This is a genomic window from Paenibacillus rhizolycopersici (assembly GCF_014947195.2).
Lineage (GTDB): Bacteria > Bacillota > Bacilli > Paenibacillales > Paenibacillaceae > Fontibacillus > Fontibacillus rhizolycopersici.
In genome coordinates this window covers 1-113,694 of sequence record NZ_JADCNN020000004.1, presented here as the reverse complement: position 1 = coordinate 113,694, position 113,694 = coordinate 1, and the positions used below count along the sequence as shown (strand labels likewise).

Genomic DNA, 113,694 nt, shown 5'->3' with positions numbered 1-113,694 from the left:
CACCGTGCCGCCGCCCGGCTATTGCTTCTCGCTGGCCGGGAAGATGTGGAAGGTCGAGGAAGTGGACAGCAAGCATAAAGCGGTGTACGTGAAATCCTCCCGCGGCAAGGTGGATACGCTCTGGCTCGGCGCCGGAGGAGATGTTCATAGCCGGGTCATGCAGAAAATGCGCCAGGTGTTGGAGGAGCATACGTTGTACCCGTACCTCGCTCCGGGCGCAGCTAATCGCTTGGAGCGGGCGCGGCGGTTAGCCCGGGAGAGCGGGCTTTTGAACAGCCCGGTGATTCCGGCGGGGGGCGACTCACTGTTTATTTTGCCTTGGGCGGGGAGCAAGCAATTCCGCACGCTGGAACGTCTGCTGAAGCATAATCTGACAGACCCAATGGGGCTGCGCCAGGTGGTGCCGATGGAACCCTATTATATGGTTGTGGCGGGGAGATCAGGCGCCAAGGAACTTCTGTCCGCCATCCGGGCGGAACTCGCATCCGTCGACCATCCGGAGGCGCTGCTGGCGGCATCGGAGGCTCCTTATCTAGGCAAGTACGATGAGTTTATGCCGCCTGAGCTGGTGCGGCGAGCTTTTGCCGTAGACGGTCTCGATGTAAAGGGCTTGGCCGAGGCTTTGGAAGCGGCAGGGAAGCCAAGTGAATGACCTTTGGGCAGTTCTGACGAATAGAGGAGGGAGACCATGAGTATTGAACACATCCTAGAGCGGATCGTTAACCGCCTGCAGGGAACGGAAGGCCTTCAGGCCATCGTATTGGGAGGATCGCGGGCGACGAACACCCATCGTCCCGATTCGGATATCGACATCGGCTTGTACTATGAAGGCGAAAACGGTTTGGATATCACCGGGTTGGGTCAAATCGCGACGGATCTCGACGATCAGCACCGAAACGATCTGTTAACGGGGATCGGCGAATGGGGCCCGGGGGTTAACGGTGGCGGTTGGCTCGTCATCGGCGGTTATCACGTAGATTTCCTGTATCGGGATATGACCGTAGTCCGAAAGGCAGTTGAGGATTGCTGTGAAGGAATTGTCCAAATGATGTACCAAACGGGGCATCCCCATGCTTTCTTGAACAGCATTTATATGGGGGAGGTAGCCGAATGCCGGATTTTGTGGGAGCGGGAAGACCGGTTGACCCGGCTGAAAAATCAGACCCATCCGTACCCGCCTCTATTACGAGAGGGCATGTTGCGGCAGTTTCTGTTTGAAGCGGGTTTTTCCCTGATGCTTATGGAATCAAGTGCCGATCGTGACGATATCTCATACGTAACCGGGCATGCTTTTCGAAGCGTGTCGAGCCTCAATCAAGCACTTTATGCGTTAAATGGCCGTTATTGCTTGAACGAGAAAAAGGCGGTGCGTAACATCCAATCGTTTGACATCCGACCGGAAAGTTACAAAGATCGATTGGATCTGATGTACGGAAAGCTAGGACCAGACCCGAAGGGAATCCGCGAAAGCATCCACGAACTCCGAACCTTGTTGGATGAGGTAAATGAATTAGCGAAGACGTCAACCGGGGAGGAATCTTGATGACCGCAAAGTCGAAAATGAGCGCCCCGCAACTCACGGCTGATTTAACGGAAGCCAATTGGAATGAAGTGTTGAAAGATGAGGACCATGAATTGGTTGGAGCAACGGTGGTGGGTGCGTCTTACGAACACGAGGTATTGGAAAAATGCATCCTATCCAAAGTGGTGCTCCGTGGTTGTTCTTTTGCCGGCACCGTATTCGAGCGGATGGACATGACCGATGTCGTGCTGGAAAATTGCGATTTGTCCAATGCGGTGCTGGAGAAGGCGATTATCCATCGGGTACATTTCAAGGACTGCAAGTTGACGGGACTGAATCTATCCAAGGCCAATACGGGCTCGGTGACGTTCGAACATTGCATCATGAATTTGAGTGACCTGGTGGAGGCCTCCTTAAAACAGGTCAGATTTGAGGACTGTTCTCTCCAAAATGCGAATTTCTACGGCTCCAAGTTCAAGGAGGTCGAGCTGCTGAGCTGTGATCTGAATGAGACCGATTTTAATGAAACCACTCTGAAGGGTATGGATATCAGTACGTGCACGTTTGAACGTGCGGATATTCCCACCTATGCTTTAGCAGGCTGTACGGTTTCACCAGAGCAAGCCATCGGCTTTGCCAAACTGCTTGGCTTGATCGTAAAATAGAAAGTAACAAACTCAATTGCAAAACGCCCCACCTTGATAGAGCTATCCATAGGTTGGGGCGTTTTGCTCGGGTTTAGAGTTCCTCGACTAGTAACTTCGTTCCAGTACCATCTTATAACTCCCAGGCTCGGCACGGAAACCAAGCAGATCACGATTGATGCGCAGCATCGGACCGTTCATGGAATCGTTATGTGTCCGCAAGTAAGGCACTCGGCAGCTTACCGCCGTCTGGATCGCCAGCAGCTTCAAGGCTAGAGCGATATGGCGGCCGCGGTATTCCCGCAGCACGCCGGTGAACTCGTGGTACATCGCCTGCGTTTGCTCGTTTTGCTGCAGCGTCACGACGCCAACGTACCGTTCCCCGTCTTTGGCGATATGGATCCATTCGGGACGAACGCCGGGTTGGTCGATACTCCATTTTTTCCACTCTTCGAACCAAGGAAAACTTCCGGAGAATCCGGGGATATCCAGGTGCGTTGACCGGTACAGCTCATGCAGTTTTCGTTCGTTAGCTTCACCGGGCTCATCCGCCAATGTAACGAATTCAATCCCGGTGTTCTGGGCTGCTGAAATCGCGCCCAGCAGATTACCGCCATCGAATGTCGCCAGCTCCAGTACAGGCTCGAACGTGTGGCGTTCCCGGACGTAACCTCTGCGTTCCGCAAAAGCCAAGGAAGCGGCATCGTTATCCCTCATATAATTAGTCAGGCGACTGGCTTTGACTTCGGTAGACCAACGTTCAACTTCATTGTAAATGGCACGGCCAACGCCGTTCATTCGCACTTCCGGCCGCACCACCAAGGTGAACATGAGCTCGCCCGGCTCCGTCCAAGGAGCGCGCCAAACATGGGCATAAGCGGCGATCTGACCCTGCGTATCTTCGGCAACCCATTTGGGATGATCCCAGCCCGTAAGCTTCCCCTCTTCGTTATAGTCCAACTGGCCTGGCGGAATTTTGGCGTCATCTTCCTCTAACAACTTCCCGGACGTCGGCTCTGATGCTATAAAGTTAATTAGTTCGGCGACCGCGTGATAATCGTCCGGTTTTCGCATTTGACGAATCGTGTACGTTATCAATCCATAACCTCCTATGTAATCGGTTCTTCTGCCATTATCTCATGGCAATCGGTTATGAGGAGGGTAAGGTTTGGATATAAATAGAAATTCCTGATTCGAATGAGAAAACCGACTACCAGGTAAACCCGGCGGAGTTTCGAGTGAATGAATTCAACCTGTATTGCAGGAGGGTTGCTATGCGATTCAAAACGAAACGAGATCCTTTGTTCACTGTCCTTTGGACGGCATTGATTTTGGTTGCAAATCTGGTGATTCTATGGCCGTTGCTTCTCGATCCGCAAGCATTAACGTCGGGAGGACTTGTGGGGCTAATCGTACCCGATGTGCTCGTGACCGCCTTGCTGGGGTGGCTCGCGATCGGTATCTCCTACGAGATCAAAGAGGATGTGCTGCTCGTTAAGGGAGGCATGCTCCGTTCCAAAATTCGATTCGAGGAGATTACTCGGATTACGTACCATCCGAATATCTGGTTAGGGTATCGACTCATCTCCTCGCGTGATGCGATTGAAATCCACTACCGAACCGGTGTCCTTGGCAGCGTCGTTATCTCACCGGCGGATCAAAAGCGATTCATCGAAGAGCTGATTCGGCGAAATCACTCCATTCAAATTGTTGATAGCCCTTGAGCGAAGGGAGGCAAGTCACATCGCCGGAAATCTTTTTTTGCTATGCTGGATGAAAAGCAAGGGGAGAGAAGGTAGGCTTATCCTATGGTGTATATGTCCAGTTTACTCATCCCGGCAGCGGTGTTACTCCCAAATTTGTTGTTTGTGGTTTGGCCTCCGCAGCCCATACCCGGATTGAAAGAAACCAAACAAAGTCACATTTATCAAATCGCTGAAGGCATCGGACGAGTGGGTGTCGTGGTTCTCCCTTTGTTCTCGGCGATACGCTTGGAAGGGAGCCTTGAATGGATCGCTCTCGTGATGATGCTCCTGAGCTTAGGGTTTTACGCCAGCGGCTGGATTCGCTACCTTCGGAATGAACGGGAGTATCGTTACTTATACACGTCGATGTTGGGGATTCCGGTGCCGATGGCGGTCATGCCGGTCCTGTATTTCATGAGTGCCTCACTTCTGCTGCATTCTTATCCTCTTATGGCTTGCAGCCTAATTTTCGGGATCGGACATATACCAGCCAGCATCCGAAGCCAACGTTCCCTCCCGAAAATAAACTAACCTGAAAAGGGGCGGAAGCTCGGCCGCCCCTTTAAAGCTTCTGTTTAATTCACCTTCGTAAACATCCACTTCTGCGCGTCCGTGCCGTTATCCGTCCACTGTTGCACCGCTGCTCCGTCCGCCGTCGAAGCGCCGGACACATCCACCACCAAACCGCTGGCTTTGGATACCAGCTTGAAATATCCGCCGCCCGCATCAACGATACGCCAACGCTGAGCATCCGTACCATTATCCGTCCACTGCTGCAGCTGCACGCCGGTGGCTGTGCTTGCGCTTGGGACATCCAGCACCTTGCCGCTGTGGATGGCTGTCAGCTTGTAATATCCATCGCCTGTGCTATCCAGACGGAAACGCTGATTGCTGGCACTATAGTTGGTCCATTGCTGTATTTTGGCCCCGTCTGCAGTGGAGACATCAACCACATCCATCACCTTACCGCTAGCTTTAGAAGCGAGGGTATAGACTGCGCCGTTCTCAAGGGTAGGCGAAGTACCGACCTGGTCCTGATAGACGCGTACATAATCCACCAGCATTTGCGCGGGGAATGGCGTGGACCCGTCCGGGCTACCCGGCCAGTTGCCGCCGACTGCAAGATTCAACAGCAGGAAGAACGGCTTCTGAAATTCTTCCGTGTTCCCGGTTCCGTTTGCGATATAGAACTCATTATATTGGATACCGTCCACGAACCAGCGAATATAACTCGAGTCCCATTCAACGGTGTACGTATGGTATTGAGAAAAATCTAAATTGCCTGAAGTCCGGCCGTAAGAGGCGTATCCGTTCGCGTCCCAATGCACGGTGCCGTTAACAACCGCGTTATGGTTTACGCGTTCCATAATGTCGATTTCGCCGCAATAAGGCCAGTTAACGGAAGTGATGTTCTCGCCTAGCATCCAGAACGCCGGCCAAAGGCCTTGTCCGGTCGGAAGCTTGATCCGGGCTTCGATTTTGCCGTAAGTGAAGCTCTTTAAGCCTTGGGTTTTGATTCGCGCGGATGTGTAGTTTCTGCCTCCGTAATTTTCCTTCTGGGCGGTGATCACCAGATTGCCGCCGGTAACTTGCAGGTTTTGCGGACGGTCGGTGTAATACTGGAGTTCGTTATTTCCCCAACCGTTCGTACCGGTGCCCATTTCGGGTGTCCAGTAAGCACGATTGAGAGAGGAACCATTAAATTCGTCGCTCCAGACCAGTTTCCAGTTTGGAGCCGCGCTTGAGATTTGGGGTGCAGGCACAAAGACGACCAAGAGGGTGAGCAGCAGAAAGAGGAGAATCGGTTTACCGCGTTTTAGCATCATGAATTCGCTCCTTTCAAAAATTGAATGGTTTGGGCTAACCTGCCACGTGCGATGTTCATACTAAACCGGTTTCGATTATTATGATAGCGCTATCATTACATAGATTACCATTTAAAGGTTAGTTTTACAACACCTATTTTGGAAGGTTTTTCAAATCGATATGGTTCTGTTATTCTTGTATCAACCCATGATAGAACGGGAGGAATCGTATGGAGCTGCGGATATTGGAGGCGTCAGATGCTGTGATCTATCAGACCCTTCGTTTGAGAGGTTTGCAGGATCATCCGGAAGCTTTCGGATCAACTTACGAGCGGGAATCGGCTTTTTCGACTGACACGGTGGCGGATCGCATCAAACCCAGCGAAGACCGATTCGTGCTGGGCGCGTTCGACGAAGATGGGACGTTAACGGGCATCGTTACCTTTGTTCGGGAAAGCTCCCCCAAAGCACGGCATAAAGGAACTGTATTCGGTTTGTACGTCACGCCCGGAATGCGGGGCCAAGGAATAGGTCAGGTGCTGATGCAGGAGCTCCTATCGAGAGCTAAGCAGTTGGATGGGCTGGAACAGCTCAATCTAGCGGTCGTATCTACAAACGGGAGGGCTCTCAAACTCTACGAATCGATAGGGTTTCGGACCTACGGAACCGAGCGAAGAGCCTTGAAATGGGACGGCAAGTATTATGACGAGGATTATATGGCGTTAAAACTGAACTGAATGGGGGACGGAGGATGCTAATGAACACGGAACGTCTGCAGATCAGGGAATTTATGTGGGAGGACGAGCAGGCGGTTCATGCTTATGCTTCTGATCCATTGGTGGTGGAGCATATGCTCTGGGGACCGAATTCGGAGGAAGATACGCAGGATTATTTGAGACAAGTGATCCAAAAGCAGGAGCAACTGCCGCGGGTAGCGTATGAACTGGCAGTGGTCATCCGTGAGACCGGTCAATTGATTGGGGGGTGCGGCTTGTTCCTGGAGGGGTACAGGCAAGCCGAGCTCGGGTATTGCTTCAATCGGACATTTTGGGGGGAAGGGTACGCGACGGAAGCGGCCAAGCTCATGGTACGCATGGGCTTCCGCGAGCTGGGACTGCACCGGATCTATGCGACCTGTCGGCCGGATAATGTGGGTTCCGCTAAAGTGATGCAAAAGCTCGGGATGCAGTATGAAGGGCATTTTCGGGAACATCGCTGGCACAAGGGAAGTTGGCGGGATTCGTATCAGTATTCCATTTTATCAAGAGAGTTTGATTAGGGGGATCGGGGATGTCAATGCAAGCAGTCAAAGATGACCTTTTGAGCCAATTCCGCGCGTGGACAAGTTATGTCCGGGACATCGAGCCATTGGATTGGGCGAAGCCCGTTAACGAAGGGAAGTGGTCTGTCCACGGGTTGGTCAGCCATTTGATGATGTGGGACAAATATTTCTGGGAGAGGGCTATCCAGCCCATCTCACAGGATCAGCCCCTTTCGTTGCAGGAGCTGGATTTTGACGAATTTAACCGTGAGGCCGTGGAGTTTGGGCACGCGAAATCAAAATCGGAATTAATCGAGCTTACCGTGTATTATCGCTGCTTGATCCTCGAGGCGATTGAGGGCATGGATGAGGCGATGCTTAACCGAACCTACGGGGAGTTTACGTTTGAATCCTATCTGCGCGATTTTATTTGGCATGATCAGCATCATCGGAGTCAAATCGAAGAACGTAAAGCGTATCTTGTATAAAAAATGAATCGGAAGGTGAGACATGAAACTCGCCTTAAAGAGATTATTGGCTTACTGGATTGATTTCATGCTGCTGGCTGCCGTTTTGGTCGCTTTGCAGGGGCTGGTGAACGTTGTGTTTTCCGGCTTTCCCTTTGCCTATTTCGACAAGGGGATCGAAGTTGAGCTCTGGGTGCTGGGTACGATGTCTTTGCCCGTATGGGGTTACTTCATCCTGATGGAGCGACGTTATGGACAGACGCTCGGCAAAAAATGTCTGGGTTTGCGCGTCACGGACGATCAAGGCAAGCCGATCCATGTTGGGCAGGCTTTGGTCAGAACGGCGGTGCGTCTGTTTCCCTGGGAAATGACCCATGGGATCATCCTGGTGCCCGAACCCTGGTGGAGTGTGGAAATACCGGCCCACCCGGGCTGGATTTACCTGCCTAACGGTATCCTGTTGATTTATCTTGTGATATTATTTTCCACTAAGGGAAACCAGACTTGCCACGACGTTGTCGCCGGCACGAAAGTGATCGAAAGAGCGGAGAGAAGGAGAGATAACCGATGAAGTATTTCAAGAAGCTGGAGGGATCCAGGTTGTATCTGTCCCCCGTGAATCCAGAAGACGTAGAGACCTATACCCGGTGGATCAATGATCTTTCCGTGTCTGTCAGACTGGGGAATTCCAGAGAAGTGTTTGGGCTGCAACGAGAACAAGTCTTGCTGGAGGACATGGTCAAAGAGGGCCAAAATTTTGCGATCGTTCGGATGGACGATGACCAACTGCTTGGGAATTGCTCCTTGTTTGCGATGGACTCGATTCGCAGGGTCGCGGAGGTCGGGATCTTCTTGGGTGATGAGGACCAACGGGGGCAGGGTTATGGAACCGAGGCGTTGCAGCTCATTTGCGAATACGGGTTCAAAATCTTGAATCTCAACAATATCATGCTGCGCGTATTTGAGTTCAATCAACCGGCCATCCGATGTTACGAAAAAGCCGGGTTCCGCGTTTTCGGCCGCCGATCGCAAAGCTATTATATGAATGATACGTACTTCGATGAGATTTATATGGAAATGCTGCGGAGCGATTGCAAGACCACCTATCTGGATGCCAAGCTGCCCCGACGCAACTAACATCCCATAGTACTTCAAGACGACCCGGCCTTCCTGTGTACGACGAGCCGGGTCGAACTCTATACGGAGGGGAAGACGGTGCAGATGAAGCTTGTGATTATATTTGGCCCGCAGGCGGTAGGAAAGATGACGGTAGGCCAGGAGCTGGAGAAGCTTACTGGACTGAAGTTATTTCATAATCATATGACGATTGAGCTGGTCTCGCATTTTTTTGATTATGGGTCTCCCGCCGGCAAACGGCTGGTTGGTTTGTTTCGGGAGGAAATCTTTGAAGAGGTAGCGAAAAGTGACTTGCCCGGGCTGATTTTTACCTATGTCTGGGCGTTTGACCTCCCGTCTGACCGGGAATATGTTGAACATATCCGCCGGATTTTTGAATCCCAGGGCGGTGAAGTGTTCTACGTTGAATTGGAGGCCGATCTGGAGGAACGGCTGATCCGCAACCGCGATCCGCATCGTCTGCTGCATAAGGCAAGTAAAAGAAATCTGGCGCGCTCCGAAAGGGATCTACTTCAAACCATGGAGAAACATCGATTGAACTCCTTGGACGGCGAGATAGGAGAAGCTAATTACATCAAAATCAACAATACCGCCTGTTCCCCGGACGAGGTGGCAAGAATCATCCAGGAGCGGTTTCAGCTATAATCGTGTTGAAGTTCCCCTATAGTCGAAAGGAGTGGCAGGCATGAAAGCAACCCTTCTGAAATTCCCCTTTCATTGGAATACAGAGATCAACGTAAGATACGTTCAGGTTGCAGATTCCAATCGGAAGTTGGTCGTCTTGTTCCCCGGGAAGAATTACTCTTGCGAGAAGCCGACGCTACACTATGCCGGTCTTGCTGCCTGGGAGTGCGGATATGATATCCTGGCGCTGGAGTACGGTTATCAGGCAGCCCGAGAGGAGCTGGAATATCGGGAGATTCCGAAGGTCGTCGAGGAATGCGAACACGCGGTGCGTCAACTGACCGGCAATTATGAAGAGATGGTGTTCATCAGCAAAAGTCTGGGCACGGTCGTGGCCGGGGAAGTCCATCGCAAACTGGGCGCTGGAGCGGCATATTTACTTGACGCCGATTCCCGATACGCTGCCGTATATCCATGAAACTCGAGCGGTTGTGGTTTACGGCACGAAGGACGACTTGTTTCCTGCTGAAATGGCAAGCCGCATGAAGGCATCAAGCCGGCTTCAGGTTGTGGCCATTCCCGGTGCCAATCATGGCCTGGAGATGGAGCGGGCGGAGGAAAGCTTGGAGATTTTGCGCGAGCTCACCGTGTTATATAAGGATATTCTTCTCGAGGCGGAACATCGGCCATGAGAACAGAGGCATGAGAACGAATCGACTTGGAGGACAACATGAGGGAAACCGAAATTTTTGACTTCTACACCATAGAGATGAGGAAGCTGGGCACCGCCTCCAGACAAGAGGTACATACAAAAGGTTTGTGGCATCAAACCTTTCATTGCTGGATTATGAAACGGGATACCAGGGGCGAAATCGATCTCTTGTTTCAACGGCGTCATGTGAATAAAGACGTGTTCCCTTCGCTCCTGGATACTTCCTGCGCAGGACATCTCCAGGCTGGAGAAGAAGCAAGGGACGGAGTCCGCGAACTGGAAGAGGAGCTCGGACTAGCGGTACCGGTTGAGGATCTGACCTATATCGGCAAGGTAGCTCAGGAGCATCTAATTTCCCCCCATTTGATCGACCGTGAGTTTAACCATGTATTTCTCTACGAAAGCGAACAGCCTTTGGTCGATTACCGCATCCAGGCCGAGGAACTGACGGGGCTTTATTGGGTTAGCTTGCGAGACTTTCAGGAGTTGCGCTGTGGGGATCGCGACCAACTGACGTCAACCGGAGTTTACGTGGATGACCCCAGCGGGACCCTGATGGAAGAACAGGCCACATGGCGTCTAACGGATTTTACGCCCAATTCGGACGAGTACTATCAATTGTTATTTGACCAGATCGGAAAGAGGTAGCGCATGGTGAAACCTCAGGATAGGCGGTGGGCTGCCTGCGCGCTGGTCGGATATTCCTTGCTGCTGATTTACTGGATGTTGTTCGGTTTCGGCCGAGAACCGCATGATACCTATAGGTACAACTTGAAGCCTTTATTTACGATCCGCCAATTTCTTCGTGCAGGTGATTTTATGTCAGCCCGATGGCTCGTGAATATGATCGGGAACATCGGTGTGTTTATCCCTTTTGGGCTCTTGCTGCCGGTCGTTTTAGGAGGGAGTCTTAGGAGATTGTTTTCAATTTTTTTGCTGGGAATCGTGATCCTTGAAATCTTGCAGCTGGTCCTGAAGAGAGGCAGCTTCGACGTCGACGATATGATTCTGAACGCGGCGGGATTTATGCTGGGCTTTGGCATATATAAATTATATGACAGGATACTAATGCAGCCGAATAAGCGAAGGACGTGATGTGATTTGAATAAGGAGAAAAGCCTGTTATACGCCTTTTTGGTTGGCATTGGATTTTGCCTGGTTCCTTTTGCGGCCTCGGATTTTTTTCTGTTTCGTTTCATTTTTGGTTTTATTCGTTGTTTGGGCATGGTTGTAACGATCTTTGCCGGTTTCTTTATCCTAACGGAATCGTATCTTCATCTCAAAAAAATATACGGCAATCTCATCCAAACGCTGGCCATCTCCGCTGCAGTGATTTTGGCGCTCGTTTTCATTTTCTATTGGGGGTTGTTCAACTAGCTGTGTTTGGGGAAAGGAGAAAAGCCACGTTGAAATCCAGGAAGTTTGTCGACGCGAAAATCAAGCGGTCCATCGCGGATCATGCGGAGCAAACGGATCTGCGGATATTGGCGTTATGGGCGGCGGAATGCGCGGAGCGCGTGCTGACCTGCTTCGAGGCGGAGCGGCCAGGGGATTTGCGGCCGCGCCAGGCGATCCAAGCGGCCCGCGCCTGGGTACGTGGCGAAGTGAGCATGGCCGCGGCGCGTGCGGCAGCGTTTGCGGCGCATAACGCGGCCCGCGAAGCCAGCCATGCCTCCGCCAGTGCGGCGACCGCGCATGTGGCGGAGCATGCGCCGCATAGCGCCACCTACGCCGCCAAGGCATTGGCTCTTGCCGCGGACGATGCGGACACCGCCAAGACAAGGATTGAGCTGGAGCGGCAGTGGCAGCTCCGCCGGCTGCTAGACTATTGAATTCATCATCTAACAAGGAGATGCGCCAATGAATCATACACCCGTCAGCGTTTATGAAGCGGAACTTGGACATCTGGAGCAATTAGCCCGGCTGTTTGACGAATATCGCTTATTTTATGAACAAGCCTCGGACCTGGAAGGAGCCCGGCTGTTTTTGGAGAGCCGGCTAAGCCGGAGCGAATCCGTCGTTTTCTTGGCGGTCGAGCCGCTCAGTGGGAAGGCAGTTGGGTTTACGCAGCTATATCCTTCCTTTTCGTCCATTTCGATGAAACGAATTTGGATTTTAAACGATTTGTACGTACAGGAGGAATATCGGAACCAAGGCGCGGCGAAGCTGTTGCTGGAAGCAGCAAAATCCCATGCCCGGGATACGGATGCCAAAGGCTTGGAGCTGTCGACGGCTATGACCAACGCCCGGGCTCAGCGATTGTATGAACAAAGTGGATACGAGCGGGATACGGAGTTTTACCATTACTTTCTAAGCTTGTAGTACAAGAAGGAGTTGTCGCATGACCAAAGTGCTTGTAGTGGATGACGAAGCGGGCATCTCCGGAGCAGTGTCCTACGCACTGCGACGCGAAGGGTACACGGTGGAGACGGCGGCGGATGGGGAAGAGGCGCTAGACCGGGTCGATTCGTTCCGACCGGAGGTCATGGTGCTTGATGTCATGATGCCCAGGCTAAGCGGATACGAGGTATGCCGCAGACTGGAAGCCCGGCCGCAGCGGCCGGCGATTCTGTTGTTGACGGTTAAGAACGACATCGTCGACAAAGTGCTGGGCCTGGAGCTTGGGGCGGACGATTATATGACCAAGCCGTTTGATATGCGAGAGCTTGTCGCCCGAGTTAAAGCGCTTGCGCGACGCGGCTTACAGACAATCCCCGGGACTCCCAATGAGGATCGGGAGCTCGTTCGATTAGGTGAACTTACGATTCACCTACTCAATCGGACGGTTTATGCTGGCGGTACCCTAATTGACCTGACGCCAAAAGAATTTGATTTGCTGGCGCTCTTCGCCGAACATCCCGGGCGGGTGTATTCTCGGGAAGCGCTGTTGGAGCAAGTGTGGGACATGGATTTCGCCGGAGGCACGCGAACGGTCGATATGCATGTGCAGCGACTGCGCAAGAAGCTGGGTCAGTGGAACGATGTGATTCAAACCGTGTACGGCATTGGCTATAAAAGCGCGGAGCAACAGCCATGAAACGACGGACTTGGCGATTTGGCCTCAAAGGGAAGGCAGCGGCGCTTCTCGCTATTCTGCTGGCTGCCGTCATCGCCTTCCTTAGCGTCCTGGTGTTGGCAGGCATCCGGGAGGACCAGCGCGAGCGCCTGGAACAAACGTTGGCCGCAGAGGCAGAGTCCGCGAATCTCCGGGTTCGCCAGGAAGTGCTGACGAGCGGTTCGCCCGCTCCGGATGCGTTCATGGAGCAAAGCGGCCAAGGTCTTGCCGTCGATTTGGGTGCCGAAAGCGGCTTGCCGGTCACACTTTATAAAACCGACGGGTCGCTTGCGGGCACCTCGTTGCCGTTTCAGCCCAAGGTGGATGTCCAGGATGCGCTAAGTTATACAGCCAAAGGGCAATCTGCCTATATCACGGAAGGAGATCAGCTACTGTATTTAGCGCCTCTTTATGCATTCGATCAGGAATCGGTGGGAACGGTGCAATTTCATGTGTCCCTCACGGAACAGCAGGCTTTTTACGAGCGGATTCGGCGGTTGTTCTGGCTCGCGGGTGTGACGGTACTGGTTGGGGGATTTCTGCTCGGCTACCTCTTTGTCTGGCGACAAGCTCATGTGATCACGCGGTTAAATCGCGCCGCAACGCGGATAGGAGAAGGGGAGTACCTACGTGAGCCTACTGTCCAACGGAAGGATGAGCTTGGGGAACTCGCGCAGGGGATCTATGAAATGAGCGGAAAAATCGCGACCACCCACGCCCAGTTGACCGATGAGAAAAGCAAGCTGCTCGAGGCAGTTACCCGTTTGCAGGAGCTGGAGCAGCAACAGAAACTGTTCATCGGGAACATCAGTCACGAACTGAAAACCCCGCTGACCTCAATTCTCGCCTACGCCGATCTGTTGGACATGTATCGGGACGATCCGGCGCTCCTGGAGGAGGCGGCCCGGCATATCGGGATGGAAGCCGAGCGATTATACGCGCTTGTTGAGAAATCGTTGAAGCTTTCTTCTATGGACGTCTACGAGTTTGAAACTCATGCCTCCTCGGTCGACCTGAAGCCATTGCTTACGGAAGCGGCGTTACGCTTGCAAGCGAAAGCGGAGAAGCAAGGCATCGAACTGGTCACAACCTTGCAGGATGGCAAGGTCTGGGCCGATTCGGATAACATGATGCATATGGTGATGAATCTTTTGGATAACGGCGTGAAATACAATCAACCCGGCGGCAAAGTATTTCTATCCAATAAAGCGATCTCAGAACCGGGCGGTCCGGGGCGGATGCAAATTACGGTGAAAGATACCGGCATCGGCATCCCACCGGAAGCGTGGCCTCGCATCTTTGATCCGTTCTTTACCGTCAGCAGCGACAGAGCCAGAGTTCATGGAGGGACAGGCCTTGGCCTGCCGCTAGTTCGCAGCCTCGCAGAGAAGCAACGGGGTTCGGTGAAACTAACTGCATCCGGCCCCGAGGGATCGACGTTTGTCATCGAATTGCCGCTCGAGCGTCCTGATCCTCAGGATGGCGGCTAATTCAGCCGGTTTCAGCCCAGACTTAATCGAGGTCCGGGCTGTTTGGCATGTCGTCGGGTCCGGCGGCAAGGCGAAAGGAGCAACTGCAAAAGTGCATTTGATTTCTAGCCCCAGTGCCAGTTTCGAGCTAGTCAAATGTAAAAGTGCATCCGGTAGGAGCTGATTCTAACTTTAAGGACGTTTTGGGCAAAAATAAACGGCACTTTTACATCTGAAAGACGATTTATCGACATCCGCGGGCAAATTGCGTGCACTTTTGCATCTGAAGGCCACTTTCCGAAATTCGTGTGCATATCGCCTGCACTTTCACATTTAGCAAAGACGTTACAAGAACGTTACAAGTCGGATATTTTTACGTGATAACTCTTTTCTATACTTAGGTCAACAGGGGAAACCGAAACGCTTCGGAGCTCCTGTGGCACTAACGCGGGAGGTACCTGTGATGAAGCATCACGCTGGGAAGTACGGGTTCACGCTGTTGGCTGCAACGCTGTTGTCCATCGCCTTAACGGCATGTCAAGCAACCGGAGACCGGCTGACGGTCGTGGACCCTGGTGCCACTCGCCAATCCGGGCAGCAGACGCCCGTCCGAGGTGGAGCGGATGAAGCCAAAGCCAAGCGACAGTTAACGGTAGTTCACACGCCGAGGCAACCGGCTAGCCGGGAGGTAACCGTTGCTGGAACGCATAAGATTGAAGCCGCGAGCATTCAATCCTGGATTTCAGAAGACGAGGTGGCAATCGAAACGATCCGACTCGTCAAAGCCGGGATGACGACTGAGGAACCTCAATACGAGTACGCGACTTCAATCCTGAACCTGGTGAATGGCCAAACGCGCAAACCCGCGGGAGAGGAGGGACAGCAAATGGACGGCTATATGCTCGTGAAAGAGACCTTGTCACCAAACGGGGGGTACAGCTTTATTCAAAAATGGAAGGACAAATATACTGCCGACAATTTCGTGAAAGATCGCGGGACGGGCGAAACGATTCAAATCCCCGGGGACAACTACTTGGAACTGGGTGGCTGGCTTAACGAGAATACGTATGTTTTGGCCGCCGGTTCTATGAGTGGGCGCGGAGAGATCCGGCAAATCTCTGCGGCGGATGGGAAAGTGACGAAGCTTCCGCTGGAGGATCCTGACGTTGAGGTATTTACGCAGTTTGGCGTCAGTCACGGCCGAATCTACTATACCGACAACCACCAGGTATTGAAGGTGTTTGATCCGGGGCAGACGAAGCCGGTCAGCTTAATTCGCGACGTATGGGATTTCCAACTCTCACCGAACAGCCAATATATATCCGTGTCTACGGTTACCCAATCGGGAGCGTTTCAAGGCAGCGAACTGCTGATCTACGACTCGGCCGGCACCCTCCAGGGTACGCTTATCGGCAAAGGTGACCTGATCTCCTACGTATCTTGGTCTCCGGAGTCCGACAAACTGGCGTTCGACGTGTATACCGAGAAGAAACCGGGTATGAACGGGGTGTATCTGTTCGACACGGGTTCAGGGCAAGTGTCGCCGCTCGCTCCCTATTACGCGTCCACGGAGCCGCTCCCCCATCCGGTATACCCATTAAGCTGGAGTCCATCGGGTAAACAGCTGGGTATTACGGTGGATGATCCTACAACGCTGCTTGTCACTCAAGTCATCGAGTTTAAGTAATTGAAAAGAACATTGTGAGGAGAGGAATAACCATATGAACAACAACATGAAAAAATCGATCTTGGCTTTCGCTGTAGTGGGCATGACCTTTACCGGAGCCGCAGGAGTCTTCGCAGGAACGCAATTGCAGAAAATCACCGCTTATTTGAATCACCAAATCGGCATCCAGGTTAACGGTCAAACCTACGCCCCGGTTGACGGGCAAGGGCGTCAGTTGGCGCCAATCACTTACGACGGAACGACGTATTTGCCGGTACGGGCATTGGCGGATGTGCTGAAGGTTCCGGTGAATTATGACGCTACCCTCCATCAGGTGCAAATCGGGAGCAAAGCTCCGGAAACCCCGGAAATCCCTGAATCCAATACAGATTTGATCACTGTAAACTATACAAAAGCCCAGTTGGAGGAGATCATCAAAGCGTTCGCCAAATTCGAATCCTTCGAAACGCCATATGCGCCCCAGCAAATGGCTAAAGGGGATGGCTTTAAGCTGGTGGGCGCCTCGGATGATGGCGTGAACTTGATTTTTAATCATATGACGGTTTCGATATCCCCGCGGGATTATGCTTACGAATACGAGGGAAAAACGATCACCTTGTCGAACGGTGTTCAAGCGAAATGGTACACTCCGTCTGAAACGCCGATGCTTTCCTTCAAGTTGGATGACCGTTTCGTGACGCTAAGCTCGCCGGATGGCAAAATAAGCCAAACCCAGATGGAGAAGGTAGCCGTCACTGTTGCGAAGTTGAAATAAACTCTTTAGGGATCTCGGAAGGTCTGTCGGAGCAGGAGTTCATCCTGTTACGACAGGCCTCTTTTGATTAGGCAAGGGTTAGCAAATCGGCATTTACTTCCAGCTGTATTCTGGCCTAATATGGAGTTATTGGTTACGTTATCGAATCGAGGAGGGGGAGCGGGATGATCAAATCGTTTGATCGATTGGAGCTTTTGTTGGCGGAGTTTTCGAGAGTCGTGAGCGCCATGGACGAGGCAAGCTTTGTGAATAAACCGTCGCCGGAGAAGTGGTCGAAGATGGAGATCCTCGGGCATTTGTGCGATTCGGCGGCAAATAACCATGTGCGGTTTATGCGGATTCTGACGACGGATGAGCCGATCAGAATTGATGGGTACGCGCAGGATGATTGGGTGAAACGCCACGGCTATCAGCATTACTATCACCGTGAGGAGCTTCTCCTGTTGTGGAATCAACTTAACGGGTTGATCCTGAATGCGCTGCGTAGTGCCACCGAATCGGATGGAGCGAAACGATGTGTGCTCACCGACGGTACCTCGCTAACACTTGACGAATTATTTGAAGATTATATCCGGCATGCGGAGCATCATCTCGGACAAATTCGCGATATTCGTTAAGGGAATAAAACTAGGAAATTCCTTTGATTTTCCCGGTTCCTTGTTTATATTAGATACACAACCTTGAAGAAGAAAAGAGAGGAATTTCGTTATGCCTGACAACTTAACGACCGGGGAAACAGCTTACGGGCAACGGCGATTATCGCTGCGAGCCGACTGCGACAATTGCTTTGGCTTGTGTTGTGCCGCCTTGCCTTTCGCGACATCGGTGGACTTCGCTGCGGATAAGGCGGCAGGACAGCCTTGCGGACATTTGCGGGAGGATTTTCGCTGCGGGATTCATGGCAGACTGCGGGAGCAGGGCTATCGAGGCTGTACAGTCTATGACTGTTTTGGCGCAGGGCAACAGGTCTCACAGGTAACTTTCGCTGGGGTGAGTTGGCGTCAAGCGGCGGGATCTGCTAAGCCGATGTTCGAAGTGTTCCCGGTGATGTGGCAGCTGCACGAATTGCTCTGGTACCTGGACGAAGCGCTAAGTTTATCCCAGGTGAACGATTTGCATGATCAGCTGCGCTTCGCCTATGACGAGACTGAACGGCTCGCTTACGCCGGTGCGGACGATCTGCTCGCCTGTGATCCGGCAGTTCATCGTGCCAAAGTCAACGAGCTGCTGCTGGAGGTGAGCGAGCGCGTCCGTGCCGAAGCGCTCCGACAGGCCAAGTCGTCACCTGGACGCCGCAGAAACTTTGGACGCGGCGCTGACTTGGTCGGGGCGAAGCTTCGGGGGGCCGACTTACGTGGTGCCCTTCTGCGAGGCGCTTATCTGATCGCCGCCGATTTGCGGGGAACGGACCTCTGCGGCGCCGACTTGATCGGTGCAGATCTGCGGGATGCCGATTTAAGAGGTGCCGATCTGTCTCAGAGCTTGTTCCTTACCCAAGCTCAAATCAACGCGGCTAAAGGGGACTCGGCTACGAAGCTACCGCCTCTCCTCCAACGGCCCTCCCATTGGGAGGGGGCTCCGGGGAGGATTGAAGCGGGATGAACGATTATCAGGAAAGAGTTAACCAGGTCTGTGCACACATCGATGCGCACTTGGATCAGAAGCTCAGTCTGGATCAATTGGCCGAAGTCTCCCATTTTTCCAAATATCATTTCTCGAGGATATTTGCTTCAGTTACAGGGCGTACGCCGTTTGCGTATATCGCTCAGCAGCGATTAGCCCAAGCTGCCACTTATCTGCGGGAATCTCCCCTCCCTGTGCTGGAGATTTCCCTGCGATGCGGATTTGAATCGGCCTCAAACTTCAATGCGGCATTTAAGAAGTACTACGGCCAAACACCAACCGAGATGCGCGAACAAGCACGGCAGGATCGCAATATTTCGCAATCGTTCCGCAATCTCGATGAAGTCGCTGCAGCGCCATTCCGATATGATCAAACTGTAAAACACAGTTTATTGAGGAGGGTTTGGCAAATGCAAGCAACCATTGAAGAGCTTCCCTTGATGGAAGTAGCGTACGTAAGGCATGTGGGCAGTTATCTGGAAACCTATCGCGCTTGGGCGAAATTAGGCATGTGGGCCGCGGAACATCGTCTGTTTCCGCCGGGGCAATCTTATATCGGCATTTCACTGGACGATCCCGCAGTGACTGAGGAAGAGGAATGCCGGTACGATGCCTGTGTGACCGTTCCAGAAGGGTTAAGCCAAACGGATACGCCGCCGGAGATTCAGTTTCAGACGCTGCCGGGAGGACTTTATGCCAAGTTTTATTTCTATGATACAACGGATAAGCTTGCGCTTCTGTACCAGAGCATTTTCGGTAACTGGCTGCCGGACAGCGAATATGACCCGGACGACCGGTACTGCCTAGAGTTCAGCATGAACGATCCGGCTCAGGATCCCGAAGGCAAGGCCAAGGTGGACTTATACATTCCGATCAAAACAAGGGCGTGAAAGGAGAGGTTTATTTGAATCCGATCAGCAATCAAATCGGGGCGGTGTTTCTTCCGGTCAGTGACATTGAACAGGCCCGGGACTGGTATTGCGGCTTACTAGGGCTGCCGGTCGACGGAAAAGTTCTGCACGGCCATTTATACGTGCTGCCGATGCAGGGGGCTGGCTTGGTGCTGGACAGCAAAATCTATGCCAAAGACAAGACGTTTCGCGTTCCTGCGTTTCATTTCAACACGCATGACATTACGGAAGCTTACGCTTATATGAAGGAGCGGAACGTGGAATTGGTTACGGGGATCGAGAATAATCATTGGTTTAATTTCAAGGATCCCGACGGGAATCTGCTGATGGTCTGCCAGTGCTAGGCGATGCTTTACGATAACTTAGAACGCAACAGGAGGAGCTCCATTGACTTATACGCATATTTTATTCGACGCGGACGATACGTTATACGATTATCCGAAGGCGGAGAGCCATGCCTTAACCCGGACGCTTACGGAGGCAGACATTGCTTGCACCGATGAGGTGATGGAAGCCTATCAAGCGATTAATCAGCAGCTGTGGCGCGACCTTGAACAAGGGCTGGTTACGCAGGCTGCGCTTCGGACGGAGCGGTTTGCTCGGCTGGTGCAGGAGCTGGGCCTGACTCCCCGTTTCGAGGTGGGGGAGATCAGCGAGCGTTATCTGGAGTTGCTCGGAGAAGGCATATATCTAATCGACGGCGCTTACGACATCTGCCGTGATTTGAACGAAGCCGGTGTTCACCTGGCAATCATCACCAACGGGATTAAGAAGGTGCAGACAAACCGGATCGCCGGTTCGGAATTGTCGGGGATGTTTGAGGCAATCATTGTGTCCGAGGATACGGGATATCAGAAGCCGCATCCGGGTATTTTCGATTATGCCTTTGAGCAACTGGGGCTTCGGCAGGCGGACAAAAGCCGAGTGTTGATTGTCGGAGACTCCCTGACTTCCGATATAAGTGGCGGCCTAAACTACGGCATCGATACCTGCTGGTTTAACCCGTTCCATCGCCCGAATACGCTGGGCCTGAAGCCAACTTACGAGATTCGCAGCCTGGCGGAACTCATAATGCTGGCCGGAGTCGACCACTGACGGGTAGCTCTTGCCCGCCGGGGCATTGAAGCTCTGGATATTTATCTCCGTGACCAAAGAGGACGGTAACTCGCGAAACCAAGGAGGGCTCTACATGGACGTTCGAATCGCAACCATTTTACCGTCTCAGAAGGCGCTGTTCTTTAATTTGTTTAATTTGTATTTGCATGATTTGTCGGCTTTCACCGGCGAGGAACCGGGTGATGACGGGAGATTCGACCTAGCGAACACGTACCTCTATTTGGAGCGGGAGGAACTGCATCCTTATTTTATTTATTGTTCGGGGAAGGTGGCTGGTTTCCTACTGGTTTGCGCACCGCCTTTTGTACCTGAAGAAATCGATTTTACGGTACAGGAGATGTTTATTCTACATAAATATCGCGGGCAGAAAACGGCAGAGAAGGCCGTATCCGAAATCCTGCGGCGCTTGTCGGGCCGGATTCGGGTGGAACAGTTGCAGAATAACGCCATTGCCGTTGCTTTCTGGAAGAAGATTTACCGGCAGCACGGAATCACATTCGTCGAGTCGATCGAAAGCGTGGAAATCGAGGGGCTGCCTGGTCTCCACGAGGTTCTGGCCCAAACCTTTTCGTTATAAGAGAACAAGAACCATCCGAACGGTCCGAAATTAGGTATAATGGAGAGACCAACGCATGACCCGGCCCCAGGAAAAGATGATCGGCGGCCGGGCATTTTTTTATCTAGGGGGAGAGGTATGGCACATCTTTATCACGCGGACCGCGTTACGTACCATCTGAAGCAATCAACGATACCGGAGTTTGCTTGGCACACCAGCGAACGCTTGGCGGAGCTGTCCGGCTCCAAACACTTGACGTTCGATATCCGCTCGTTGGATCCGGGGAAATACTCTTATCCGTATCATTTTCACCGCAATGCCGAGGAACTCTTCGTTATTCTGGAGGGAAGCGCGTTGCTCCGTACGCCGGAAGGGAAACAGGAATTACAAACCGGGGATGTCGTCTTCTTCGAGACGGGTCCTTCAGGAGCACACCAGCTGCTTAATCATACGGATAAGCCGTGCAAGTATCTGGATATTCGCACGAATGTGGGGCTGGATGTCTGCGAATATCCGGACTCGGGGAAAATTAATATTTTGCCTTATCAGGAAATTTACGATAGCGCTGACCAAGTGGACTATTTCAAGGGCGAGGATCAGGTTGCAGATAAATGGGCGGCCAAGGAGCGCGGGATAGAGAATGAATAGTAGTCCATCGCAACTTCGCTTTTATGCTAAGGAGGAGGATTTTGAAACGCTTCAAGGGTTTGAGCTCCTCTCCGAGCAAGTCGAATTTACTGCGCTGCCTGGCGAGGCTTTGGAAGTGGCTGCCCAGGATCCAAACCGATATCCGGTGGTCATCCAATCGGCGGAAGGGGAGACGGTCGGATTCTTCGTGTTGCACCTGAATGCGGGTTCGGATTTGTTGGTCGATAACCCGCGGGCCATCCTCTTACGGGCCTTATCGGTTGATTTCCGGCAACAGGGTAAAGGGTATGCCAAAGCGGCAATGCTGCAGCTTCCCGCTTTCGTAAGGGAACATTTCCCCGAAGTCGATGAAATCGTGCTTGCCGTAAACGCACGGAATCTTACCGCCCAGCGGCTATACCTCCAGGTCGGGTTTGAAGACCGCGGTTTAACGCGATTAGGTCCGGTGGGATTGCAACATATCTATCATTTCAAGGTGGAGAGAACGGGATGACTCTAATTAGAGAGATTCGAGAGGACGACGCCGAGCGGTTCTTGCACCTTTGCCTGCGATTGGATCAGGAAACGAAATTTATGCTTTATGAACCGGGAGAACGAACCACGACAGTAGAGCTGCAGCGGGATCGGATTCAAGCGATTCTGGCAGATGGACGCTCCACGATCCTAGTAGCGGAGGAGATAGGCGAGCTCGTTGGTTATCTGGCTATCTTCGGCGGGAATGCGAACAAAACGAAACACATCGGTCACATCGTCATAGGTATTATTGAAGCTTATACAGGAAGTGGCTTGGGGACTTCGCTGTTTCATGCGGCCGAAAAGTGGCGCGAAGAGAGCGAGCTCACCAAGTTCGAATTAACGGTGATGGTACCGAATGAACGGGCCGCTGCGCTTTATAAGAAAATGGGTTTTGAAATCGAAGGGGTTAAACGAAATTCCATTCGGATGGATGGGATGTACGTCGACGAGTACTATATGGGGAAAATTTTCTAAGCTTGATCTCTAAGGAGGCGGAGGCCATGATTCAATGTCCTTGGTGCGGAGAGCGGGTCGTTTTGGTCCAAGACGTTTGTCCCGAATGCAGACATGAGGTGCTTCCGGAGCATCTGGAGGGATTGCCCGGCCCGGAACCTGGCGATCCCACCGAACCCCCTCGGGTCATGGATTACTTCAATTTGGAAGAAGTGCTGCAGCGCCGGTTCAAATGTGGCAAGTGTGGGAACCGGGAGGCAACGGTGAAAGAGGTGGCGATGACCGGCACCGGACTGAGTCAACTGATGGACATCCAGCACAACCATTACCTCTTTGTCTCCTGCCTGCATTGCGGTCATGTGGAAATCTATGACCCGGACGTACTTCGAGGACACCCGTCTGGCAAATTCTCGACCATTCTGGATTTATTGTTTGGAGGTTAACGATGAAACGAACGGATGTCGTGTATCTATTGATTACCGATGAGACTAGAACTAAAGTGCTCATGGTGCAGAATGAAAATGAAGCCTGGACGTTGCCGGGAGGTGCGGTAGAGCCTGGAGAGACGCTGCAGATGGCGGCGATCCGCGAAGGCAAGGAGGAGACGGGACTGGATGTTAAGGTGTTCGGGATCGTGGCCGTGAACGAATTCGTACATACGGATAGAGATGAACATGTGGTATTACTGACATTCCGGGCGGAAATCGTCAGCGGTGACCTGGAGATTACCCGGCCGGACGAAATTCTGGCTATCGAGTGGGTGGATGTGCAGCATGCCGATGAACGGATGCCCTATTATCTCGAAGGAATTAGTTCTATCGTGACGAAGGGTGTGGAGGTCACGTATTTTGACGAAGGCCGAATCTGAGATTTGAACATCAAAAAGGCCTGCCGAACTCTCGGCAGGCCTTTTCCGATATTGGTTTAGGATTCCAGTGAAGCCGCCTTCCGCCGACTGATGCGTAACTGGATCGCGAGAAACAACAGGGTGATTAGCAGCGGGTACAGCATGGCCCAGCCGGTGAACGGAAACACGACGGCCGTGGCGGCGAAAGAAATCCAGCTAAGGACAACTCCGGTGCGGCTGCCTTTCAGAAGCCGAATTCCCGCAGCGCAGCCGCCCATATACGTCAGAATAAAGGTCGCGTTCGGAAACTGGATCAGCGTACTTAGGGATACCGTCCCGGTTCCGTAAAGCATCATCACTGCCGCAAAGCAGAACATGAGGAATATGAGCGAGCCGGTGGGAGTATGAAACCGTGGAGACAACCCCTTCCACCATTTCGGGGCACTGCCTTCGCGAGCCATGGCGTATGCGACCCGAGCGGCAGCTCCGGTATAGGCGATGATCGCGGCCATGCAAATGAACAGCCCCGTAATCCCGGCGACGATACCGCCCCATGAACCCAGCGGCTGACTGATAATCCAGACCATGGAAGACTCTGAGCCGCCCTTCAGGTAGCTTTGCGTGCCAACCGTGGCTAATGCCGACAAAAAGTATAAAGTCCCTACGATAATTGCGGCGGCGGTCACCCCTTTGATTGCCGCCTTTTGCGGATCCTTAAACTCCTCGGACATGTGCGATACCGCCTCCCAGCCGATGAAGCACCAGAACAGCATGGAAGCGGCCTGGCCGACGCTGAGCCAGCCATGCGGCATAAACGGGGTAAAATGAACGCTTTCCATTCGCGGCAATGCCGCCCCGAAAGCGAAGATTAACACGGAGGCGATGGCAATAACTACGGCAATCTGGATTTTGCCGGCGAGCTGCATGCCGACCCAGTTCGTCAGCAGGCCGACAGCCAGCATCACTGCGGCAACCGTCAGCTTGGCACCTTCTCCCCAGCCCAGCGCCGCGGTTAAGTACCCGGCACCGGTCAAAGCGGCCACAGGTCCACCGATCGGCACCGACATCAGGAAAAACCAGCCGACGAGCGTTCCGGTTTTCTTCCCATAAGCTAAGGTTACGAAGTGAGATACCCCGCCGGCATTTGGATATTTAGCAGAAAGCAATCCCATCGACAACGCCATCGGCAAAATAAGCAAAGTCATGAATCCCCACGCGAGCAAGGAAGCCGGGCCGGCCGTCTCCGCCGCCAGTCCGGGTACGATCAAGACGCCGGAGCCCAGCACGGCGCCGATGTATAATGCGATAGCCTGCGGCAGGCCAATCCCCTTTTGGAGTTTGGTGGTTGTTTCTTTCATGGAGGTTTCCTGCTTTCATTGTGTTTTTTTCTAGCGTATCAGATAATAGATCCATAGGAAAAACAGAATTATCGAATTTTATCCATTCGAATTTCCGATGGAAGTAGGTGAACTTATGGAGTCCCGTCATTTATTTACGTTTCTGGTCGTGGTCGAGGCTGGCAGCTTTACTCGGGCCGCGCAGCAGCTCGATTATGCGCAGTCCAGCGTTACAGCACAAATTCAGGCATTGGAGGCAGAAATCGGGTTGCCGCTGTTCGACCGGATCGGCAGAAGGATCGTCTTAACCGATGCGGGTCGACGATTGCTCCCCTTCGCCCAAGAGATCTCCAAGATCCACGAGATGGCCAAAAACGCCCTGCGTCCGGAAGCGGATATGGCCGGATCCCTAAAGATCGGTGCACCGGAATCGCTGGCTGCGTTCCGTTTGCCGGAGGTCATCCGTCATTACAGGCAGCGTTATCCTCAAGTGCAGATCGTGCTGAAGCCCGGACAGTGCTGGGAATTAAGGGATCTGGTTCGTTCAGGGGAACTGGACGTGGCTTTTCTACTACAGCCGGAGGTGGAGGATCGGGACTTGCACATTGAAACGCTTGTTCATGAGCCGATGGCACTGGTCGCTCCGGCTGACCATCCCTTAAGCCAGGAGCCGGAAGTCGTTCCGGCCCAGTTGAAGGATCAAACGATCCTGCACACCGAAAGCGGCTGTTCCTATCGTACCTTGTTTGAGCACTATTTGAACAGTCATGGCGTTTTCCCCGATCCGAACTTAGAGTTCTGGAGCGTTGAAGCGATCAAACAGTGCGTGATAACCGGCTTGGGCTTGTCCTTCTTGCCCCTGATCACCGTGCGCAGCGAACTTACGGAAGGCAAGCTGGTGAAGCTGAACTGGAACGACGAATCTCAGCGGGTTGCAACCCAGTTAGCCTTGCACCGCAAGAAATGGAGATCTCCGGCTTTGGAGCAATTCGTCTCTATGGTACGGGAACAAGCGGAGCGGTGGCGCGAAGAAGTGGCTTTGTAGGCCTTTGCATCGTATTAATGTAACATATTTTCGTTAAAATACGCCAATACTCCCTATAGTTACTAAAGCGAATAGGGAGGCGTGCGATGTGAGTAACGGCAAGGCAAGGGAAAAAGGAATCTCCACGTTTCATTTAACGATGCTGGCGCTTGGCACAGTGGTCGGAGGCTCGTTCTTTCTTGGTTCGGGCGTAGCGATTAAAGCGGCGGGTCCTAGCATCTTATTTTCATATATACTTGGTGGTTTGCTGGTCTACGTCATCCTCTATGCTCTTTCGGAAATGACGGCAGCCGACCCGGTGCCGGGCTCTTTTCGCACGTATGCCGAACGCAGCTTTGGGCGGGGCGCCGGATTTGTAACTGGCTGGGTATATTGGATCGGCTTGATTCTGGCGATGTCCAGCGAATCGATTGCCGCTTCAACATTCTTGAGGGAGTGGTTCCCGAGATTCCCGGAGGTCGCCATGGGTATGATCATCATTGTGGGGATCACTTTGCTTAATTTGCTCGGGGCCAACTACCTAAGCAAGCTGGAAAGTGGTCTTGCCGCAGTCAAGTTGCTGGCGATCGTCGGGTTCATCGTGATTGGGCTAGCCCTGATCGCAGGCTGGGTACCCGGAACCCCGGCCGCAGGCGTGGGCGAATTGCGGGGAACTGCATGGTTTCCGGGCGGATTCACGGGAATTGCCGGCAGCATGCTGATTGTGATTTTCACCTACGCTGGATTTGAGGTCATCGGCTTGGCCGCTTCCGAGGTTGAGAATCCCAAGAAGACGATTCCCCGGGCCATCAACATGACCTTGATTAGCTTGGTGGCGTTATATATTGCCTCCATCGCCGTGGTCCTTATGCTGTATCCGACGCAAGGCATGATTGCGGATCAAAGTCCGCTGGTATTGGCCTTAACCCGTTGGGGAATGGGGTGGGCCGGGATGCTGATCAATATCGTGATGATAACGGCAATTTTGTCTACCATGCTGGCCTCCACGTTTGGCCTTGCCCGGATGCTGCGTTCCCTAGCAGCGGAAGGTCATGCCCCCGCTTGGCTGAAAGATCGGCAGGATATCCCCTACAAGGGGATCTTGTTCTCTGGAGCCGCCATGCTGTTTGGCTTGGCCATGGGTTACCTGCTTCCTCAGCAGGTTTACCTCTTCCTGGTCAGCTGCGGCGGGTTTTCGCTGCTGTTCTCCTATTTTATGATTCTGGCATCGCACTATCGCTGGCGGCGAACGACGCCTTGCTCTCCCGAAGCCGCCTGCCAGCTTCCGGGATATCCTTACACGTCTTGGGCTGGCCTTATCGGCATGGTCGGGATTATCGCGAGTATGCCGTTTATTTCCGGACAAGGCGCCGGGCTGGTGGTCGGTTTGAGCTTGGTCGCCCTGCTTGCCGGGATCTACTGGGTGAAACAGAGAAGATCCCGTGAACCTGTTCGGACCCTGCCAACGCGGGTCACAACGCCGCTGATGGAAGCGGCGGAGGAGATGACCGGCGGCAGGGGAATCCGGGAGGCTGATGGCGAAGCGCAAAGCCCCACATCTGAGTCGAAAGAATAATGCTGATCTCGCGTGACTTCCTCCAATTTCTAGAGACCTACTCCGAACTTGATCGGGGAAGGTCTTTTTTTATGGATTTCATAGCGACTTCTTCTTCTGTTGCGGATCTCGGCGTAGTAGAATGGGATAAAATGCCGGAAAAGGAGTGGGTCAGGAATGGAAGCGTTGCAGCTTGAGGATTTTACCGGGTATCGTTTCCTGTCGGCCGTACAGCTTTCACCAAACGGAAGTTATGCCGCCTATGGCGTGAAAATCAGCAATCCAGAGAAGCAGGGGTATCTCTCCGATTTATGGATCACTTCAGTTCGAGACGGGCAAACCCGTCAGTATACGGGAATGGGAGATGTAGGGTCGTTTCGTTGGCTGGATGACGATACTCTGTTCATTCAGGCAGACCGGGAGCATCTGGACAAGGAGCCGCATCCGCTTGAGCCCCAAACCCATTTCTATACCTTACGCCTGGATGGAGGCGAAGCGCTCAAAGCTTTTACCCTTCCGCTGCGAGTAACGGAAATCTTGCCGCTGAACGACAGCCGATGGGCGGTACGTGCCTCTTACGACAACGCCAATCCGACAATCACGGGACAGACGGAGGAAGACAAGGCCAAAGCTCGGAAGGCTTACGATGAAGAGCAGGATTACACGGTCTTGGACGAAATTCCGTTTTGGCAAAACGGCGCGGGAATCACCAATAAGAAGCGGAATCGAATTTATTTGTATGATGCGGCAAACGGAAGCTTGACGCCGGTAAGCGCTCCGTCTTTTGACGTATCCCTGATGAAAGTGAACGATACTCGAACGCAGCTCATGTACATAGGGGTAGAATATTCTGACAAAATGGAACTGACCGATTCGCTCTGGACTTTGGATCTTGGCACAGCCCAAGCGCGCGAACGGATTCCGGCCGGCACTTATCAGTTCCGTTCGGCAGAGTTTCTAGGGCAAGATATCGTATTCGCCGCTTCGGAGCACAGAAAATATACGATCAACGAAAACCCGACGTTTTCGCGCTTGGACCCGGAAGGGCGGATCGTCCGGTTTGCCGATCCGGACTTCTCCGTGGGCAACACGGTAGGTAGCGACTGCCGCTTGGGCGAAGGACGATGGTTTAAGGCGGAGAAGGACGGCATTTACTGTCTTGTGACCGACCGGGCATGCTCCCGGTTGTGTAAAATCACCTATGATGGACATACCGAGTTTCTCAGCCAAGCCGAAGGCTCTATGGATGTGTTCGCCAAGAGCGGGGAAACAGTTGTGTTCATTGGGATGCGGGAGCAACGGCTGCAAGAGCTCTACCTGCTAGAACTGTCCTCCGGGGAGGAAATTCAACTTACAAATTTCAACGATCAGGTCCTGCATGGAAAATACGTTGCGGTCCCGCAGCCGCTGAGCTTCGTAAACAAGGACAGCGTGGAGATCGACGGCTGGGTGCTGCTGCCGAAGGATTATGATGCTAGCCGAACATATCCGGCCATCCTGAACATTCACGGCGGTCCGAAAACCGTATACGGAACGGTATTTTTCCATGAAATGCAGCTGTGGGCCAATGATGGTTATTTTGTGTTATACAGCAATCCGCGAGGAGGAGACGGACGCGGGGACGATTTTGCTGATATCCGGGGGCGCTATGGCACGATCGATTATGAGGATTTGATGGAATTCACGGATCGGGCCTTGGCAGCTTATCCCGCGATCGACTCGCAGCGGCTGGGCGTCACCGGGGGAAGCTACGGCGGGTTTATGACGAACTGGATCATTGGGCATACCGAGCGTTTTGCCGCCGCCGTCTCTCAGCGGTCCATCTCCAATTGGATTTCAATGTGCTGTACCACCGATATCGGCTACTATTTCGCCGTAGATCAAACCGCTTCTACGCCGTGGGACGGGGCGGAGCACATGTGGGAGCAGTCCCCGCTAAAGTATGCGGACCGCGTGCAAACCCCGACCCTGTTTCTTCATTCCGACGAAGATTTCCGCTGCTGGCAGGTGGAGGCACTGCAGATGTTTACCGCTTTGAAAATGCATGGCGTGGCGTCGCGGTTATGTCTGTTCAAAGGCGAAAACCACGAGTTGTCCCGTTCGGGCAAACCGGTGCACCGGATTCGCCGACTGAAGGAAATTTCGGCGTGGTTTCATCTCTATTTACAACCGACGATGTAGCTAGAATTCCTCCTTCGGCTCTTCGGCCGGTTCGAGAGATTGGGCATAGAAGGAACCGGCCGATGGTGGTAAAGTAGACGGAGTATATCTACAGGAAAATCACCCCAGAAGGAGCCCGTTCTCATGGAGTCGTCCGTCCTTATCTTGCTTGGTATCATCGTTATTTTGGCAGCCGGATTCACACAGGGACTAACCAGTTTTGGTTTTGCGCTGATCGCGACGCCGATCCTAGGTCAGATCATTCCGTTGCAGGAAACGGTTCCGATCATCGTCATGTTGAGCCTATGCACGAATGTGATTGTATTCGCTGGCTGCTACAAACACGCCGATATTCGTAAGATCTGGCTCCTGATCCTCTCTAGCTTGTTGGCTGCTCCGCTGGGGACCTATCTTTTGCTCTTTTTAAGCGGGGATGTCCTAAAGCTGGCTACTGGCACCCTCATTATCCTTGTGGCTGCGCTTCAACTGGTGGGCAAATCGTTTCCGGTCAAGCGGGACAAGCTGGCGTACCTGCCGATCGGCGCATTGAGCGGGCTGCTGAATGGAAGCATCTCGATGAGCGGTCCGCCGGTCGCTTTGTTTCTATCCAACCAGGGAGTGGGCAAGGAGACGTTTCGTGCCAATATTTCGGTATACGGGATCTTCCTTAACATCGTGACGATCTTGACCTACCTGTACGGGGGATTGTTGACTCGAGAGACACTTCACTACACAGGCTGGTTCGTCCCGAGCATGCTGATCGGCGTGTTCGTCGGCATTCGTGCGCTGAAGAAGCTGGATGAGCAGCGGTTTAAACGAGTAGCCCTATGGCTGATCATGGTTTCCGGCGTGTGGACGATCATTGGCGTTGTGACAGGGTAAGCCAATGTGGAGAATGAGGGGAAGACTGAGGTTGTTGTGATTGGATCTGTTCGAGAGGGGGGTAGTAGATGGACGACTTAAGTATTTCATCTCTGGTCTGGCTGTTTCTCGTAGCGTTTGTCATCCATGACATGGAGGAGATGATCTGGGTCGGGCCATGGGCGAAGCGAAATCGTCAGAAGGCGGTGGCTGCGGTCCCGGCTCGTATGAGGCGTTCGTTAACGCAGATGCTTACCATCAACAGCAGCCAATTCGCCGTGGCCGTTCTGCTGGAATTTATCGTCTTTGTTCCGTTTACGCTGATGGCGGCGGAGCAAGGAAGGTTCTTTATCTTCTTATCCATTAACTCATTGTTCTTCTTGCATGTGTTTACTCATGTGGCCCAGTCGCTCTATTTGAAAATGTACACGCCGGGCGTCGTCACCGCCGTTCTGATTGTACTTCCTTATTCGTTGGTTTTGTTTGACCGTCTGCTTTCGGATAACCTGGTAACCTGGGGCGAGATTCTGCTCAGCGTTCCGGTTGGGTTGCTCGTCGTACCGCTGGTGATGGTCGGCCATGAGCTGGGCAAACGTTGGGTGAAGTCTTAGCGGACAACGACGCAGTGAATTTTGGGACTATCTGCAGGTCTTAAATCACAAACCCCGCCATTACGTTCTTTAACCCTTACTGCTGACTTATCCCTAAATCAGAGAAAAATAAAAGCCTTCCGGTCGCGCACTGATGCCGCTGGAAGGCTTTTGAAATGGCTATAAGATCGATTCTTGGCTCAAGGCACTGGTCGGCCTTTGTTCGCGCAGCTGGTTCAGCAAATCCTTCATGCGGGCCGGGATTTCTCGCTTCAGTTCCTCCCAGGTTACCAGCATGTCGGGCGTCCAATCGAACGGCATATAAGTGCCGGCGATGTCAAACCGGAAGCTGCGGAGATGCTTGGCCGCGAGCTCATCGGCATCGGGTAGTGTCTTATACGTACCGCGTAGCATGTCGGGCTCCAGTACGCCGTCTTTTCCCGCATGCTCGCCGGTTGCCAGATGCAAGTTCGGCAGTAGATCGAACAGCTCGCGAAGCGGGGAGTAGGCGTGTTTTCCCGGCTGACAATATAAGCTGATGCTTCCATCAGATCCGACGTTCGTTTTACTGGGGGCGATGCCTTTCAAGTACGTCCCGTGGAAGCTGGCCTCGCAGTCGACGACAGCCCCTTGCGGCGACAGGAAGATCCACATATGTTCCAGATCGTAGAGATGCGTAATATCGTAGTCCCAATAGACCGCATATTCGATCACGGCGCCTACGCGCTTGTGATCAACCTCCAGCATTCGTTTGAACGAAGGGGATGGCCCGGTTTCCGTAAGCACCGTCACGCCGACCCGGATGGGACGGAACGGCTCATGTTCATCGATGAGCATGCGCGGGATATGATGAAAGGCCAACTCCCGCCAGTTGGCACTGTTGTCCAGCATGCTGATTGCCTCCTCTTATCTCATTTGATCCCATGACAAGCTTAGCACGTGTTTTTCATCCCAGTGTTAACCTCAGAATAAGGTTTTTCCTATATCTATCATCAGTTCTCTAATATAATGTTTGTGAACGAAAATACATACCTATTGGAGTGTGAGGATCTTGCAAGAAATATTCAAGCAAGTACCGTTGTACCGTTTTCTGGCCTATTGTATGGAAACGAACCTTCCAAGACGGATTCTCGATTGCGGGGCTGGCGGGGATATGCCTCCCTTGAGCCTGTTTAGCGCTTACGGCTTTACTACCTATGGCATCGATGCGGATCCGGAGCAATGCCACCGAGCTAATGCGTATGGCCGGCAAAAAGACCAATCCTTGAACATCCGTGAAGGGGATATGCGCAAATTAGACTTTCCAGATCAATCGATGGGGTTCGTGTACTCGTACAATTCGATATTTCATATGCGTAAACAAGAGGTCCTACAATCGCTTGTGGAGTTAAAGCGCGTCTTAATGCCGGGCGGGCTGATGTTCGTTAATTTTCTGACGACAAATGACTTCCGATGCGGGCAAGGTCCCGACGTGGGGAATCATGAACACGAGCAATTTGACGATGACCAACCGGTGATTCATTCCTATTACGAGCCGGGGGAGCCAGATGCTCTCCTGAGCGATATGGAGATTTTGTATAAAGAGGACAGGGTGCTTGAAAGAATTTATGAAGGAGAACGCATCAGACAAGGGTTCGTTGATTACATTGTTAGAAAGAAAGCGATTTCATGATTAGGGGTAGCATTCCCCGTTGCGAACAGTGTATCATAGATTTGTAAAATGTCCTTTATATCACTTTTCGACATACGACCCGGCTGGAGATCGCCCATATCCAAGGCTGGGTTCAGTTATTTTAGACAGAGAAAGGATTGAAGTTGATGGATTCACTGCTGATCCGTCCGGCAAGTCTGAACGATATCGACGGCATTCGCGAGGTGGCCGTGGAAACCTGGAACAGCACGTACGAAACGATTTATCCGGAGCATTTCATTGCGACGTATTTGACCCATGCCTATGCCAAGAGCAGCCTGGAACAAAGCATTACGTTGGATGAGGCGCAATCGTCGCGCAAGTTTTTGGTTTCGGAATGGGAAGGGGAAATCGTTGGTTTCGGCCAATTGTCGGAGCCGGATGAGGGAGTTAGCGAACTGACTCGACTTTATATATTAAAAGAGCATCAGCGTAAGCGCATCGGCAAGCAATTGCTGAACGAGCTGATTCGCCAGAACCCCTTGATTAAGGAAATTTATGCCTGGTGTGAACGCGAGAACGGCATCGGTACGCTTTTTTATAAATCGAACGGGTTCGTGTATACCGAAGAGAAGGAAGAAGTATTGTTCGATTATCGAACGATGATGGCCAAATACGTGAAACGCATTTAGGCAAGGCCATGAATCTAAGGGAAGTTAAGTGGAGATGGGAATAAATTGACCACCAATCTGGCCATTGTATGTATCCTAACGATGATTATTCATGCAGCAGAGACCCTATCGTATTCAATCCGTTATGCCGGTGTGAAATTGAACAAAATCGTTGTTGCGTTGTCTCTGACCGGGATCGTCGTGCTTGTATCTAGAACAGCGAATATGCTTCAGGCACCGATGACGGCCACATTTATCGATCACGCCAGGAAGTATCCCGATTTTCAGGTGATGGACACGCTGCGGATCATCCTGTTGGCCGGTTCTGCCGGAACGCTGCTGGCGATGCTTCTATTTCCTACCTGTGTAAATCTCTTTGAACGCGTGATCGCCAAGCTGGAGGTGGCAGGATCGCTGCCCAAGCTGGTCACGAGCGTATCGATCCCGCAGCTCAAAAACGTCCGGCATTATTTTCGCAAGCCCAACCTGCGTCTTCGTTCCTTTCGCCTCATGGGAGTTCCGAAGCGCTTTATATTGCTGAATATCGCGGTGACCGCTTTCTATACGGTTGGCGTATTGGCTTCTTTATACGCTGCTTATCTGGTGCCGGAACTGGCCACGACGGCCTCACAAGCGTCCGGCATCATTAACGGCGTCGCTACCATCCTGCTGACGATCTTTATCGATCCAAAGCTCGGGCTGATTACGGAACGGGCGCTACATCAGGAAGAATCCCGGCAACAACTCGGGAAGATCTATATTTTATTGATGGGTGCCAGATTTCTGGGGACGCTTGCGGCACAAGCAATCATTCTGCCAGCAGCCTATTTGATCTCGGTAGCGGTTCAATGGATCTAGAGCATTTCTACACGAAAGGTTGCGATACGATGTCGGACTCGATTCCGCGGCGGTTATGGCTGGAATGGGCGAAGCAAATCCAGTCGATTAGTCAGGCCGGGTTGGCCTATTCTAAAGATATGTACGACCTTGAGCGTTTTGAAATGCTTCGCGAGCTCAGCGTGGACATTCTGGCCCGTTACACGGAGGTTGAGACGGAGAAAATTAAGTCCCTGTTTGCCGGAGAAAGCGGGTATGCCACCCCCAAAGTTGACGTTCGCGGCGCGGTATTCCAAGAAGACCGGATTTTACTCGTCAGAGAACGAATTGACGGGGCTTGGGCGCTTCCCGGCGGTTGGGCGGACATCGGTCTTTCGCCGAAAGAAGTCGTTGTCAAGGAAGTGAAGGAAGAAGCCGGTCTTACTGTTGTCCCCGTGCGATTGCTTGCCGTGTTGGACAAGAAATTCCACGAGCATCCTCCCGAAGCTTACCATATCTACAAATTGTTCATTTTGTGCGAGATTGCCGGAGGGCAAGCGGAAGCCGGGATGGAGACGCTGGAGGTCGGATTCTTCGGCCGGGACGAATTACCGCCATTGTCTACGGGGAGAAACACCTCGAAACAGATCGAACGTTTATTCGACCTTCGTCACGAAACTGAAGTATGGCTTGACTAGGCACACTTAACCCGATGAAGGAAGGCAGGTCATCTTTATGTTATCCAAACGCAAAACTTTGATTTTCTTGATCCTGTCGCAGCTCGTGTATTTGATGTTTTCCATCTCGTGGCTTGTCGTGCTGGGCATTTCTGCGTATTTGTTTCGAGATTCCGGCGATGTGAATCCAGGGATCAGAGGGTTGTTTGCCTACCTCCAGGCTTATCCCGGGGGGCTACTGTTAGGCTTGATTTTGGGATGGACTTTCTTCGCTAAAGGCAAGTACAAACAAGCCGTATGGTGGAATCTGCTCCCTTTGCTTTGGGTGGTGCCGTTTATAGGGATCATCATCTACGCCAATATCTTCGCATGAATTCCCCTTGCAGGAAGCAGGTTATTCTATCCAACTTCACGTTGGTTTTGGTATAGTTATAGCTAGGTCTACTACTTATGAGGCATCCCTTAACGGGATCTACTAACGGATAGGAGAGAGCAGAGATAATGAGCAAATCGATGTTGGGCGTTCCTTTGAAAGGTTTCGCCGAGTACAGCCGAATCGCGGCAGCCGAAGGCGGCGTTTTGTTGAAAAATGAAAACGCTATGCTTCCGATTCGTGAAAATGAAATTGTATCCGTTTTCGGAAGAAGTCAAATCGATTACTACCGAAGCGGCACGGGGTCTGGCGGCGCCGTGAACGTTCCTTATGTCGTCAGCATTTTGGACGGGCTCCGGGCCAACCCGCGCATTCAGGTCAATGAGCAGCTGGCCGGGCAATATGAGCAATGGATTGCCGAGAACCCGTTTGATAACGGCGGCGGCGGTTGGGCTGCCGAGCCTTGGTGCCAGCAGGAAATGCCGCTGACGGACGAAATCGTAGCGGAGGCTAAGAAGGTGACGAACAAGGCGGTGGTCGTCATCGGCCGGACGGCCGGCGAGGATAAGGATAATGCCGATACCGAGGGAAGCTATCGCTTAACCGAGCAGGAACGGCTGAATCTCGAAACGGTCACCCGGCATTTTGAACAGGTAGCGGTACTCATGAACGTTGCTAATGTCATCGACATGAGCTGGATTAACGATCCGGTACACCAAGGCCGAATCCATGCGGTCATGTTCGTATGGCAAGGCGGAATGATCGGCGGTCATGCGGTGGCCGACCTGCTGTCGGGAGATGTCACGCCAAGCGGCAAGCTGCCGGATACGGTCGCTTATCACATCGAGGATTACCCGTCCACAGCCAACTTTGGCAGTGAAGTGCGGAACTTCTATGAGGAAGATATTTATGTAGGTTACCGTTATTTTGAAACATTCTGTCCGGATAAGGTCCTATTTCCTTTCGGTTATGGACTCTCCTACACATCCTTCACCTGGAGCGTGCAAGGGGTGAAGCTCGAAGGAGCTGGCATCGATGCCCGGCTTGAAGTTAAAGTTGCGGTGACGAATACCGGAGCGGATTTTGCCGGAAAAGAAGTTATTCAGCTGTACTATGAAGCGCCGCAAGGTCAATTGGGCAAACCGGCCCGGGCGCTCGGAGCTTTTGCGAAAACCAAGTTGCTCCAGCCTGGCGAATCCGAGGTGCTGACGCTGCAATTACCGGTGCGGCGGATGGCTTCCTATGACGACGGCGGCTTTACGGGGAATAAATCCTGTTATGTAATGGAAGCCGGCGATTACGAGCTTTATGTCGGCAATAGCATCCGAAACACGGAACGGGTTGCCGTGAGCGGGAAAGCGGCGTTCCATCTTGCTGAAATGGCCGTAGTTGAACGGCTGGAGGAAGCTGCGGCTCCGGTTGAACGTTTTTCCCGGATGAAGCCGGGGACCCGCAAGGCGAACGGCACGTATGAAATCGTGCGCGAGGAAGTCCCGCAGCGAACGATTTCGCTCAGAGAACGCATCGAAAGCAGATTACCGGAAGCGTATCCGCAAACAGGCCATCGTGGCATCATGCTGAAGGACGTTCAAGCCGGTAATTCCAGCCTAGAGGAATTCGTCGCTCAACTGAGCGACGCGGATCTGGCCACAATCGTGCGCGGCGAAGGCATGAGCAGCCCGAAGGTCACGCCGGGAACGGCTTCCGCTTTTGGCGGGGTAGGGGACAATCTGCTGGAGTACGGGATCCCGGTGGCTAGTGCTGCCGACGGCCCTTCCGGCATTCGCATGGACAGCGGTTTGAAGGCAACTCAACTGCCAATCGGCACGTTGCTCGCTTCCAGTTGGGATGTTGGTCTGGTAGAATCGTTATACGTGCTGGAGGGACAAGAGCTTCTGCAGAATGAAATCGACACCCTGCTGGGCCCGGGAATCAACATCCATCGGCACCCATTAAATGGACGGAATTTCGAATATTTCTCCGAAGACCCGTATTTGACCGGTTGTTTCGCGGCGGCCATGACGCGTGGGATTAAGAAAGGCGGCTCGTCCGCGACGGTGAAGCATTTTGCCGGCAATAACCAGGAGCAGGCGCGTTCGAAAGTGGACACGGTTGTCTCTGAACGGGCTTTGCGCGAAATCTACCTGAAAGGCTTCGAAATGACGGTGAAAGAAGGAGAAGCGACTTCGATCATGACCTCCTATAATCCGGTCAACGGTCATTGGGCGGCTTCCAACTATGATCTCAACACGACCATTCTCCGAAACGAATGGGGTTACGAGGGCATCGTCATGACGGACTGGTGGGCAGTCATGAACGACTGCGTAGAAGGCGGACCGGCCGATGCGAAGAATACATCCTTCATGGTACGCGCCCAAAACGATCTGTATATGGTCGTGAACAACAATGGCGCGGAGATCAATTCGCTGGGGGATAATACGCTAGAAGCTCTGGCCAATGGATCGTTGACGGTCGGCGAATTGCAGCGGTGCGCCATGAATATTTGCCGGTTTTTGATGAATGCACCGGTATTTGCCCGTGAACCGAAATCGGCTGACGAGGTCCGCTCGATCCAGGCTGTACAAGACGGTAAGTTCGTTGTCGGGGAAGGCACAGAAGTCTATTCGTTGTCCCGCTCGGAAAGCGCCAAAGTTCTGGCCAGTGCACAGACCGTGGTGGTGCAGGTGCGGGAAGCCGGGGTGTACACGGTGACAGCGCATATTCGATACGAAGCCATGAACCTGTCGCAATCCGCCTGCAATCTTCTGTTGAATGGCGAGCTATTGACCACCGTGCAGACGAATGGCACCTTTGGAAAATGGGTCACTCAGAAGCAGCTCCGCATCGAGCTTACAGAAGGCGATTACGAGCTGAAGTTTGATTATATCAAGCCGGGTCTGGAAATCGGCTGGATCGAGTTCATTTAATAAATGAAAAAGGGATGAGCCCTTCCGTTCGGAAGCAAGGGCTCATCCCTTTTGATTTATTTAGCGTGAGGCATTAAGGCAGAGAGAGGAATCCGTCCTTAAAGATCTTCAACAAATACTCCAGCGTGACCGGATCGCTGTATGTCGAAGCGGCGGTGTCGATCTCGATGACATGGCCGTTTTTGACGGCCGGAATGTTCTTCCACGTATTGGATTGCAAAAACTCGTTTTGGGCTTCTTTGTTCTGGCTCAGCACGATGTAATCTCCGGCATATTCAGGCAGGATTTCATTCGATAATGTGTAGTAGCCGGGGCCCAAGGCATCCTTCTTCGCTTTTTCCGGCATGTTAAGTTCCATCATTTGATATAACAACTCCGTACCGCGGGCCCAATTGTTCCCGAATACATAGAAGTTCTTCGTGTCATATTCGAAAACGGAGACGGTGGCGTCCTTGCCGATCTTGGCTTTGATCTCTTCGCCTGCTGCTTTGGCACGGGTCGTGAAATCCTCGACCCAGGCTTTAGCTTCCGCTTCCTTGTTCAGCACTTTCCCGATTTCCACCTGCTGCGCCAAATAGTCCAGCTTACCCCAGGTATAAATGATCGTCGGCGCAATTTCGCTTAGTTTATCGAGATTTTTCATATGCGACCCGGCAATGATGAGGTCGGGTTCCAAGGCGAAGATTTGCTCCGGATTCTCTTCCGATACGACAGCGATGTCTTTTAATTTGTCGGTGAAGAGCGGGTTTTTCATCGTCCAGGTGTCCACACCGACCAGCGAGCCACCCAACGCCACAATGTTCGGAGCGTTCGTCAATGCTACGATCCGTTTCGGATTGGCGGGAATTTCGATGGGACCGTTCTCCGATGGATATGTAACCGTATCGGAAGCCGAATCCGTTGCCGCGGAGTCGTTTCCGTTCGTGCCACCTGCGGCGTTCTCGGCCTGGGTATTTGCCGCCGCCGCATTACTCTGGGTATTGGCCGCAGAATCCTGCCTTGCCGATTCGTTACCGCAGGCTCCAGCCAGGACGGCGAAGGCCAAAATAAAAGGGATAAACAGCTTCTTCATACGTGATTCTCCTTGTCACCGATTTATATGATAATGATTATCAGTATCACTATGAATCACAATACGAATTTCTTCGCGGTTTGTCAATACTAATCCTTTCATGTTCCCTCTAGTAATTTCTTGAGCTTGGCTTCCGTCGCCGTTCCTTCGATTGGGGTATAAATGCTGCAGCGTAGATCCGCATCGCCCTGTACTTGAAGCGAGGTCAAGTTAAATAGCATTTTGCCGGCTTTAGCATGGCGGAATTCAATCATGACTTCCGGAGCGGCGCTGACTTCGCTCTGGTTCCACAACTCCTGGAAATCCGGATAACGCTGCGACATTCTTTCGATGAACTGCGAATACCAGGGGTCTGCGACGTATTGTCCATAGTAAGCGCGAAAGATGGCCAAGAAGCCCTTGACGAAATGCGGCCAATTGACGGCCAGGCTGCGCAGTTCCTTCTTGGCAAAAGGAAGGGAGATCAAGTTGCGTTCCTCATCCGGGATCTGCTCAAAATCTACGAATACGTGGGTGGCGGCGGGATTCCATCCGACAATATGGCAGTGACGGTCGGAGATAATTGTCGGGCAATATTTCAACTCTTGCAAAATTTTATGGAGCGACGGGTTGATCACGGGATCCTTCTCTTCAACCCAATCCGGGTGAAAACCGCTGTCAGACGCCAGGTCAAACAGGTACTTACGCTCGTCTGCGTTCAGTCGAAGCGCTCCGGCAATCGCATCGAGGACGGAGGGAGACACCTTGATATCCCGGCCTTGCTCCAACCAGGTATACCACGTCGTACTTACCCCAGCGAGCTGGGCGACTTCCTCGCGCCGCAAACCCGGTGTCCGTCGGCGCGAACCTGCCGGCAAACCTACCGTATGGGGATGCAGTTTGGCGCGTTGTGTTTTTAAAAATTCGGATAAGGCTTCTAATCTCGGTTCTGTGCTCATCCGCTCATGTCCTCCTCCTTGGATACATCGTTAGTGTGTTATCTATTATACTAGGATAACTAAAAACTTGTAATAGGATACTTTGGGGCTACAATAGAAAACATTAGAGGTTTATTGGCGACACGCAGCATCTGGTCGCGATACCTGAAGGAGGATGACGAATGGAACGGGTTGTAATTACCGGGATGGGGATCTTGTCTCCGCTGGGAAATGATGTCGATACATTTTGGCAAGGATTAAAAGAGGGACGGTCCGGGATTTCACCGATCGATCGTTTTGACGTTACGGCGTTTGGCACCAAGATTGCGGGGCAAGTCCGCGGGTTTGACGGCGAGACGGTATTCGGGCGGAAGGAAGCCCGCAAGATGGATCTCTTCTGCCAATACGCACTGTATGCCGCCGAACAAGCCGTTCAGGATGCCGGCTTGCAACCGGAACTACTGGATCGCGAGCGATTTGGCGTATACGTTGGTTCAGGCATCGGCGGGATCGAAACGCTGGCGGACAATGTTAGAGTCTTGGATGAGCGCGGACCGAACCGGGTCAGTCCCAGCCTGGTGCCGATGATGATCTCCAATATGGCCGCCGCGCAGATCAGCATCCGCTTCGGCGCATTGGGCGAAACCCTATCGCCGGTTACGGCCTGCTCGATCGGCAACTCGTCGATCGGCGAAGCGTTCCGTTTAATCCGCAGCGGCGAAGCCGACGTGATGATCGCCGGCGGTACGGAAGCGGCGGTGCATCCCCTCGCGCTGGCCAGCTTCGGGAATGCGACCGCGTTATCGAAGCGGAACGACGCTCCTGAGCAGGCTAGCCGGCCGTTTGACGCCGATCGCGATGGCTTCGTGATGAGCGAGGGCGCGGGGATCGTCGTGCTGGAGTCGCTGACGCACGCGTTGCGGAGGGGAGCACGTATCCACGGCGAAGTGATCGGCTACGGCGCAAGCTCAGATGCTTACCACGTTGTCGCATCGCATCCCGAAGGCGTCGGAGCTTACCAGGCGATGAAGCGGGCGCTTGCTTCGGCGGGGATTACGCCGGATCAGGTGGACGTGATCAGCGCCCATGCGACAAGCACCCATGTCGGCGACCTTGGGGAGACGAAAGGGATTAAGAAGGCGTTTGGCGAACACGCCTATCGTATTCCAGTTACGGCGAACAAATCGATGATTGGCCATATGTTCGGCGCGGCCGGCGGTGCGGAAGCGATCGCCTTGGTTCAATCGCTGAAGGAAGGGCTTATCCCGCCGACCATCAACCTGGTAAATCCTGACCCGGAATGTGATCTGGACTACGTCCCCCATGAATCCCGCCGGGCCGATCTTGAGATCGGGTTGTCCAACTCGTTTGGATTCGGCGGTCATAACGCCGTGATCGTACTGCGTAAATATCAGGAATAAGCTGGAAACGAACCGTCCTTCGGGACGGTTATTTATTTTGCAGGACGGGCAACTTTCTTGACCCTTGAAGCGTTAAGATGGTAAGAGACGACTTTACACGGTGAACAGATAAAGCGAACCGACAAAGCCGGCATCGTGCGGGAGTCTTGAAACCTGAAACAGTAGGGGGTCATACCTATGGGCAAGAGGGGAAAACAGGTTGCCGTTTGGAGTATCGTCGTAGTGATTCTGCTGTTGCTGGGCGGCTGTGGAAGCGCTAGCAATGATGCGGCCTCGAATTCGTTAGCCTATAGCGGGGCGGCGAATAAGGCAACCAGCTCGGCCGAAAGCGAAATGGATGGGGGAAGCACCGCGGCGGTCGCTGCCGATACGGCTGAAGCGCCCGCTGCACAGGATCTGAAAGCGGACGGTGGCAGCGGGAGCAGCAATACGGCGGTGAATCCCACCCCAGGATTTCAACAAGTTGCCTCAGATGCAGGGATTAGCAGTAAACTCATTTATCGGGCGAGCGTTGTCATGGAAGTGAAGGATTACGCCAAAACGCAATCGGAGATCCGCAATTTGGTGATGCTGGCGGGCGGGTACATCGTCGAATTTTCCGAGAGCCAATCGCAGCATGAACAAGGCGGCAACTTCGTGCTAAAGGTCCCGGCGGCAGGCTTCTCCTCGTTCCTGGACCGTTTGGAGGGACTGAAGCCGGAATCGTTGCAGCGGAGCATTCAAGGACAGGATGTCTCGGAGGAGTATGTCGATCTGGAATCCCGTTTAAAGGTCAAGCAGGCCATGGAAGCGAGGTACTTGAAATTCGTCGAACAAGCGACCCAAACCAAGCAACTGGTTGAATTCGTGAATGAGCTGGAGCGAATTCAAACGGAGATCGAGCAGATTAAAGGGAGAATGCGGTATATCGACAGTAATGTGTCCTTCTCGACGATTGAGATTCGCGTGTACCAGCCCGATGTTTCGCAGCTGTCAGCGGCGGCAAGCGGCGATACTCCGCTGTTGGAGCGGATGAAAAAGGCTTTGACAGGCAGCATCGACGTGTTGTCACTCTTCTTCCAGTGGCTGGTCGTATTTGCAGCCGGCGCGTTGCCGCTGCTCATCATCGCAGCCTTGATCGTGATCCCGATCTGGATGGCGCGCCGGAAGAACCGGGCGGAGCGGGAGCGACGCCGTGCACAGCTTCAGGCGGACCAGGCGGCAGGACCGATGGCCGGTTCCGTGACGCCGACGAAGCCGGACACGGTGGAAGAGAATGGGGACTCAACGGAAGAAAATTAGGTCCCGGATGAATGTAAAAGCAAGCCCAAGGGAATGCCCTTAGGGCTTGCTTTTTTTTGCGTGTAAGGAAATAGGATAATCCTTCCCAATTCTTAAACTAAACTTAAACGGGATGCATTCCGTTCTATGTTAAGATGAATGAACCAAACTACCCAGATTGAAAGGGTTGACTTTTGATGTTAGACAATTATTTATTTCCCATTACGTATGCTTTCGGTGCGTTTCCGATTGTGGCGTTATTGTTCACCTTACCGTTCCTAGTCGTGCAATACCGGCGGCACGGTTATGTCAATAAGGTTAGAGCGTTCGTGTTGTACTTGTTTCTGCTTTACTTGCTGAATGCTTTATTCCTTGTTATGCTGCCGTTGCCCGCGAGTCGCCATAACCTGCCGCTTAGCGACGGAGCGTTGCAGTTGATTCCATTTCACTTTATCCAGGACATTGTCAAAGAAACCGCGATCGTTCCTGGGGAGCCGTCAACCTATTGGCGGGTTCTTCAGGAGCGGGCTTTCCTGCAGGTGATCTTTAACGTAGCCTTGACCGTACCCTTTGGAATACTGATTCGGTATTATTTTCGCTCAGGCCCGATCACGAGTTTGATCCTGTCGTTCCTGCTCTCCTTGTTGATTGAAGTGACACAGCTGACCGGAATCTATGGAATATATGATCATCCGTACCGCGTCTTCGACGTCGACGACTTGATGACCAATACGCTCGGGGGGATGATCGGTTTCTTGCTGGCCGTATGGCTGTCCCGATATCTGCCGCGGATCGAACATCTGGACCGGGGGGTGAATCTGGCGACAAAACGGGTGACCTATACCCGGCGCGGGCTGGCCTTATTTTTCGACTATCTGATTTGGGGTGCCTTGATGACCGTCATTTATCGGTTAGGGGTTAAGGAAGCTTATTTCGTGTCCACGGGATTATATTTCATGTTGATGCCTTATTTGACCGGCGGGAAGACGCCTGGCAAGTGGATGGTAAGGATCCAACTGGTCGGACTTCCGGCGGACGAGGGGGAGCAGAAGCCAACCGGCAGCTTGGTCGCAACCGTACAGCGATATTTGTCCGCCACAAAGGCGGGGCGGCAAACCGTAGGCCTGCTTCCCCTGATCGTCCGCTATGGGCTGCTCTATTGGGGAGTGTTTGGCCTCAACCGCCTGTTAGTTTTCCCGCCGGCCGACATGCCGAGCTTGTTCCGGGTGCTGTTGGCCGTCCTCGTTCTAGGCGTGAACATGAGCTTCTTCATCCATGTCGCTAAACGTTTCTTTCGGAAGGAGCCGCTGTTGTTCTACGAAAAAATAAGCCGTACCGGTCATTCTATCATGTTGAAGGAGCCGACTCGTGATGGGAGGGTTCGTGTAAAACGCTAATATACGGATTCATGGAACCTTCCAACAATTAGGCGTGCTCCCGTTCAATAATAGGCAAAGTGACGATAAAAGCCGTTCCTTCTCCGGGGCGGCTTTCTGCTTCCAGGGTGCCTAGGTGGTTTGCGACGAACTCCTTGGCGATGGCCAGTCCCAGCCCCATCCCTCCGGCGTGGCGAGAACGCGCTTCATCCGTACGGTAAAAGCGATTGAACAAATAAGGCAAGTGTTCGGGGGAGACGCCGGGGCCTGTGTCTTGAACGCGAATCTGCAGCATCGGTCTCGGGCTAGGGTTGACCGTCGAAGCGACGTCCACATCCCGCAGCGTTAACATGACCCGTCCGTCTTCCGGCGTATATCGGATCGCATTGTGCAGCAGGTTAAGAAAAACCTGCATCATCCTCTCCGCATCAGCCGAGACGATCGAGCGGTTGCCCATAACCTTCATGGACAACGTGATGTTCTTGGCCTCCGCTTCCCAGCTTACTCGCTCCACGACTTCTCGCAGCAGTTTACCCATATCCGTTGGCCGAAGATCCAGCGGCAGCTTGCCCGCCTCCGCCAACGACAGCTGGTGCAGGTCGCCGACGAGTCGCGTGAGTCGGATCATTTCGTCCTGGATCGGAAGCAGATGCTCCGGCTGAATTTGGCCGCCGCCTTGCTGCAGGAGGTCCAGCTTCCCGCGGATGATCGTGAGCGGCGTACGCAGCTCATGGGCGACGTCGGCGACCAGATTCCGGCGAACTTCTTCGGCTCGCGCCAACTGCGCAGACATGCCGTTGATCGCTTGCGCAACCTTGCCGTATTCGTCTTTGGAGTTCACCGGTGCTTGAATCCCGAATTCGCCGCGGCCCAGCCGATCGATGATCGGTACCAGCCGGCGCAACGGGGAAGTGAGCCATCGCGAGACGAAAAAGGCGGCCCCTAGCGAGAGTAGCATAAAAACAACCGCCCCGCCTCCAACAAGGAAAACGACCGAGATGGGAGTGCCGATTCGCAGCTTGGACAAATTAGCCACATCGGAATCGTAGTAGTAAACCCAACCGATGGTTTTTCCCTCCATGGAGAGCTCTCTGTGGATTCCCAGTCGCTCGAGCAATCGAACCGGCAAGTCGTCGCTGACCGCCAGCATCCGACGCTCGGCATCCATCAAGCCGATGCTGGGCGCGAGTCTCCCTTCCGGCACAAGGCGTGCCAAATCCGCGGGTGTCAGCGAGGTCCATGAGCTTCCGTGTTTCTCATAATAAGCCTCGATTTCCTCCTCCAGTTGATTCAGTTCCTCCGTCCTAGACGATTGCAACATGACCTCTAAAGAGTCCCGGATCGTGAAATAAGTGAAAAACATAAACATCAAACTGACCCCAAAAATAAAAGCGGCGATGACGAGAAAAAGTTTGCGGGAAACGGTCATGGCTGCGGGGCTTCAAACCGGTAACCAAACCCGTATACAGTTTTGATGTAAACGGGGTGGGCCGGATCATCCTCGATTTTTTTGCGGATGCGGCTGATATGGGCGTCTGCCGTGCGCTCGTCATTGGCGAAGTCATCTTCCATCGCGGCCAGCAATTGTAGCCTGCTGTAGACGATACCCGGTCTTGCGGCGAGTGTCAGCAGTAGCTTAAATTCCGTTGGTGTCAAGGCAATCTCCATGTCCCGCTTCCACACGCGGCATTGCGCTTCGGAAATCGTCAGTTCTCCGTAGTTCAGCAGCTGCTCAACCCCCGAGTTTCCTTCGATCCGTCGTAACACGGAGCGGATACGGGCGGCCAACTCGCGCAAAGAAAACGGCTTGGTCATGTAGTCGTCGGCGCCCACCTCAAGTCCTATTAATTTGTCGGTTTCCTCTACACGTGCGGTTACCATGATAATTCCGGCCGTCCCCGTTTTTCGCAGCTCCCGACAAACCTCAATTCCGCTCATTTCCGGCAACATCCAGTCGAGCACAACTAACGATGGTTTATGCAAAGCGGCTTTGTGCAGCGCCTCACGCCCTGTCGCGGCTGTGAGGGTTAGAAATCCTTCCTGCTGCAAAAAGGGTTCCATAAATTCAATGACTTGACGCTCATCGTCGACAAGCAGTAAGGTATGCGGCATTGTGGTTCGTCCTCCCATGCTTGTTTTTTTCATTATATCCGCTTTCTACCCACTTTCCATCCCACCCGGGAAATTTCACTGAAACCGTAACGGATCGTCATAAGTTCTCAACATTTGACGGATATGATGAGGGCGTACCAACAAGGAGGAGGAAAACAAGATGGCCGGAATCGGCTTGAAATTGAATAAGTTGAAACATTGGAGTGTGTGCTTCGGCGCCCTGCTACTCTTAACTTCATGCGGCTACAATGAGCTTCGTTATCCGGAGGAAGTGGATATGAGCCAAATGCATCGTGAAGCCAAAGATGGCGATAGCCCTAATCATACCGGCCATGAAGGCCACGGTACCCCTGCTGCTGGCGATTCTGCCGCTGCGGTATCCTGCACCGAATTAAAGGAGGCTGAACCGGCCGCAGGGGAACCGGTGAGGAATTTTGAGTTGACCGCGGCGAAAACCGTCCTAACCTTGGATAACGGGAAAAGGACGGAGGCCTGGACGTTCAACGAAACTTCGCCCGGCCCGGAACTGCGGGTTAAGGAAGGGGAACGCGTGAAAGTAACGCTGGCGAATCGCGATATCGGCAAAGGGGTGACGATTCACTGGCATGGCGTCATCCTGCCCTGTTCCCAGGACGGTGTGGCCGGCGTCACGCAGGACGCCGTTTGGCCGGGCGAACAGTTTACTTATGAATTCATCGCCCGTCATCCGGGAACGTACTGGTATCATTCCCATCAGCAAAGCTCGGAGCAGGCGGGCAAAGGGCTGGTCGGCCGGTTGATCGTCGAGCCGAAGCAATCGGATTTCGACTATGACCTTGATTACGCGGTCACGCTGCAAATGCTGAACGATAAGCTGAAGCTGACTAATGGCCGAACCGATGGTTTGCGTCTCGATGCAGCCCCCGGAGAATCGGTAAGGCTGCGTTTGATCAATGCCTATAGCGAGGTGCAGTGGATCGGGGTGGCCGGCGCGGAGTTCCGGGTGATCTCGATCGACGGGCAGGTTTTGAACGGCCCGGGAGCGATCCGAGAACAGTGGATTCCGATCGGCGGAGGTCAGCGCTACGACGTGCTGTTCACGATGCCGGCCAGCGGGCAGGTCAAGGTGTACAGCAAAGAGCATAAAGCCTGGAACATCCGGTTGGGGAGCGGGCCGATACCGGAGCCGCTGAGCAAGGATGCGCCGCAATTCGACTTCACGAATTACGGGACCCCGCTGGCTGACGGGATCACCAACGATATGAAGTTCGATCGGGTATATGATCTGAAGCTAGGCATCCTCGACATTAACGGCAAGAAGTTCCATGAAATTCCGCCGCTCCTGGTGAAGGAAGGGGAGTGGATCAAAATCCGTTTCAAGCATACCTTTGGCGGGCCGCATCCAATGCATCTCCACGGACATCTCTTCAAGATCTTGACGAAGAACGGCAAGCCGCTAACGGGCAGCCCCATTTACGCCGATAGCGTGCTTCTGTTCAGCGGCGAGGAGTACGAAGTGGCCTTCCAAGCGAACAATCCCGGCTTGTGGATGGAACATTGCCACAATTTGGGGCATGCCGCCAACGGGATGACGATGATGGTGAACTACGAAGGGATGACCACGCCGTTTCGTGTGGGAACCCGATCGGGCAATCTCCCGGATTAATCATTCCACAAAAGAGGAAGGAGGTATTCAAGTGAAAAAAACACTTTGGTTTATCGCGGCACTCGTCGGCGGTTTGATCGGCGGGCTGGTCCTTAGCGAGTGGATTGCCATCTCCGCGGTCGCCATGCTAAGAGGAGACCTCTCCTGGCTGAGGGGCATTAAATACTTGCCGCTCGTGACGGCGGCGCTGGCCGGCATCTGGGTACTGAAACGGATTTCGCGCCGGGGGAACCGCTAAGTCATTTACGCTTCGCTATAATATTCGCCCAGAAACTGCCGAAACCGGCGCGCGGCTTCGGATAAATACCGCCGTTCCAGCCAAGCGACGGAGAACACGCGCCGGCACATCGGGCTTTCGATCCGCAGCATCGGGTAGGGAGGACGTTCGTCCTTCCGGCATGCCGGAACGAAGGCCACGCCCAATCCGGCTTGGACGAGGCTGCCAAGCGCGGTTGGTTCGTCGACTTCGCAAACGATGCGGGGGCGAATGCCTGCGGCGAGGCAAAACGATTCGTTGATTTTGCGAAACGGGTGGCCCGCTTTATATTCAATGAAAGGTTCGTCCGCCACGTCTTCGAGGCGGACGCTTTCGCTTGCCTCCAGCCGGTGGCCGGGCGGGACGGCGAGAAAGACCTCGGCGTCCAGCACCGGCAGCTCGCGCACCCCCGGATGATCAAGCGAGGAAGCGGTGAAGCAGAGATCCACCTCCCCCTTCTCCAACAGCTCGATCATTTCCTCAACGGATGCCGGCGAAGTCTGAAGGATGCGGAAGCTTACCTCTGGGTAAGTTTCGCGAAAGGCCCCAAGCGCGGTCGTAATACGCCCCAGCGTATTTGTGGCCAAGTGGATGCTGCCGCGCTCCAACCCAGCCAGATCCGCCACCTCCTGCCGCCCCTCATCGAGGACGTCAAGCGCGGTCTCGACCTTTTTCAAAAAGGCTTTGCCGAAGGCGTTTAACCGAATCTGACGATTTTGCCGATCGAACAGCGGTACTCCCAAGTCTTCCTCGAGCCTGGCAATCGTCTTACTGAGCGCCGGCTGGGCGATGTGCAGCTCTTGGGCGGCTCGGGTCATATGCTCCATATGAGCGACCGTGCGGAAATACTCCAATTGCAGTAATTCCATGCGCATGATTACTCCCCTCTATTTTGAATTCGATCAATCGATATCCTCAAGGTTATGAATATATAAATTAATATATATTTTTCATTATTAATATTCAATCATACAATAACTTGTGAGGAAATCGACAGGGGGACGATCATGATGAAAAATGCCGTTTCATCCGAGGCGAGCGAGAAACTGATCCGCGTTTTGGCTTTTACGATGATCTTGTCATCCATGGGGGCAACGATGTTTAATATCGTGCTCCCCGAAATCAAAGGCGAATTCGGTTTGTCCGTAACCCAGGTCAGCTGGGTTTCAACGGCATATGCTTTGATTTACGCCATCGGGGCCGTGATTTACGGGAAGCTGGCGGATGCTTTTCAGTTGAGGAAGCTGCTGACATTCGGGTTAATCTTGTTTTGTGTAGGTTCATTAACCGGACTGTCGGCTCAGGCGTATTGGATGGTCTTGCTAGGCCGCGTGCTGCAGTCAGCCGGAGCGTCAGTGGTGCCCGCGGCCGCGATGATCATTCCGGTACGGCATTTCCCTGCCGAGCGCCGCGGGTATGCGCTGGGGATTACAGCCACGGGACTCGCGATCGGTGGCGCGATGGGTCCGGTCGTGTCTGCGCTGCTGGTCAGTTTGGTCGATTGGCGATGGTTGTTTTGTATTCCTATGCTCATGCTGTTCACCTTGCCGTTCTACCGTAAGTACCTCAGCGACGAACCGATTCAGACCGTTCGGATCGACTGGCTTGGCGGGGGGCTGCTTGGCAGTACAGTCACGTTGTTATTGCTCGGTGTTACCTATGGGCGGTGGGAGCTGTACTTAGGCAGTTTGATCCTGTTTCTCTTGTTTCTTTGGCGAATCCGAGGGGCCTCGCAGCCGTTCGTGAATCCGCGGTTATTTCGGAATAAAAGCTATTCGTACGGGCTAGTGCTGTCGGTGCTCGTCTTGGGGATCGGTTATGCGCTGCCATTCCTGACTCCCCAGCTGCTGGCGGAAGTGAACGGGCTTCCTCCCGGTTGGATCGGGTTTGCCTTGGTGCCAGGGGCTGTCGCATCGGCGATCCTCGGCCGTAAAGGGGGGAAGCTCGCAGACGCCAAGGGCAATTCCTTCGTTGTTTATGTAGCGTCCCTACTGCTGATCAGCTGCTTTGCTCTGATTTCGGTGGTGTCCGGGGCGGCAGCAGGCTGGATAGCGGCAATTCTGATCTTGGGCAATGTGGGGCAAATGTTCATGCAACTGGCGTTGTCCAACACAATTTCCCGCACCCTGCCCAAGGAGCAGACCGGTGTGGGCATGGGGCTGTTGTCCATGCTGGGCTTTTTGTCCGGCGCGGTCTCGACCAGCCTCTACGGCAAGGCGGTAGACCACGGCTCCGCATCCCATTGGAATCCGCTGAATCCATTTGAGGGCTCCGCCGTGTTTGCCAATATCTATTTCGTTTTGGCGTTGCTGCATATCGGCATCCTGCTGTCGTACCGTTATTATCATCGCCAAACTCAACGTGCCACGGAGACTTTGATGAGCGACAGGCCTCATTGAGTTGAACGTGATTAAATCACAAAAATCCATATAGAAGATCACTTTATTCTCGTTACTCCTCCTGGGTATGATAGTAGAATGGAGTAAGATGAATGCAAATAAAGTCAGATAAGAACCTACCAGGAGGATCGCGAAATGTCTATCATTTTCGATGAAGTGAAAGGCCTTTTCCATTTGCAATCCCGCAATACGAGTTATGTGATTCAGTTGGTACACGGGTATCCCGCGCATGCGTATTTCGGTGCCAAGCTTCGTCATGACAGCAACCTGGAAGGTTTGTTAACCTTCCAGGAACGTGCATCATTCAGCCCGAATCCCATCCCGGAGGATAAATCGATCTCGCTGGACTCCCTACCGCAGGAATATCCGCAATACGGGACAAGCGACTTCCGGAGCCCGGCTTACCAAGTGCGGCTCGCCAATGGCACCCGGGCGACGGAGTTGACGTATCGCTCCCATCGAATCGTCCCGGGGAAGCCGCTTCTTGAGGGTCTTCCTGCCGTTTACGTCGAGCAGGATCGCGAGGCGGAAACGCTGGAGCTGGAGCTGGAGGATCGCATCTCCGGCCTGACCGTCGTGTTAAGCTACACGGTGTTTGCGGATTTTGACGCCATCGCCAGATCGGCCCGGCTCCGCAATGAGAGCGGTGAACCGATCCAATTGGAGCGTGCACTTAGCGCCTCAGTTGATTTCCCGGACGCTTCTTATGATGCATTATACCTGTCCGGTGCCTGGGCACGCGAACGCCATGTGCAGCGCAGACGGCTGGCTCCGGGGGTGACCGGAATCAGCAGCCGCCGCGGTTCAAGCTCCCACCAACAGAATCCGTTCCTGGCATTGCTGCGGCCGGATGCCACAGAGCAGCAAGGCGAGGTTTACGGCTTCAGCCTGGTTTATAGCGGGAACTTTACCGCCGAAGCGGAAGTCGAGCAGTTTGGGACAACCCGGGTTTCGATCGGGATCAATCCGTTTGATTTCACTTGGAAGCTGGCGCCGGGGGAGAGTTTCCAAACGCCGGAGGCGGTGCTTGTGTATTCCGCCGAAGGGCTTGGAGGGATGTCGCGCACCTATCATCGGCTGTATCGGACCCGGTTGTGCCGCGGGCAATTCCGCGATCAGGAACGACCTATCCTCGTCAACAACTGGGAAGCGACGTATTTCGATTTCAATGCGGACAAAATTGAAGCCATCGCCAAAGCAGGCAGCAAGCTGGGCATTGAGCTCTTTGTACTGGATGACGGCTGGTTTGGCCGGCGCGATCGCGATAACAGCTCGCTGGGCGACTGGTTCGAGGATCGCCGCAAGCTGCCCGACGGGTTGGCGGACTTAGCCCATCGTGTCAAGGACAACGGACTGCAGTTTGGCCTTTGGTTCGAGCCCGAAATGGTCTCTCCGGACAGCGATCTGTACCGGGCCCATCCCGACTGGTGCTTACACGTCCCGGGGCGGCGACGCACGGAAGCGCGCGATCAGCTGGTGTTGGATATGTCGCGCAGCGATGTGCGCCAGTACTTGTACGACCGACTGAGCGATATCTTCTCCACGGTGCCGATCACGTACGTCAAGTGGGATATGAACCGGAACATGACGGAGATCGGATCAGCAGCTAGTTCGGCCGAACGGCAGGGAGAGGTAGCTCACCGATACATGTTGGGTCTGTACGAACTGTTGGGGCGCTTGACGAGCGAATTTTCGCATATCCTGTTCGAGAGCTGCTCCGGAGGCGGAGGCCGATTTGACCCAGGTATGCTGTATTACATGCCGCAAACTTGGACAAGCGACGATACGGATGCGGCGGAGCGCTTGAAAATCCAATACGGCACCAGTATCGTCTATCCGGTATCGACAATGGGGGCGCATATCTCCGCCGTGCCGAATCATCAAGTGGAGAGAACGACTCCGCTGACGTTCCGAGGGGACGTGGCGATGTCCGGCAATTTCGGCTACGAATTGGATCTCACTCGGTTTACGGACGAAGAGAAGGAAACAGCCAAGCGCCAGATCGCGATGTACAAAGAAATTCGCGGATTGGTTCAACAAGGTGATTTGTATCGTCTACAAAGCCCGTTCGAAGGCAACGAAACGGCTTGGATGTTCGTCAGCCCGGATCAAGAGGAAGCGCTCTTGTTCTATTTCCGGGTGCTCGCAGAACCCAACGGCCCACTGCGCGGCGTCAAACTGCAAGGGCTTGACCCGGCTAAAGATTATGAGTTGGCCGGAAGCGGTGAGGTATACGGCGGTGACCGCTTGATGAGTGCCGGCTTGTCCATGGCCTCGGTGCGCGGCGACTTTAGCAGCAAGATGGTTCGACTGAAAGCGAAGCGATAACATAAGCAAAGACCTGAAGGAGGCTTCACTCCTTCAGGTCTTTTTTGTTCGCCAATCGGCATTTTGCGTTTAACTGTTTAACCTTCATCGCGGCAGCCGGGAAACATGCCGGTAGTGATGGCGATGCGGTTCCAGCAGTTAATGACATTGATCGCGAAGATGAGATCCATCGTTTCCTTCTCGTTGAAAAAGCTGCGGACCCGGTCATAAACCACCTGCGGCACGCCGCCATCGGCGATTCGGGTTACGGCTTCGGTCAACTCCAGCACCGCTTTCTCTTGATCGGTATAGCAAGGAGCTTCCCGCCAAACGCTGACCAGGGCAATCCGCTGTTCGCTCTCACCGAGCTGGCGCATTTCCGTCGTGTGCATATCAAGACAATAAGCGCAGCCGTTGATTTGCGACGCGCGTATTTTGATCAGCTCGTACAAAACCCGGTCAAGTCCGCTCTCGGTCACTTGCCGTTCCAACCGACTCATCGCCTGGTAAACGTTCGGGTTGGCTTGATAGTGGTCCATTCTGACTTTCATATCGAATCCCTCCATTGGATGTTGTTTGTTCTTACGTAGGTAAGACAAGGGGAGGGAGCGAGTTGTGACAACTAAACCGACGGAGCTCTGAAGATTTTATCGGGATTGCTAATCAAGTAGAAACGAAGGATACGTCCGTGCGCATCACCTTCGAACAGAATCACGTGAATAACGTGTCCATCGCGGTAATGGACCAGTCCGATTTCCCCGTTGATCCGCGTAGGAACCAGTTCACCCTGCAGTGAGCCTTTGGCCTGAATCCCTTGCCAGAATGCAATAACGCGCTCCTTGGACAGGATGGGATTGATGGCTGCCCGGACTTTGCCGCCTCCGTCTGAAATCAGTACCGCATCTTCCCGAATCAAATGGAGGAGCGGTCCAAACTCTCCGGTCTTTGCCGCTTTCAAAAATTCGCCGGTCCATTTCGCTACGGTTTTTTCATCAGCAGGAGTCGGAGCCGCATCCCGGTCGGTTTTGATCTTGTTCCGAGCTCGGCTCAGCTGCTTCCGGCAGGCTACCGCACTTTTCCCCAGAATCTCGGCGATTTCCTCGTACTCCATGGCAAAAGATTCCCTTAGAACAAACACGGTTCTTTCGTCGGGGGTCAGGCGTTCCAGCAACACCATAAACGCGTAAGAAATTTGCTCCTCCCGCAACAAGCGGTCGAGGTGCGTCTCCGGAAGCGGATCAAAGACGGGTTCGGGTAACCAGGGTCCGGTGTAAAGCTCTCGAGACAAACGAGGTGACTTTAATGCGTTTAGACTACGATTCACGACGGAACGCATCAAATAGGATTTTGGTTGACGAATACGGTCGGCTTGTATGTTTTGCTGCAGGTCGGTGAACACTTCCTGCACGATATCCTCTGCTTCCGACCAAGATCCGGTCAGTCGGTATGAGAGGGCGGTCATCGAGTGGCGGTATTCTTGATAATACTGAGCCAATTGGGCAGACGTCGACATGGTTGCCTATCCTCCGTTCTTTGCGATTCACTATCTATTATCTTACCGAAAAAATGAAAAAAACCCAGCCCCCTTTTGAGTGAAGGGCTGGGCTTTGGCAGTGATTGGTTAGAACTTGAAGATATGTATCGTCTTTTGCAGCTGGAACACCGCATTTTTCATCGCTTCGGATTCCTCGGCCATGGCCCGGATCGAAGTGATTTGCTCGTTCATGGATGCCGATACCTGTTCAGTGCCCGCCGCGGATTCTTCGGTAATGGCGGAAATGTTCTGAATGGAAGAGGAGATATTCTGTGCGCTTTCCAGCATCGCTTCGCTTTCTTTGGAGAACGCAGCAATTTCCCCGCTGATGTATTGTACACTTTGGACGATCTCTTGGAAAATTTGCTCGGCTTCGCGGATCATTTCGCTTTGTTGCCGGACGACCTCTTCATTGATTTTGATGTTTTGCCCCGCCTGCTTCACATCCAGCTCGATGCTGCGGACCAGATTGAATACCTCCTTGGTCGATGCGGTCGATTCCTCGGCCAGCTTACGAACCTCGTGGGCAACCACTGCAAATCCGGCTCCGTGCTCGCCTGCCCGTGCAGCCTCAATGGAGGCGTTCAATGACAACAAGTTGGTCTGTTCGGCTATTTCCGAGATAGTCGCGGTAATTTTGGTAATGCCTTGCGCGTTTTTGGCCAAAGCTTCGATGGAATCGGCAACTTTCTCGGTCGCTTCAATGTTCTTGCGCATGCCATTCGCTTGCCGCGAGACGGATTCGCGTCCGCGCTCCACCAGCTGAATCATTTCGTCGGACCGTTGATTCATTTCACGGGTAGAATCGGTGTAATTGCTTACCTTCTGTTCAATCTCGCCGATCGCGTCTTTCATGCCGCTGACGTCTTCGGAGATGGCGTTCGCGCCAAGCGCCAGCTCGCTGGAGGAGTGGGTGACTTGGGTCATGACTTCGATCAGCTCTTGGTTGCGGTCGGAAATGCTCCGGCTGGAGTCCATTACCTTGCGAGTGATATCCGAGGTCTCCTGCAGGATTTTGCGCAGCTTGTCCACCATGCTGTTGAAGGAGCGACTGAGATCGTCCATGCCTCCGGATTCCGAGATTCGGCTGGTAAAATCGCCTTTGGCGATTTTTGCGGAAGCGCTGGTGATATCATCGAACGAACCCGTAAGCGCTTTCTGGAGATAGCGCGAAAGCGGGAAAGTAAGCGCTGCCAATACGGCGATCATTAAGATGCCGATGACGATGTGTCCCAGCAGGATGAAGACGATCAGCGATGGGACGGCAAAGAGCGCAGCCACGAGATAACACGCGGCGGAGATCTTTCCGGATAAGGGAAGTCTGTTGAACCATGTCATGAGATTCATGTCCTCCTTAAGTAATAGGTGAATTCTACCATAATTATATCATCCATGACGTCAGGGGTATAGGACGAAATATTCCGAGAAATGCTAACCCAAAGTTGAAAAAGTTCTTATTTTGCCGAACCTTGTGGCTTGTAATTTTCTTATTGACAATAAACTTGAACCTTTGTTAAATATAGTCATGAAATATTTCGTATACGAAATATTAAATTATAAAACAAAAATTAAAGGATGAGAGCTGCTTGGATCAAAAGCAACGCATGCATGAGATCGTGGAATCCTTTCGCGAGGTGAAAAGAGCGTTTTATCAACTGTTATCCAAACAGGCCGAGCCCTTCGGCATTACTGGTATCCAATTCATGGTGTTGAAAAGGATTCAGAACAACCCGCAAATCGGCGTTACCGAGCTTGCCGATCAGATGCGGATGGGGAACAGTACGGTCAGCGGAGTGATCGATCGTCTGGTGAAAGCAGGACTGGTGGTGCGCGCACGTTTGGATAGCGACCGAAGATCGGTTGCCTTGCAGATTACGGACAAAGGGATGGAGGTTTATCAGCTGACGGACCTTGAATATACGAAGGCGATCACAACCGTTCTGGAGACATCCGGGAGAGACATCGACCATATGCTGCAAACGCATCACAAAATTATAGAGTCATTAGAGAAAGTGAGAGAAGAAACCCATGAACCATGAAGCGGCTGTACAGGACGCGAATTTCAAGAGATGGCCCATCGTCATGGCGCTCCTGATCGGGGCGTTTGTGTCGATTTTGAACCAAACCTTAATGAACGTTGCCCTACCGCAGATGATGGACGACTTGGGTGTGGGAGCAACTACCATCCAATGGCTGTCGACCGGATTTATGCTGGTGAATGGCGTCTTGATCCCAATCAGCGCCTTTTTGATGGAACGTTTCACGACGCGGATGCTGTTTATCTCCGCGATGATTTTGTTTTCGGCCGGTACATTTATTTGCGGAATCGGTTCCAGCTTCGAGCTAGTGCTCGCCGGACGGTTGGTCCAGGCTGCCGGAGCCGGCGTACTGATGCCGTTGATGACCGTCGTATTCCTGACGATTTTTCCAATTGAGAAACGCGGTCAGGCGATGGGGATGATGGGGATCGCCATGATCTTCGCCCCGGCGGTTGGTCCAACGCTTTCCGGATGGGTGATTGAACATCATCCGTGGAACGTCTTGTTCTGGATCATTTTTCCGTTTGCGATTTTGTCCATTTTTCTAGGCTTTATCTTTATGAAAAATGTAACCCAAGTCGGCCGACCGAAGCTGGATGTTCTGTCGATCATTTTATCGACGATTGGGTTTGGCGGCGTCTTGTATGGCTTTAGCGAAGCCGGCAGCACCAGTTGGGGCGAGACGGAAGTTGTCGTCAGCCTGATTGTCGGCGTCGTCTCCCTCGGGGTATTCCTGTGGCGCCAAATGAGATCGGATAAACCGCTGCTGGAATTTCGCGTGTTTAGATACGATATGTTTTCGTTAACTACGATAATTAACGTTGTGGTTACGATGGCGATGTACGCGGCAATGATTCTGCTGCCGATTTACCTGCAGAAGATTCGCGGCTTCTCGCCGCTCGAATCGGGTCTTTTACTTATGCCTGGGGCGATTCTAATGGGGATCATGTCCCCGATTACCGGGATGATCTTCGACCGAATCGGCGCGCGCTGGCTGGCGGTGGTTGGGCTGGGGATTACGGCGGTGACGACATGGGAATTCAGCAATTTGACCGACAGCACGACCTATACGCATCTCATTTTGATGTATACGGCCCGAATGTTCGGGATGTCCATGCTGATGATGCCGATCCAGACAGCTGGCCTCAATCAGCTGCCGGCGCGGCTTAACGCACATGGTACGGCGATGTCCAATACGCTCCGGACGATTGCAGGAGCGCTGGGCACCGCGCTCCTGGTGACAATCATGTCCTCTCGCGCCAAGGAGAAGGCGACGGAGATGATCCTCACGGCCGGGATCAATCCTAAGGATCCCTCTAATGCGCAGCAAGTGGCTCTGATCACCCGAGACGCGACGATTAACGGAATCGATTTTGCCTTTGTCGTGGCGACGGGAATTACGCTGGTCGCCTTCGTTTTGGCGTTCTTTATTCGCAAAGTCCAGGTAAATATAGAAGGTCAGGACTCGGAGAATGAGGAAAACGGCATGAAGCCTGCCAAGGCTTAGATTTCTCATTGTAATCAAAAAGGTACAATCGCTCAGGATTTCTGAGCGGTTGTACCTTTTTTGGGTCGGAAAAGTAGTAAGTTTTTTATCCGAGAACAACTTCAACTTGATGCACGCCGCCATCGCCAACCGGGGCGATAACGTTACCCTGAATCGGCTGGCCGTCAACCGTGATGCGGGCTACGCCTTTTTCCACATGGTTCGGGTTGCTCACGCGGATCACGTACGTGTCGCCACGGAAGACGCGGGTGATTTCGTATCCATCCCAAGCGGATGGAATGCAAGGATCAACCTTCAGGCCGCCGAAGTCGGCTTGAATACCGAGAATCGCCTGCGTGATCGCCACGTAGTTCCAGGCTGCCGTACCAGTGAGCCAGGAGTTCTTCGCTTCGCCGTGACGTACCGCGTCTTTACCGGCGATCATTTGCGAATAGACGTATGGCTCCATCCGATGGACTTCGCTGATCTCTTCGAGGTACGCCGGAGCGATTTTCGAATAGACCTCAAACGCCCGATCGCCATGGCCCAATACGGTTTCAGCGATCATAATCCACGGGTTGTTGTGACAGAAGATCCCGGCATTTTCTTTGTACCCTGGCGGGTAACTGGAGATTTCGCCCAGGTTCAGATAATACTTCGAATACGGCGGTTGCTGCAGCACGATACCGTATTTCGTATCGAGACGCTCTTCAACGGAAGTGAGCGCTTTAGCTGCCAAACCTTCTTCAACGCCGATGCCAGCCATGACGCACATCCCTTGCGGCTCGATGAAGATTTGACCCTCCGCGTTTTCCTTGCTGCCGATTTTTTCGCCATAATGATCGTAAGCGCGCAGGAACCAGTCGCCGTCAAAGCCGTGCTCCAGCGTTGTTTTGCGCATTTTTTCGATCCAGTCGAGCGCATCTGTCGCATCGGCGTCCAGCCCGCGCATACGGCAAATTTCAGCGAAGTCCGGGCCTACGAAGACGAACAAGCCGGCAATAAATACGGATTCGGCGACGCGGCCTTCGATGTTCGCGGTCGTTTGGAACGATTCACCCGGCTCCTTGGAGAAGCAGTTCAGGTTTAAGCAGTCGTTCCAGTCCGCGCGGCCAATCAGCGGTAAACCATGCGGTCCCAGGTTGTGTACGACATGGTAGAAGGAACGTCTCAAATGCTCAAACAGCGTTGCGGTGTTATCCGGGTTGCTGTCGAATGGCACTTGCTCGTCGAGAATGCTGAGATCGCCGGTTTCCTTAATATAAGCGGCGGTTCCGGACACCAGCCACAACGGATCGTCGTTGAAGCCGCTGCCGACCTCGTTGTTGCCTTTTTTGGTCAGCGGTTGATATTGGTGATACGCGCTGCCGTCTTCAAACTGGGTCGCGGCGATGTCGAGAATCCGCTCTCTGGCACGTTCCGGAATTTGATGCACAAAACCGAGCAAATCCTGGTTGGAGTCGCGGAAGCCCATACCGCGGCCGATTCCGGATTCGAAATAGGAAGCGGAACGCGACATGTTGAAGGTTACCATACATTGATACGGATTCCAGATGTTGACCATGCGGTTCAGCTTGTCGTCGCCGCTTTGGATTTGGTATTTGGACAGCAGGCCGTCCCAATACGTAGCCAGCTCGGCCAAGGCCCGGTCGACGTCAGCGTCCGTGGCGAATTTGTCGATCATCTCAAGCGCAGGTTTTTTGTTGACCACGCTTGGGGCTTCCCATTTCTCTTCTTCCGGCAATTCAACGTAACCGAGAACAAAGATCAGGCTTTGTTCTTCACCTGGAGCAAGCTTCATCGTCACTTCGTGCGAGCCGATCGGCGACCAGCCGCTGGCCACGGAGTTGGAGGCTCTGCCAGCCACGACGACTTGCGGCTCGTGTAAACCGTTATATAGTCCGACGAAGGATTCGCGATCCGTGTCGAAGCCGTCGATGTCACGGTTGACGGAATAGAACGCATAATGATTCCGGCGTTCACGGTATTCGGTTTTGTGGTAAATGACCGAATCCAGCACTTCCACTTCGCCGGTACTCAGGTTGCGCTGGAAATTTGTCATGTCGTCCTGGGCGTTCCAAAGGCAGAACTCGGCAAAAGAGAAGAGGGAGACCTTCTTCGTCTCGTTGCTCGTATTTTTTACCGTCAGGCGATGCACTTCGCCGTTATAGCCAAGCGGAATAAACGCCAGCTGCGTTACCGAAATCCCGCCGCGTTCCCCGGTAATCGAGGTATACCCCAAACCGTGACGGCATTCGTAAAAATCCAGCTCGCGCTTCACCGGCATCCAGCCCGGTGTCCAGAAATCGCCGTTGTCATGGTCGCGGAGGTAGTAATAACGTCCGCCGGTATCGAGAGGAATGTTGTTGTAGCGGTACCGGGTCAACCGACGCAGGCGTGCATCCCGGTAGAACGTGTAGCCGCCGGCGGTATTGGAAATTAATCCGAAAAATTGCTCATTGCCAAGGTAGTTAATCCATGGGTAAGGGGTTTGCGGCGTATTGATCACATACTCTTTGCGTTGGTCGTCAAATGCTCCGAATTTCATGAATAGGAACTCTCCCTTCGTTTGTGAACGCGCGTTTATTTCGTTGAAAAAAGATTCCTCCTAACAATCGTTGATCGTATTGTAGGAGGAGGTGCGCCGGCTTATTCCGTCGGGGGCTGGCAGGAATCCCGGATCACCAGGCGGGTTGGAAAGCTGACCGTGCTGAACGTGGGCTGCTCCGTTTCGCAAAGCTCGAGCACCTTTAATACGGCGGCCTTTGCCATCTCGTCGACGGGCAGGCGAACAGTGGTCAGCTTGGGCGTGATCCGAGAGGCTAGTTGGACATCGTCAAAGCCGATGACGGATAACTGCTCAGGCACACGAACCCCGCTTTCCGAAAACGCTTCCATCGCCGCAAAAGCCATGTCGTCGTTGGCGCAAAACAGCGCTGTCGGTAAGGTTCCTTGCTCAATGAGCTTGCGGGTTTCGCGATAAGCGCTCTCCTTCAGAAACTCGCCTTCAAGGACAAAAGCCTCGGGCAACGGCAAATTGTGCTTCTGTAATGTGTGCTCATAGGCTAAGTATCGCTCACGCCCCGAAAACGTATTCATGCTGCCTTTCAAGATGCCGATTTCCCGGTGCCCCAGCTCGATCAAGTATTCGATCGCCTGGACCGTGCCCTCGTAGTCATTGGAGTTTATGACGGCCAAGTGGTTCTTGTTCAGCCGCTCCGCCATGATCTCCGCGATGTCGTAATCAACGAGCACCAGCGGCGCTTCCTGGTCCACCATTTCCCGAACCAGCTCGATGTCCTTTTGGGTGCCGACCAGAATCCCGCCGTCGATCCGCTTCTGTTGGAAGGCTTGCTTTACCTTCTGAAAATCACCCGGCGAATAGACGGTATGAATCAGAACATAAAATCCGCGGGCATTGGCCGTATCGACGACCATGTCGACGATCGGGGCAAAGTAGCTGTTCTGATAGATGCGGCTGGTGTCTTCCTTCTCGGTCATGCTGATGGCGAACAGGCCGATCGTATCCGTCCGTTTGCCGGCTAGCGCCCGGGCAAAGCTGTTCGGTTCGTAATGGTGCTGCTCGATGACGCGGAGCACTTTGGCCCGTGTTGCTTCCGGAACGTTCGGATAGTTGTTGATCACCCGTGATACGGTGCTGCGGGACACCCCGGCCAGTTTAGCTATGTCTTCGCTGCGCATAAGGTTGGTCCCCTCTTTCGTAAACGCGCGTTTATAGGGTTATTTTATAGCATCCTCTGAAATTAATCAATTCCGAAAAATGCACGAAAAAAAGACGGCTATTTCGCCGCCTTTGGGATGTTCTCCAGGTACTCCTTCATCATTTGAATCGCTTTGTCTTTGTTCTTCGTGTCGGAACGGAGGGAGATGATCAAGTCCGTCATCCCGAGCGGAAGTTCCTTCACGAGGGTGCTGTCGGTGACGTTAATCCCGTACACGTGCTCGGTATTGTCTTCGTCGGATACATCCTTGACGATGGATTCATCGGTCAGGAGATCTTTAAGCTCGCCGCTCGCCACGTCGTCGAGACTCAGAAAAGCGCCGCCGTTCGACAGCCAATCGAAGGTCGGGACATCGGTAATATAAATATCCGGACTGGTTGTAGCTATTACAGCCATCGCTTTTTGCTGGTAGGCCATATCCGTCGTACTCGCACCGGCTTCCCCTTGAGGCGGCAAATACACATTCTCAATCTCCACCCGCTTGAAGCCGGGGATCTGAGCCGTCATGGCTTGCTCTAGGGCGTCAACACCGCCATTTTGGTCGTCGGTCATAAAATTGCCAACCATCATGATCGATAGGTCGATGGGGGGCAGGGCGGCTAGCCGTTTTTGTTCTTCGCGGTGATCAAGATAAGCGTTCGTACCGAAGATAATGGCGACAACAGCGATAAGTCCAATGATCACGTAAGCTCGGTAAAGCCGGAAAAAATCGTCGACCTTCTCGGCAGTACCGGCAAATTTGCCCCACTTCGCATAGCGTTTCTGGTTTAACTCCGCGATTTTCCGCTGTTCCTCCGTCTCCACGATCCGCTTGTAAGCTTGGATTTTTCGTTCGGTTTCCTTGGTTTCGCCAGGGCTCGGATGGCGGGAGCGGGATTTACGGAGCAAAATGTCAAATACCTTCTCCAATTCTTCGCGGGAAGCGTTTTCGGGTAACCCCAGCAGTTCATAATCCTGTTTCAAATTGTTCTTGTCCATCGTCTTTCTCCTCTGAATCCATCGGGTTTTGATGTATAAATATTATATGGAAAGTGATGCATACATTTATTATACTTTGTATTTGTAACGAAGGGAAATCGCTTGTCGACAATAAAAAAAGCCGGGTGAACCCAGCAGTTCCCCGGACTAGGATTATGAGGGCCCAAGCCCTTCTGCTAACGAATCCGGCGCATGGAAATGATGACGTCGCTCCAATAGCCGCTATCTAGGGGGCTGATTTGAACGCCCGGGGCGCCCCAAGTGTGAATGAACTTGCCGTCCCCGATATAGATGCCGACATGACCCGCGATATTGTCGGATTTAAACCGGCCCGGGACGGTAAAGAAGATCAAGTCTCCGACTTGGAGTTGGTCACGCGTCACCGATATGCCATCTTGGGCTTGATCGCGGGCCAACCGCGGCAGGTCTTGGCCGAATTTCTTGAAGACATGGCGGGTAAAGGACGAACAATCAAACGATTTGGACTGCTCGTAAGGAGCTGCGCCAAATTCATAAGGAACGCCCAAATACTGCTTGGCATAGGCGACCATCTCATCGCGATGATCGGCGACTCCGAGAATCCCGTAGCGGCTGGTCCCGGTTTGCGGCGGAATGCGGCCGCCCGCCGGGGAAATGCGGTCAAACGTCAAAGCCCCCGTACGCGAATCGATTTGGGCTTTCGTTTGCAGCAAGGCCGATACGGCATCCATCGTCATATACAATTGGCCGTTTTCGCGCACTGGCGCCTGGGGCAGGGAAATCGGCTGTCCAAAGGAAATGGCATGTCTTTGACTGGGCTGAACGGTAAACATCACATCGGAAAAACCGAGGTTGGCCGTGTCGCCCGTTTCTTGCAACCGCAGGCCCAGGCTTTGAGCCACTTGCGTCAGCGGAACCCAGCTCGTGCCGCCCGCGTTCGTAACCGCTTCCGTTCTAACCGGCGATCCATCGGAAGGAGGGACGGAATTCGAGCGGAGCCGGTCCGGCTGGCCGCATGAGGTGACAAGCATGAGCGACAGGGCCATACAAGCAAGGAACAATCCAAACTTCAAGGTATAGCGCATAGGGTGAGAAGCACTCCATTCATTCAGATTAGCGAGACACTTGAAGTATGTAAAAAAAGAGATAGAACTATTCGGGCAGGAGCTAAAGGAGCTACCATCATCATGAAGAGCAGCCTCATGCAAAGAACGCAAGTGCAGCGCAAGCCGTCACGCCAGCGCCGCAACCTGGCGATCGCGACCTGGGAGGGCGTCCCTTCCACGATCTTTCAAACCTTGCTTGGCGGTCAGTTCCTGACCGGATTTCTGCTATATTTGGGGGCGAACTCCGCCCAAATCGGCTTCGTCCTCGCGATTACTACCTTTGTGAATATTGCCCAAATCGCGGTTGCCTTCCTGATTCAACGATTAACCAGCCGCAAATGGGCGCTGGTGCTGTTCGTTGGGATGCACCGAATTCTGTGGGGAGCGACGGGCTTGGTTCCGTTTGTTTTTCCGCATCGTTATTGGGTTACCGGATTTATCGGACTGTATATCGTCGCGTTTATGTTCAATACGATTGGCGCGATACTGTGGAACTCGCTGATAAGCGATATTGTACCGGCACGGGTCAGAGGGAGATATTTCGGGATCCGGAATACGTTCCTCAATGCACTTAGCACACTGGTCATGTTTTTGGGCGGGATGGTATTGGATCATTATCCGGCGGCACAAGGGTTCTTCTATTTGTATATCGTGATCTGGATCAGTGCTATAGCCAATATCGTCGTGTTTTCGTTTTATCCGGACATGGCCTTCGAGCGTTCAGCGGAAAGCAAGTTTCTCCCGATGCTGCGTAAACCTCTGCGCGATGGAGCCTTCATGAAGGCGACGTTGTTCCTGGCCGGTTTTCTGCTCCTGCAGAACCTCGTCGTTCCGCTTTATTCGTATGTGATGCTGGAATTGCTGCACATCAATTACCAGACCATCTCGCTCCTGAATGTGACGCAGACGGTATTTATGATGGCGAGCTTTTACGTTTGGGGGAACCTGAACGCGCGTTACAGCAATCGCCGCCTGCTGTTCTGGACGCTGCCGATCATTGCGCTAGCGATTCTCTGCTGGGGCGGCTTGTCCTTCTTGCCGATGCTGCCCGTGCTCTTCCTCGCTCATATGATATTTGGGGTAGGGGTCGGCGGCTTTAACCAACTGGCCTTTAACTTTATGATCGGCGACACCCCCAAATCAGAACGTCCGATGTACATGGCGATGTACTCGGCCATCACCGGCGTCGCTTCTTTCTTTGGCCCGCTAGTAGGCGGTCAGGTGCTGGAATGGATCGAAGGTTGGCCGACCTGGACGCAAGTGTTCGGTATGCAGTTGGTCGTGGGGGCGGCGATGATTGTGTTGGCCGCAAGTTTGGGCCGGCGAATTTTGCGCGATGTGTGAGGGCGACGATTCCAGCGGAATGGGGCATCGTTGTGACGGACAGGGGTGACTTTTGGAGGCGCTTTAAGGTATATTACAAGTTGAGCAGCTAAGCAATGAAGGGAGATTATCATACATGGCACAAAGAACGGCTTACGAAGGTACCTATCAAGGTGAAAAAGCAGTATGGCTTAAATCCGGGCGGTATGAGGCGATCATGCTCCCGGAAATCGGCGGCAATTTGATTGCTTTCCGCGATGTCGAAAGCGGTTACCGCTTTTTGCGCGAACCTGGCGAGAGCGAGATGGAAGCTTTCAAGAGCAACCCGGGTGTACACGGCATTCCGGTGCTGTTTCCCCCAAACCGCTATGAGGACGGATTGTTCCCATGGAAAGGCGAGGTTCTGAAGTTTCCGGTAAACGAGGCGGCAACTCACAACCATTTGCATGGATTTTTACATACGACGGCCTGGGAGGTCGAGGATTTCGGCCAAACGCCATTTGAAAGCTATGTCACGGTTAAGGTAACCGTTAACGAGAGCCATGAGGTGTACCGTTACCTGCCATTCAAATTTACCGCCCGTTTAAAGTACACTTTAAGCGACGATGGCTTAGCCCAGCAGGTGTTCGTTCGCAATGACGGCGACAAGGAGATGCCTTGCTTGTTGGCTTTCCATACGGCGGTGAATGCGCCGTTTGCGCCGGAGAGTACAGCGAAGGATTACCGGGTGAAGCTGACGATCGGACAGCGTTGGCAAATGAGCGAGCGGATGCTCCCAACTGGATCCTATCAACCTCTTACGGCTGAAGAGCTGCAGATGCAGGGGGAGGGTGTGTTTCCGTTCTTCGCTTCTATGGATAATCACTATACGGCCGTGCCGCAAAACGGCAGAAATCGGATGGAGCTGACCGACATGAAACTAGGAAAAACCCTCGTTTATGACGTGGGAACCTCCTACAAGCAATGGATGATTTGGAATAACGGCGCAACGGAAGGCTTCTTCTGCCCAGAGCCGCAAATCAATCTGGTGAATGCGCCGAAGGCGGAATTGCCGGCGGAAGAAATCGGATTGTTCAGCCTGCTTCCAGGCGAGATTTGGGAGGAACGCTCCCGTCTGTACGTGAAATAACTTAGTCCAATGAAAAAAGCAGCCGACCGGCCGTCTGAGACGACGCGAGTCAGCTGCTTTTTCTTTGGCCGTTAGGCCTGATCCCATTGGGCGGAGAGTTAATTGACCCCGGCAGTTACCTTGCCGCGCAGTGACGGGATCAGTCGCTTCATTTGCTCCAGATTGCGTCTGGGCACATGAATCGTTTTGATGCCGTGCCGTTCATCCCGGAACCATACGACATTGTCGCGAATTTCGGAGACCTGGGACAGGTTGACATAGCAGTTCGTGCTGATGCGGTAAAAGCGAGGGTCTGAGATCAGCTTCGAGGTCTGTTCGGCGGATAATCTCTGTTTAATACTGTAATTCCGTCCATGAAAGCAAACCAGTCCGTGAGCTCCGATCTTGAAGAAATACGTCTCGTAAGGATTGAGGTCCTCATAGACACCCCTTTCTTCGAGTCCGACGTTCATCATTCCAAATCCCCCTTTAGAAGATGCTTTCGGAAGCGCTTACAGTATATCATATTTTAACCAATTTGGGTAGGTGACCGATTCATGTTAAAAATTTTATCTTTTTTCGGTTGAGACTGGACTTTTAAGTCCATTTACGAAAAAATATAAAGGATGTTATTCCAAACGAGCTTTCCTGAAGGAGGATATTCAATTGTCAGCTTCACAACCTCGATTGCTGTTATTTGTAGGATCGTACGCCGAAACAAGCGATCCTGGAGTTTATGTATATGAAATGGATTCGGTCAATGGGGAGATTCGTCTTCTGGATCAAGCCACCGGGTTGAAGAACCCCACCTTTCTTGGCGTAGATGCAGAGCACCGCAAGGTTTACGCCATTTCCGAAACGACCAAGGAAGGGGAGCGAATCGGCGAGGTCATCGCATTTGATGTCGACGCCGTGGGCAAGCTGCGCGAATTGAATCGTGAGGTTACAATTCGCCCTTCTTCTTCGCATATCCAGCTCGACCGAAGCTGTCGCTTTGCCGTTGTGTCGGGATATCACGGCGGTAATGTCGGCCTTGTGGAGCTTCAAGCAGACGGATCGGCGGGCCGCTTGGTCGACGAGCGTCAGCACGAAGGCCAAGGTGCCGACCCGGTGCGTCAGGATCGTCCGCATCCCCACTCGGTGGCATTCAGCCCGGACAATCGGTTCGCGTTGGTTGCTGATTTGGGATTGGATCGCCTTGTGGTGTATTCGTTTGAACCGGAAACCGGACGGCTGGTTTACCAGAGCGAAGCTTCTACTCCACCGGGGGCGGGTCCGCGCCATCTGGCCTTTCATCCAAACGGGCAATGGTTGTATTCCATCAATGAAGTGAATTCATCGATTTCGTTTTTTCATTACGATGCGGCGACCGGTAAATTGGCACTACAGGACACGGTGCCAACTTTGCCGGCTGAATACACAGGGGAGAATACAACGGCGGAGGTGGCTATTTCGGCGGACGGTCGTCATCTCTATGGCTCCAATCGTGGCCATGACAGCTTGGTGCAGTTCGCGATCGACCCAGAGAGCGGACGGCTTACGTTCGTTGAACACGTCTCCAGCGAGGGCGGACATCCACGGCATTTTTCGCTCACCCCGGATGGGAGGTATCTGATTGCAGCGAACCGGGATGACAATCTGCTGGCGGTTTTTTCGGTAGAGCCGGAGAGCGGACGATTGACGTTTACCGACAGGACCGTATCTGTATCCAAGCCGGTATGCGTGAAGCCGGTGTGGTTCTAAAAGGATTCATTTGCAATGTACCAGAGGCTCGCATAAGATTAACGAAGGGGATTTTTATTCAGTAAACATGAAGGAGCCGGTTGTGACTCATGACGTTTTTTAGGGAATTGTTTCAAATGGCGGGATTCCGTAGGGTGTTAGCCCTGCTGTTTGTCGTGATCGTCCTGTATTTCGTTCGAAGTATGCTCAATATGCTGCTAATCACATTTATTCTGACGTATTTAATTAATCGGCTGCACAATTTCATCAGCCGGAATGTGGCCAAGGTGATTCGCGTCAACCGAACCGTAACCGTCCTGTTTATCTACGTCGTGTTGATCGCACTGCTTGGCTATGCAATCTACTACTATATGCCGGTGCTGCTCACCGAACTAACCGATTTGGTTAACCAGGTGATATCCTTTTATTCTAATCCTCCGGTGCTGATGGATAACCCGATCCTGAACTACATTGTTGAATATTTGAAAGATATCGATCTATCGGCTTATATCAACAATGGTTTTGACTTCTTGCTCAGTACGCTGACCGATATCGGCGAATGGAGTTTGAATCTGTTTATCGCCATCGTGCTCAGCTTGTTCTTGTTGCTGGAAAAAGAGAAGGTGACCAATTTTACAGTCCTGTTCCGCGAAAGTCGGATCGGCGGACTGTTCAAGGAGCTGGAATACTTTGGACGGAAGTTTGTTCAATCCTTCGGCAAAGTCATTGAGGTTCAATTCTTAATTGCTCTGGTCAATGCTTCTTTATCGACGATCTTCCTATGGATTCTTGGATTTCCGAACCTGATTGCTTTGGCGATCATGATCTTTCTGTTGGGGCTGGTTCCGGTCATGGGCGTTATCATTTCGTTGATCCCGCTTTGCGCGATCGCTTTCAAAATCGGCGGATTGATCAAAATCGTATATGTGCTGATTATGGTCGCCGTTGTTCATGCGGTCGAAACGTATTTCCTGAATCCGAAATTCATGTCCAACAAAACCCATTTGCCGATTTTCTTCACCTTCCTTATCCTGTTGGTCTCCGAGCATTTCCTTGGGATCTGGGGATTAATAGTCGGCGTTCCGATCTTTATCTTTATGCTGGATATCGTCGAGGTTCCTGTTGGGGTCCATCCCCCTGCGGTAGTGAAGATTGCGGCAGAACCGGAACCGCCGGCAGAGAAATAAATAGCGAAGTTCAAACGATTTGATAAACGTAAAAGCCGCTGAGCTGACCGTATAGGTAGCCCAGCGGTTTTTTTGCGGATCAACCGTAGTTTATGCTTTGGGTCAATGGGGCAGGTGGCTCCAATTAACCTGATTGTTCTGGTAATCCGCTGTAGGCTGTCCCGGTTCGCGGTCCTTCCACGAGCGGTTAATGACTTTCTTCAGCTTGTCAGGGAGCTTGGACTTGATTCTGTCCGCCTTCTCCTTGTCGATTTTCCCCTCTGCAAGCGCTTGGTCGATATTGCGGTTCGCCGTTTCGGTCAGCTTCTTCAAGTATTCGGCTTCGCTCCAGCCTTTTTGGGCTTGTACAATTTGAAGCAGCGTTTTGCCCTGCTTCAATTGCCCTACCAGCGCCTTGGGTTCAATACCTAGCATTTCGGCCGTATCTTTCACGATATGACCGCCGCGGAAATGACCGTGCGGGTGACGATGATTCGCTTCCATCTGAGACGGAGTTGGATTCGCCTGCGGTGGCTGATCCGCCGGTGCGCCCGTTTCCGCATACACGGAGCCTGCCGTGGCAGTTGATCCGGCAGCAATCAGGAGAGCAAGGGTCAATTTGCCGGCTATTGGTTTCAAGTTCTCCATAAACATGGACATTTTTCACCTCTTCGTTTAGAATAATTTGGTCCTTGCCTTCTTCAGTCTTGACCAAAAAATCGCAGGATATCTGAAACGAACCTTAATATTTCTTAAAAATTCGCTTAAAATAATGGAATGTGTCGTGGAACGTAGGGGGAATGGAAGTGACATTTGGTGCAAGAATGCTGAAAACGGGGGTCGCGGTTACACTGGCTCTTTACGCTGGCGTTCTACTGGGGTTATCTTCGCCGGTCATCGCGGCGATCGCCGCGATTTTTGCCATGCAGCCAACGATTTATCGTTCTTGGCGTTACTTGATCGATCAATTGCAGACGAATACGTTAGGGGCCATCCTGGCTATGCTTGGGGGCATGGTGTTCTCCAACGAACCGATCGCCGTTGGTCTGGTTTGCATTCTGGTTATCATGATCTGTCTGCAGTTGAAGATGGGGGATACGATCGGCATTACGCTGGTTACGGTCGTTTCCGTTATGGAGGCATCAGGCCAGTGGGAATTTGCTTTGAACCGATTTTTGCTTAGCTTGATTGGTATTTTTTCCGCTTTTATTATCAATATTGTTCTGTTTCCGCCTAAACCGAAGGTGCAATTCGAGCAGCAAGTCCGGCAAACCTTCGATCGGCTGTCACTGTTGTTGCGAACGGCCATTTCCGACGAGATCAAAGAAGCGGTCTTTCGTTCCGATAAGCGAGATCTGGAGGATACGATTGCCCAACTGGCAGAGAAATACAAACTGATGGAGGAAGATCAGAAAAAAATCAAGGCTCCGAAATTTAGCGATCATCGTTTACTGGTCGTGTACAAGCAGATGCTGCGCACGCTTCGCAAAGGGTTCGAAGTGCTGGATGCGGTGGAGCAACATTATTTCCAAGCAGCCCGTACGCCGGAGTTAAACCAGGAATTCGACGAGCATCTGGAGAAGCTGACCAAGTTTCACGAGCATGTCATGCTGAAGTTCGATGACAAACTGAAGCCAGGTTACAGCGAATCTATGCAATTTGAAACGGAAAACGACGAGTTCCTGCGGCGGATGCTGGACCGGTATGCGGCAGAGCGGACAGGCGTCCTGCGCTTATCCATCGTGTCGGCCGAGATGTACGAATATGGTCACCAATTGGAGCGTCTTAACCGGCTAGCCGACCATTCCGCGGCAGGGGCAGGCGATTAATCGATACAAAAGAAAAAGTCCTGCCTTTTGGGCAGGACTTTCATGTCACCTATCGTGCAAACATAGATTGATAAGTAATGATCTTCTTGATACAATAAAAAATAGACTGCATTCTACTTATTCGTAGATACAATCAACCTGAGTCAATTTTACCACATTTCTTGTTGATTGTCAATATATCGTATGTGGATGTTATAGATGCCATTCAAGGGAGCGATTCAATTGGATCATACAGATCAGGCTTGGCAGGAAGAACAACGTCGCGTGGAGTACGTGGCCGATCAGATCGATGCCCGGATCCGCAAGCTCGAGCGGGAGGTTGGCAGTGTTCGCGGAGACGTTGTAGAGATGCGGAAAGATTTCTGGGACGAGGTAACGGTGAACTTCAGTGAAGCGGACGATGTCGGCGAAACGTCCACCAGTTTGCGGCAGCAGTCCCAGGTGCTTGCGGAGCGGGAGAAAAGCCATCAGCATGCATCCATCGCATTGGGAAAGATGAAACGGCTGAAGCAATCCCCTTATTTCGGACGGATTGATTTCGCTGAAGATGGCGAACCGGAAGAGGCCATCTATCTTGGGATCGCTTCGTTGCTCGAGGAGGGGGATGAAACGTTCCTCGTTTATGATTGGCGTGCGCCCATCTCAAACCTCTATTATGACAGTGTACCTGGGCCGGCTTCCTATGAAACGCCATCCGGCACGATCACGGGGACGATGTCGCTGAAACGTCAGTTCGTGATTCACGGTCGCAACATCAAGCTGATGTTCGACACCGGCGTCACGATTGGAGACGAGCTGTTGCAGCAAGTATTAAGCCGCAGCTCCGATGCGCAAATGAAGAGCATCGTGGCAACGATTCAACGCGAGCAGAACAAGATCATCCGCAACGATCGCAGCCGGATGCTGATCGTACAAGGGGCGGCCGGGAGCGGCAAGACGTCAGCCGCCCTGCAGCGGGTCGCCTACTTGCTCTACAAGCACCGGGAGGTGCTGCAAGCCGACCAGATGATTTTGTTCTCGCCCAATCCGATGTTCAATAGTTACGTATCGACGGTGCTTCCTGAACTAGGCGAGGAAAACATGCAGCAAACGACGTTCCAGGAATATCTGGAACACCGGCTGGGAAGAGAGTTCCAGCTCGAGGATCCTTTCGTTCAGATTGAATACGTGCTTTCCGCGCCGGAGGATGAAGCTTATCGAGCGCGGGTCAACGGCATCCGATTTAAATCGTCGGTGCAGTTTCTGCATGCGATCACGCGGTATAAGGAGCTGCTGGAGCAGAAAGGTATGATCTTCAAACCGCTGCGCTTCCAGGGAAGGGAAATCGTTGGCGCGGAACAAATTGCCCGGCAATTTTATGCCTTTGATCCGGCGATCCGACTGGCGAACCGTTGCGAGCTGCTGAAGGAGTCGTTGCTGAAGGAAATCGCTGTCTTCGGGAAATCCGAGCTGGATCAACCTTGGGTGGAAGAACAAATTCAGTTGCTGGATACGGAGGATTATCAGCGGGCTTACCAACGCATGCGGCGGCAGCAGCAAGGGAAGGGTACCTCATTTAGTGACTATGAGGATGAGAAGACCATCCTTGCCAAAATGGTGGTCAGCGACCGTCTCAAGCCACTTCGCAAATGGGTCAAATCGTTGCGGTTCGTAGACGTGACGCGGCTGTATACGCAGTTGTTTAGCGACATGTCCATGATTCGCGAGGTCAATCCGGAAGGGCTGCCCGAGCATTGGGAAGAAATCTGCGAACAAACGCTGCGAAAAATTGCGGACGGCGAGCTTTTTTATGAAGACATTACGCCATTCCTCTATTTAAAAGAGCTGCTGCTCGGTTTCCGATCCAACACCTCGATGCGTCATGTGATCATCGACGAGGCGCAGGATTATTCGCCGTTCCAGCTGTTCTTCCTGAAGCGATTGTTCCCGAGGGCCAAAATGACGGCGCTTGGCGATTTGAATCAGGCCATATATGCCCATGCCTCCGTGCTGCAGCAATCCTCCGTGCTCAGCGACTTATATGGAGCGGAGGAGAGCGAACTGATTACGCTGGAGCAAAGCTACCGTTCCACGCGTCAAATCGTCGAGTTCACTCGAGAAATGATTCCCGGCGGGGAAGCGATTCTTCCGTTCAACCGGGAGGGGGCGAAGCCGGAGGTTCGCCTCGTTGGCGATGTTACCGAGCTTCATGCTTCACTGGAGGAAACCATCGGTCAACTGCGCGCGGACGGGTACGAATCGATTGCTATCATTTGTAAAACGGCGGAGGAAAGCCTAGACGCTTATGAGCGGCTGAGCGCCAAGCTGCCGGCTAAGCTGATCAAGAAAACGACCTTATCCTTCGAGAAGGGTGTCCATGTGATTCCGGCATATCTGGCCAAAGGCGTAGAATTCGACGCGGTGCTGATTTATGACGGGTCCGATCGTAAATACACGAGGGAAGCCGAAAGAAAGCTGTTTTACACGGCCTGCACGAGAGCGATGCACCTGCTGCGAGTCTATTCGATCGGTGAACCCAGCCGATTTATCCGGGAAGCGGCAAAATCGACCTATACTTTGCTTCCGTAACGAGCGGTATAATTTCGGCAAAATGAATCACACTAACCGGGTCTGTTTTAAACTTCTTTCGTGAAGGGTGGCCTGATGGTTAGATGGTCGGCAAACGTGGCGATTTGATTGCATTGGCATCCATACCGCTTATTATGACGCTGGGGAACTCCATGCTGATTCCGATTTTACCCCAAATTGCCCGCGAGCTTCACGTTACCTCCTTTCAAGTAAGCATGCTTATCACCGTATATGCCGTTGTAGCCATCTTGCTGATTCCGATAGCCGGCTATCTCTCCGATAAATTCGGCCGTAAAGCAATCATCGTACCCAGCCTGATTATCGCCGGAATCGGAGGCTGCGTATCGGGGGTAGCGGATTGGTTCGCGGATGGGCTAGCTGTGTATTGGCTGATACTGGGGGGGCGTTTCCTTCAGGGCATCGGTGCGGCCGGCGCCTTTCCAATCGTGTTGCCGCTTGTCGGCGACCTGTTTGAAAGCGAAGAAGAAGTCAGCCACAATCTGGGTGTGATTGAAACTTCCAACACATTCGGTAAAGTATTGAGCCCCATTTTAGGCGCCCTGCTTGGCGCTTGGATTTGGTACGCGCCGCTTTTGTCCATTCCGGCACTCTGCCTCATTTCGGTATTGCTTGTGCTCTTTCTGGTGCATGAACCCAAGAAACGGGAGCAAGCCAAACCGTTGCGTGAGTTCGTTTCCGCCGTCAAAGAGGTCTTAAAGCAGAAGGGACGCTGGTTGTATGCCATATTTTCAATTGGCTGTATCTCCATGTTTCTGCTGTTTGGCGTCCTGTTTTATCTCTCCGAGCAATTGGAGACGAAGCACGGTCTGAACGGAGTGATCAAGGGACTGGTGCTGGCGATTCCACTGGCAGCTTTATGTCTAGCCTCCTTTATTACTGGAAAAAAGATAGGCAAAGACAAAAAGCTGATGAAATGGTCCGGCGTTGCCGGGTTGATTTTGTCCACAGGCGCTTTGTTCGGTATCGGTTTTTTCAGTAATATCTATTTTGTAATCGCTTGTCTGATCGTCTGCGGATCCGGCATCGGCATCGTGCTGCCCAGCTCGGATGCCTTGATCACCGAGGGAATCGATAAGGAGATGCGCGGTACGATTACTTCGTTATACAGCAGCATGCGGTTTATTGGCGTATCTGCGGGACCGCCCGTGATGTCGCTGCTGATGAAGGCCGGTCATATGACGATGTTCTTCGTCATCGCTGGCGTATCGTTGGTGGCGGTCATACTACTCTTGACCCTGGTCAAACCGGAATCAGGGCGCGGTGGGGCAATCAAGCCGAAGGAGCCCCGGAAACGTCCCAAAGTGGCGAGACCCTTGCATCAAGGCTGAGCAGAACCCGACTCTCGCACCTTCGCGGCAGCGGTCCCTTCAGGGGCACGCTGCTGTTCTATTGTCCGGGCTTTTTTGGTATGATAGGAGCTGAGTGTCGCTGGACAGATGAGTAGCTCAGCGGATAAAGGAACGAATCGTCATGATTTTGGAGGGGTAGACATGAATGCCAAACAGGCGGCGGGTTACCGCGCAGCAGAATGGGTCAAGGACGGAATGACAGTAGGCCTCGGTACGGGGTCAACCGCTTATTATGCGATTGAGAAAATCGGCGAGAGGGTAGGGAACGGTTTGCGGATCCGTGCGATTGCAACCTCAAATGCTTCGGAAGAGCTTGCCAAGAAATATCAGATTCCACTGATTCAAGCAGGGGATGTGGACATGCTGGATCTGGCGATTGACGGGGCCGATGAGGTTGATCCGCAGATGGCCTTGATTAAAGGCGGCGGCGGAGCTTTGCTTCGGGAGAAGCTGGTAGCCATCAATAGCGATCGATTTATCGTTATAGCCGACCAGGGGAAGATGGTATCTAACCTAGGGCGTTTCAAGCTGCCGATCGAGTTGGTCCCTTTTTGCTATGAATGGACGCTGCGGGAGCTGAAGAGTCGCTATGACGTGCCGTTCGAATTGAGGATGCAAGGAGATCAGCTGTACGTCACCGATAACGGGAACTACATCGTGGATGCGGCCTTTGGCCAAATCGCCGACCCCGCCCGCTTGAGCGAGGAATTGAAAGCAATGACGGGAATAGTCGAGCATGGATTGTTTGTCGGAATCGCACAAACGGTCGTGATCGGGTATGAAGACGGTCGTACGGAAATTAAGGAGGCTCCATGTTTAAACCCATAAACGCGGGGGTCGACGAGCCGGCGATTCGGGAGTTGTTGGAATGCGCGGTCTTGTTCGATCCGGATGCGCTGGAAACGGCGGCCCGTTTGTACCGGGAAGACGATACCTATAAGCTATACGGTTATGAAGAAGAAGGCGGGATTGCCGGCATCATCGGATTTCGCGTAAACGCTTCTGGAACGCTAGAAATCGAGCATCTCGCCGTCCATCCGGAACAGCGGATGAAAGGATTTGGACGTGCCTTAGTTCTGCTTGCCCTTACGGAAGCCGGGCCGGAGCGGATGGAGGCCGTTACCGATGAAGCAGGGGCGGATTTTTTTCGCAGCATCGGATTTCAGATTACCGGCTTTCAAGATGAAACATCCGGGGAAGAACGATTTCGTTGCTTTTATGAAGTGGACGAAGACGACGAGGAATAGACTCGAAAGGCTGCGGGGTTATACCCTGTAGCCTTTCTTTATTGCGGGGACAATTCAATCCAAAAGATATTTGACTTTCGGTGGGCAATCGCCTATAGTTTCATTGTCGAACTATTTTACTATAGAACTAACAGGACGAGTTTCTTGTTCCAAGACAGGGGGGATTCGGGAGGTGAATCTGGAGTCGAAGCAGCTAATCGAGCGTTATATGGCGGCTTATTTCGAGGTTACCAAACGACTAAACGGGCAAATCCGCGATATTATTCAAGAGGATATCACCATGGAGCAATTTCAAATTTTGAAGTATATCGCCCCCCGTGGCAGGTGCACCTCAACGGAACTGGCTGATACGTTTGCCGTCGGAAAAAGTTCCATCACCGCGATGATCACGCGGATGGTCGATAAAGGTTTTTTGCACCGGACTCGGGATGAAGAGGATCGGCGTGTCGTTTACTTGACCATGACGGAGCAGGGAAGACGCAATTACGACGTTGTTCAGGAGCAAATCATGAACACGGTCTCGACGTATCTAGTCCATTTCGATGCGGATGAGGTGGAAGGGTTTATCAGCGCTTTTGAGAAATTAGCCAGACTGATCGGCGAAGGGAGTACAGGGAAATGAGATTCATACTGAAGGCAAGATGGTGGATCTTGCTGCTGTGGATCGCTTTAGCGGCCACATTGATGTTAACGGCACCTCCCATGGGGGATTTGGTGCGGGAGAATGGGGAAATTACCGTTCCGGAGGGGTATTCCTCTTCCGAAGCCTCCGCTATTTTGAAGGAAGTGGCCGAGATGAAAGGCGGAGCGAAAGAGACACAAATCGCCCTTGTTTTTCATGACAAACAAGGCATCGACGATGCCGACCAGAAAGAGATTGAACAAGGAATTACTACACTGCGTGACCATATGGAGGACATCGGCATCGCTTCGATTACCGATCCGTTTGGCACGCCGGAAGCGAAGGATAAGCTGATTTCGAAGGACGGAAATACAGTGTTGACCTCCTTGTCAGTGCTCGACGAGCAGCGTCCGCTCAAGGAGATCGAACAGGATATTCACCAAAGCCTGGATTCAGTCAAGGTGGAGCATTATCTGACCGGGCAAAAGCAGATCAACGAGGATATGGTGGTCAGCTCGGAGCAGGGCTTGAAGAAATCGGAATATTTTACGGTCATCTTTATTCTCTTGATCCTATTCGTGGTCTTCCGTTCGATGGTAGCGCCGTTCATTCCGCTGCTAACCGTCGGACTGAGTTATCTGGTGTCGCAATCCATCGTCGCGTTTCTGGTGGATTCGGTCAATTTCCCGATTTCGACGTATACGCAGATCTTTATGGTCGCGGTCATGTTCGGGATTGGGACCGACTATTGTATTCTGCTGATCAGCCGCTTTAAGGAAGAGCTGCAGCATACGGACGACAAATGGGAAGCGATTATCCAGACGTACCGCAAGGCGGGGAAAACGGTGTTCTTCTCCGGACTGGCGGTCTTGGTCGGCTTCTCGACGATCGGCTTATCGCAATTTATGCTGTACCGCTCGGCGGTCGCTGTCGCTGTCGGCATTGCGGTCATGCTCTTGGCTTTGGTAACTGTAGTTCCTTTCTTCATGGCAGTGCTGGGGACGAAACTGTTCTGGCCGGTGCGTGGTTCGCTGGAGCATAAGGAAAATCGATTCTGGGGCGCGATTGGAAGTTTCTCCTTGAAACGTCCATGGGCGGCGTTATTGATCGTTGCGGCAGTGACGGTGCCGTTTCTGATTTCCTATAGCGGCAACGTTTCCTTCAACAGCATGGAGGAAATCGGCGATGAATACGAATCGGTCAAGGCCTACAACATTATCTCCGAGAGCTTCGAGCCTGGCGAGTCGTTGCCGTCCACTATCGTCATCAAAAATGACGAACGTATGGATAATGCAGAGTATATGGCGTTATCCGAGAAGATCAGCCGTGAGGTGGAGAAGACGGACGGGGTGGCAAGCATTCGCGGCATGAGCCGTCCGACGGGCGAGGTCCTCAAGGATTTCGCTTTGAGTAATCAGGTGAAGACGGTTGGTGAGGGGCTAGGTGAGGGCGGAGAAGGCCTAGGAAAAATCCAAAACGGATTGTCCGAAGCTAGTCAGGCGCTGTCCGAAAACGCACCAAAGCTCAAGGAAGCCGCGGATAGCACCGGCAAGCTGGTAGACGGTACCGCCAAGCTGAAGGACGGGATTTCTCAGCTTTCCGGCGGTTTAACCGCGATCGAGAAAGGGATCCGTGAGGGTTCAATTGGTGCAGGCGAGCTGAAGCAGGGGCTGCAGCAAGCGCAAAAAAGCGCCGAGGATCTGGCGAACGCCCATGAGCAATTGCTGGGATCGTATCAGCAATTAGCTCAAGGCGTCTCCGGCTTGAGCGGTGGTCTCACGCAGATCCGTGAACCTTTGGGCGCGGCCTCGCAGGGGTTAACCGCATTGACCGCGCGGTTCGCAAGCCTGGAGGGCAAGTTCCCTGAATTGGCCGCCGATCAAGATTATTTAACGATTCGCGGTACGGTTACAGAAACCGGCAAAGGCTTAGGCCAATTGACTGCCGGATTGCAGCAAGCGGAACAACAGCTCGGGCAAGTGGCTGCTGGACTGAACCAAGCCAACCAAGGATATGCTCAAGCGGCGGCCGGTGGGAAACGGTTAGCCGGCGGTCTGAACCAGATCGTCGCCGGTTTGGCGAAGCTGCAATCGGGCCTCGTACAGGCGGCTGACGGGCAAGGAAAGATCGTGGGTCAATTGCCGGAGGTCGAATCGGGCTTGGCGCAAATTCAAAACGGGCAAGAACAGATTCAAACCGGGTTCAGCCAGTTCTCCGGTCAAATCACGCAATTAACCGATGGTTTGGACCAGAGCGTAGACGGGTTGGAGCAGGTGTCCGGCGGTTTAAACACCGCAAAGGATTACCTGACGGAGGTAGGCAGTACAGATAATGGGCTGGATGGCTGGTACGTTCCGCAGCAAGCGCTTGAGAACGAACAGATCACTCAGGTGTTTGATACGTACCTGTCCGAAGACCGCAAAGTCATGAAACTGGAAGTGGTCTTCTCCAGCAATCCTTACGGTCGGGAAGCCATCGACCGGATCGGTGAGGTAGAATCCGCCGTACAGACCGCAGTCAAAGGGACGCAGCTGGAAAACGCCAAAGTTGCGATCGGCGGCGTATCCAGTACGTTTAATGACCTCAAAAACATTTCGGGCAATGACTATACACGCACGGTGATCCTGATGCTGGCCGGGATCTTCATTATCCTGGTGCTGCTGCTTCGTTCGCTGGTCATGCCGGTATACATTATCCTGTCGTTGGTGTTGACGTTCTACGCTTCGATCGGATTTACGGAATGGGTCTTCGTTGACATCTTCGGTTACTCGGGCGTAAGCTGGGCGACACCGTTCTTCGGGTTCGTCATGCTGGTCGCGTTGGGCGTCGACTACAGTATCTTCCTGATGGACCGTTTTAACGAGAATAAGGAGTGGAACGTCAGCGATGCGATTCTGCATTCGATGCGCAACATGGGAACGGTCATTTTGTCCGCTGCGATTATTCTTGGCGGCACGATGGCTTCGATGTATCCGTCCGGCGTCATGTCGATGCTGCAAATCGCCACGCTTGTGCTTTCCGGCTTGGCGTTGTACTCGGTGATCGTCCTGCCGTTCCTGATCCCGGTCATGGTGAAGATGTTCGGGCAAGGCAACTGGTGGCCGTTCCATCGCCGTATCGGCAAGAACTCCGAACAAGGAAACAGCGTAAATCTGTAAATTGCATATCAAAAAACGCCGGCTTCTTCTCCAACAGGAGAGAAGCCGGCGTTCTTTGTGTTTAACAGATTTTAACCCAACGTCCCTCGCTTGAGGTAGCTGCGTAGCGCCCATCTCCGCTCTTGACGTTTCTTATATTTCGGCAAGGAGCGATAGATCGCGATCGATTCGTCAAAAGCCTGCTTGGCCTCCTCTTTGCTGCCCAACGATTGATAAAGGCTGCCCAGCAAATAATAAGCTTCGCTGGAAGAGGATTGGATCTCGCCGAAACGGGCAGCGTATTGCAGGGCTTTCTGCGGGTCGCGCTCACGGAAGGCGGAAGCTAACCGCAGATAAGGTTGTCCGTACTTGACGCGTTCGTTCAAGCTTAAGGCGTGCAACATATGGGCCTCGCCTTCCTCGATCCGTCCGAGTCCCAGACAGGTCGTCCCTAGATCGTCCCAAAACTCCGCCGACGTCTCGGAAGCCTCCTTAGCCTCTTCCAGTAGCCGATGGGCCTCGGCATACTTCTTGCGCTCCAGCAGCAGCCGAGCAAGCTCGCGTTTGGCGGAAACGTCGAAAGGGCTGGCGGCCAGTTGCTGGCGAAGCCGTGAAATGCTGCGGCCGCGCTTCAATGGCTTGCTCAGGCTCGGGAATAAACCAACATAACGCCGATCGATGAAGTAAACGATGAAAAGCAAGACAATAATGGCGAGAAAAGGATTGCCCAGCAGCCATGATAAGAACAGAAACAGGAATACCTTACTCATTCAAATCCTCCACCCATGACATCATAATTTCCAATTATATCACAATGTAAGGAGGACGAGGGAACAAGAGAACAGCCGCCCTGGAGGCGGCCGTGTAATGATACTTGTTATTGGAAGCTTCGCATTGAACTTGCGGAGCCAAGCGAACCTGTGGCTTGTGAGCTCATCGAGCTCATAGCACCTGTGGAGCCGGAGCCGATAGGGCTATACGATCCCGGGCCTGGCGAGCTTGGAATGTGGGTGTTCATGGCCGATCCAAAGCTTCCGATGCTGCCACCGCTGTAGCTGCTTTGACCAATGCCTTGGGTGCTATAGGAGGTTTGTCCGACATTAGGCTGAGTATAGCTGGTTCCGATTCCGGACATCGAGTTCACGCTATGTTCCAGTTGCCCGGCAATTTGCGCTACACGTTGGAACTGCTGCATTGCGGTTTGATGCCCGTGCAGGGCGGTTTGAATCGTTTGAACCGCTCTGCGCTCGCGCTGAGCTAGTTCCTCCAGCTGCATCGCGTTTTGCTGCTCCTGCTGCAGCATTTGTTGGTACATCATTGTAGCTTGGCGGGTTTGCTGTTCCAATTGGCGCATCGTTTGTTCAATTTCACGGACTTGTTGACTGACATTGTTGTACATAAGATGAAAAACCTCCTCAAGATAGGTTAGGTTGTGAAACCATGGTTAGGGTACCCTCCGGACTTTCGGCTATGCATCTTTCGGATGATGAGAAGGTAAAGGTCCAATCCCTCGTCCGAACGGGTTCATAAACTATAGGTGGAGGTGATAAGCGAATGGACAAAAACGAGTTTATCGAGAAAATCGCTCCGCTCGCCGTCGCCAGCGCGGAGGAAAGCGGCATTCCGGCCTCGCTGACGATTGCCCAGGCGGCTTTGGAATCGAACTTTGGAGCCAGTCGATTAGCCACCGAAGCTCATAATCTGTTCGGTATTAAGGGCAGCGGTCCGGTAGGAAGCTTGATTCTGCCCACAACCGAATACCGAGGTGGAAGAGCGGTAACGGTAAACGCGGCTTTTCGTAAGTACCCGTCTTGGGCGGAATCCATTGCGGACCACGCCCGAATATTATCGGCTAAACGGTATACCGGGGTGCTTCGAAAGATTGGGGCTGAAGCGGCGCGAGCAGTAGCCGCAGCGGGATACGCCTCAGACCCGCAGTATGCGAACAAACTGATCCGCTTAATGGATTCCTATAACTTGACTCAATATGATGAAGCGAAAGGAGATGAACCGATGACGGCGGAGGAGAGGAAGCAATTCGAAGCGCTTCAAGAAACGGTTCTTGCCCAAGCGAAACAGATCGCCGACCTGGAGAAATGGATTCGGCCAGGCATTCCTGCTTGGGCCAAGGAGGCGGTGAATGCGGCCGTGAATTACAGCAAGGAGGAGCCGTTGCTGCAAAACCCGGAGCAGGGCAGCGTTGACTTCTACCGGATCATCACCGTGATGCACCGGCGGGGGTTGTTCGATAAGAAGAGTTAGTGAGCTGGATTTGGGGGCGCGGCATACCCCATTCTGTTGTTTTCAAGTGGCTGCGGTGGTACGATGGGTTGGAAGATTAAGGGACTGCGTCAAGGAGGGATTTCGATTCGGAAGAGTTTATGGATTCCTGCGACTGCCGGGCTAGCACTGCTGGCGGCGATGTATACGTGGTGGTATATCGAAAACGTATCTCCGGTTAAAATGACGAAAACCCTTGAGGGAGTGGCTTGGTTGGAGGAAGACCCGACGTACAGCCCGCCGATTCGAATTTCTCTGGACGGTTACTATGACCAGGGAGACGATCAATTTAGAGGTACCATACGGATCAACGGACAGGTATATCCCGATTGCTATCTTGCTAGTGGTTTCCTGGTTAGTCGTTATGAGGGGGAAACCCTGATTCGTCTCGGGCAGATCTATTACGATGAAGGGATGGGTCGCCTCGTCTGGCTTATGCCGCAATCCGATCTTCCACCTGAGCTTACAAACCCGCAATACTCCGAAGCGGAAGTACTTCTGGCAGCGCCCGCCACGTCCGAAGAAGAAGCGCTGGAACTTCTAGCGAAACTAAAAAAAGGACAAAAGCCCTCGTAGAAATAACAGCTACAAGGGCTTTTGTCCGGGCATCCCTTGCGGGACGCCCATCATGGGAGAGGAGAAACCGGACGAAGAGCTTATGGGGAAACGTAAGTCTTCTCCGCGGTTGTCTACGACATTTGGTGATGTCGATAATCTAAGTTTGTCCGGGACGTGGGGTTTTATACCTCAGGTGCGCAAAATTTCGTATGATTTTTTTCGTTTTTCAATCCCAGGCGGATTATGGTACGATATCGACAGGAATTTTCCAGGCATAATAAAGGTGTGTGAACAAACCCAATGAGAGTGATTTCGGGCACTGCCCGGGGCAGAGCGTTAAAGGCCGTTCCCGGCATGGGGACAAGGCCGACGACGGACAAAGTCAAAGAAGCGATATTCAGCATGATTGGGCCCTATTTTGACGGGGGCGTAGCGTTAGACTTGTTTGCGGGTACCGGAGGTCTCGGGATCGAAGCCCTAAGCCGCGGCATGGACAAGGCTGTTTTCATCGATAAAGACTTCAAGAGCTTGGAGACGGTCCGTCAGAATCTGAAGGCAACCGGATTTGAAGCGATAGCCGAAGTGTACAAAAACGATGCCGAGAGGGCGCTTAAAGCCCTGGCGAAACGAGATGTGGCGTTTGATCTGGTGTTCCTGGATCCGCCTTACCGCATGAAGAATGGGGATGCGCTGATGGAGCAAATGGACGAGATGCAGCTGCTCGCACCGCAGGCAACGATCGTGCTCGAATACGAATCGTCGTATGCTTATCCTGAGCGGTTTGGGCGTTTTAACCAGATACGCAAAGCGGAATACGGAGAAACGGCCGTTTCCATTTATACCTACGATTCCGAGACGGACGCGGTTCAAACCGACGATCAAGGAGGAGCAACAACATGAACGAACAGCGGCAACCGCGGGTAGCGGTTTATCCAGGCAGCTTTGATCCCGTGACGAAAGGGCATATGGATATTATCCAACGGGCCTCGCGCCAGTTTGATCGGCTGATTGTGGCGGTGTTGAACAATTTGAGCAAGAAGCCGTTATTTACGGTCGAGGAGCGGAAAGAACTGCTCACACAGGTTACCGGCCATTTGCCGAACGTGGAAATCGACAGCTTTCGGGATCTGCTGGTTAATTACATGGATTATAAAAAGGCCCATGTCATCGTCCGGGGCATCCGCTCCGTTACCGATTTTGAATATGAACTGCAGTTGGCGTCTACCAATCATAAGTTGAACAGTGAAGTCGAGACGATCTTTATGATGACGCATCCGAAATATTCCTATTTAAGCTCCAGTGTCGTTAAAGAGATCGCTAGCTTCCATGGGGATGTCAGCGATCTCGTTCCGCCAGAGGTGGAGAGGGCGATGCGTGAGAAGTTCAAGGAGAAGCTAGGGCCAAGTTAAGAGCCTGATCTTAGGTCTCGTCTTGACGCCGCCATAGAAGCGCGATGGACAACAATCCAAACGTGAGCAAAGTCAGCATCCATAGCTGCCATTCCATCACCCCGAACGCTTGCTGCCAGTTAGGCAGGGCGGCCGGGGTGTCGTTTCCTGAGGGAATCCTTTCTCTGCCACCAAAAACCGGGAGCACACCTGGGACCCAGCGCGTGAACGGTTTCCATAGCAGCAAGGTAAGGACATAAGCATAGGCCGCATGCAGAAGGCGATTCAGTAGAAACGTTCGCTCGCCGATGCCAGCCGGTCCAAGGATGGCTCGCACCTGCAGATAAGCGCACAAACCGCTCCACCCAAGCACCGCTCCTAGCAGGGAAGCGAGAAGGGCCGGGGGAAGAGACGGGGCCAATCCGGAAATCGAATAGGAACCCAAATGGACCTCCAGTGCCCCCTTTACGGCAACCGCAAAAGCTTGGTCGGGGAGAGCCAACAGAATAACGTGGATGACGACTGCGAAAATAAGCATATATCCTCCGGTGATCATCAGCGTCTGGACGCCGGAGGCTACCGAGTCGCCAAGCAGCTTGCCAAAGCTGCGGCCGTCCTCGCGGCGAGCCTCCTCCATGTGGCGTAGGGCCAAGCGCAGTAAGGGAACGCGCGGCTTGGCTGCAGAGTGTGCTTCCATAGGCGCAGTGGACGCGGAGCGGTCCGGAAACACCAAATGCAGCGTAAGGCCCGCAGCCAGACCCGCAGCCCAGTGTACTGCCAACAGGAGCAGACCGAATTCGGGCCTGCCTACGAAGCCTGCGCCGATCACCACGACGAGCAGCATCGGGCTGCAAAAATGGGCTGCAGCCGCGAGCCGCTCGGCTTCCCTCGCGGTCACCTTGCCTTGCTTATGCAGCGTGACGGCCGCTTCGGCCGCGGCGGGGAAGCCAGCGGTCATCCCAAGCGGCAGCACCCAGCCGAAAGAGCCGGGCAGTCCCAGGACACGGCGGGTGAAAGGGTCGAGCAGCGTGCCCAATCCGTGGGCGAACCCGGCGGCTAGCAGCATTTGCGAGAGAACGACAAACGGCAGCAGGGCCGGAAAGACGATCCGCCACCAGATCGCCAAGCCATCGCCGGAAGCTTTAAACGCTTCTCCGGGGGCATAAACGACGCAAATAACGACTAAAACGGCCAAAAATCCGGTCAACAACGTAGACAACGGGCTGGTGGCCAAACGTCGGAAATTCATATGTATAGATTCACCTTCTTTGTCATTAGATAAAGACCGATAGCAAATCAGCGCATAGTACATGCTATGCATCAACCGCTAAGGACAGACTACCCCGTTTCATGGAGCGAAGCATCGCATAAAGACGAATGCGGACGGAAGACAAGGTTCTTCCGCCGCTGTACAGGAAGGGAGGAGAACCGGATGCGGCAATCCAGAGCCAAAGCGATCAAATCGGGGCTGTACGTCCTAACGATCGCGGTGATCGTATATGTCGTCGTGTACATGTCAACCCCGTACATGATCAATCAACCGGGGACGGCGGAGGAAATCAAACCGATGGTCTCGATTAAGTCGGGGGATTCGGAGGAAAAAGGGACGTTTATGCTGACGACCGTTTCGGTCAGCTACGCCAATGTGTGGATGCTGGCGACTGCGCGCTTCAACAAGCATGCCGAAATCGTCCGCAAGGAACCGGACCGAAATGATGAGGAGTACGAAACTCAGCAGCGCTATTATATGAGCAGCTCACAGTCGAACGCGATCTTGGCCGCTTACAACAAGGCGGGCGTTAAATACGACGTCGTCTCGGAGTACGTATTTATCGTCGGCTTATCCAAGGAAAGCCAGCCGAAAGGGGATTTCCATCCCGGGGACATCATTCGGAAAGTGAACGGTCAGCCGGTGAAGCAATTTGAGGATCTCGGCGCCTTGCTGCAAGACGATCAGCCCGGGGATCAGGTGAAACTTCAGCTGGAGCGTGGAGGCAAATCCCTGGATCAGCAGGTGGAACTCGTGGAGATCAAAGCGGCCGACGGAGGACGTAAAGCCGGATTGGGCGTGACGGTAGGTGAGCTCCGCAAGGTACAGGCGGCCGATCAAGCCAAGGAAGTGCAGTTTGCAGACACGCGGATCGGCGGTCCCTCCGCGGGTCTGATGTTCACGCTTGAGATTTACAATCAGCTGACTCCAGGCGATTTGAGTCATGGCTACCGGGTGGCCGGCACCGGCACGATTGCCGAAGACGGGACTGTTGGGGCCATCGGCGGGGTCCAGTTTAAAATCGTGGCTTCGGACCGGGAGAAGGCGGAAATATTTTTCGTGCCGGAGGCAAACTATAATGACGCGAAAACAAAAGCGGAGGAAATCGGCTCGAAAATGAAGCTGGTGCCGGTGAAAAAGCTGGACGATGCCCTGAATTATTTGGATTCATTGGAGCCGAAAGCTTCCTAATCCAGGGCAATCCGCTTCTATACGTAGAGGTGCCTGGCGATATTCGCGCAGCAGCTCGTCCATCTGGCGCTGCGGCATCGCGTTGGCATAGGCGGCAGCCGCCCGGATGTCGAGGGTCAACTGCGGGTGATCGAGCTCGGCGGCTCTTGTGATGATCGGCAGCCGTGCCGTTTGTTTCATCCGCTTTAGCAACTGCTGTCCGGCTTCGCTGAAGCCAAGCACCCGCAGATAACCCGGGCCTTGAGATAGCGCCTCGGGTGCCAACAGCTCGCGGGAATGCTGCAGGAGAATATGCAAAAGCATGCGCTGCAGCTTCGTATGGGTATAGCGTTTGGTTTTAAGCTGAGTGAGCAGCTCGGCAACCGTTGGCTGGGATAGGCGGGGCAGCGTTTTTTTGATCCGGTACTCCAGCCCTTCCGTCACCTCGTGAAGGGCGGCAAGCTGCTCCGGCGCGGCCAGGAGCAGCTGGTGGAAGAGCGGCGCGGCCAAGCTCTCCCACGTCACGGGCCCGCGGCTCACCGCGAACTCGCGGGCGAGGATCTCCGCCGTGTACGGCGGGAGATACGGCGCGGCCGCGGCGAGGCCGCCGCCGGCGATCAGCCGCCGCACGGCCGTGGCGCTGGCGATGTTCGCGTCCTTCGGCGCGACATCGCCGTGACCTGCGGCCCGGCGCCCGACGGTGGCCGGCGCGATGCCGCTGCCCAGCCGCCGAAGCGCGATCAGGTAGTGCAGCCCCAAACTGTTGTTGGGCTGCTCCAATAGCGATCGCGCTGCGGCGGCATCGCCGCCGAGCGTGCGCGCGGCCGCGGCGGCGTAGGCCGCGGGGTAGCTCGCCCCGGTGGCGAGCTCCTCCGCGATGGCCGCCTGCAGCGCCTGCGGCTCGGCGGCCAGCCGCTCGGCCAGCGGCCGCAGCGCCGTAAGCGCGCCGGCTTCGCTGCCGAAGCATAGATGCGTCGTGACCCCCGTCGCATCCAATAAGGCCACTGCGCCGTATGCGAACCACTCGGCCGGCTGGGCCGCATAAGCGACCGGCAGCTCCAGCACGACGTCGACTCCGAGGCGGAGAGCCATCTCCGCCCGTGCCCACTTGTCGACGAGTGCCGGCTCGCCGCGCTGCAGGAAATCGCCGCTCATCACGGCGATCACCGCGTCGGCGCCGGTAAGCCGCTTGGCTTCGGCGAAATGATGGGCGTGACCGTTATGCAGCGGATTATATTCGACAATGATACCAACGATATTCAAAGGGTTCTACTCCTTATTTTCCAGGGATTTGGGTGGATTCTTCACCTATGAATATACCATGAAAAGATAGCGGAGCTAAAAGGATGGAGCCGTCAGCGGCATTTTCACCGAAAGAACAGCTTTATTGTTGACAAAACTTACTTAAAATCGGTATAATAATTTTTGTTTGTTTGGAGTGATGCTGATGTTTATTAATTTGCGTCAGGTGACCTCGTCCGAAGCTCCGGTGAAGATTCATCAGACTTTGGACGTAAGCCGTGTTGTCAAAGGTCGCAGGGATATTCTCGCGATGAGTCCGCTGCAAGTCGATTTGCAGGCGGAACCCGCTGGCGGAGACGTAGTCGATGTCAAGGGCAGGCTGACGGCGGAGCTCGATATGACTTGTTCTCGGTGCTTGAAGCCGCTGAAGCAGGTCGTACAAGCGGAGTTTGCAGAAAGCTTCAAACAAGGCGAGGCTCCTGAGACGGACATGCAGACGCAGGAAGAAGACGAAGACTTGCAATATGTCGCCGACGACAAAGTCGATTTGGTGCCGTATGTGGAAGAAACGCTGTTGCTTCATCTTCCGTATGCTGCTTTGTGCCAGGAATCCTGCAAAGGGCTTTGCCCGAATTGCGGGACCGATCTGAACGAACAGGAATGCGGCTGCAATACGGACGTGATCGATCCGCGGCTCGCAGCGCTCGGCGATTTTTTCAAAAATAAGCAAGTAAACAAGGAATAAAGCCCCGGTTAGGGTTGACTTGAATAAGGAGGTGGGAACCATGGCAGTACCTCAACGGAGAACGTCCAAAACGCGCCGCGACAAACGCCGCACGCATTTCAAATTGGCTGTGCCGGGCATGGTAAAATGTGAACAATGCGGAGAATTGAAGCTTGCTCACCACGTATGCAAAGTTTGCGGAACATACAAATCGAGAGAAATTATTGGCCAATAAGCTTTAGGCACTCAACTCAAAGTAGTACTTCATTTCGGTGAGGTGCTATTTTTTTTGCCTTCTGCGGCCTCGCTTCACGCAAGGTTTATGGCAATTTCGCTTTTCTTTTGGGTCGGGATGCTTTATACTACATTTTAGTACCAGGTTCTAAAGAACTTCGCCAAATTTTACATATATGAATCGTTGATCTATAGATAACTCATAATGGTTTGGTTAATCATCAGGGGGGAGATACCCATCGAACGTTTGCCAAAGCGGGCGAGGCAGCAGCAACTCGTCCAAATGATAGAAACGAATCCGTTTATTACGGACCAAGAGCTCACCCGTCAGCTGAAGGTCAGCATCCAGACGATCCGGCTTGACCGGATGGAGCTGGGCATCCCCGAACTCCGGGAACGGATGAAGCTGATGGCCGAACGGTCGTACGATCAGGTTCGTTCCTTGCCGCTGCATGAAGTCATCGGGGAAATCGTCGATCTGCAATTGGACAAGAGCGGGATCTCCATCTTTGAAATCCGCGAGGAGCACGTGTTCTCCCGGACGGGCATCGCCCGGGGACATCATGTGTTTGCGCAGGCCAATTCTTTGGCCGTGGCCGTAATTAACGATGAAATCGCTTTGACGTTCTCTGCGGATATCCGATTTGTTCGATCGGTTCATCTGGGGGAGAAATGCATTGCGAAAGCTTACGTAAGGCCAAGTTCCGGCCACAAAGGCAAAGCTAAGGTCGAGGTGTTTACCTACGTAGGCGAAGAAATGGTATTCCAGGGGAATTTCGTCATCTACCGGTCCACCGGAGACGACAATCCAGAAGGAGGAAGTCAGCATGAGAATCGCCATTGATGCCATGGGCGGGGACCACGCGCCGAAAAGCACGGTCGAAGGCGCGTTGGCCGCAGCCAAGGAATGGGGCGACACTGAAATCATTCTGGTCGGCGACGAGCAGGTGCTTGCGCCGATGCTGCAAGACGCTCCGGCGAATTTGCGGATACAACACGCTTCCGAGGTGATCGATGCGGAGGATGAGCCGGTTAAAGCCGTACGCCGCAAAAAGGACGCGTCCATGGTCGTAGCCGGGCGGCTCGTTCGCGAAGGGGAAGCCGAGGCGATGATCTCCGCCGGGAACACCGGGGCACTGATGACAACGGGCTTGCTGGTGGTCGGACGGATGGAAGGAATCGAACGGCCGGCATTGGCGCCGATGATTCCGACGGTCGACGAACGCGGAGTGCTGGCGCTTGATCTAGGCGCTAATATGGATGCCAAGCCGGAGCATCTTGCGCAATATGCGTTAATGGGCAGCATTTACCGGGAAAAGGTTCACGGAATCGCCAAGCCGCGAGTGGGGTTGCTTAATGTCGGCACGGAAGCGATGAAGGGAAATGAGCTGACCAAAGCGGCTTATCCGCTCCTTGAGGCATTGCCGATTCATTTCGTCGGAAACGTGGAGGCACGGGATATCTTGACCGGCGCTTGCGATGTACTCGTTTGCGACGGCTTTGCCGGTAACATTTTGCTGAAATCGCTGGAAGGTACGGCGGGCACAATGTTTTCGATTCTAAAAAAGGAATTTTCGAAATCTCTGAAGAACAAGCTGGCCGCGGCTGTACTGATGCCGTCGCTGCGCGGTTTGAAGAAGACGCTGGATTATAAAGAACATGGCGGCGCCCCCCTTCTTGGCCTTAGCGGTCTGGTCGTAAAAGGACACGGGTCCTCGGACGGCGGCGCGATCAAGAATGCCGTTCGCCAAGCGCGGACAGCGTTGCAAAGCCAACTGACGGAGAGCATAGCACGGGAAATCAGCGGGAAGTGAGTGACGAGAGTGAATAATTTACGTTCGGTAGGGATTATCGGTACCGGGAAATACGTGCCGGAGAAAGTGTTGACGAATGCCGATTTGGAGAAAATAGTGGATACGAACGACGAGTGGATCGTTTCTCGTACGGGGATCAAAGAACGGCATATTGCCGCGCCGGAGCAAGCAACCTCCGATCTGGCTTATGAAGCGGCTGTTCGTGCCTTGAAGTCCGCTGGCCTTACGGCGGATGAGCTGGATCTGATTATTGTAGCCACCGTAACGCCGGATTCGGCGTTTCCGTCGACGGCTTGCATTTTGCAGGATAAGCTTGGCGCGAAAAAAGCAGCAGCCTTCGATTTGTCCGCCGCCTGCTCGGGGTTCGTGTATGGAATGGCGACGGCGAATGGGTTTATCCAGACGGGGATGTACCGGAACGCGCTGGTGATTGGAGCGGATACGCTATCCCGGATCACGGATTATTCGGACCGGAACACCTGCGTGTTGTTCGGGGATGGAGCTGGGGCCGTCATTATTGGAGAAGTATCGGAGGGCCGTGGATTCTTGTCCTTCGATCTGGGCGCGGAAGGCGCCGGCGGCGAATTGCTGAAACTGGAGGCGGGCGGTTCACGGTTGCCGGCTTCGGAAGCTACCGTAGCCGACCGAAAGCATTATATCTACATGAACGGGCGTGAAGTATTCAAGTTTGCCGTTCGCGTGATGGGCTCGGCAACCGAGGAAGTGCTCCGCAAAGCCGGGAAGAGCAAAGAAGACATCGACCTGTTTGTCCCTCATCAGGCGAACATCCGTATTATCCAATCGGCCATGCAACGCTTGAACCTGCCGGAGGATAAATGCGTCATCAACGTGGATAAATACGCGAATACATCGGCAGCTTCTATTCCGCTGGCACTGGTGGAAGCGGCGGAGGATGGCCGGATGAAGGAAGGCGACACCATCCTGCTGGTTGGCTTCGGGGGTGGATTAACCTGGGGAGCGTCTGTGCTGGTGTGGTAAGACACATCTTCAACGGGTTGCCACTCGCGACCGTTTGTAAGCGATAAACCTGATTTTTTTCGATAGGGAGTGCACAGGATGGGCAAAATCGCTTTTGTTTTTCCGGGACAGGGTTCCCAAAGCGTAGGAATGGGCAAGGATATATATGATGCATTGCCGGCTGCTCGGGCTCGTTTCGAAAAGGCCGATGAGCAGCTTGGGTTTTCGCTCAGCGGCTTGATCTTCGAAGGGCCAGACACTGAGCTGAAGCAAACGGCCAATACACAACCGGCTCTGTTGACGACCAGCGTCGCGCTGTACGAGGCGTTTACGGCGAAGGGCTTCAAACCGGACTATGTCGCCGGCCACAGCTTAGGCGAGTACAGCGCCCTGACGGCCGCTGGCGTGCTTAGCTTCGAGGATGCTGTCAAGCTCGTACGGGCTCGCGGCGAATACATGGAACAAGCCGTGCCGGGCGGACAAGGTGCTATGGCTGCGGTGCTCGGCGGCGAACGCGAAGCGCTCGCACAGCTGTGTGAAGACATAACCGCTGGCGGCGCTCTGGTAGAGCTGGCTAATGTCAATTGCCCGGGACAGATCGTTGTTTCGGGAAGCCAAGAAGGGGTTAACCTTGTGGTTGAACGAGTGAAGGAGATCGGCGCCAAGCGGGCGATTCCGCTCGAAGTGAGCGGACCGTTCCATTCCTCTCTCATGAAGACGGCAGCCGAGCGGCTGGGCGATCGGTTGTCCGCTGCCTCTTTCCGAGACGCTGAGGTTCCGGTCGTGGCAAATGTAACGGCTCGGCCGGTGCAAAATGGGGCGGAGATCAAGGACTTGCTGCTGCGCCAGGTTTATTCTCCCGTCCTATGGGAGGATAGCGTGGGCTGGCTTCTCTCACAGGGAGTGGATACTTTCGTGGAGATCGGCCCCGGCAGCGTCTTGACGGGATTGATTAAGAAAATCGATAAATCCGTACGGCTCTTTAATGTCAGCAGCTTGGAGAGTTTGGAACAGACGGCTGCAGCCCAGAATTAATATTGGCCGAGAGGGCCTGGATTTACCTTCGCCGCAAAGGTGCCGTTTGGGCTCAAGGAATGGCGATGAGATTTTGTTACCGCAAGACGGAGTTTTGATTTGGATGCGTCTCATAAACAAGGCGAAAGGAGATGAACCGATGAGCAAACCTCTTCAAGGCAAAACCGCTTTGGTGACGGGGGCCTCCCGCGGGATCGGCCGCAGTATTGCGCTGGCTTTGGCCGAGGCAGGAGCCGACGTCGTCGTGAACTATGCGGGGAATGAAGAAGCCGCCGCCCGCGTCGTTTCCGAAATCGAGGCGCTCGGTGTGAAATCTTACGCTGCCAAAGCGCATGTAGGCAACAGTGAGCAATTCGAGGGAATGGTGAAGTCCGTACTCGAAGCGTGGGGCCGGATCGATATTCTGGTGAATAACGCAGGAATTACAAGAGATAATTTAATTATGCGTATGAAGGAAGAAGAGTTTGATCAAGTCATCGAGACGAACCTGAAGGGCGTATTTAACGGGATCAAAGCCGTGACCCGTCCGATGATGAAGCAACGCTCGGGACGGATTATCAACATTTCTTCGGTGGTTGGCGTGCTCGGCAACGCGGGTCAGGCGAACTACGTCGCCGCTAAGGCCGGAGTCATTGGTCTGACAAAAGCATCGGCCCGTGAATTGGCTTCGCGCGGAATCACCGTGAACTGCGTCGCTCCCGGATTTATCGAAACCGATATGACGGGGGAGCTTCCGGAGGAATATCGCCAGAAATTGCTGGGGGACATCCCGTTGGCCCGTTTGGGACAGCCGGAGGAAATCGCAAGCGCGGTACTATTCCTCGCCTCGGACAGCGCGGCCTATATGACTGGACAGACGCTGCACGTGGACGGCGGAATGTATATGTAAATCGCGCCTTTCGCTTCTATGGCATTTTAACTTCAAATCTCTTATAATACCAAAGAGGAGGTGAACCGGATGTCCGATGTATTAGATCGCGTAAAACGCATTGTGGTCGATCGCCTCGGCGCTGATGAAGCCGAAGTGACGCTAGAAGCGTCTTTCAAAGACGACTTGGGTGCGGATTCGCTTGACGTAGTTGAATTAGTGATGGAATTGGAAGATGAATTCGATCTGGAAATTTCCGACGAAGATGCAGAGAAGATTACGACTGTAGGTGAAGTTGTAAACTACATACAATCTCATACCTAATTGTCATCCCAAAGTCCCGTACCTCCTACATAGCAGGCGGGACTTCTCCTCATCTTTACCCTCTATAAGCATTCGTGCTTAAGTCCAAGAATGATGTACACATGAAGTCCATACGAGGTGAGTGTGTTTGAAGCATAGAGTAGTAGTTACGGGAATGGGGGTCGTGACGGCGCTTGGCCATGACCTTGATACGCTGTGGAATAACCTGATTCAGGGGAAATCCGGTGTATCGAGAGTCGAAGCGTTCGACGTCAGTGATTACCCTACGCAAATAGCCGCTTCCGTGAAGGATTTTAATCCTGAGGATTATGTTGATCGTAAGGAAGCGCGGAAAATGGACCGCTTCGTCCAATTTGCAGCCGCTGCGGCGGTTAACGCAATGAAGGACAGCGGACTCAATATCGCCGAGCAGGCCGACCCGGAGCGGGTAGGCGTCATGATCGGTTCGGGGATCGGTGGTCTCGGAACTTGGGAAGACCAGCACAATATCTTGCTGGAGAAAGGTCCGAAACGCGTCAGCCCATTTTTTATTCCTATGATGATTGCCAATATGGCCTCAGGCCATGTATCCATCTTGTTCGGGGCAAAGGGCCCGAACACGACGGCGGTGACTGCGTGCGCGACCGGAACTCATTCCATTGGCGATTCGTACAAGCTCATCCAGCGGGGTGATGCCGATGTGATGATTTGCGGCGGCGCGGAAGCAACGATCCGTCCGACCGGCATGGCGGGATTTTGCTCGATGCGGGCGATGTCGACTCGCAACGATGAACCGGAAAAAGCCAGCCGGCCGTTTGATATGGAACGCGACGGCTTCGTCATGGGCGAAGGCGCCGGCGTACTGATCTTGGAATCGCTGGAGCATGCGCTGAAGCGCGGCGCCAAAATTTACGGTGAAATTATTGGCTACGGTTTGAGCGGGGATGCCCATCATATGACGGAGCCAGACCCTAACGGTCCGGAGCGTTGCATGAAGATGGCGATCCGCGATGCCGGCATCGCGCCGGAGGAAGTGGATTATATCAACGCCCACGGTACTTCGACACCGGTGGGGGACCGCTCAGAGACGATTGCGATCAAGCGTGCGCTTGGCGACCATGCCTATAAGGTGGCCATCAGCTCGACGAAATCGATGACCGGCCATTTGCTTGGGGCTGCAGGCGGCGTAGAAGGCGTCATTTGCGGGCTTACGCTGGGGCATGGCGTCATTCCGCCGACGATCAATTTGGAGCATCCGGACCCGGAATGCGATCTGGATTACGTTCCGAACGAAGCCAGACGAGCGGACGTGCGTGTAGCGATGTCCAATTCGTTTGGATTCGGTGGACATAACGCCACGATCATTATGAAGAAATACGAAGCGTAAGGGGTTAAGTCTGGTGAATGGAGATCTGAAGCAGTTACAGAACAAACTTGAACTGGCATTCCAAAATCGGCAGCTTCTGAAACAAGCCTTCACCCATGCGTCATACGTGAACGAGCATCGCTTCAGTCAATATGAGGATAACGAGCGCCTGGAATTTCTGGGTGACGCCGTTCTCGAGTTAACCGTTTCGGAGCATTTATATCGGTTATTTCCGGATCGTCCTGAAGGCGAGTTAACCAAGCTGCGCGCTGCCATCGTCTGCGAGCCGTCGCTCGTCAAATTTGCCGAAAGTTTGGAATTTGGGCAATACGTCCTGCTGGGCAAAGGCGAGGAGCTTACGGGAGGACGGACCCGTCCGGCGCTGCTTGCGGACGTATTTGAATCCTTTATCGGTGCTTTATACCTGGACCAGGGCCTGGAAGCCGTCACTGCGTTTCTTCATCGCCACGTATTTCCTAAATTGACCCTGGACGGCAAGCTGGCAACCAGCGACTTCAAGACGGAGTTGCAGGAGCTGACGCAGCATCACGGCATGGGCGCGTTGGAATACCGGATCGTTGAAGAACGGGGACCGGCGCATGAACGCGAATTCGTTGCGGAGGTTTGCATGGAAGGTCGTTCGCTTGGTCAGGGAACGGGAAGATCTAAGAAGGAAGCCGAGCAACAGGCGGCTGCCGTGGCGTTGGATCTGCTCAAGGACGCTCAGCCTGAGGGTTAATCATGTAGTCATAGCTCAAATAAGAAGGTCGTCCCCAAGGTCTTGCTGACCTTTCGGGACGACCTTTTTTTTGAAAGAGGGGATTCCTGCGGGCTCTAACGCTGATCCGCGTTGCTATTGATCCATTTATTCTGGATGGCAATCTGTAACGCTGAGGGGAAAGCTTATCCGCAAGTTTTTTACCCGAAAAGGGGTTATTGGGTGTCCATAAGCTTGCTAGCCAGCGTTAACTACAAAACACCGTGCTTTTTGACTCAATAAGCATCCTGGCAAGCGTTAGCGGAAAATCGCCGCAGATTAATTCAATTCAACTTAACTCAGCAATTCATACCTTAGGGCAATCTAGTTCTTCCACTAAGGCAATCGCTTGCGGATTTCCGTCATATGGGTCAGTGTGTCCATGCCAGAGTGATTGCCAAGCAAGATGATGGTGTACCCGCCGCCAAGTTCCCGGGACATCCCGGTGGCGTAACCGGTGCCGCTGCCATTGTGAAAGACACGCGTAATTCCGTTTTCCTGGCGGATCATCCAGCCATACCCGTAGTTTTTTTCTGAATACGGGGTAAACATTTGCGCGATGGACGCTTGGCGGAGCACTTGCTCCGTTTCGAATGAGGCGATCCAGGTCAGCATGTCGTCGACAGTAGAATACAGCGTGCCGGTGCCGGATTGGGAGAGATAAGGGCCAGCTGGTGCCCACAGCTGATCTCCAGCGCTGACGTATCCTTGGATGACCGGCACGGAGGGCTTCGCTTCCCCGGTATCGGACAGGCCCAGCGGCTGCCAAATGTTTTGGTTCAGATAGTCCCCGTAACGCATCCCTGACGCTTTCTCGATGATCCCAGCCAACAAGACGTAACCGCTGTTGCTGTATATAAACTTGCTGTTCGGTTCAACCCGCAAAGGTTTGGCCCGGATGGCCTCAATCGTTTCCTGCAAGGATAGGCCCGGTTCTCGCGGAAAGTTGGGGTTGATGCCGGATAGGTGCGACAACAAGAGGTGAATGGTAATCCGGTCTCCGGAAGGAAAATCGGGATAGTACGATGCCAACGTGTCGTCCAAGCGGAGTCGTCCTTTTTCCACCAGCTTCATCACAGCCGCCGCCGTAAACGATTTGGTTAGGGAAGCGATTCGCGATTTGCGGTCAGCGCGAACGAGATGGTTCTCACCGTCATATCCGTAACCTTTGCGCAGCAGGATCCGATCTCCTTTGGCAATCAGAGCGATGCCGGAATACCGCTGAGCGATGAAATAGCGGTCGGCCACCTCCGCCTCGGGAGAGGTGATCGACGCAGGGTCCGGTGTCAAGTTAACGTGCATCGTTCCATCCGTTGTAACGACACCGACGTCTGCCTTTAATACCTCAGCTAAAGCGCGCAGCGGCACGAGGGTAGCGCCACCGCGAGTGATCGATATGCCGTCCGCCCGGAGGGGATCCCCGTTGACGGTGAACAGATTCGTGCCGGAGCGGTGCAAGATCGTGTCTCCGTGAGCTCGCAACTCGGCAGCGTGCTTGGCGGATTTCCACTTCACTTCTGCGCCCAGGCGCTCGGCTGCTTCGCGCAGCGGTACAAAGGTTACGCCGCGATCGATCAGCGGCGAAGTCGTCCAGGCAATTTCCTGCCCGTCGAGGGTCACTTTCGCGGAGGTCAGCACTTGCGTCTGCTGGGCGGCAGCCAACGGCAGTGCTGGCGAGAGCAGGGATCCGAGGCCAAGGCATAAGAAGAAGAGCAGTCCGGGCAGGCGAGAATGTTTCTTCGTGCTCATCAAGGGCGCTCCTTTTACCGATATAAGAGTTTGGATTTTCTATCACACTAGCAAAAAAGAAATCGAATTTCAAGCGAGCAAAGGATGCGTCATCCCGGGCTTCTGCACGAGACGGATTGCCTGTCCGCCGGAGCTTTGGGTATGTTACAATAGTCGGTAGAGGTGATAGTGAACGTATGTTTTTGAAACGGATAGAGTTAGCGGGCTTCAAATCGTTCGCCGATAAGACGGAGATGGAATTCGTCCGCGGCATTACCGCCGTGGTTGGACCGAACGGTAGCGGTAAGAGCAACATCTCCGACGGCATCCGCTGGGTGCTCGGGGAACAAAGCGCCAAATCTTTGCGCGGCGGGAAAATGGAAGATATCATTTTTGCCGGCAGCGACGCGCGCAAGGCGGTAAATTTCAGCGAGGTGTCGCTAACGCTGGACAACACCGATCAGGCGTTACCGCTCGATTTCAGTGAAGTGACGGTCACCCGGCGGGTCCATCGCAGCGGGGACAGTGAATATTTCATCAACAAACAGTCCTGTCGGCTGAAGGATATTACCGAGCTGTTCATGGATACGGGGATCGGGAAGGAAGCTTACTCTATCATTGGGCAGGGCCGGATCGAAGAGATTCTGAGTACGCGCTCGGAGGATCGTCGCGGTATTTTCGAAGAGGCTTCGGGGATCGTGAAATACAAGAGTCGTAAGCGTGACGCCCGTCGCAAGTTAGATGAAACCGAGCAAAATCTGCTGCGCATCAATGATTTAGTGGTTGAGCTGGAGGATCAGATCGAACCGCTGAAGGAGCAGTCGGAGAAAGCGATCAAATACAAGGAATTGCGCGAGCAATTGAAAAATAAAGAGATTTCGTTATACGTGCATCAGATTGAGCAAATCCACGCTTCGTGGAGCGAGGCCAATGCCAAGCTAGCCAAACTCCAGGAGGAGCAGTTGGCCTTGTCAACCATCGTCTCCGCGCACGATGCCAAACTGGAGAGCGATCGTCTGGCGCTTCGACAGGTGGAGGACCAAATTGAGCTGTTGCAAGGACAGTTGCTTGAATATAGCGAAAGCTATGAAAAAAGCGAAGGTTATGGCGAGGTTTTGAAGGAACGCGCCAAGAACCTGACTCAAAATCGCGAGCAGCTTCGCCAATCGCTGGAGGTTAGTGAAGAGCGGTTCGCCCAGCGGCAGCAAGAAATGGAGCAGATGGCTGCCAAGTTCGCCGCAGCAGAACAGCAGCTTAGCGAGCTGCGCAATGAACTGGCGGCTGAAGAGGCGAAGCTGATCGGCGTGACCGGCGGCATTAGCCAAGTGCAGGAGGAAGGCTTGAAAGGCCAACTTCTCGACATCATGAATCGGATGGCGCAATCCCGCAACGAGATCCATTATGCCGAACAGCAGAAAGACAGCGTCAAACGCCGGATGGAACGTGCCGAAGAGGAAGGCATCAAATGGACGGATGAACTGGAAAGACTCAAGGGCAGCAAGGCCGAGTTAGAGAAGGTGCTGGATAAGCTGGGCAAGGAAATTGCCGAAGTGCGGGGACAGTACATCCAGGAAAGCGAGCGCGTGAATTCGCTGCAGAAGCTCGTTGAAGAGAGCCAAAGCAATATCCGCAAATGGGAGCAGAAACGCGAGGGTTTGGTTTCCCGGCGCGACACGATGAAGGAGATGGAGGACGACTACGACGGGTTTGTCCTTGGCGTTAAGGAAGTCCTGAAGGCGTCGAAAAAATCGGCATTATCCGGAGTACATGGCGCGGTCGCCGAATTGATCCGAGTTCCGGAAAAGCTTGAGCTGGCCGTAGAAACGGCGCTGGGCGCCGCTATGCAGCATATCGTCATGGAGAACGAAGCCGTATCGCGGCAGGCGATCGCTTTCCTGAAGCAGCGGCAACTGGGCCGTGCAACATTTCTGCCACTGGACGTCATCCGTCCGCGCCAAATTTCCGCGGCGGACAAGCGCCAGTTGGAAGAGGCGGACGGATTCGTCGGAATCGGCGCAGAACTGGTCGGTTATGAGCCGCAGTATGCGGATATCGTCGGCAGCCTGCTCGGCAACGTCGTCTTTGCCAGCGATTTGGAGCGAGCGAACAGGATGGCGGCAAGGCTGCAATACCGCTTCCGAATCGTGACGTTGGAAGGCGACGTTGTGAATGCCGGCGGTTCGATGACCGGGGGCTCTCAGCATCGTAAGAACAGCAACCTGCTGGGACGTAAACGTCAGCTCGACCAGCTTGCCAGCGACATTCGCGAGAGCGAGGAGATGCTGGATAAGCTGCGCAAAGGGATAACCGACGTTCGCAGCCAACTGGCTAAGGCGGAAAGCGAGCTGACGCGACTGCGCGAAGCCGGCGATGCCAAGCGGGTTGAGGAGCAATCTTGCGCTGGTGACCTGAAGCAGGTTGATCATGAATGGCGTCACGTTTCCGAGCAATTTGAGCTGTATGGTCAAGAGAAGGGCCACTACCTGAAGGAGCTCGAGGAGCTTGAGGCAACGAAGAAAGCTGCGGAAGAACGTCTCGTAGAGCTGGAGAAAGAAGAGCAAACCGTCCAGCAATCGATCCGGGCGGCCGAATTCGCACGTAAAGCAAGCGAGTCGGCCAAGGAGGAACTCCAGGATTTACTGACCGATCTGAAGGTTCGGGAAGGCAAGCTGGATCAGGAGTGCCAGTCGCTGCGCGAGCAGCTGCGCCGCGCGGAGAACGAGTTCAAGGTTCAGGAGCGTGAGTTGGGGCAAAATCGCACGATTTTGCAATCGATCGAAGTGGACTTGCAGCAAAATGAGGAACAGACCGTCAAGCAACGGGAAGAGCTCAACGATTTCAAGCTGAAGAAGGAACGCGCTAGCGAGCAGCTCGAACTGGAACGGGCTTCGCGCGCCGTGCTCGTGAAGAAGCTGGAGGAAGGCGAAAGCGAAACGAAGGAGCAGCGGCTTGGGCTGAAGGCCGTGGAGGAGCAACTGCGCCAGACGGAAATCCAGGCGAACCGTCTCGACGTGGAGCTGGACAATATCCTGCGTAAGTTGTCTGAGGATTATGAGCTTAGCTATGAATTGGCTAAGCAGCGTTATGCCGTACCGGAGGATGTGCCGCAAACCCAAACGGAAGTCAAGGAGCTGAAGCGGCAAATTACCTTGCTTGGGGATGTGAATCTCGGTGCGATTGAGGAATACAACCGCGTATCCGAGCGTTACCAGTTCCTCAGTGAACAGAAAGATGACCTCGTTGAAGCGAAAACCACCTTGTATCAGGTCATCCGCGAGATGGACGAGGAGATGTCCAAACGCTTTAAAACGACGTTTGATGCCATTCGCCGCGAATTTGTGATCGTCTTCTCGAAGCTGTTTGGCGGTGGACGGGCGGACCTGATTCTGGTTGATCCGGACAATCTGCTCGATACGGGGATCGATGTGGTCGCCCAACCGCCGGGCAAGAAGCTGCAGAACTTACAGCTGCTCTCCGGTGGAGAGCGGGCTTTGACGGCAATGGCCCTGCTGTTCGCCATTCTACAGGTGAAACCCGTCCCTTTCTGCGTGCTCGACGAAGTCGAAGCCGCGTTGGACGAGGCCAACGTGGCTCGTTTCGCCCAGTATTTGCGCGAATTCTCCGAACAGACGCAGTTTATCGTGGTTACCCACCGCAAAGGGACGATGGAGGAAGCCGATGTGCTATACGGCGTGACCATGGAGGAAGGCGGCGTGTCCAAGCTCGTCTCCGTGAAGCTGGAGGACGAAGAGACGGTCGAAATCGCTTAAGCAAGGCGTAGGGCAAATTCAAATTACGGTGGCTTGGGAGTCAAGGTAATGGCTTGGCTCTCCTGCCACGTTTTTATTTTTCGCGCCGAGGTTGCAGGAAATTGCTTGGATCTTCGCGGTATGCGATAATGAGTTCGAAGTGATGAAGGAGGAAATAATCCCTATGAGTTTCTTTAAGAAACTGAAAGAAAGCATTGCATCCAAAACGGAATCCGTAACCAAACAATTCCGGGACGGGCTCGAAAAAAGCCGTAAGGGCTTTGTTGAAAAAGTGACGGAGCTCGTCACTCGACGCAAAAAGATCGATGAGGAATTTTTCGAAGAGCTGGAGGAAATTTTAATCGGAGCCGATGTCGGCGTGAACACCGTGCTGAAGCTGATCGACGATCTGCGGGCGGAAGTGAAGCAACGCCGCATCGAGGAAGCTTCGGAGCTGCAGCCGTTGCTGTCGGAGAAGCTGACTGAGCTGCTACGCGGGGATGAAGACAGCGAAATGCATTTGAATTCGGACGGGATCAGCGTCATTTTGTTCGTCGGCGTCAACGGCGTTGGCAAAACGACAACGATCGGCAAGTTGGCCCATTATTATAAGCAACAGGGCAAGAAGGTCATCCTGGCCGCTGGGGACACGTTCCGCGCAGGCGCGATCGAGCAGTTGGAGGTCTGGGGCAAACGGGCCCAGGTTGACGTGATCAAGCAGCAGGCCGGTTCCGATCCGGCGGCGGTCATGTTCGACGCGGTTCAGGCCGCCAAGCAGCGCGGGGCAGACATCCTGCTGTGCGATACGGCAGGACGTTTGCAGAATAAGTCCAACTTGATGGAGGAGCTGAACAAGATTTACCGCGTCATTCAGCGGGAAATTCCAGGCGCTCCGCATGAGGTTTTGATGGTGCTGGACGCGACCACCGGACAAAACGCGCTGAGTCAAGCCAAACTGTTTGGCGAGAAGAGCGGCGTGACCGGTCTGGTGCTCACAAAGCTGGACGGCACCGCTAAAGGCGGGATCGTCATTGCCATCCGCCAGGAGCTGAGCCTTCCGGTAAAATTCGTTGGACTCGGCGAAAAGATGGACGACCTCCAACCCTTCGATTCCCAGCAGTTCGTGCATGGCTTGTTTGCCGGCTTGATCGCGGATGAGGAAGAGGCGGAAGAGGCTTAAACCGGTAGTAGTAACATGTGGCGGTGCTCCATCGTATGATGATCCTAGGCAGACGCCCGGCAAGACAGACTATATGGAGATTTTAGGAGGTGACAGGATGGCCAATACGCATACTTACGACCGTCGCGAGGAAATCGCCAATGCGATCACTCACGGGATCGGCGCCTTGCTCAGCTTGGCGGGATTAGTATTGCTGATCGTTTTTTCCAGCATGAAGGGCACGGCTTGGCATGTCGTCAGCTTTACTATATACGGAGCGAGCATGCTGCTGCTGTACCTGTGTTCCACCCTCGTACACAGCTTCAAAGAAGGGAAATTGAAAGACCTGTTCGAGTTTTTTGACCATTCCTCCATTTACATTTACATCGCGGGAACGTACACGCCGTTCATGCTGGTGGCCGTTCGAGGGCCGCTCGGCTGGAGCCTGTTCGGAACCGTTTGGGGGATTGCTTTACTGGGCGTCGTATTCAAAGCGTTCTTCGTCAAAAGATTCCTGTTCATGTCGACGATCTTCTACTTAATCATGGGCTGGTTGATCGTCATCGCCTGGGGGCCGCTGACCGTGGCAATGCCACATCAAGGGATCGTCCTGCTGGTTGCGGGTGGGCTAGCGTATACGCTTGGCACGGTTTTCTACGTATGGCGGGGATTTCCGTACCACCACGCGATCTGGCATTTGTTCGTGCTTGGCGGCAGTGTGACACACTTCTTTGCGATTTTGCTTTATCTGCTGCCCCATCATTAATGGATTGATATTGACGTTCAAGCCGCTTTCCGAGGATTCGGAAAGCGGCTTTTTTGCCAGAGTGATGGAGTAGGTAGGCAATTGTATACATGTTAAGGAAAAATGCTTGACATCCACTACGGCATTCGGTATCATAGGAAAAGTTGATGCGCTGTAAAGTGTTTTTCCTTGACGGAGGGGGTGCCCAGATGAGTCAGGAGAATAGGCTTGAGAAGACGAACCGGATCAACCTTTTGTTTGACTTCTATGAAGTGCTGCTTACGGAGAAACAGCAGACCTTCTTAAAATATTATTTTCTCGATGATTTCTCGTTGGGCGAAATCGCCGCCGAGTTCGAGATTAGCCGCCAGGCGGTATATGAGCATATTAAACGGGCTGAAGGCATGCTGGAAACGTATGAGGAGAAGCTCGGTTTATTGAAGAAACACGAAGCGCGGAGCGGCGTGTTGTCCCGGCTGGAGCAACTTATGGAAGACAGCGGCATGTCCCCGTTACATAAAGAAACGGCAAGAAATTTGCTTCGCGAGGCGGAGCAATTGTAAGATGACGATATACAGCTAAATCAAGTTCAAAAAGTCAGCATTCTGAACTACCTTAATGAATGGGGGTGACTGTCATATGGCATTTGAAGGATTGACAAGCCGCTTGCAAAGTGTGTTCAGCAAGCTTCGAGGCAAAGGCAAGGTATCGGAGGACGATGTCAACGAAGCGATGCGCGAGGTTCGGCTTGCTTTGCTGGAAGCGGACGTCAACTTTAAAGTCGTCAAGGAATTCATCGCCAAGGTGAAGGAGAAGGCGGTCGGCAAGGAGGTCATGGACAGCTTTACGCCGGGCATGGTCATCATCGATATCGTCAACAAAGAGCTGACTGAGCTCATGGGCGGTAGCCAAGCCAAGCTAGCCCGCAGTAATCGGCCGCCAACGGTCGTCATGATGGCAGGCCTGCAAGGGGCCGGTAAGACGACGACCTCGGCCAAGCTGGCCAAACTGCTGCTGAAAGAGAATCATCGGCCGCTGCTCGTAGCGGGTGACATTTACCGTCCCGCGGCGATCAAGCAGCTGCAGGTACTCGGCGAGCAGATCAAAGTGCCAGTCTTTACGCTGCCGGAAGGCAACAGCCCGGTTGAAATCGCTCGTCAGGCGCTGCAGCATGCCAAGGACAACGGCAACGATTACCTATTGATCGATACCGCTGGCCGATTGCACATTGACGAAGAGCTGATGGAGGAGCTGCGGCAAATCCATGAGGTAACAAAGCCGGATGAAGTCCTGTTGGTCGTGGACGCCATGACCGGTCAGGATGCGGTGAACGTGGCGGAGAGCTTTAACCAGCAGCTAACGCTGACCGGGGTTGTGCTGACCAAGCTTGATGGGGACACCCGCGGCGGTGCGGCGTTGTCGGTCAAAGCCGTAACCGGCTGTCCGATCAAATTCGCCGCGCTTGGCGAGAAGATTGATGCGCTGGAGCCGTTCCATCCAGAGCGGATGGCTTCCCGGATTCTCGGCATGGGCGACATGCTGTCGCTGATCGAGAAAGCCCAGGCCAACATCGACACGGAAAAAGCGAAGGAAATGGAACGGAAAATGCGCAATGCGGAGTTTACGTTCGATGATTTCCTGGAACAAATGGATCAGGTCAAGAAGCTTGGGCCGCTGGATCAGCTCATGGATATGATTCCGGGTATGGGCAAGATGAAACAGATGCAGAACGTCAAGGTTGACGAGAAGCAAATGGGCCGAGTGGAAGCTATCGTGCATTCGATGACCAAAGAGGAGAAGCAGCATCCCGATATGATCAATCATAGCCGGCGCAAGCGGATTGCCGCAGGCAGCGGGACCACGCTCGCCGATGTCAATCGCTTGATCAAGCAGTTTGATGAAATGCGCCGCGTGATGAAGCAGTTCTCCGATATGATGAGGCCGAAAGGCAAAGGCAACAAGATGATGAAGCAGTTAGGTAAAGCCGGCAAAGGGATGCGTTTTCCTTTCCGTTAATTCTAAAATGTTCATTCTTTGAAGGAGGTGAATTTCGTGGCAGTTCGTATTCGTTTGAAACGTATTGGTGCTCATAAAGCTCCTTTCTACCGTATCGTGGTATCGAATTCTCGTTCCCCGCGTGACGGCCGTTTTATCGAGGAGATTGGTTACTATAACCCGGTTGCACAACCGGCAGTAGTCAACATCGATGAAGAAAAAGCATTGAAATGGCTCCAAGATGGTGCGCAAGCATCTGATACCGTTCGCAATCTGCTGAGCAAGGCAGGCGTTATGAAGAAATTCCATGAGCTTAGACAGCAGAAATAATTGCTGATTCGGAGGGTCGTATATGGAACAATTAGTCGGCGTTATCGCGAAGGCTCTTGTTGATCATCCGGACGACGTGCGTGTGGAGGTCGTGGAGAAGGATCACCTGATCGTTTATGAACTTTCCGTACATCCCGACGATGTAGGGAAGGTCATCGGCAAGCAGGGGAGAATCGCCAAGGCGCTCCGCACGGTCGTAGCATCGGCAGCGGTCAAGATGGATAAGCGGGTCACCGTGGATATCATGTCTTGATCGGTAACTTCATAATGGTAGACGAAAGTGGGTTAGGATGTTTGTCCTAGCCCTTTTTCGTACATGCTGAAGCAGAAGGATCCTTCGGACGGATGGTTCAGCTGCAAGAATGACAGGATAAATCTATTGGGAGGTTAATATGTCGGATTCATTATTGTCGGTAGGCAAAATCGTGAATACGCACGGGATTCGCGGGGAGCTTCGAGTGCTGCTGCAGACGGACTTTCCGGAGGTGCGTTTTGCTCCGAAAAATCGGCTTCTGATCATTCATCCGGAAACCGGGGAAAGGCTCGAGGTTACCGTACAAACGGCCCGGCCTTACAAACAGATGTACATCGTGAAATTCGCTGAATTTTCCCATATTAATGAGGTAGAACCGCTTAAGGGCCGTGAGCTGAAAGTACCCAAGACGGAATCCGTAGAGTTACCGGAGAACGAATATTATTTCCATGAAATCATCGGCTGTCAGGTTGTGAGCGATGAGGGTGAAGATCTGGGCCAAATCGTGGAAATCTTACGGCCAGGTGCCAACGACGTTTGGGTGACCAAGCTGCCAAGCGGCAAACAGCTGCTGCTCCCGGTGATCGATGACGTCGTCTTGGACGTCAACGTGAAGGAGAAAACCATCAAGGTGCATATTATGGAAGGGCTGTTGTAGCATGAGGGTGGATGTGTTGACCCTGTTCCCGGAAATGTTCGCCGGCGTATTCGGCAGCAGCATTCTTGGAAAAGCCCGCGAAAAGGGCATCGTTTCGTTAAATGCCATCAACTTTCGGGATTACGCGGGTAATAAGCACGGCAGCGTTGATGACACCCCTTATGGCGGAGGCGGGGGGATGGTGCTCAAGCCGGAACCGATCTTCCGTGCGGTTGAGGATTTGCTTGGACAGCCAGCCAGCGAAGAAGCTTTCGAACCCTCAATACAAGTAGCGCCTAAACGTGCACCACGCATTATTCTGATGTGTCCGCAAGGGGAGACGTTTACCCAGAAGAAAGCGGAGGAATTAGCCCAGGAAGATCATCTCGTCTTTATTTGCGGACATTATGAAGGTTATGACGAACGAATTCGCGAACATTTGGTTACGGATGAGTTGTCCATCGGGGATTACGTGCTGACCGGCGGTGAACTTCCCGCGATGGTCGTAATCGATAGTGTAACGCGTCTCCTACCCGGCGTGTTGGGCAACGAAACAAGTGCGGTGACGGATTCCTTCAGTACCGGTTTGTTGGAATATCCGCATTACACCCGCCCGGTTGAATTTCGCGGGTGGAAGGTGCCGGAGATCCTGCTCAGCGGACATCATGCCAATGTTGACGAATGGCGGCGGCAAGAGGCGCTTCGCCGGACCTGGCAGCGCCGTCCGGATTTGCTGGAGGGACTTGAATTGACAGAGAAGGACAAGCGCTGGCTGAAGGTGTTGCAGGAGGAAGCTACGGTTAAATCAGAAGAGTAATTCCAGGTAAATCAAAACCCCCGGTATTCAAACCGAGGGTTTTTCTGTAGCCCATTATTGGACGATATATCCGGCAGCGATGACGTCCTTTTTGCTTAAAAGAACGGATCCCAGCTCCTTCTTGACACTTATCAAATGGGATCCATTCGTAATCACGGAAGTGAATTCCCCGTCCTTAAGGGTAGAGGTATTCAGACTGAAGGCGATCTCATTCCCTGCTCTGATGACGTATACATTGGGGGTATCATCAGATTGCGATGCCGAAAGTCGCGCGTTCGAAGCGACCAGCTCGGACAGCGTGATCCAGTCATTCTTGGAGCTGAAGGAGATGGACTTGGTGGCTGCATGATAGGTCGTTTCATAATTGAACAAGCTTGCGGCATCCCGGATCGGCACGTAAGTCGCTCCGTTAAAGACCAGCGCATCGGCAGTGAGCTTGGTCTGGCCATTCACCACGAAATTGAAATACTTAATGGTGGCTTTGACCGCCTTCGCCGTAGGCGCCGCTGCCGCCACCGATGCGGAGCCTAATAAGGCGCAGGCGGCAATGACTAACACTATTTTTTTCATAATAATTCCTCCAATCACCTATTGTCTTTAAAAATATTACCCAGATGTTTATCCAATGACATCGGATTTGTCGGCAATTTGAATTGAATTTAGGCAGGTGTCTGACTCTTGCGAGGGTGCGCGCCTATGGCTTATAATGGAAACACCTTCTATATCGGGGTATGGCGCAGTCAGGTAGCGCGCACCCTTGGGGTGGGTGAGGCCGTGGGTTCGAATCCCGCTACTCCGATCCAGAGCAAACCGATGAAACAGGCAAATTCGGGCGTGAAATTTGTCTGTTTCTTTTTTGTGCGCGGCAAGTATAATCAAAGAACCAAAGAACGAATCGAGGGCTTCTGTCTATGACGAATCAAGAGATATTGGATATTGCCATGCAGCAATCCGCCATCGATGCGAACTGCCGCAAAGAAGACTTCTATCTACAGGAAAACAAGGTTGTGTTATCCACGGAGCATCCAAAGGCCAGGAAATATTTGACCTTACCCTTCTACTGCAATTTGATTTCTTACGGAAATAACATTGTGGCTTCCGTTCATCCGGAGATCCGTGAGGTCGTAGAGTCCTATATTAACAAGTACCCCATTGAGCATTGCTTTGAGACTCCAAATTTACATGTGCTCAACGATGAACTACAGCGAAGAAATCGGCGAATTTGCTTTATGGCCGAATACTTCCTTCCGGATATCCAGATGTTAAAGGCAGGAGAATGTGACTTCGTGACGCGATTGTTGGGACCTGACGATTTTGCCGATTTGTATACGGCGGAATGGAGCAATGCCCTATGCGAAAAGCGAAAACATCTCGATGTCTTGGCGGTCGCGGCTTACGACGGGAACAAGCTGATTGGATTGGCTGGATGCTCTGCGGACGGTGAATCGATGTGGCAAATCGGGGTTGACGTCTTACCTTCCTATCGCCGAAAGGGGATTGCCGCAGCCTTGACAAGCCGCTTGGCCGTTGAGATTCTGGAGCGTGGGAAGGTTCCTTTCTACTGTGCAGCCTGGTCTAATCTGAAATCGGTGCGCAATGCGATAAAAAGCGGATTTCGGCCGGCTTGGGTCGAGATGACCGCGAAAGAAAGCGAATTGGTTGCCTCATTTAACCGCTAGTCGCCCATACCGTTCGTCCATCGTTCTCATAATATGCAGTAGCTTGCATAGGAAGGGGAACAAGGGGAATGGTAGAGGCCTATTATAATTGCCTGCATTGCATGAACAAGAAGGTTCGCATATTAACCCGGGATGGCGGAGTTTATGAAGGCACGGTCGTGAAGGTTGACCGGGATAACGTTTATTTGAAAAGATCAGCGAAGGGCCGGGCGCAAACTTCGGCGTTTATTCCGCCTTACGGTTACGGCTACGGGCCTTATGGCGCTAACGAGGAGATCCTGACGCTCAGCTTGTTTACGCTGCTGGCGATCGCATTAATTTAAGATTAGAACTTAAGCCTCCAAGGGATTGGAGGCATTTTTTTGGAAAAATCGGGATAGGATAAAAACAGGTGAAGTTGCGCGGTTAACCCTGTTTCTTAGTATATTTTCCTTGCTATGGTTAAGGTATTATGGTACAATTCAATTTGTTGTGAATTCGGTGGTCCGCTGCGGATGATGAAGGAGAACAAGGGGTTCTCCGGAAGAGGCATGAACACCTGAGTGGAAGGAGGGAGTCCTAGATGAATATCGTACAAGCGATTACGCAAGAACAGCTTCGCAAGGATATTCCGAGCTTTCGTCCTGGGGACACTTTGAAAGTGTTCGTTAAGGTTATCGAGGGATCTCGTGAACGTGTCCAATTGTTTGAAGGTGTTGTGATCAAGCGTCGTGGCGGCGGAATCAGCGAAACTTTTACGGTTCGTAAAATTTCCAACGGTGTAGGCGTGGAAAGAACTTTCCCGCTTCATTCCCCAAAACTCGATAAAATCGAAGTGGCTCGCCGTGGTAAAGTGCGTCGTGCGAAGTTGTATTATCTTCGCGAACTTCGCGGTAAAGCAGCGAGAATTAAAGAAGTACGTCGTTAATTTTCCGTTAACGAACAGGGGGCTTGGATCCAATCAAGCCCCTTTACTTTTTTCTTGAGTACATATTTTGAGATAAGGAGAGGTCACGTTCCATGGAGAAGCAAGAACAACAGGGCTATCCGGATGTTTCGCCGTCTTCTGGACGAGCGGAACAACTACCTGACGGGCCGGAAACGGTGCAGGCGCCGCCTGCGGGCAAGAAGGAAAAAAGCGAGGCACTGGAATGGCTGAAAGCTATAGCGATCGCCGTTGTGCTGGTTCTCCTGATTCGTTGGCTTTTCTTTGCTCCGTTTATCGTTGACGGCCCGTCGATGCAGCCGAATTTCCATACCGGGGAACGTATCATCGTGAACAAAATCATTTACGATATCCGCGGCCCCAAACATGGCGAAGTCATCGTCTTTCACGTTCCATCCGAGGGACGCGATTTCATTAAACGTGTTATCGGCGTTCCAGGGGATACGGTTCAAGTCGAAGGGGATACGATTACCGTAAACGGTCAGGTTGTGGATGAAACTTACATTAAAGATGCAGTAATTGAGAAGCATAATAATAATGAGCTGTACAATACGGAAGCGAATTTTCCGAATGAGCTAGTTCCGGACGGAACGGTTCCGGAGGGGTATGTCTTCGTACTGGGGGATAACCGTTCGAACAGTACGGACAGCCGGAGGATCGGCTACGTTCCTTACGGAGATATCGTAGGCCGGGCGGACCTGGTGTTCTGGCCGCTCTCGGACCTCCAGTTCATTCGGCACTAGACGAGTTCTGCGCGAATGGGCATACAGTGAGGTCAAGGCGCGTTCTTGGGATAGATGAGGTGAAGGAAAATGACAATTCAATGGTTTCCCGGCCATATGACCAAGGCACGCCGGCAGATTCAAGAGAAGCTCAAGCTGATTGACGTAGTGATTGAACTGCTTGATGCACGCCTGCCCTTGTCCAGCCGCAATCCGATGATCGATGAAATTTTACAGGGGAAACCCCGTTTGATCGTGTTGAATAAATCCGATTTGGCGGATCCATCGGTCACAAGGCAATGGATCGCTTTTTTTAAGCAGGAAGGTTATTTGGCTGTTGAGGCGGACGCAGCAAGCGGGCAAGGCTTGAAGGAAATTCCCCTGCTGGCGAAGGAATTAATGAAAGAGAAGATTGAGAAGCAAATCGCCAAAGGAATTAATCCTCGAGCGGTACGTGCACTAATCGTTGGCATCCCGAATGTTGGCAAATCGACGTTGATTAATGGCTTGGCAGGACGCAAAATCGCCGCAACCGGAGATCGTCCCGGCGTGACCAAAGGACAGCAATGGATTAAGGTTGGCTCGGAGATGGAACTGCTGGACACCCCGGGCATCTTGTGGCCAAAGTTTGAGGATCAAAACGTCGGCTATCGGCTTGCTGTGACAGGAGCGATTCGCGAAGAGATTCTTAACGTGGAAGACATCGCTTTTTTTGCCGTCAAATATTTGGTCCGGTATTACTGGGAGTCGTTTGCGGAGCGATTCGAGCTGGCTCAGGCGCCGCGAGATTCCGAAGATCCAGACGAAATCGTTGCCGTTATGGAGGCGGTCGGGCGTAAGCGTGGTTGTCTCATGAGCGGCGGACGCGTGGATTTGGAGAAAGCTTCAGGCATTCTGCTTCGTGAGTTGAGGGCGGGTAAGCTTGGCCGATACTCGTTGGAAGCGCCTTATTAGTGAATTAAAGCCGTCGGCGGTTGCCGGCGGCTTGTTTTTTTGGCGAAAGGCTGTAGAATCGAGGGAGAGAAGCCGATAATAGAAGGGAGATTCATATTCATAGATGAAGATGATAGAGTGAAGGGTGCACTCCAAGCGTGACTCCCTCATTTCCGGGATGGGGAATGAGATCATCATAGAACAGCTAGCAACGGGGGAAGTTTCACGAAGGATAAGGAGGCTCTATGAACGATTTATTGAAGTATGAGCGGGATTACTGGCAATCGGGCTATTCGCATATCGCGGGGATTGACGAGGTCGGAAGGGGCTGCTTGTTTGGAGACGTGGTAGCGGCCGCGGTGATTTTGCCGCAGGACCTCATCTTAGAGGATGTCGATGATTCGAAGAAACTCAGCGCGAAGAAACGCGATAAGCTATTTGACATCATTATGGAACAGGCGATTGCGGTAGGAATCGGATTTGTGGACGCCGCCACGATCGACCAAATTAATATTAAGCAGGCGACCCGGCGGGCGATGAAGCAGGCGGTTGAGAAGCTTCAGGTACGGCCGGACTTCCTGTTGATCGATGCGGAGAAAGTGGACCTTTCAATTCCTCAGCTCTCGGTGATCAAGGGAGACGCCACCAGCCAATCGATCGCTGCGGCGTCCATTATCGCCAAGGTCACGCGAGACCGTTTATGCCAAGGCGAATGGGATGCGCGTTATCCCGAATACGGAATCGCCGTACATAAAGGTTATGCGACGAAGCTGCATCGCGAACAGATTCAAGCGCTGGGGCCGACGCCGATGCATCGAAAGAGCTTTATGCGCAATTTGTTCGTTGAGGAACAAACATTGTTTTAACCGGCATTTCTTACCCGCTCTCGTTAGAGGCGGGTTTTCCATATCGTAAACGAAGTGAGGGGGGAGCTTATGAATATCGGACCGCTGCTGCGCAGCATGATGGGGGACGTTCGTTCCGGAGAACCCAAGTCGCTGGAACTCAAGACGGGGCAGGTGGTCCGCGGTACGGTATTGTCCGTCTCCGAAGATGGGCAAGAAGCAGTCATCCAAGTGCAAGGCGTCAAACTCCACGCTGCATTGGAAACGCCGTTGCGTCCAGGGGAAACGACGCTCTTGCAAGTACAGCCGGATTCCAAGGACGGACTAGCGGTGTTGAAGCCGGTACAGTCGGCGCCTGGGGCCGTATTGTCGGCCGCTTCCTTGGCTAAAGCGCTCGAATCACTGGGACTCGAGAATACCGCAACGAACCGGGATTTACTGCAGCTCATGCAAAAAAGCGGGATTCCGTTAACGAAAGACAATTTATCGCTCCTGCAGCAAGTGAATGGGCAGAAGCCGGCCGGGGTGCCTTTGTCAGAATGGATTCAAGCGGCAGGGATTGCTCTCGGCCGGGGATTGCCGTTAACGGGTGAGTCGGTAGCCGGGCTGCATCAAGCGGTTTTTGGGCCGCCGCTACACGTCTTGCTTTCCTCCCTTGAGGAGCAAATGGCTGGATTCTTACGCCAAGCGGGGCAGGAAGCGACGACGGCTTCTTCGGGGCAGACAACGTCGACATTCCCGTTGGCCGGTACGGCTTCGCAAGCGTCAGGGGCGAATCCCCCAACGGCCGAAGGGGCTGCGGTTCAAGCCGGGGCAACTCCCCTCGGCGGAGGAGCTCAGTCGAACCAAGCGGCCGGGTTGGTCCGGTTAGCCCGGCAGGGGGCTTTTGCGGACGCCGTGAGCGGGCCGCAGACAGTTCAGCCGGGCCTGCAAGGGCAAGCCGCCGGTGGAACTGGCGGGGCGCTGGTCGCGAAGCTACAGGCCGTGCTGGCGGAGCTGCAGGCGTCCATGCTCCAGGAGGGCATGGACGGCGGGTCGGTACCGGGCCGGGGGTCTAGCGGCCCGGTCGGGGGGGCTCCCGTCGCTGCAAGCGTGACGGGAGGCGCTGGCGCTGCCGCCGGAGGCCCGGCCTCGGCGGCGGTACCGCCGCAAGGCGAAGGGCCCGTTGGGCCTTCGCCAGCGGGCACGCACCCCACCCCCGTGGCGGAGCCGTGGGTGGGGCGCGTGCTGAAGCTGCTCGGTGCGGAGCACGAGCAGCAGGCGCTGCGCGCGACCGCGCCGGCGGGTACGCCGGC

General features: G+C 53.3%; 118 protein-coding genes, 1 tRNA gene and 1 pseudogene (1 of these 120 only partly in view). 96 read left to right on the top strand and 24 right to left on the bottom strand.

The features are described 5' to 3' along the window. The 3 genes in view from IM700_RS05975 to IM700_RS05965 are tightly spaced (at most 36 nt apart) and all read left to right on the top strand, a layout consistent with a single transcriptional unit that may run on beyond the window. Positions 1-652 carry the end of a DEAD/DEAH box helicase gene (locus tag IM700_RS05975; protein ID WP_155605190.1) on the top strand. Its footprint begins 1,553 nt before the window's first position, so the window shows 652 of its 2,205 coding nt (coding positions 1,554-2,205); the start codon falls outside the window, past its left edge; it ends in the stop codon at positions 650-652. A 36-nt stretch (positions 653-688) separates the two neighbouring features. Next, a complete protein-coding gene (locus tag IM700_RS05970) occupies positions 689-1,543 on the top strand; it encodes a nucleotidyltransferase domain-containing protein (RefSeq protein ID WP_193415117.1) in 855 nt (284 codons plus the stop codon). Beyond that, positions 1,543-2,187 (top strand): pentapeptide repeat-containing protein, encoded by a 645-nt coding sequence (locus tag IM700_RS05965; protein ID WP_193415118.1) that lies wholly within the window; start codon positions 1,543-1,545, stop codon positions 2,185-2,187. The genes IM700_RS05970 and IM700_RS05965 overlap by 1 nt, the downstream gene beginning before the upstream one ends. 87 nt (positions 2,188-2,274) lie before the next feature. Here the strand turns inward: IM700_RS05965 and IM700_RS05960 are convergent, their stop codons facing one another. Further along, entirely contained in the window at positions 2,275-3,264 is a 990-nt protein-coding gene (locus tag IM700_RS05960; protein ID WP_193415119.1) for a GNAT family N-acetyltransferase, read from the bottom strand. A 176-nt stretch (positions 3,265-3,440) separates the two neighbouring features. Here IM700_RS05960 and IM700_RS05955 point away from each other — a divergent pair, with 176 nt between their 5' ends. After that, positions 3,441-3,890, top strand: a complete 450-nt coding sequence (locus tag IM700_RS05955) for a PH domain-containing protein (protein ID WP_193415120.1) — start codon at positions 3,441-3,443, stop codon at positions 3,888-3,890. A gap of 174 nt (positions 3,891-4,064) precedes the next feature. Further along, the gene (locus IM700_RS05950) at positions 4,065-4,442 is read left to right on the top strand and encodes a hypothetical protein (protein ID WP_193415121.1); all 378 of its coding nucleotides are present in this window, start codon (positions 4,065-4,067) and stop codon (positions 4,440-4,442) included. A gap of 44 nt (positions 4,443-4,486) precedes the next feature. On the opposite strand, the gene IM700_RS05945 is transcribed toward IM700_RS05950, so the two are convergent. Continuing rightward, positions 4,487-5,737: an RICIN domain-containing protein gene (locus tag IM700_RS05945; RefSeq protein WP_418888765.1), complete on the bottom strand. Its 1,251-nt coding sequence runs from the start codon at positions 5,735-5,737 to the stop codon at positions 4,487-4,489. A gap of 209 nt (positions 5,738-5,946) precedes the next feature. Here IM700_RS05945 and IM700_RS05940 point away from each other — a divergent pair, with 209 nt between their 5' ends. The 28 genes from IM700_RS05940 to IM700_RS05810 all read left to right on the top strand — a co-directional run bounded on the left by IM700_RS05940 (position 5,947) and on the right by IM700_RS05810 (position 23,573). After that, a complete protein-coding gene (locus IM700_RS05940) occupies positions 5,947-6,453 on the top strand; it encodes a GNAT family N-acetyltransferase (RefSeq protein WP_193415122.1) in 507 nt (168 codons plus the stop codon). A gap of 20 nt (positions 6,454-6,473) precedes the next feature. Beyond that, positions 6,474-6,995: a GNAT family N-acetyltransferase gene (locus IM700_RS05935; protein ID WP_336244883.1), complete on the top strand. Its 522-nt coding sequence runs from the start codon at positions 6,474-6,476 to the stop codon at positions 6,993-6,995. Positions 6,996-7,006: 11 nt separating this feature from the next. After that, positions 7,007-7,465 carry a DinB family protein gene (locus tag IM700_RS05930; RefSeq protein WP_239483652.1) on the top strand — a complete coding sequence of 153 codons (459 nt, stop codon included), beginning with the start codon at positions 7,007-7,009 and terminating at the stop codon, positions 7,463-7,465. A gap of 22 nt (positions 7,466-7,487) precedes the next feature. Next, positions 7,488-8,015: an RDD family protein gene (locus IM700_RS05925; protein WP_193415123.1), complete on the top strand. Its 528-nt coding sequence runs from the start codon at positions 7,488-7,490 to the stop codon at positions 8,013-8,015. Beyond that, positions 8,012-8,581: a GNAT family N-acetyltransferase gene (locus IM700_RS05920; RefSeq protein WP_193415124.1), complete on the top strand. Its 570-nt coding sequence runs from the start codon at positions 8,012-8,014 to the stop codon at positions 8,579-8,581. The genes IM700_RS05925 and IM700_RS05920 overlap by 4 nt, the downstream gene beginning before the upstream one ends. A gap of 84 nt (positions 8,582-8,665) precedes the next feature. Then, positions 8,666-9,226 carry a DEAD/DEAH box helicase family protein gene (locus tag IM700_RS05915; RefSeq protein ID WP_193415383.1) on the top strand — a complete coding sequence of 187 codons (561 nt, stop codon included), beginning with the start codon at positions 8,666-8,668 and terminating at the stop codon, positions 9,224-9,226. Between the two features lie 40 nt (positions 9,227-9,266). Next, positions 9,267-9,683, top strand: a complete 417-nt coding sequence (locus IM700_RS05910) for an alpha/beta fold hydrolase (RefSeq protein WP_239483650.1) — start codon at positions 9,267-9,269, stop codon at positions 9,681-9,683. After that, positions 9,646-9,897 carry an alpha/beta fold hydrolase gene (locus IM700_RS23090; RefSeq protein ID WP_239483648.1) on the top strand — a complete coding sequence of 84 codons (252 nt, stop codon included), beginning with the start codon at positions 9,646-9,648 and terminating at the stop codon, positions 9,895-9,897. The genes IM700_RS05910 and IM700_RS23090 overlap by 38 nt, the downstream gene beginning before the upstream one ends. A gap of 38 nt (positions 9,898-9,935) precedes the next feature. Next, the gene (locus tag IM700_RS05905) at positions 9,936-10,565 is read left to right on the top strand and encodes an NUDIX hydrolase (RefSeq protein ID WP_193415125.1); all 630 of its coding nucleotides are present in this window, start codon (positions 9,936-9,938) and stop codon (positions 10,563-10,565) included. A gap of 3 nt (positions 10,566-10,568) precedes the next feature. Further along, positions 10,569-11,012, top strand: coding sequence for a VanZ family protein (locus IM700_RS05900; protein WP_193415126.1), 444 nt, complete (start codon positions 10,569-10,571; stop codon positions 11,010-11,012). A gap of 6 nt (positions 11,013-11,018) precedes the next feature. Continuing rightward, positions 11,019-11,294, top strand: coding sequence for a hypothetical protein (locus tag IM700_RS05895; RefSeq protein WP_193415127.1), 276 nt, complete (start codon positions 11,019-11,021; stop codon positions 11,292-11,294). A gap of 29 nt (positions 11,295-11,323) precedes the next feature. Next, positions 11,324-11,749 (top strand): putative immunity protein, encoded by a 426-nt coding sequence (locus tag IM700_RS05890; RefSeq protein WP_239483647.1) that lies wholly within the window; start codon positions 11,324-11,326, stop codon positions 11,747-11,749. A gap of 28 nt (positions 11,750-11,777) precedes the next feature. Then, positions 11,778-12,239: a GNAT family N-acetyltransferase gene (locus IM700_RS05885; RefSeq protein ID WP_193415128.1), complete on the top strand. Its 462-nt coding sequence runs from the start codon at positions 11,778-11,780 to the stop codon at positions 12,237-12,239. A 19-nt stretch (positions 12,240-12,258) separates the two neighbouring features. Further along, positions 12,259-12,954 (top strand): response regulator transcription factor, encoded by a 696-nt coding sequence (locus tag IM700_RS05880; RefSeq protein WP_193415129.1) that lies wholly within the window; start codon positions 12,259-12,261, stop codon positions 12,952-12,954. Then, positions 12,951-14,462 (top strand): sensor histidine kinase, encoded by a 1,512-nt coding sequence (locus IM700_RS05875; protein ID WP_193415130.1) that lies wholly within the window; start codon positions 12,951-12,953, stop codon positions 14,460-14,462. The genes IM700_RS05880 and IM700_RS05875 overlap by 4 nt, the downstream gene beginning before the upstream one ends. A gap of 442 nt (positions 14,463-14,904) precedes the next feature. Continuing rightward, positions 14,905-16,128: a WD40 repeat domain-containing protein gene (locus tag IM700_RS05870; RefSeq protein ID WP_193415131.1), complete on the top strand. Its 1,224-nt coding sequence runs from the start codon at positions 14,905-14,907 to the stop codon at positions 16,126-16,128. 34 nt (positions 16,129-16,162) lie between these two features. Further along, entirely contained in the window at positions 16,163-16,882 is a 720-nt protein-coding gene (locus IM700_RS05865; RefSeq protein ID WP_193415132.1) for a hypothetical protein, read from the top strand. 164 nt (positions 16,883-17,046) lie between these two features. Continuing rightward, positions 17,047-17,499, top strand: coding sequence for a DinB family protein (locus IM700_RS05860; protein WP_239483646.1), 453 nt, complete (start codon positions 17,047-17,049; stop codon positions 17,497-17,499). A gap of 91 nt (positions 17,500-17,590) precedes the next feature. Next, positions 17,591-18,484: a pentapeptide repeat-containing protein gene (locus IM700_RS05855; RefSeq protein ID WP_193415133.1), complete on the top strand. Its 894-nt coding sequence runs from the start codon at positions 17,591-17,593 to the stop codon at positions 18,482-18,484. Next, on the top strand, positions 18,481-19,395 hold the full coding sequence (locus tag IM700_RS05850; RefSeq protein WP_193415134.1) for an AraC family transcriptional regulator: 915 nt from the start codon (positions 18,481-18,483) through the stop codon (positions 19,393-19,395). The genes IM700_RS05855 and IM700_RS05850 overlap by 4 nt, the downstream gene beginning before the upstream one ends. 14 nt (positions 19,396-19,409) lie before the next feature. Then, positions 19,410-19,760 carry a VOC family protein gene (locus tag IM700_RS05845; RefSeq protein ID WP_193415135.1) on the top strand — a complete coding sequence of 117 codons (351 nt, stop codon included), beginning with the start codon at positions 19,410-19,412 and terminating at the stop codon, positions 19,758-19,760. Positions 19,761-19,803: 43 nt separating this feature from the next. Next, positions 19,804-20,511 (top strand): YjjG family noncanonical pyrimidine nucleotidase, encoded by a 708-nt coding sequence (locus IM700_RS05840; protein ID WP_193415136.1) that lies wholly within the window; start codon positions 19,804-19,806, stop codon positions 20,509-20,511. A gap of 94 nt (positions 20,512-20,605) precedes the next feature. Then, positions 20,606-21,109 (top strand): GNAT family N-acetyltransferase, encoded by a 504-nt coding sequence (locus IM700_RS05835; protein WP_155605214.1) that lies wholly within the window; start codon positions 20,606-20,608, stop codon positions 21,107-21,109. Between the two features lie 117 nt (positions 21,110-21,226). Then, positions 21,227-21,736 carry a cupin domain-containing protein gene (locus IM700_RS05830; RefSeq protein WP_193415137.1) on the top strand — a complete coding sequence of 170 codons (510 nt, stop codon included), beginning with the start codon at positions 21,227-21,229 and terminating at the stop codon, positions 21,734-21,736. Further along, positions 21,729-22,229, top strand: a complete 501-nt coding sequence (locus IM700_RS05825) for a GNAT family N-acetyltransferase (protein WP_193415138.1) — start codon at positions 21,729-21,731, stop codon at positions 22,227-22,229. The genes IM700_RS05830 and IM700_RS05825 overlap by 8 nt, the downstream gene beginning before the upstream one ends. Further along, positions 22,226-22,726, top strand: coding sequence for a GNAT family N-acetyltransferase (locus IM700_RS05820; RefSeq protein ID WP_193415139.1), 501 nt, complete (start codon positions 22,226-22,228; stop codon positions 22,724-22,726). The genes IM700_RS05825 and IM700_RS05820 overlap by 4 nt, the downstream gene beginning before the upstream one ends. A gap of 26 nt (positions 22,727-22,752) precedes the next feature. After that, the gene (locus tag IM700_RS23430) at positions 22,753-23,148 is read left to right on the top strand and encodes a zinc ribbon domain-containing protein (protein WP_193415140.1); all 396 of its coding nucleotides are present in this window, start codon (positions 22,753-22,755) and stop codon (positions 23,146-23,148) included. 2 nt (positions 23,149-23,150) lie between these two features. Then, positions 23,151-23,573, top strand: coding sequence for an NUDIX hydrolase (locus IM700_RS05810; RefSeq protein WP_193415141.1), 423 nt, complete (start codon positions 23,151-23,153; stop codon positions 23,571-23,573). Between the two features lie 56 nt (positions 23,574-23,629). Here the strand turns inward: IM700_RS05810 and IM700_RS05805 are convergent, their stop codons facing one another. Further along, entirely contained in the window at positions 23,630-24,910 is a 1,281-nt protein-coding gene (locus tag IM700_RS05805; RefSeq protein WP_193415142.1) for an amino acid permease, read from the bottom strand. Positions 24,911-25,025: 115 nt separating this feature from the next. On the opposite strand from IM700_RS05805, the gene IM700_RS05800 reads away from it, so the two are divergent. The 5 genes from IM700_RS05800 to IM700_RS05780 all read left to right on the top strand — a co-directional run bounded on the left by IM700_RS05800 (position 25,026) and on the right by IM700_RS05780 (position 31,100). After that, complete coding sequence (locus IM700_RS05800; protein ID WP_193415143.1) at positions 25,026-25,934, top strand: LysR family transcriptional regulator; 909 nt, start codon at positions 25,026-25,028, stop codon at positions 25,932-25,934. A gap of 88 nt (positions 25,935-26,022) precedes the next feature. After that, entirely contained in the window at positions 26,023-27,489 is a 1,467-nt protein-coding gene (locus IM700_RS05795; RefSeq protein ID WP_193415144.1) for an amino acid permease, read from the top strand. A 156-nt stretch (positions 27,490-27,645) separates the two neighbouring features. Beyond that, positions 27,646-29,649 carry an alpha/beta hydrolase family protein gene (locus IM700_RS05790; protein ID WP_193415145.1) on the top strand — a complete coding sequence of 668 codons (2,004 nt, stop codon included), beginning with the start codon at positions 27,646-27,648 and terminating at the stop codon, positions 29,647-29,649. 123 nt (positions 29,650-29,772) lie between these two features. Next, positions 29,773-30,510 (top strand): sulfite exporter TauE/SafE family protein, encoded by a 738-nt coding sequence (locus tag IM700_RS05785; protein WP_193415146.1) that lies wholly within the window; start codon positions 29,773-29,775, stop codon positions 30,508-30,510. Positions 30,511-30,578: 68 nt separating this feature from the next. Then, positions 30,579-31,100 carry an HXXEE domain-containing protein gene (locus IM700_RS05780; protein ID WP_193415147.1) on the top strand — a complete coding sequence of 174 codons (522 nt, stop codon included), beginning with the start codon at positions 30,579-30,581 and terminating at the stop codon, positions 31,098-31,100. Positions 31,101-31,259: 159 nt separating this feature from the next. Here the strand turns inward: IM700_RS05780 and IM700_RS05775 are convergent, their stop codons facing one another. After that, entirely contained in the window at positions 31,260-31,970 is a 711-nt protein-coding gene (locus IM700_RS05775; RefSeq protein ID WP_193415148.1) for a hypothetical protein, read from the bottom strand. Positions 31,971-32,130: 160 nt separating this feature from the next. Between IM700_RS05775 and IM700_RS05770 the strand changes: the two genes are divergently transcribed. From IM700_RS05770 to IM700_RS05745, 6 genes are all read left to right on the top strand, one after another. Continuing rightward, positions 32,131-32,751, top strand: coding sequence for a class I SAM-dependent methyltransferase (locus IM700_RS05770; protein WP_155605225.1), 621 nt, complete (start codon positions 32,131-32,133; stop codon positions 32,749-32,751). Between the two features lie 146 nt (positions 32,752-32,897). Then, the gene (locus IM700_RS05765; RefSeq protein ID WP_193415149.1) at positions 32,898-33,401 is read left to right on the top strand and encodes a GNAT family N-acetyltransferase; all 504 of its coding nucleotides are present in this window, start codon (positions 32,898-32,900) and stop codon (positions 33,399-33,401) included. Positions 33,402-33,446: 45 nt separating this feature from the next. Further along, a complete protein-coding gene (locus IM700_RS05760) occupies positions 33,447-34,238 on the top strand; it encodes a lipid II flippase Amj family protein (protein WP_193415150.1) in 792 nt (263 codons plus the stop codon). A gap of 29 nt (positions 34,239-34,267) precedes the next feature. Next, entirely contained in the window at positions 34,268-34,894 is a 627-nt protein-coding gene (locus tag IM700_RS05755) for an NUDIX hydrolase (RefSeq protein ID WP_193415386.1), read from the top strand. 37 nt (positions 34,895-34,931) lie between these two features. Further along, the gene (locus IM700_RS05750) at positions 34,932-35,246 is read left to right on the top strand and encodes a hypothetical protein (RefSeq protein ID WP_193415151.1); all 315 of its coding nucleotides are present in this window, start codon (positions 34,932-34,934) and stop codon (positions 35,244-35,246) included. Between the two features lie 128 nt (positions 35,247-35,374). After that, positions 35,375-38,173 carry a glycoside hydrolase family 3 C-terminal domain-containing protein gene (locus IM700_RS05745; protein WP_193415152.1) on the top strand — a complete coding sequence of 933 codons (2,799 nt, stop codon included), beginning with the start codon at positions 35,375-35,377 and terminating at the stop codon, positions 38,171-38,173. Between the two features lie 73 nt (positions 38,174-38,246). On the opposite strand, the gene IM700_RS05740 is transcribed toward IM700_RS05745, so the two are convergent. Continuing rightward, entirely contained in the window at positions 38,247-39,245 is a 999-nt protein-coding gene (locus IM700_RS05740) for an iron-hydroxamate ABC transporter substrate-binding protein (protein WP_193415153.1), read from the bottom strand. Positions 39,246-39,343: 98 nt separating this feature from the next. After that, positions 39,344-40,183: a helix-turn-helix transcriptional regulator gene (locus IM700_RS05735; RefSeq protein WP_155605231.1), complete on the bottom strand. Its 840-nt coding sequence runs from the start codon at positions 40,181-40,183 to the stop codon at positions 39,344-39,346. A 161-nt stretch (positions 40,184-40,344) separates the two neighbouring features. On the opposite strand from IM700_RS05735, the gene fabF (IM700_RS05730) reads away from it, so the two are divergent. The 3 genes from fabF (IM700_RS05730) (at position 40,345) to IM700_RS05720 (ending at position 44,240) form a co-directional block, all read left to right on the top strand. Next, on the top strand, positions 40,345-41,583 hold the full coding sequence (fabF, locus tag IM700_RS05730; protein WP_193415154.1) for a beta-ketoacyl-ACP synthase II: 1,239 nt from the start codon (positions 40,345-40,347) through the stop codon (positions 41,581-41,583). A 177-nt stretch (positions 41,584-41,760) separates the two neighbouring features. Beyond that, positions 41,761-42,864, top strand: a complete 1,104-nt coding sequence (locus tag IM700_RS05725; RefSeq protein ID WP_193415155.1) for a DUF4349 domain-containing protein — start codon at positions 41,761-41,763, stop codon at positions 42,862-42,864. Positions 42,865-43,040: 176 nt separating this feature from the next. After that, a complete protein-coding gene (locus IM700_RS05720) occupies positions 43,041-44,240 on the top strand; it encodes a VanZ family protein (RefSeq protein ID WP_193415156.1) in 1,200 nt (399 codons plus the stop codon). A 28-nt stretch (positions 44,241-44,268) separates the two neighbouring features. Here the strand turns inward: IM700_RS05720 and IM700_RS05715 are convergent, their stop codons facing one another. Then, positions 44,269-45,588 (bottom strand): sensor histidine kinase, encoded by a 1,320-nt coding sequence (locus tag IM700_RS05715; protein WP_239483645.1) that lies wholly within the window; start codon positions 45,586-45,588, stop codon positions 44,269-44,271. Positions 45,589-45,644: 56 nt separating this feature from the next. After that, positions 45,645-46,331 (bottom strand): response regulator transcription factor, encoded by a 687-nt coding sequence (locus IM700_RS05710; RefSeq protein WP_193415158.1) that lies wholly within the window; start codon positions 46,329-46,331, stop codon positions 45,645-45,647. Positions 46,332-46,491: 160 nt separating this feature from the next. Here IM700_RS05710 and IM700_RS05705 point away from each other — a divergent pair, with 160 nt between their 5' ends. Together IM700_RS05705 and IM700_RS05700 are read left to right on the top strand one after the other, a co-directional pair. Continuing rightward, positions 46,492-47,976, top strand: coding sequence for a multicopper oxidase family protein (locus tag IM700_RS05705; protein ID WP_193415159.1), 1,485 nt, complete (start codon positions 46,492-46,494; stop codon positions 47,974-47,976). A gap of 31 nt (positions 47,977-48,007) precedes the next feature. Continuing rightward, positions 48,008-48,214 (top strand): DUF5957 family protein, encoded by a 207-nt coding sequence (locus tag IM700_RS05700; protein ID WP_193415160.1) that lies wholly within the window; start codon positions 48,008-48,010, stop codon positions 48,212-48,214. Between the two features lie 5 nt (positions 48,215-48,219). On the opposite strand, the gene IM700_RS05695 is transcribed toward IM700_RS05700, so the two are convergent. Beyond that, on the bottom strand, positions 48,220-49,101 hold the full coding sequence (locus tag IM700_RS05695) for a LysR family transcriptional regulator (RefSeq protein ID WP_193415387.1): 882 nt from the start codon (positions 49,099-49,101) through the stop codon (positions 48,220-48,222). Between the two features lie 141 nt (positions 49,102-49,242). On the opposite strand from IM700_RS05695, the gene IM700_RS05690 reads away from it, so the two are divergent. Both IM700_RS05690 and IM700_RS05685 read left to right on the top strand, forming a co-directional pair. Beyond that, a complete protein-coding gene (locus tag IM700_RS05690; RefSeq protein ID WP_193415388.1) occupies positions 49,243-50,631 on the top strand; it encodes an MFS transporter in 1,389 nt (462 codons plus the stop codon). A gap of 135 nt (positions 50,632-50,766) precedes the next feature. Then, on the top strand, positions 50,767-52,959 hold the full coding sequence (locus IM700_RS05685) for an alpha-galactosidase (protein WP_193415161.1): 2,193 nt from the start codon (positions 50,767-50,769) through the stop codon (positions 52,957-52,959). A gap of 77 nt (positions 52,960-53,036) precedes the next feature. Here IM700_RS05685 and IM700_RS05680 read toward each other — a convergent pair whose 3' ends face one another. The 3 genes from IM700_RS05680 to IM700_RS05670 form a co-directional block, all read right to left on the bottom strand. Next, positions 53,037-53,489, bottom strand: coding sequence for a carboxymuconolactone decarboxylase family protein (locus IM700_RS05680; RefSeq protein WP_193415162.1), 453 nt, complete (start codon positions 53,487-53,489; stop codon positions 53,037-53,039). A gap of 71 nt (positions 53,490-53,560) precedes the next feature. After that, entirely contained in the window at positions 53,561-54,451 is an 891-nt protein-coding gene (locus IM700_RS05675) for a sigma-70 family RNA polymerase sigma factor (RefSeq protein ID WP_193415163.1), read from the bottom strand. A gap of 108 nt (positions 54,452-54,559) precedes the next feature. Further along, complete coding sequence (locus IM700_RS05670; protein ID WP_155607404.1) at positions 54,560-55,810, bottom strand: methyl-accepting chemotaxis protein; 1,251 nt, start codon at positions 55,808-55,810, stop codon at positions 54,560-54,562. Positions 55,811-56,058: 248 nt separating this feature from the next. Between IM700_RS05670 and IM700_RS05665 the strand changes: the two genes are divergently transcribed. After that, positions 56,059-56,511 (top strand): MarR family winged helix-turn-helix transcriptional regulator, encoded by a 453-nt coding sequence (locus IM700_RS05665; protein WP_239483643.1) that lies wholly within the window; start codon positions 56,059-56,061, stop codon positions 56,509-56,511. Then, positions 56,501-58,018, top strand: a complete 1,518-nt coding sequence (locus tag IM700_RS05660; protein ID WP_193415164.1) for a DHA2 family efflux MFS transporter permease subunit — start codon at positions 56,501-56,503, stop codon at positions 58,016-58,018. The genes IM700_RS05665 and IM700_RS05660 overlap by 11 nt, the downstream gene beginning before the upstream one ends. 85 nt (positions 58,019-58,103) lie before the next feature. Here IM700_RS05660 and IM700_RS05655 read toward each other — a convergent pair whose 3' ends face one another. The 4 genes from IM700_RS05655 to IM700_RS05640 all read right to left on the bottom strand — a co-directional run bounded on the left by IM700_RS05655 (position 58,104) and on the right by IM700_RS05640 (position 63,782). After that, positions 58,104-60,545, bottom strand: coding sequence for a glycoside hydrolase family 94 protein (locus IM700_RS05655; RefSeq protein ID WP_193415165.1), 2,442 nt, complete (start codon positions 60,543-60,545; stop codon positions 58,104-58,106). Between the two features lie 101 nt (positions 60,546-60,646). Further along, a complete protein-coding gene (locus IM700_RS05650) occupies positions 60,647-61,699 on the bottom strand; it encodes a LacI family DNA-binding transcriptional regulator (RefSeq protein WP_193415166.1) in 1,053 nt (350 codons plus the stop codon). A gap of 98 nt (positions 61,700-61,797) precedes the next feature. Beyond that, positions 61,798-62,718 (bottom strand): molecular chaperone DnaJ, encoded by a 921-nt coding sequence (locus IM700_RS05645; protein WP_193415167.1) that lies wholly within the window; start codon positions 62,716-62,718, stop codon positions 61,798-61,800. A 176-nt stretch (positions 62,719-62,894) separates the two neighbouring features. After that, positions 62,895-63,782: a C40 family peptidase gene (locus tag IM700_RS05640; protein ID WP_193415168.1), complete on the bottom strand. Its 888-nt coding sequence runs from the start codon at positions 63,780-63,782 to the stop codon at positions 62,895-62,897. Between the two features lie 102 nt (positions 63,783-63,884). On the opposite strand from IM700_RS05640, the gene IM700_RS05635 reads away from it, so the two are divergent. Further along, positions 63,885-65,147, top strand: coding sequence for an MFS transporter (locus IM700_RS05635; RefSeq protein ID WP_193415169.1), 1,263 nt, complete (start codon positions 63,885-63,887; stop codon positions 65,145-65,147). Between the two features lie 115 nt (positions 65,148-65,262). Then, positions 65,263-66,255 carry an aldose 1-epimerase gene (locus IM700_RS05630; protein ID WP_193415170.1) on the top strand — a complete coding sequence of 331 codons (993 nt, stop codon included), beginning with the start codon at positions 65,263-65,265 and terminating at the stop codon, positions 66,253-66,255. Between the two features lie 98 nt (positions 66,256-66,353). Here the strand turns inward: IM700_RS05630 and IM700_RS05625 are convergent, their stop codons facing one another. Further along, the gene (locus tag IM700_RS05625; RefSeq protein WP_193415171.1) at positions 66,354-66,710 is read right to left on the bottom strand and encodes a LytTR family transcriptional regulator DNA-binding domain-containing protein; all 357 of its coding nucleotides are present in this window, start codon (positions 66,708-66,710) and stop codon (positions 66,354-66,356) included. Between the two features lie 190 nt (positions 66,711-66,900). On the opposite strand from IM700_RS05625, the gene IM700_RS05620 reads away from it, so the two are divergent. Together IM700_RS05620 and IM700_RS05615 are read left to right on the top strand one after the other, a co-directional pair. Next, entirely contained in the window at positions 66,901-67,977 is a 1,077-nt protein-coding gene (locus IM700_RS05620; RefSeq protein WP_239483641.1) for a lactonase family protein, read from the top strand. 89 nt (positions 67,978-68,066) lie between these two features. Then, positions 68,067-69,143: an AI-2E family transporter gene (locus IM700_RS05615; RefSeq protein WP_193415172.1), complete on the top strand. Its 1,077-nt coding sequence runs from the start codon at positions 68,067-68,069 to the stop codon at positions 69,141-69,143. A gap of 102 nt (positions 69,144-69,245) precedes the next feature. On the opposite strand, the gene IM700_RS05610 is transcribed toward IM700_RS05615, so the two are convergent. Then, positions 69,246-69,782 (bottom strand): hypothetical protein, encoded by a 537-nt coding sequence (locus IM700_RS05610; RefSeq protein ID WP_193415173.1) that lies wholly within the window; start codon positions 69,780-69,782, stop codon positions 69,246-69,248. A 146-nt stretch (positions 69,783-69,928) separates the two neighbouring features. Between IM700_RS05610 and IM700_RS05605 the strand changes: the two genes are divergently transcribed. From IM700_RS05605 to IM700_RS05575, 7 genes are all read left to right on the top strand, one after another. Next, complete coding sequence (locus IM700_RS05605; RefSeq protein ID WP_244868346.1) at positions 69,929-70,951, top strand: FUSC family protein; 1,023 nt, start codon at positions 69,929-69,931, stop codon at positions 70,949-70,951. Between the two features lie 198 nt (positions 70,952-71,149). Continuing rightward, the gene (helD, locus tag IM700_RS05600) at positions 71,150-73,519 is read left to right on the top strand and encodes an RNA polymerase recycling motor HelD (protein ID WP_193415175.1); all 2,370 of its coding nucleotides are present in this window, start codon (positions 71,150-71,152) and stop codon (positions 73,517-73,519) included. 83 nt (positions 73,520-73,602) lie between these two features. Beyond that, entirely contained in the window at positions 73,603-74,868 is a 1,266-nt protein-coding gene (locus IM700_RS05595) for an MFS transporter (protein ID WP_193415176.1), read from the top strand. Between the two features lie 162 nt (positions 74,869-75,030). Continuing rightward, positions 75,031-75,717 (top strand): ribose-5-phosphate isomerase RpiA, encoded by a 687-nt coding sequence (rpiA, locus tag IM700_RS05590; RefSeq protein ID WP_193415177.1) that lies wholly within the window; start codon positions 75,031-75,033, stop codon positions 75,715-75,717. After that, positions 75,702-76,136 carry a GNAT family N-acetyltransferase gene (locus IM700_RS05585; protein WP_193415178.1) on the top strand — a complete coding sequence of 145 codons (435 nt, stop codon included), beginning with the start codon at positions 75,702-75,704 and terminating at the stop codon, positions 76,134-76,136. The genes rpiA and IM700_RS05585 overlap by 16 nt, the downstream gene beginning before the upstream one ends. Before the next feature lie 172 nt (positions 76,137-76,308). After that, entirely contained in the window at positions 76,309-76,758 is a 450-nt protein-coding gene (locus IM700_RS05580; protein WP_244868345.1) for a MarR family winged helix-turn-helix transcriptional regulator, read from the top strand. Further along, positions 76,755-79,916: an MMPL family transporter gene (locus IM700_RS05575; protein WP_193415179.1), complete on the top strand. Its 3,162-nt coding sequence runs from the start codon at positions 76,755-76,757 to the stop codon at positions 79,914-79,916. Before IM700_RS05580 ends, IM700_RS05575 begins: the two co-directional genes overlap by 4 nt. Before the next feature lie 71 nt (positions 79,917-79,987). Here IM700_RS05575 and IM700_RS05570 read toward each other — a convergent pair whose 3' ends face one another. Then, complete coding sequence (locus IM700_RS05570) at positions 79,988-80,665, bottom strand: tetratricopeptide repeat protein (protein ID WP_193415180.1); 678 nt, start codon at positions 80,663-80,665, stop codon at positions 79,988-79,990. Between the two features lie 107 nt (positions 80,666-80,772). Continuing rightward, positions 80,773-81,294: a hypothetical protein gene (locus IM700_RS23080; protein WP_239483639.1), complete on the bottom strand. Its 522-nt coding sequence runs from the start codon at positions 81,292-81,294 to the stop codon at positions 80,773-80,775. Positions 81,295-81,449: 155 nt separating this feature from the next. Between IM700_RS23080 and IM700_RS05560 the strand changes: the two genes are divergently transcribed. The 4 genes from IM700_RS05560 (at position 81,450) to coaD (ending at position 84,142) form a co-directional block, all read left to right on the top strand. Next, entirely contained in the window at positions 81,450-82,157 is a 708-nt protein-coding gene (locus IM700_RS05560) for a glycoside hydrolase family 73 protein (RefSeq protein ID WP_193415181.1), read from the top strand. Between the two features lie 63 nt (positions 82,158-82,220). After that, positions 82,221-82,751 carry a hypothetical protein gene (locus IM700_RS05555; RefSeq protein WP_193415182.1) on the top strand — a complete coding sequence of 177 codons (531 nt, stop codon included), beginning with the start codon at positions 82,221-82,223 and terminating at the stop codon, positions 82,749-82,751. Between the two features lie 282 nt (positions 82,752-83,033). Next, on the top strand, positions 83,034-83,633 hold the full coding sequence (gene rsmD, locus IM700_RS05550) for a 16S rRNA (guanine(966)-N(2))-methyltransferase RsmD (protein WP_193415183.1): 600 nt from the start codon (positions 83,034-83,036) through the stop codon (positions 83,631-83,633). Beyond that, positions 83,630-84,142, top strand: a complete 513-nt coding sequence (gene coaD, locus IM700_RS05545; protein WP_155607381.1) for a pantetheine-phosphate adenylyltransferase — start codon at positions 83,630-83,632, stop codon at positions 84,140-84,142. The genes rsmD and coaD overlap by 4 nt, the downstream gene beginning before the upstream one ends. Positions 84,143-84,152: 10 nt before the next feature. On the opposite strand, the gene IM700_RS05540 is transcribed toward coaD, so the two are convergent. Beyond that, complete coding sequence (locus IM700_RS05540; protein ID WP_239483637.1) at positions 84,153-85,370, bottom strand: nucleoside recognition domain-containing protein; 1,218 nt, start codon at positions 85,368-85,370, stop codon at positions 84,153-84,155. 183 nt (positions 85,371-85,553) lie between these two features. Here IM700_RS05540 and IM700_RS05535 point away from each other — a divergent pair, with 183 nt between their 5' ends. Continuing rightward, positions 85,554-86,582 carry a SepM family pheromone-processing serine protease gene (locus IM700_RS05535; RefSeq protein ID WP_193415184.1) on the top strand — a complete coding sequence of 343 codons (1,029 nt, stop codon included), beginning with the start codon at positions 85,554-85,556 and terminating at the stop codon, positions 86,580-86,582. On the opposite strand, the gene IM700_RS05530 is transcribed toward IM700_RS05535, so the two are convergent. Beyond that, positions 86,559-87,824: a nucleotidyltransferase gene (locus IM700_RS05530; RefSeq protein ID WP_193415185.1), complete on the bottom strand. Its 1,266-nt coding sequence runs from the start codon at positions 87,822-87,824 to the stop codon at positions 86,559-86,561. The genes IM700_RS05535 and IM700_RS05530 overlap by 24 nt on opposite strands. 184 nt (positions 87,825-88,008) lie before the next feature. On the opposite strand from IM700_RS05530, the gene IM700_RS05525 reads away from it, so the two are divergent. The 10 genes from IM700_RS05525 to rnc all read left to right on the top strand — a co-directional run bounded on the left by IM700_RS05525 (position 88,009) and on the right by rnc (position 95,864). Beyond that, the gene (locus IM700_RS05525) at positions 88,009-88,548 is read left to right on the top strand and encodes a YceD family protein (protein WP_155607378.1); all 540 of its coding nucleotides are present in this window, start codon (positions 88,009-88,011) and stop codon (positions 88,546-88,548) included. Between the two features lie 40 nt (positions 88,549-88,588). Then, the gene (rpmF, locus tag IM700_RS05520) at positions 88,589-88,762 is read left to right on the top strand and encodes a 50S ribosomal protein L32 (protein ID WP_009222962.1); all 174 of its coding nucleotides are present in this window, start codon (positions 88,589-88,591) and stop codon (positions 88,760-88,762) included. A gap of 246 nt (positions 88,763-89,008) precedes the next feature. After that, entirely contained in the window at positions 89,009-89,605 is a 597-nt protein-coding gene (gene fapR, locus IM700_RS05515) for a transcription factor FapR (RefSeq protein ID WP_193415186.1), read from the top strand. Next, positions 89,589-90,575, top strand: coding sequence for a phosphate acyltransferase PlsX (plsX, locus tag IM700_RS05510; RefSeq protein ID WP_155607376.1), 987 nt, complete (start codon positions 89,589-89,591; stop codon positions 90,573-90,575). Before fapR ends, plsX begins: the two co-directional genes overlap by 17 nt. A gap of 9 nt (positions 90,576-90,584) precedes the next feature. Next, on the top strand, positions 90,585-91,574 hold the full coding sequence (locus IM700_RS05505; RefSeq protein WP_193415187.1) for a beta-ketoacyl-ACP synthase III: 990 nt from the start codon (positions 90,585-90,587) through the stop codon (positions 91,572-91,574). Between the two features lie 78 nt (positions 91,575-91,652). Beyond that, positions 91,653-92,588, top strand: a complete 936-nt coding sequence (gene fabD / locus IM700_RS05500) for an ACP S-malonyltransferase (RefSeq protein WP_193415188.1) — start codon at positions 91,653-91,655, stop codon at positions 92,586-92,588. Positions 92,589-92,727: 139 nt separating this feature from the next. After that, entirely contained in the window at positions 92,728-93,477 is a 750-nt protein-coding gene (fabG, locus tag IM700_RS05495; protein ID WP_155607374.1) for a 3-oxoacyl-ACP reductase FabG, read from the top strand. Positions 93,478-93,546: 69 nt separating this feature from the next. After that, on the top strand, positions 93,547-93,780 hold the full coding sequence (gene acpP / locus IM700_RS05490) for an acyl carrier protein (RefSeq protein WP_018750834.1): 234 nt from the start codon (positions 93,547-93,549) through the stop codon (positions 93,778-93,780). A 127-nt stretch (positions 93,781-93,907) separates the two neighbouring features. Continuing rightward, entirely contained in the window at positions 93,908-95,146 is a 1,239-nt protein-coding gene (gene fabF, locus IM700_RS05485; RefSeq protein ID WP_155607373.1) for a beta-ketoacyl-ACP synthase II, read from the top strand. A 13-nt stretch (positions 95,147-95,159) separates the two neighbouring features. Beyond that, positions 95,160-95,864 (top strand): ribonuclease III, encoded by a 705-nt coding sequence (gene rnc / locus IM700_RS05480; protein WP_193415189.1) that lies wholly within the window; start codon positions 95,160-95,162, stop codon positions 95,862-95,864. Between the two features lie 354 nt (positions 95,865-96,218). Here rnc and IM700_RS05475 read toward each other — a convergent pair whose 3' ends face one another. After that, positions 96,219-97,631: a serine hydrolase gene (locus IM700_RS05475; protein WP_193415190.1), complete on the bottom strand. Its 1,413-nt coding sequence runs from the start codon at positions 97,629-97,631 to the stop codon at positions 96,219-96,221. 176 nt (positions 97,632-97,807) lie between these two features. Between IM700_RS05475 and smc the strand changes: the two genes are divergently transcribed. The 9 genes from smc (at position 97,808) to trmD (ending at position 107,295) form a co-directional block, all read left to right on the top strand. Beyond that, positions 97,808-101,380 (top strand): chromosome segregation protein SMC, encoded by a 3,573-nt coding sequence (smc, locus tag IM700_RS05470; RefSeq protein ID WP_193415191.1) that lies wholly within the window; start codon positions 97,808-97,810, stop codon positions 101,378-101,380. Positions 101,381-101,543: 163 nt separating this feature from the next. Further along, on the top strand, positions 101,544-102,539 hold the full coding sequence (gene ftsY, locus IM700_RS05465) for a signal recognition particle-docking protein FtsY (RefSeq protein ID WP_193415192.1): 996 nt from the start codon (positions 101,544-101,546) through the stop codon (positions 102,537-102,539). Positions 102,540-102,636: 97 nt separating this feature from the next. After that, the gene (trhA, locus tag IM700_RS05460; protein WP_155607368.1) at positions 102,637-103,284 is read left to right on the top strand and encodes a PAQR family membrane homeostasis protein TrhA; all 648 of its coding nucleotides are present in this window, start codon (positions 102,637-102,639) and stop codon (positions 103,282-103,284) included. A 188-nt stretch (positions 103,285-103,472) separates the two neighbouring features. Then, positions 103,473-103,826 carry a putative DNA-binding protein gene (locus tag IM700_RS05455; RefSeq protein ID WP_155607367.1) on the top strand — a complete coding sequence of 118 codons (354 nt, stop codon included), beginning with the start codon at positions 103,473-103,475 and terminating at the stop codon, positions 103,824-103,826. 76 nt (positions 103,827-103,902) lie between these two features. After that, entirely contained in the window at positions 103,903-105,279 is a 1,377-nt protein-coding gene (gene ffh / locus IM700_RS05450; protein WP_193415193.1) for a signal recognition particle protein, read from the top strand. 36 nt (positions 105,280-105,315) lie between these two features. Then, positions 105,316-105,588 carry a 30S ribosomal protein S16 gene (gene rpsP, locus IM700_RS05445; protein ID WP_059045412.1) on the top strand — a complete coding sequence of 91 codons (273 nt, stop codon included), beginning with the start codon at positions 105,316-105,318 and terminating at the stop codon, positions 105,586-105,588. A gap of 22 nt (positions 105,589-105,610) precedes the next feature. Next, entirely contained in the window at positions 105,611-105,841 is a 231-nt protein-coding gene (locus IM700_RS05440) for a KH domain-containing protein (RefSeq protein ID WP_059045410.1), read from the top strand. Positions 105,842-105,980: 139 nt separating this feature from the next. Further along, positions 105,981-106,499 (top strand): ribosome maturation factor RimM, encoded by a 519-nt coding sequence (rimM, locus tag IM700_RS05435; RefSeq protein WP_155607364.1) that lies wholly within the window; start codon positions 105,981-105,983, stop codon positions 106,497-106,499. Position 106,500: 1 nt separating this feature from the next. Further along, complete coding sequence (gene trmD / locus IM700_RS05430) at positions 106,501-107,295, top strand: tRNA (guanosine(37)-N1)-methyltransferase TrmD (protein WP_155607363.1); 795 nt, start codon at positions 106,501-106,503, stop codon at positions 107,293-107,295. 54 nt (positions 107,296-107,349) lie between these two features. Here trmD and IM700_RS05425 read toward each other — a convergent pair whose 3' ends face one another. Next, positions 107,350-107,865 carry a stalk domain-containing protein gene (locus IM700_RS05425; protein ID WP_193415194.1) on the bottom strand — a complete coding sequence of 172 codons (516 nt, stop codon included), beginning with the start codon at positions 107,863-107,865 and terminating at the stop codon, positions 107,350-107,352. Positions 107,866-108,019: 154 nt separating this feature from the next. On the opposite strand from IM700_RS05425, the gene IM700_RS05420 reads away from it, so the two are divergent. The 8 genes and pseudogenes from IM700_RS05420 to IM700_RS05385 all read left to right on the top strand — a co-directional run. Next, a tRNA-Pro gene (locus IM700_RS05420) sits at positions 108,020-108,098 on the top strand. 108 nt (positions 108,099-108,206) lie between these two features. Continuing rightward, positions 108,207-108,974 (top strand): GNAT family N-acetyltransferase, encoded by a 768-nt coding sequence (locus IM700_RS05415; protein ID WP_193415195.1) that lies wholly within the window; start codon positions 108,207-108,209, stop codon positions 108,972-108,974. A 68-nt stretch (positions 108,975-109,042) separates the two neighbouring features. Beyond that, entirely contained in the window at positions 109,043-109,297 is a 255-nt protein-coding gene (locus IM700_RS05410) for a hypothetical protein (RefSeq protein WP_155607338.1), read from the top strand. A 239-nt stretch (positions 109,298-109,536) separates the two neighbouring features. Next, a complete protein-coding gene (rplS, locus tag IM700_RS05405; protein WP_155607337.1) occupies positions 109,537-109,881 on the top strand; it encodes a 50S ribosomal protein L19 in 345 nt (114 codons plus the stop codon). A gap of 92 nt (positions 109,882-109,973) precedes the next feature. Beyond that, positions 109,974-110,642, top strand: coding sequence for a signal peptidase I (gene lepB / locus IM700_RS05400; RefSeq protein ID WP_155607336.1), 669 nt, complete (start codon positions 109,974-109,976; stop codon positions 110,640-110,642). A 69-nt stretch (positions 110,643-110,711) separates the two neighbouring features. Beyond that, entirely contained in the window at positions 110,712-111,575 is an 864-nt protein-coding gene (gene ylqF / locus IM700_RS05395; protein ID WP_155607335.1) for a ribosome biogenesis GTPase YlqF, read from the top strand. Positions 111,576-111,799: 224 nt separating this feature from the next. Then, positions 111,800-112,420, top strand: coding sequence for a ribonuclease HII (locus IM700_RS05390; protein WP_155607334.1), 621 nt, complete (start codon positions 111,800-111,802; stop codon positions 112,418-112,420). 69 nt (positions 112,421-112,489) lie between these two features. Next, positions 112,490-113,694, top strand: a pseudogene (locus IM700_RS05385) (flagellar hook-length control protein FliK); the annotation flags it as partial.

Bases quoted from the DNA above. Each gene is read 5' to 3' on its own strand.
- IM700_RS05970 (WP_193415117.1), top strand. From the start codon at position 689: ATGAGTATTGAACACATCCTAGAGCGGATCGTTAACCGCCTGCAGGGA.
- IM700_RS05965 (WP_193415118.1), top strand. From the start codon at position 1,543: ATGACCGCAAAGTCGAAAATGAGCGCCCCGCAACTCACGGCTGATTTA.
- IM700_RS05955 (WP_193415120.1), top strand. From the start codon at position 3,441: ATGCGATTCAAAACGAAACGAGATCCTTTGTTCACTGTCCTTTGGACG.
- IM700_RS05945 (WP_418888765.1), bottom strand. From the start codon at position 5,737: ATGATGCTAAAACGCGGTAAACCGATTCTCCTCTTTCTGCTGCTCACC.
- IM700_RS05940 (WP_193415122.1), top strand. From the start codon at position 5,947: ATGGAGCTGCGGATATTGGAGGCGTCAGATGCTGTGATCTATCAGACC.
- IM700_RS05935 (WP_336244883.1), top strand. From the start codon at position 6,474: ATGAACACGGAACGTCTGCAGATCAGGGAATTTATGTGGGAGGACGAG.
- IM700_RS05930 (WP_239483652.1), top strand. From the start codon at position 7,007: ATGTCAATGCAAGCAGTCAAAGATGACCTTTTGAGCCAATTCCGCGCG.
- IM700_RS05925 (WP_193415123.1), top strand. From the start codon at position 7,488: ATGAAACTCGCCTTAAAGAGATTATTGGCTTACTGGATTGATTTCATG.
- IM700_RS05920 (WP_193415124.1), top strand. From the start codon at position 8,012: ATGAAGTATTTCAAGAAGCTGGAGGGATCCAGGTTGTATCTGTCCCCC.
- IM700_RS05915 (WP_193415383.1), top strand. From the start codon at position 8,666: ATGAAGCTTGTGATTATATTTGGCCCGCAGGCGGTAGGAAAGATGACG.
- IM700_RS05910 (WP_239483650.1), top strand. From the start codon at position 9,267: ATGAAAGCAACCCTTCTGAAATTCCCCTTTCATTGGAATACAGAGATC.
- IM700_RS05905 (WP_193415125.1), top strand. From the start codon at position 9,936: ATGAGGGAAACCGAAATTTTTGACTTCTACACCATAGAGATGAGGAAG.
- IM700_RS05900 (WP_193415126.1), top strand. From the start codon at position 10,569: ATGGTGAAACCTCAGGATAGGCGGTGGGCTGCCTGCGCGCTGGTCGGA.
- IM700_RS05885 (WP_193415128.1), top strand. From the start codon at position 11,778: ATGAATCATACACCCGTCAGCGTTTATGAAGCGGAACTTGGACATCTG.
- IM700_RS05880 (WP_193415129.1), top strand. From the start codon at position 12,259: ATGACCAAAGTGCTTGTAGTGGATGACGAAGCGGGCATCTCCGGAGCA.
- IM700_RS05875 (WP_193415130.1), top strand. From the start codon at position 12,951: ATGAAACGACGGACTTGGCGATTTGGCCTCAAAGGGAAGGCAGCGGCG.
- IM700_RS05870 (WP_193415131.1), top strand. From the start codon at position 14,905: ATGAAGCATCACGCTGGGAAGTACGGGTTCACGCTGTTGGCTGCAACG.
- IM700_RS05865 (WP_193415132.1), top strand. From the start codon at position 16,163: ATGAACAACAACATGAAAAAATCGATCTTGGCTTTCGCTGTAGTGGGC.
- IM700_RS05860 (WP_239483646.1), top strand. From the start codon at position 17,047: ATGATCAAATCGTTTGATCGATTGGAGCTTTTGTTGGCGGAGTTTTCG.
- IM700_RS05855 (WP_193415133.1), top strand. From the start codon at position 17,591: ATGCCTGACAACTTAACGACCGGGGAAACAGCTTACGGGCAACGGCGA.
- IM700_RS05850 (WP_193415134.1), top strand. From the start codon at position 18,481: ATGAACGATTATCAGGAAAGAGTTAACCAGGTCTGTGCACACATCGAT.
- IM700_RS05835 (WP_155605214.1), top strand. From the start codon at position 20,606: ATGGACGTTCGAATCGCAACCATTTTACCGTCTCAGAAGGCGCTGTTC.
- IM700_RS05830 (WP_193415137.1), top strand. From the start codon at position 21,227: ATGGCACATCTTTATCACGCGGACCGCGTTACGTACCATCTGAAGCAA.
- IM700_RS05825 (WP_193415138.1), top strand. From the start codon at position 21,729: ATGAATAGTAGTCCATCGCAACTTCGCTTTTATGCTAAGGAGGAGGAT.
- IM700_RS05820 (WP_193415139.1), top strand. From the start codon at position 22,226: ATGACTCTAATTAGAGAGATTCGAGAGGACGACGCCGAGCGGTTCTTG.
- IM700_RS23430 (WP_193415140.1), top strand. From the start codon at position 22,753: ATGATTCAATGTCCTTGGTGCGGAGAGCGGGTCGTTTTGGTCCAAGAC.
- IM700_RS05810 (WP_193415141.1), top strand. From the start codon at position 23,151: ATGAAACGAACGGATGTCGTGTATCTATTGATTACCGATGAGACTAGA.
- IM700_RS05805 (WP_193415142.1), bottom strand. From the start codon at position 24,910: ATGAAAGAAACAACCACCAAACTCCAAAAGGGGATTGGCCTGCCGCAG.
- IM700_RS05800 (WP_193415143.1), top strand. From the start codon at position 25,026: ATGGAGTCCCGTCATTTATTTACGTTTCTGGTCGTGGTCGAGGCTGGC.
- IM700_RS05790 (WP_193415145.1), top strand. From the start codon at position 27,646: ATGGAAGCGTTGCAGCTTGAGGATTTTACCGGGTATCGTTTCCTGTCG.
- IM700_RS05785 (WP_193415146.1), top strand. From the start codon at position 29,773: ATGGAGTCGTCCGTCCTTATCTTGCTTGGTATCATCGTTATTTTGGCA.
- IM700_RS05780 (WP_193415147.1), top strand. From the start codon at position 30,579: ATGGACGACTTAAGTATTTCATCTCTGGTCTGGCTGTTTCTCGTAGCG.
- IM700_RS05775 (WP_193415148.1), bottom strand. From the start codon at position 31,970: ATGCTGGACAACAGTGCCAACTGGCGGGAGTTGGCCTTTCATCATATC.
- IM700_RS05765 (WP_193415149.1), top strand. From the start codon at position 32,898: ATGGATTCACTGCTGATCCGTCCGGCAAGTCTGAACGATATCGACGGC.
- IM700_RS05755 (WP_193415386.1), top strand. From the start codon at position 34,268: ATGTCGGACTCGATTCCGCGGCGGTTATGGCTGGAATGGGCGAAGCAA.
- IM700_RS05750 (WP_193415151.1), top strand. From the start codon at position 34,932: ATGTTATCCAAACGCAAAACTTTGATTTTCTTGATCCTGTCGCAGCTC.
- IM700_RS05745 (WP_193415152.1), top strand. From the start codon at position 35,375: ATGAGCAAATCGATGTTGGGCGTTCCTTTGAAAGGTTTCGCCGAGTAC.
- IM700_RS05740 (WP_193415153.1), bottom strand. From the start codon at position 39,245: ATGAAGAAGCTGTTTATCCCTTTTATTTTGGCCTTCGCCGTCCTGGCT.
- IM700_RS05735 (WP_155605231.1), bottom strand. From the start codon at position 40,183: ATGAGCACAGAACCGAGATTAGAAGCCTTATCCGAATTTTTAAAAACA.
- fabF (WP_193415154.1), top strand. From the start codon at position 40,345: ATGGAACGGGTTGTAATTACCGGGATGGGGATCTTGTCTCCGCTGGGA.
- IM700_RS05725 (WP_193415155.1), top strand. From the start codon at position 41,761: ATGGGCAAGAGGGGAAAACAGGTTGCCGTTTGGAGTATCGTCGTAGTG.
- IM700_RS05720 (WP_193415156.1), top strand. From the start codon at position 43,041: ATGTTAGACAATTATTTATTTCCCATTACGTATGCTTTCGGTGCGTTT.
- IM700_RS05715 (WP_239483645.1), bottom strand. From the start codon at position 45,588: ATGTTTATGTTTTTCACTTATTTCACGATCCGGGACTCTTTAGAGGTC.
- IM700_RS05710 (WP_193415158.1), bottom strand. From the start codon at position 46,331: ATGCCGCATACCTTACTGCTTGTCGACGATGAGCGTCAAGTCATTGAA.
- IM700_RS05705 (WP_193415159.1), top strand. From the start codon at position 46,492: ATGGCCGGAATCGGCTTGAAATTGAATAAGTTGAAACATTGGAGTGTG.
- IM700_RS05695 (WP_193415387.1), bottom strand. From the start codon at position 49,101: ATGGAATTACTGCAATTGGAGTATTTCCGCACGGTCGCTCATATGGAG.
- IM700_RS05690 (WP_193415388.1), top strand. From the start codon at position 49,243: ATGAAAAATGCCGTTTCATCCGAGGCGAGCGAGAAACTGATCCGCGTT.
- IM700_RS05685 (WP_193415161.1), top strand. From the start codon at position 50,767: ATGTCTATCATTTTCGATGAAGTGAAAGGCCTTTTCCATTTGCAATCC.
- IM700_RS05680 (WP_193415162.1), bottom strand. From the start codon at position 53,489: ATGAAAGTCAGAATGGACCACTATCAAGCCAACCCGAACGTTTACCAG.
- IM700_RS05675 (WP_193415163.1), bottom strand. From the start codon at position 54,451: ATGTCGACGTCTGCCCAATTGGCTCAGTATTATCAAGAATACCGCCAC.
- IM700_RS05670 (WP_155607404.1), bottom strand. From the start codon at position 55,810: ATGACATGGTTCAACAGACTTCCCTTATCCGGAAAGATCTCCGCCGCG.
- IM700_RS05660 (WP_193415164.1), top strand. From the start codon at position 56,501: ATGAACCATGAAGCGGCTGTACAGGACGCGAATTTCAAGAGATGGCCC.
- IM700_RS05655 (WP_193415165.1), bottom strand. From the start codon at position 60,545: ATGAAATTCGGAGCATTTGACGACCAACGCAAAGAGTATGTGATCAAT.
- IM700_RS05650 (WP_193415166.1), bottom strand. From the start codon at position 61,699: ATGCGCAGCGAAGACATAGCTAAACTGGCCGGGGTGTCCCGCAGCACC.
- IM700_RS05645 (WP_193415167.1), bottom strand. From the start codon at position 62,718: ATGGACAAGAACAATTTGAAACAGGATTATGAACTGCTGGGGTTACCC.
- IM700_RS05640 (WP_193415168.1), bottom strand. From the start codon at position 63,782: ATGCGCTATACCTTGAAGTTTGGATTGTTCCTTGCTTGTATGGCCCTG.
- IM700_RS05635 (WP_193415169.1), top strand. From the start codon at position 63,885: ATGAAGAGCAGCCTCATGCAAAGAACGCAAGTGCAGCGCAAGCCGTCA.
- IM700_RS05630 (WP_193415170.1), top strand. From the start codon at position 65,263: ATGGCACAAAGAACGGCTTACGAAGGTACCTATCAAGGTGAAAAAGCA.
- IM700_RS05625 (WP_193415171.1), bottom strand. From the start codon at position 66,710: ATGATGAACGTCGGACTCGAAGAAAGGGGTGTCTATGAGGACCTCAAT.
- IM700_RS05615 (WP_193415172.1), top strand. From the start codon at position 68,067: ATGACGTTTTTTAGGGAATTGTTTCAAATGGCGGGATTCCGTAGGGTG.
- IM700_RS05610 (WP_193415173.1), bottom strand. From the start codon at position 69,782: ATGTCCATGTTTATGGAGAACTTGAAACCAATAGCCGGCAAATTGACC.
- helD (WP_193415175.1), top strand. From the start codon at position 71,150: ATGCCATTCAAGGGAGCGATTCAATTGGATCATACAGATCAGGCTTGG.
- IM700_RS05595 (WP_193415176.1), top strand. From the start codon at position 73,603: ATGGTCGGCAAACGTGGCGATTTGATTGCATTGGCATCCATACCGCTT.
- rpiA (WP_193415177.1), top strand. From the start codon at position 75,031: ATGAATGCCAAACAGGCGGCGGGTTACCGCGCAGCAGAATGGGTCAAG.
- IM700_RS05585 (WP_193415178.1), top strand. From the start codon at position 75,702: ATGTTTAAACCCATAAACGCGGGGGTCGACGAGCCGGCGATTCGGGAG.
- IM700_RS05575 (WP_193415179.1), top strand. From the start codon at position 76,755: ATGAGATTCATACTGAAGGCAAGATGGTGGATCTTGCTGCTGTGGATC.
- IM700_RS05570 (WP_193415180.1), bottom strand. From the start codon at position 80,665: ATGAGTAAGGTATTCCTGTTTCTGTTCTTATCATGGCTGCTGGGCAAT.
- IM700_RS23080 (WP_239483639.1), bottom strand. From the start codon at position 81,294: ATGTACAACAATGTCAGTCAACAAGTCCGTGAAATTGAACAAACGATG.
- IM700_RS05560 (WP_193415181.1), top strand. From the start codon at position 81,450: ATGGACAAAAACGAGTTTATCGAGAAAATCGCTCCGCTCGCCGTCGCC.
- IM700_RS05555 (WP_193415182.1), top strand. From the start codon at position 82,221: ATGGGTTGGAAGATTAAGGGACTGCGTCAAGGAGGGATTTCGATTCGG.
- rsmD (WP_193415183.1), top strand. From the start codon at position 83,034: ATGAGAGTGATTTCGGGCACTGCCCGGGGCAGAGCGTTAAAGGCCGTT.
- coaD (WP_155607381.1), top strand. From the start codon at position 83,630: ATGAACGAACAGCGGCAACCGCGGGTAGCGGTTTATCCAGGCAGCTTT.
- IM700_RS05540 (WP_239483637.1), bottom strand. From the start codon at position 85,370: ATGAATTTCCGACGTTTGGCCACCAGCCCGTTGTCTACGTTGTTGACC.
- IM700_RS05535 (WP_193415184.1), top strand. From the start codon at position 85,554: ATGCGGCAATCCAGAGCCAAAGCGATCAAATCGGGGCTGTACGTCCTA.
- IM700_RS05525 (WP_155607378.1), top strand. From the start codon at position 88,009: ATGTTTATTAATTTGCGTCAGGTGACCTCGTCCGAAGCTCCGGTGAAG.
- rpmF (WP_009222962.1), top strand. From the start codon at position 88,589: ATGGCAGTACCTCAACGGAGAACGTCCAAAACGCGCCGCGACAAACGC.
- plsX (WP_155607376.1), top strand. From the start codon at position 89,589: ATGAGAATCGCCATTGATGCCATGGGCGGGGACCACGCGCCGAAAAGC.
- fabD (WP_193415188.1), top strand. From the start codon at position 91,653: ATGGGCAAAATCGCTTTTGTTTTTCCGGGACAGGGTTCCCAAAGCGTA.
- fabG (WP_155607374.1), top strand. From the start codon at position 92,728: ATGAGCAAACCTCTTCAAGGCAAAACCGCTTTGGTGACGGGGGCCTCC.
- acpP (WP_018750834.1), top strand. From the start codon at position 93,547: ATGTCCGATGTATTAGATCGCGTAAAACGCATTGTGGTCGATCGCCTC.
- IM700_RS05475 (WP_193415190.1), bottom strand. From the start codon at position 97,631: ATGAGCACGAAGAAACATTCTCGCCTGCCCGGACTGCTCTTCTTCTTA.
- smc (WP_193415191.1), top strand. From the start codon at position 97,808: ATGTTTTTGAAACGGATAGAGTTAGCGGGCTTCAAATCGTTCGCCGAT.
- ftsY (WP_193415192.1), top strand. From the start codon at position 101,544: ATGAGTTTCTTTAAGAAACTGAAAGAAAGCATTGCATCCAAAACGGAA.
- trhA (WP_155607368.1), top strand. From the start codon at position 102,637: ATGGCCAATACGCATACTTACGACCGTCGCGAGGAAATCGCCAATGCG.
- IM700_RS05455 (WP_155607367.1), top strand. From the start codon at position 103,473: ATGAGTCAGGAGAATAGGCTTGAGAAGACGAACCGGATCAACCTTTTG.
- ffh (WP_193415193.1), top strand. From the start codon at position 103,903: ATGGCATTTGAAGGATTGACAAGCCGCTTGCAAAGTGTGTTCAGCAAG.
- IM700_RS05440 (WP_059045410.1), top strand. From the start codon at position 105,611: ATGGAACAATTAGTCGGCGTTATCGCGAAGGCTCTTGTTGATCATCCG.
- rimM (WP_155607364.1), top strand. From the start codon at position 105,981: ATGTCGGATTCATTATTGTCGGTAGGCAAAATCGTGAATACGCACGGG.
- trmD (WP_155607363.1), top strand. From the start codon at position 106,501: ATGAGGGTGGATGTGTTGACCCTGTTCCCGGAAATGTTCGCCGGCGTA.
- IM700_RS05425 (WP_193415194.1), bottom strand. From the start codon at position 107,865: ATGAAAAAAATAGTGTTAGTCATTGCCGCCTGCGCCTTATTAGGCTCC.
- IM700_RS05415 (WP_193415195.1), top strand. From the start codon at position 108,207: ATGACGAATCAAGAGATATTGGATATTGCCATGCAGCAATCCGCCATC.
- IM700_RS05410 (WP_155607338.1), top strand. From the start codon at position 109,043: ATGGTAGAGGCCTATTATAATTGCCTGCATTGCATGAACAAGAAGGTT.
- rplS (WP_155607337.1), top strand. From the start codon at position 109,537: ATGAATATCGTACAAGCGATTACGCAAGAACAGCTTCGCAAGGATATT.
- lepB (WP_155607336.1), top strand. From the start codon at position 109,974: ATGGAGAAGCAAGAACAACAGGGCTATCCGGATGTTTCGCCGTCTTCT.
- ylqF (WP_155607335.1), top strand. From the start codon at position 110,712: ATGACAATTCAATGGTTTCCCGGCCATATGACCAAGGCACGCCGGCAG.
- IM700_RS05390 (WP_155607334.1), top strand. From the start codon at position 111,800: ATGAACGATTTATTGAAGTATGAGCGGGATTACTGGCAATCGGGCTAT.